At 57.7% G+C, this 115,343-nt stretch carries 89 protein-coding genes and 6 pseudogenes (1 of these 95 only partly in view); 41 read left to right on the top strand and 54 right to left on the bottom strand.

Annotation, left to right across the window (positions count from 1 at the left end; genetic code table 11):
* From FOM02_RS36340 to FOM02_RS36270, 15 genes and pseudogenes are all read left to right on the top strand, one after another.
* Positions 1-111: the 3' end of a NifU family protein gene (locus FOM02_RS36340; protein ID WP_265440847.1), read on the top strand. 180 nt of this gene lie to the left of the window's left edge; the window shows 111 of its 291 coding nt (coding positions 181-291); its start codon lies beyond the left edge, outside the window; the stop codon is at positions 109-111.
* Positions 108-1,280, top strand: coding sequence for a cysteine desulfurase NifS (gene nifS, locus FOM02_RS36335; RefSeq protein ID WP_265440846.1), 1,173 nt, complete (start codon positions 108-110; stop codon positions 1,278-1,280). The genes FOM02_RS36340 and nifS overlap by 4 nt, the downstream gene beginning before the upstream one ends.
* Positions 1,281-1,285: 5 nt before the next feature.
* A complete protein-coding gene (gene nifT / locus FOM02_RS36330) occupies positions 1,286-1,510 on the top strand; it encodes a putative nitrogen fixation protein NifT (RefSeq protein ID WP_265440845.1) in 225 nt (74 codons plus the stop codon).
* A 401-nt stretch (positions 1,511-1,911) separates the two neighbouring features.
* On the top strand, positions 1,912-2,202 hold the full coding sequence (locus FOM02_RS36325; protein WP_265440844.1) for a hypothetical protein: 291 nt from the start codon (positions 1,912-1,914) through the stop codon (positions 2,200-2,202).
* A complete protein-coding gene (locus FOM02_RS36320; RefSeq protein ID WP_265440843.1) occupies positions 2,195-2,335 on the top strand; it encodes a hypothetical protein in 141 nt (46 codons plus the stop codon). Before FOM02_RS36325 ends, FOM02_RS36320 begins: the two co-directional genes overlap by 8 nt.
* Positions 2,336-2,698: 363 nt before the next feature.
* The gene (gene nifB / locus FOM02_RS36315) at positions 2,699-4,255 is read left to right on the top strand and encodes a nitrogenase cofactor biosynthesis protein NifB (protein ID WP_265440842.1); all 1,557 of its coding nucleotides are present in this window, start codon (positions 2,699-2,701) and stop codon (positions 4,253-4,255) included.
* 11 nt (positions 4,256-4,266) lie between these two features.
* Positions 4,267-4,491, top strand: coding sequence for a 4Fe-4S binding protein (locus FOM02_RS36310; protein WP_035730299.1), 225 nt, complete (start codon positions 4,267-4,269; stop codon positions 4,489-4,491).
* A gap of 355 nt (positions 4,492-4,846) precedes the next feature.
* Positions 4,847-5,160 (top strand): annotated as a pseudogene (locus tag FOM02_RS36305) (nitrogen fixation protein NifZ).
* On the top strand, positions 5,157-5,414 hold the full coding sequence (locus FOM02_RS36300) for a nitrogen fixation protein NifZ (RefSeq protein WP_027563339.1): 258 nt from the start codon (positions 5,157-5,159) through the stop codon (positions 5,412-5,414). The pseudogene FOM02_RS36305 and the gene FOM02_RS36300 overlap by 4 nt, the downstream one beginning before the upstream one ends.
* Positions 5,411-5,770 (top strand): DUF3024 domain-containing protein, encoded by a 360-nt coding sequence (locus FOM02_RS36295; RefSeq protein ID WP_027563340.1) that lies wholly within the window; start codon positions 5,411-5,413, stop codon positions 5,768-5,770. Before FOM02_RS36300 ends, FOM02_RS36295 begins: the two co-directional genes overlap by 4 nt.
* Before the next feature lie 34 nt (positions 5,771-5,804).
* Positions 5,805-6,074, top strand: a complete 270-nt coding sequence (locus FOM02_RS36290) for a DUF6129 family protein (protein ID WP_027563341.1) — start codon at positions 5,805-5,807, stop codon at positions 6,072-6,074.
* 41 nt (positions 6,075-6,115) lie between these two features.
* Positions 6,116-7,270 (top strand): DegT/DnrJ/EryC1/StrS family aminotransferase, encoded by a 1,155-nt coding sequence (locus FOM02_RS36285; RefSeq protein WP_265442247.1) that lies wholly within the window; start codon positions 6,116-6,118, stop codon positions 7,268-7,270.
* A 354-nt stretch (positions 7,271-7,624) separates the two neighbouring features.
* Positions 7,625-7,846 carry a hypothetical protein gene (locus FOM02_RS36280; RefSeq protein WP_027563343.1) on the top strand — a complete coding sequence of 74 codons (222 nt, stop codon included), beginning with the start codon at positions 7,625-7,627 and terminating at the stop codon, positions 7,844-7,846.
* On the top strand, positions 7,843-8,316 hold the full coding sequence (locus FOM02_RS36275) for a Rieske (2Fe-2S) protein (protein WP_265440841.1): 474 nt from the start codon (positions 7,843-7,845) through the stop codon (positions 8,314-8,316). Before FOM02_RS36280 ends, FOM02_RS36275 begins: the two co-directional genes overlap by 4 nt.
* A gap of 1,363 nt (positions 8,317-9,679) precedes the next feature.
* Complete coding sequence (locus tag FOM02_RS36270) at positions 9,680-10,027, top strand: (2Fe-2S) ferredoxin domain-containing protein (RefSeq protein ID WP_027563345.1); 348 nt, start codon at positions 9,680-9,682, stop codon at positions 10,025-10,027.
* A 421-nt stretch (positions 10,028-10,448) separates the two neighbouring features.
* On the opposite strand, the gene FOM02_RS36265 is transcribed toward FOM02_RS36270, so the two are convergent.
* Positions 10,449-11,192: an OmpW/AlkL family protein gene (locus tag FOM02_RS36265; RefSeq protein WP_265440840.1), complete on the bottom strand. Its 744-nt coding sequence runs from the start codon at positions 11,190-11,192 to the stop codon at positions 10,449-10,451.
* A 1,213-nt stretch (positions 11,193-12,405) separates the two neighbouring features.
* On the opposite strand from FOM02_RS36265, the gene nifH reads away from it, so the two are divergent.
* From nifH to FOM02_RS36225, 7 genes are all read left to right on the top strand, one after another.
* Positions 12,406-13,290 (top strand): nitrogenase iron protein, encoded by an 885-nt coding sequence (nifH, locus tag FOM02_RS36255; RefSeq protein WP_092218329.1) that lies wholly within the window; start codon positions 12,406-12,408, stop codon positions 13,288-13,290.
* 149 nt (positions 13,291-13,439) lie between these two features.
* Positions 13,440-14,231, top strand: a complete 792-nt coding sequence (locus tag FOM02_RS36250; RefSeq protein ID WP_265440839.1) for a nitrogen fixation protein NifQ — start codon at positions 13,440-13,442, stop codon at positions 14,229-14,231.
* A 217-nt stretch (positions 14,232-14,448) separates the two neighbouring features.
* Entirely contained in the window at positions 14,449-15,639 is a 1,191-nt protein-coding gene (gene nifV / locus FOM02_RS36245; RefSeq protein ID WP_416207737.1) for a homocitrate synthase, read from the top strand.
* A gap of 319 nt (positions 15,640-15,958) precedes the next feature.
* On the top strand, positions 15,959-16,300 hold the full coding sequence (gene nifW / locus FOM02_RS36240) for a nitrogenase stabilizing/protective protein NifW (protein WP_265440838.1): 342 nt from the start codon (positions 15,959-15,961) through the stop codon (positions 16,298-16,300).
* Between the two features lie 988 nt (positions 16,301-17,288).
* Positions 17,289-18,398 (top strand): electron transfer flavoprotein subunit alpha/FixB family protein, encoded by a 1,110-nt coding sequence (locus tag FOM02_RS36235; RefSeq protein ID WP_265440837.1) that lies wholly within the window; start codon positions 17,289-17,291, stop codon positions 18,396-18,398.
* 11 nt (positions 18,399-18,409) lie between these two features.
* Positions 18,410-19,717, top strand: a complete 1,308-nt coding sequence (locus FOM02_RS36230) for an FAD-dependent oxidoreductase (protein ID WP_265440836.1) — start codon at positions 18,410-18,412, stop codon at positions 19,715-19,717.
* A gap of 39 nt (positions 19,718-19,756) precedes the next feature.
* Complete coding sequence (locus FOM02_RS36225) at positions 19,757-20,053, top strand: ferredoxin family protein (protein ID WP_092218293.1); 297 nt, start codon at positions 19,757-19,759, stop codon at positions 20,051-20,053.
* Between the two features lie 230 nt (positions 20,054-20,283).
* Here FOM02_RS36225 and FOM02_RS36220 read toward each other — a convergent pair whose 3' ends face one another.
* From FOM02_RS36220 to FOM02_RS36205, 6 genes are all read right to left on the bottom strand, one after another.
* A complete protein-coding gene (locus FOM02_RS36220; RefSeq protein WP_027563354.1) occupies positions 20,284-20,832 on the bottom strand; it encodes a carboxymuconolactone decarboxylase family protein in 549 nt (182 codons plus the stop codon).
* A gap of 6 nt (positions 20,833-20,838) precedes the next feature.
* Positions 20,839-21,393: a peroxiredoxin gene (locus FOM02_RS36215; RefSeq protein ID WP_027563355.1), complete on the bottom strand. Its 555-nt coding sequence runs from the start codon at positions 21,391-21,393 to the stop codon at positions 20,839-20,841.
* Positions 21,394-21,939: 546 nt separating this feature from the next.
* Positions 21,940-22,197 carry a DUF2478 domain-containing protein gene (locus FOM02_RS47365; protein WP_416207799.1) on the bottom strand — a complete coding sequence of 86 codons (258 nt, stop codon included), beginning with the start codon at positions 22,195-22,197 and terminating at the stop codon, positions 21,940-21,942.
* The gene (locus FOM02_RS47360) at positions 22,187-22,477 is read right to left on the bottom strand and encodes a DUF2478 domain-containing protein (protein ID WP_416207736.1); all 291 of its coding nucleotides are present in this window, start codon (positions 22,475-22,477) and stop codon (positions 22,187-22,189) included. The genes FOM02_RS47365 and FOM02_RS47360 overlap by 11 nt, the downstream gene beginning before the upstream one ends.
* A gap of 15 nt (positions 22,478-22,492) precedes the next feature.
* Positions 22,493-23,617: a molybdenum ABC transporter ATP-binding protein gene (modC, locus tag FOM02_RS36210; RefSeq protein WP_265440835.1), complete on the bottom strand. Its 1,125-nt coding sequence runs from the start codon at positions 23,615-23,617 to the stop codon at positions 22,493-22,495.
* Between the two features lie 1,149 nt (positions 23,618-24,766).
* On the bottom strand, positions 24,767-25,837 hold the full coding sequence (locus FOM02_RS36205) for a cytochrome-c peroxidase (protein WP_265440834.1): 1,071 nt from the start codon (positions 25,835-25,837) through the stop codon (positions 24,767-24,769).
* Positions 25,838-28,891: 3,054 nt separating this feature from the next.
* On the opposite strand from FOM02_RS36205, the gene FOM02_RS36200 reads away from it, so the two are divergent.
* Positions 28,892-29,137, top strand: coding sequence for a hypothetical protein (locus FOM02_RS36200; protein ID WP_027563357.1), 246 nt, complete (start codon positions 28,892-28,894; stop codon positions 29,135-29,137).
* A 786-nt stretch (positions 29,138-29,923) separates the two neighbouring features.
* Positions 29,924-31,565: pseudogene (locus FOM02_RS47355) on the top strand (NEL-type E3 ubiquitin ligase domain-containing protein).
* 270 nt (positions 31,566-31,835) lie between these two features.
* Here FOM02_RS47355 and FOM02_RS36185 read toward each other — a convergent pair.
* Positions 31,836-32,555 (bottom strand): hypothetical protein, encoded by a 720-nt coding sequence (locus FOM02_RS36185; protein ID WP_027563359.1) that lies wholly within the window; start codon positions 32,553-32,555, stop codon positions 31,836-31,838.
* Positions 32,556-32,614: 59 nt separating this feature from the next.
* On the bottom strand, positions 32,615-33,364 hold the full coding sequence (locus FOM02_RS36180; RefSeq protein ID WP_027563360.1) for a hypothetical protein: 750 nt from the start codon (positions 33,362-33,364) through the stop codon (positions 32,615-32,617).
* A 1,124-nt stretch (positions 33,365-34,488) separates the two neighbouring features.
* Here FOM02_RS36180 and FOM02_RS36175 point away from each other — a divergent pair.
* Positions 34,489-35,269, top strand: a pseudogene (locus FOM02_RS36175) (IS630 family transposase); the annotation flags it as partial.
* A 439-nt stretch (positions 35,270-35,708) separates the two neighbouring features.
* Here the strand turns inward: FOM02_RS36175 and FOM02_RS36170 are convergent.
* From FOM02_RS36170 to FOM02_RS36160, 3 genes are all read right to left on the bottom strand, one after another.
* On the bottom strand, positions 35,709-37,142 hold the full coding sequence (locus FOM02_RS36170) for a M16 family metallopeptidase (protein WP_416207735.1): 1,434 nt from the start codon (positions 37,140-37,142) through the stop codon (positions 35,709-35,711).
* Positions 37,142-38,494, bottom strand: coding sequence for a M16 family metallopeptidase (locus FOM02_RS36165; protein WP_051378563.1), 1,353 nt, complete (start codon positions 38,492-38,494; stop codon positions 37,142-37,144). The genes FOM02_RS36170 and FOM02_RS36165 overlap by 1 nt, the downstream gene beginning before the upstream one ends.
* Positions 38,495-38,934: 440 nt before the next feature.
* Positions 38,935-39,645, bottom strand: a complete 711-nt coding sequence (locus tag FOM02_RS36160; protein ID WP_265440832.1) for a hypothetical protein — start codon at positions 39,643-39,645, stop codon at positions 38,935-38,937.
* A gap of 948 nt (positions 39,646-40,593) precedes the next feature.
* Here FOM02_RS36160 and FOM02_RS36155 point away from each other — a divergent pair.
* Positions 40,594-40,779, top strand: a complete 186-nt coding sequence (locus FOM02_RS36155) for a hypothetical protein (protein WP_092218283.1) — start codon at positions 40,594-40,596, stop codon at positions 40,777-40,779.
* A 162-nt stretch (positions 40,780-40,941) separates the two neighbouring features.
* Here FOM02_RS36155 and FOM02_RS36150 read toward each other — a convergent pair whose 3' ends face one another.
* From FOM02_RS36150 to FOM02_RS36105, 10 genes are all read right to left on the bottom strand, one after another.
* Entirely contained in the window at positions 40,942-41,232 is a 291-nt protein-coding gene (locus tag FOM02_RS36150) for a hypothetical protein (RefSeq protein ID WP_265440831.1), read from the bottom strand.
* A gap of 790 nt (positions 41,233-42,022) precedes the next feature.
* Positions 42,023-42,568 carry a tetratricopeptide repeat protein gene (locus FOM02_RS36145; RefSeq protein ID WP_265440830.1) on the bottom strand — a complete coding sequence of 182 codons (546 nt, stop codon included), beginning with the start codon at positions 42,566-42,568 and terminating at the stop codon, positions 42,023-42,025.
* A 106-nt stretch (positions 42,569-42,674) separates the two neighbouring features.
* Complete coding sequence (gene sctV / locus FOM02_RS36140; protein ID WP_027563365.1) at positions 42,675-44,792, bottom strand: type III secretion system export apparatus subunit SctV; 2,118 nt, start codon at positions 44,790-44,792, stop codon at positions 42,675-42,677.
* Between the two features lie 8 nt (positions 44,793-44,800).
* Positions 44,801-45,223 (bottom strand): histidine kinase, encoded by a 423-nt coding sequence (locus FOM02_RS36135; RefSeq protein WP_265440829.1) that lies wholly within the window; start codon positions 45,221-45,223, stop codon positions 44,801-44,803.
* Positions 45,224-45,225: 2 nt separating this feature from the next.
* Positions 45,226-45,765, bottom strand: coding sequence for a hypothetical protein (locus FOM02_RS36130; RefSeq protein WP_265440828.1), 540 nt, complete (start codon positions 45,763-45,765; stop codon positions 45,226-45,228).
* A 32-nt stretch (positions 45,766-45,797) separates the two neighbouring features.
* Complete coding sequence (locus FOM02_RS36125; protein ID WP_265440827.1) at positions 45,798-46,688, bottom strand: hypothetical protein; 891 nt, start codon at positions 46,686-46,688, stop codon at positions 45,798-45,800.
* Positions 46,689-46,802: 114 nt separating this feature from the next.
* A complete protein-coding gene (locus tag FOM02_RS36120; protein WP_265440826.1) occupies positions 46,803-47,069 on the bottom strand; it encodes a nodulation protein NopA in 267 nt (88 codons plus the stop codon).
* A 37-nt stretch (positions 47,070-47,106) separates the two neighbouring features.
* Positions 47,107-47,403: a hypothetical protein gene (locus tag FOM02_RS36115; RefSeq protein WP_265440825.1), complete on the bottom strand. Its 297-nt coding sequence runs from the start codon at positions 47,401-47,403 to the stop codon at positions 47,107-47,109.
* 861 nt (positions 47,404-48,264) lie between these two features.
* Positions 48,265-50,064, bottom strand: a complete 1,800-nt coding sequence (locus FOM02_RS36110; RefSeq protein ID WP_322596927.1) for an HrpF/NolX family T3SS translocon protein — start codon at positions 50,062-50,064, stop codon at positions 48,265-48,267.
* A 707-nt stretch (positions 50,065-50,771) separates the two neighbouring features.
* Positions 50,772-51,473, bottom strand: coding sequence for a secretin N-terminal domain-containing protein (locus tag FOM02_RS36105; RefSeq protein WP_265442243.1), 702 nt, complete (start codon positions 51,471-51,473; stop codon positions 50,772-50,774).
* Between the two features lie 191 nt (positions 51,474-51,664).
* Here FOM02_RS36105 and FOM02_RS36100 point away from each other — a divergent pair, with 191 nt between their 5' ends.
* From FOM02_RS36100 to sctN, 5 genes are read left to right on the top strand one after another with little or no spacing between them, the layout of a single operon-like run.
* Entirely contained in the window at positions 51,665-52,186 is a 522-nt protein-coding gene (locus FOM02_RS36100) for a nodulation protein NolB (protein ID WP_265440824.1), read from the top strand.
* Between the two features lie 17 nt (positions 52,187-52,203).
* Positions 52,204-53,058, top strand: a complete 855-nt coding sequence (sctJ, locus tag FOM02_RS36095; RefSeq protein ID WP_416207798.1) for a type III secretion system inner membrane ring lipoprotein SctJ — start codon at positions 52,204-52,206, stop codon at positions 53,056-53,058.
* A 19-nt stretch (positions 53,059-53,077) separates the two neighbouring features.
* Positions 53,078-53,698, top strand: a complete 621-nt coding sequence (locus FOM02_RS36090; RefSeq protein WP_265440822.1) for a nodulation protein NolU — start codon at positions 53,078-53,080, stop codon at positions 53,696-53,698.
* Positions 53,695-54,312 (top strand): type III secretion system stator protein SctL, encoded by a 618-nt coding sequence (gene sctL / locus FOM02_RS36085; protein ID WP_265440821.1) that lies wholly within the window; start codon positions 53,695-53,697, stop codon positions 54,310-54,312. The genes FOM02_RS36090 and sctL overlap by 4 nt, the downstream gene beginning before the upstream one ends.
* 2 nt (positions 54,313-54,314) lie before the next feature.
* Positions 54,315-55,667: a type III secretion system ATPase SctN gene (gene sctN / locus FOM02_RS36080; protein ID WP_322596926.1), complete on the top strand. Its 1,353-nt coding sequence runs from the start codon at positions 54,315-54,317 to the stop codon at positions 55,665-55,667.
* Positions 55,668-55,834: 167 nt separating this feature from the next.
* Here the strand turns inward: sctN and purU are convergent, their stop codons facing one another.
* Both purU and FOM02_RS36070 read right to left on the bottom strand, forming a co-directional pair.
* Positions 55,835-56,698 carry a formyltetrahydrofolate deformylase gene (purU, locus tag FOM02_RS36075; protein WP_265440820.1) on the bottom strand — a complete coding sequence of 288 codons (864 nt, stop codon included), beginning with the start codon at positions 56,696-56,698 and terminating at the stop codon, positions 55,835-55,837.
* 57 nt (positions 56,699-56,755) lie between these two features.
* Positions 56,756-59,263 carry a GcvT family protein gene (locus FOM02_RS36070; RefSeq protein ID WP_265440819.1) on the bottom strand — a complete coding sequence of 836 codons (2,508 nt, stop codon included), beginning with the start codon at positions 59,261-59,263 and terminating at the stop codon, positions 56,756-56,758.
* Between the two features lie 62 nt (positions 59,264-59,325).
* Between FOM02_RS36070 and FOM02_RS36065 the strand changes: the two genes are divergently transcribed.
* Positions 59,326-59,682, top strand: a complete 357-nt coding sequence (locus FOM02_RS36065; protein ID WP_265440818.1) for a hypothetical protein — start codon at positions 59,326-59,328, stop codon at positions 59,680-59,682.
* A 222-nt stretch (positions 59,683-59,904) separates the two neighbouring features.
* Here FOM02_RS36065 and leuB read toward each other — a convergent pair whose 3' ends face one another.
* From leuB to FOM02_RS36000, 13 genes and pseudogenes are all read right to left on the bottom strand, one after another.
* Entirely contained in the window at positions 59,905-61,017 is a 1,113-nt protein-coding gene (leuB, locus tag FOM02_RS36060; protein WP_265440817.1) for a 3-isopropylmalate dehydrogenase, read from the bottom strand.
* 419 nt (positions 61,018-61,436) lie between these two features.
* Positions 61,437-62,393 (bottom strand): bifunctional methylenetetrahydrofolate dehydrogenase/methenyltetrahydrofolate cyclohydrolase FolD, encoded by a 957-nt coding sequence (gene folD / locus FOM02_RS36055; RefSeq protein ID WP_265440816.1) that lies wholly within the window; start codon positions 62,391-62,393, stop codon positions 61,437-61,439.
* A 535-nt stretch (positions 62,394-62,928) separates the two neighbouring features.
* The gene (locus FOM02_RS36050) at positions 62,929-63,450 is read right to left on the bottom strand and encodes a DUF1993 domain-containing protein (RefSeq protein WP_265440815.1); all 522 of its coding nucleotides are present in this window, start codon (positions 63,448-63,450) and stop codon (positions 62,929-62,931) included.
* Between the two features lie 180 nt (positions 63,451-63,630).
* A pseudogene (pyc, locus tag FOM02_RS36045) lies at positions 63,631-67,112 on the bottom strand (pyruvate carboxylase).
* 811 nt (positions 67,113-67,923) lie between these two features.
* Positions 67,924-68,619 carry a M24 family metallopeptidase gene (locus tag FOM02_RS36040; RefSeq protein ID WP_265440814.1) on the bottom strand — a complete coding sequence of 232 codons (696 nt, stop codon included), beginning with the start codon at positions 68,617-68,619 and terminating at the stop codon, positions 67,924-67,926.
* A gap of 798 nt (positions 68,620-69,417) precedes the next feature.
* Positions 69,418-70,821 carry a M20/M25/M40 family metallo-hydrolase gene (locus FOM02_RS36035; protein WP_265440813.1) on the bottom strand — a complete coding sequence of 468 codons (1,404 nt, stop codon included), beginning with the start codon at positions 70,819-70,821 and terminating at the stop codon, positions 69,418-69,420.
* A 417-nt stretch (positions 70,822-71,238) separates the two neighbouring features.
* Positions 71,239-71,931, bottom strand: coding sequence for an aspartate/glutamate racemase family protein (locus tag FOM02_RS36030; protein ID WP_265440812.1), 693 nt, complete (start codon positions 71,929-71,931; stop codon positions 71,239-71,241).
* Positions 71,932-71,979: 48 nt separating this feature from the next.
* A complete protein-coding gene (locus FOM02_RS36025; protein ID WP_265440811.1) occupies positions 71,980-73,164 on the bottom strand; it encodes a M24 family metallopeptidase in 1,185 nt (394 codons plus the stop codon).
* 489 nt (positions 73,165-73,653) lie between these two features.
* Positions 73,654-74,283: a hypothetical protein gene (locus tag FOM02_RS36020; protein ID WP_322596925.1), complete on the bottom strand. Its 630-nt coding sequence runs from the start codon at positions 74,281-74,283 to the stop codon at positions 73,654-73,656.
* A gap of 584 nt (positions 74,284-74,867) precedes the next feature.
* Positions 74,868-76,001 carry a CaiB/BaiF CoA transferase family protein gene (locus FOM02_RS36015; RefSeq protein WP_265440809.1) on the bottom strand — a complete coding sequence of 378 codons (1,134 nt, stop codon included), beginning with the start codon at positions 75,999-76,001 and terminating at the stop codon, positions 74,868-74,870.
* On the bottom strand, positions 75,998-77,281 hold the full coding sequence (locus FOM02_RS36010; RefSeq protein ID WP_265440808.1) for a methylaspartate ammonia-lyase: 1,284 nt from the start codon (positions 77,279-77,281) through the stop codon (positions 75,998-76,000). The genes FOM02_RS36015 and FOM02_RS36010 overlap by 4 nt, the downstream gene beginning before the upstream one ends.
* Before the next feature lie 241 nt (positions 77,282-77,522).
* A complete protein-coding gene (locus FOM02_RS36005) occupies positions 77,523-78,962 on the bottom strand; it encodes an aldehyde dehydrogenase family protein (RefSeq protein ID WP_265440807.1) in 1,440 nt (479 codons plus the stop codon).
* A 246-nt stretch (positions 78,963-79,208) separates the two neighbouring features.
* On the bottom strand, positions 79,209-80,612 hold the full coding sequence (locus tag FOM02_RS36000) for an aspartate aminotransferase family protein (protein ID WP_265440806.1): 1,404 nt from the start codon (positions 80,610-80,612) through the stop codon (positions 79,209-79,211).
* A gap of 539 nt (positions 80,613-81,151) precedes the next feature.
* On the opposite strand from FOM02_RS36000, the gene FOM02_RS35995 reads away from it, so the two are divergent.
* The 5 genes from FOM02_RS35995 (at position 81,152) to FOM02_RS35975 (ending at position 85,839) form a co-directional block, all read left to right on the top strand.
* A complete protein-coding gene (locus tag FOM02_RS35995) occupies positions 81,152-81,625 on the top strand; it encodes an Lrp/AsnC family transcriptional regulator (protein WP_168859343.1) in 474 nt (157 codons plus the stop codon).
* A 599-nt stretch (positions 81,626-82,224) separates the two neighbouring features.
* Positions 82,225-83,907 carry an MFS transporter gene (locus tag FOM02_RS35990; protein ID WP_265440805.1) on the top strand — a complete coding sequence of 561 codons (1,683 nt, stop codon included), beginning with the start codon at positions 82,225-82,227 and terminating at the stop codon, positions 83,905-83,907.
* 221 nt (positions 83,908-84,128) lie between these two features.
* Complete coding sequence (locus FOM02_RS35985; protein WP_265440804.1) at positions 84,129-84,623, top strand: IS66 family insertion sequence element accessory protein TnpB; 495 nt, start codon at positions 84,129-84,131, stop codon at positions 84,621-84,623.
* 21 nt (positions 84,624-84,644) lie between these two features.
* Complete coding sequence (locus tag FOM02_RS35980) at positions 84,645-84,914, top strand: hypothetical protein (protein WP_265440803.1); 270 nt, start codon at positions 84,645-84,647, stop codon at positions 84,912-84,914.
* A 118-nt stretch (positions 84,915-85,032) separates the two neighbouring features.
* Positions 85,033-85,839, top strand: coding sequence for a polysaccharide deacetylase family protein (locus FOM02_RS35975; protein WP_416207734.1), 807 nt, complete (start codon positions 85,033-85,035; stop codon positions 85,837-85,839).
* Between the two features lie 141 nt (positions 85,840-85,980).
* On the opposite strand, the gene FOM02_RS35970 is transcribed toward FOM02_RS35975, so the two are convergent.
* On the bottom strand, positions 85,981-86,118 hold the full coding sequence (locus FOM02_RS35970) for a hypothetical protein (protein WP_265440801.1): 138 nt from the start codon (positions 86,116-86,118) through the stop codon (positions 85,981-85,983).
* 106 nt (positions 86,119-86,224) lie between these two features.
* Positions 86,225-86,701 carry an Lrp/AsnC family transcriptional regulator gene (locus FOM02_RS35965; protein WP_071917732.1) on the bottom strand — a complete coding sequence of 159 codons (477 nt, stop codon included), beginning with the start codon at positions 86,699-86,701 and terminating at the stop codon, positions 86,225-86,227.
* Positions 86,702-87,073: 372 nt separating this feature from the next.
* Between FOM02_RS35965 and FOM02_RS35960 the strand changes: the two genes are divergently transcribed.
* Positions 87,074-87,274: a hypothetical protein gene (locus FOM02_RS35960; protein ID WP_265440800.1), complete on the top strand. Its 201-nt coding sequence runs from the start codon at positions 87,074-87,076 to the stop codon at positions 87,272-87,274.
* Positions 87,275-87,605: 331 nt separating this feature from the next.
* Here the strand turns inward: FOM02_RS35960 and FOM02_RS35955 are convergent, their stop codons facing one another.
* The gene (locus FOM02_RS35955; RefSeq protein ID WP_265442299.1) at positions 87,606-87,821 is read right to left on the bottom strand and encodes a hypothetical protein; all 216 of its coding nucleotides are present in this window, start codon (positions 87,819-87,821) and stop codon (positions 87,606-87,608) included.
* Between FOM02_RS35955 and FOM02_RS35950 the strand changes: the two are divergent.
* Positions 87,759-88,546 (top strand): annotated as a pseudogene (locus FOM02_RS35950) (IS66 family transposase); the annotation flags it as partial. The gene FOM02_RS35955 and the pseudogene FOM02_RS35950 overlap by 63 nt on opposite strands.
* Positions 88,547-90,837: 2,291 nt before the next feature.
* On the opposite strand, the gene FOM02_RS35940 reads toward FOM02_RS35950, so the two are convergent.
* From FOM02_RS35940 to FOM02_RS35895, 11 genes are all read right to left on the bottom strand, one after another.
* On the bottom strand, positions 90,838-91,083 hold the full coding sequence (locus tag FOM02_RS35940; RefSeq protein WP_265440799.1) for a hypothetical protein: 246 nt from the start codon (positions 91,081-91,083) through the stop codon (positions 90,838-90,840).
* The gene (locus FOM02_RS47350; protein ID WP_416207797.1) at positions 90,996-91,178 is read right to left on the bottom strand and encodes a hypothetical protein; all 183 of its coding nucleotides are present in this window, start codon (positions 91,176-91,178) and stop codon (positions 90,996-90,998) included. The genes FOM02_RS35940 and FOM02_RS47350 overlap by 88 nt, the downstream gene beginning before the upstream one ends.
* Positions 91,179-91,737: 559 nt before the next feature.
* Positions 91,738-92,154 (bottom strand): SET domain-containing protein-lysine N-methyltransferase, encoded by a 417-nt coding sequence (locus FOM02_RS35935; RefSeq protein ID WP_265440798.1) that lies wholly within the window; start codon positions 92,152-92,154, stop codon positions 91,738-91,740.
* A 1,898-nt stretch (positions 92,155-94,052) separates the two neighbouring features.
* The gene (locus FOM02_RS35930; protein ID WP_265440797.1) at positions 94,053-94,889 is read right to left on the bottom strand and encodes a hypothetical protein; all 837 of its coding nucleotides are present in this window, start codon (positions 94,887-94,889) and stop codon (positions 94,053-94,055) included.
* Positions 94,890-94,894: 5 nt separating this feature from the next.
* Positions 94,895-96,139, bottom strand: coding sequence for a diaminobutyrate--2-oxoglutarate transaminase (gene ectB / locus FOM02_RS35925; protein WP_265440796.1), 1,245 nt, complete (start codon positions 96,137-96,139; stop codon positions 94,895-94,897).
* A 329-nt stretch (positions 96,140-96,468) separates the two neighbouring features.
* Positions 96,469-97,482 (bottom strand): radical SAM protein, encoded by a 1,014-nt coding sequence (locus FOM02_RS35920; RefSeq protein WP_265440795.1) that lies wholly within the window; start codon positions 97,480-97,482, stop codon positions 96,469-96,471.
* 1,391 nt (positions 97,483-98,873) lie between these two features.
* Positions 98,874-99,383 (bottom strand): hypothetical protein, encoded by a 510-nt coding sequence (locus tag FOM02_RS35915; protein WP_265440794.1) that lies wholly within the window; start codon positions 99,381-99,383, stop codon positions 98,874-98,876.
* A complete protein-coding gene (locus FOM02_RS35910) occupies positions 99,344-100,000 on the bottom strand; it encodes a hypothetical protein (RefSeq protein ID WP_265440793.1) in 657 nt (218 codons plus the stop codon). The genes FOM02_RS35915 and FOM02_RS35910 overlap by 40 nt, the downstream gene beginning before the upstream one ends.
* A 1,575-nt stretch (positions 100,001-101,575) precedes the next feature.
* On the bottom strand, positions 101,576-103,009 hold the full coding sequence (locus FOM02_RS35905; RefSeq protein WP_265440792.1) for an MATE family efflux transporter: 1,434 nt from the start codon (positions 103,007-103,009) through the stop codon (positions 101,576-101,578).
* Positions 103,006-103,284: a hypothetical protein gene (locus tag FOM02_RS35900; protein ID WP_265440791.1), complete on the bottom strand. Its 279-nt coding sequence runs from the start codon at positions 103,282-103,284 to the stop codon at positions 103,006-103,008. The genes FOM02_RS35905 and FOM02_RS35900 overlap by 4 nt, the downstream gene beginning before the upstream one ends.
* Before the next feature lie 410 nt (positions 103,285-103,694).
* Complete coding sequence (locus tag FOM02_RS35895; RefSeq protein ID WP_265440790.1) at positions 103,695-109,466, bottom strand: non-ribosomal peptide synthetase; 5,772 nt, start codon at positions 109,464-109,466, stop codon at positions 103,695-103,697.
* 732 nt (positions 109,467-110,198) lie between these two features.
* Between FOM02_RS35895 and FOM02_RS35890 the strand changes: the two genes are divergently transcribed.
* A complete protein-coding gene (locus tag FOM02_RS35890) occupies positions 110,199-110,408 on the top strand; it encodes a hypothetical protein (protein WP_265440789.1) in 210 nt (69 codons plus the stop codon).
* A 280-nt stretch (positions 110,409-110,688) separates the two neighbouring features.
* Here the strand turns inward: FOM02_RS35890 and FOM02_RS35885 are convergent, their stop codons facing one another.
* The 3 genes from FOM02_RS35885 to FOM02_RS35875 all read right to left on the bottom strand — a co-directional run bounded on the left by FOM02_RS35885 (position 110,689) and on the right by FOM02_RS35875 (position 113,664).
* A complete protein-coding gene (locus tag FOM02_RS35885; RefSeq protein WP_265440788.1) occupies positions 110,689-111,576 on the bottom strand; it encodes a nucleotidyltransferase in 888 nt (295 codons plus the stop codon).
* Between the two features lie 10 nt (positions 111,577-111,586).
* A complete protein-coding gene (locus tag FOM02_RS35880) occupies positions 111,587-112,525 on the bottom strand; it encodes a patatin-like phospholipase family protein (RefSeq protein WP_265440787.1) in 939 nt (312 codons plus the stop codon).
* 161 nt (positions 112,526-112,686) lie between these two features.
* Positions 112,687-113,664: a hypothetical protein gene (locus FOM02_RS35875; protein WP_265440786.1), complete on the bottom strand. Its 978-nt coding sequence runs from the start codon at positions 113,662-113,664 to the stop codon at positions 112,687-112,689.
* Positions 113,665-114,175: 511 nt separating this feature from the next.
* Here FOM02_RS35875 and FOM02_RS47345 point away from each other — a divergent pair.
* A pseudogene (locus FOM02_RS47345) lies at positions 114,176-114,525 on the top strand (transposase); the annotation flags it as partial.
* Between the last annotated feature and the right edge of the window lie 818 nt (positions 114,526-115,343).

The following is a 115,343-nucleotide window of genomic DNA, read 5'->3' as shown; positions in this document are numbered from 1 at the left end:
TGTAAGCTTTCGAGCGTGACGCTGAAAGGTATTCAGGCGCGGCTTGTCGATAAACGCGACGAATTGGGTCGCCTGATCCCCGTCGTGGCTGCAGGCGAGATGGCGGATTGAGCGAAAATCCAATGCTGATTTACCTCGATAACAATGCAACGACTCGGACCGATCCATCCGTCGTGCAAGCCATGTTGCCGTTTTTCACCGAGAAGTTCGGAAATGCATCGTCCACGCATGCGTTTGGCAGCGAGGTCGCAGTCGCTGTGAGGCAGGCCCGGCGTAGCTTGCGTATCCTGCTAGGGAACGCATGCGATCATGAGATCGTTTTTACCTCGGGAGGGACCGAGGCTAATAATGCCGCGATCCTCTCTGCGCTTGCGACACACGAAGATCGCGACGAGATTGTCACCACGTCAGTTGAGCACTCCGCCATTCTTGCGCTAACCGAGCAATTGGAGACAAGAGGAGTCAAGACGCACATCGTGCCCGTAGATTCCCGCGGCCGGCTCGACATCGAGGCGTTTCGCGGCGCACTCGGGCCACGCACAGCGATTGCCTCTGCTATGTGGGCCAACAACGAGACCGGAACGATTTTTCCCGTGGAGTTTCTGGCCGGGTTGGCCCGTGAGGCCGGCGCGCTGTTTCACACTGATGCGGTCCAGGCCATCGGTAAGGTGTGCGTGAACCTGAGGGACAGTGCGATCGACATGCTGTCGCTATCCGGGCACAAACTGCACGGCCCCAAGGGGACCGGCGCGCTATATCTGCGCAGAGGAACAAAATTCCGGCCGCTGATCTGCGGCGGATCACAGGAACGAGGGCGCCGAGGCGGGACTGAGAATATTCCCGGCATTGTCGGCCTGGGAAAAGCCGCCGAGCTTGCGGCGGAGCGGCTTGAACCCGAACGCGTTCGCATTGGCGCTTTGCGCGACCGTCTTGAACAGGGAATCTTAAAGAGTGGCGAGTGCGTTGTGCTCGGCGACACCGGCAATCGGTTGGCGAACACGACCAATATTGCCTTCGACAATCTCGAAGGCGAAGCCATCGCCCACCATCTCGATCGGGCAGGCATCGCTGTGTCGCTCGGATCCGCCTGCAACTCCGGCTCCATTCAGCCATCGCATGTTCTGCGTGCCATGCAGGTGCCGCAGTGGCGGATGCACGGCGTCGTGCGCTTTTCCCTGTCGCGTGAAACCTCTGTCGCGGAGGTCGATGAGGTCGTGTGCGCAGTGTCCGACATCGTGGCTCGTCTGCGCGCCACCTCCCCCGTCGCAGTCAGGGAGTAGACCTCGTGAAAATCATGATCCGCCGGTCTCCGGACGCGGGCCTATCGATCTACGTGCCAAAAAAGGATCTCGAAGAGCCAATCGTTGAATCGGAGTACGAGACGCTATGGGGCGGCTGGGTCAAGGTAGCTAACGGCTGGGTGCTTGATTTGCCTGAGATGCCGAGCGGCACACCGTTACCGATCACAATTAACGCTAAAAAACGGGGCGGGAAGGGGGACGATCCGTAAAGGCGCCCTCACAGATCGACTTTGTCGATGGTGCCGATGCAAAGGCGAGCTCGTGGACATCGCTGCCGGGTTGAGGGCCGCGCGCGCCATTCCCTATCTCGGTCCTGGCCTCGCCGAATCGTGCAGATCCGATATGCCGACTACGCCAGAGGCGTTGGCCAGCTTCTTCGCGAGCAAGGTTACGCCGCCGCGGCGGGCTAGCGACAATGCGTGGGCGCAGCATGTCGAGATCAGCAAACACCGTCCGCCATGACGGCATTGATGACGCAGGCCTTCGCTAGGCCAGTCGAGCCGACGCGTTTGCACCATCATCTTGCATCCCTGTCCCTGCCCGTCATAGTCGACCCGTGGTATGATGCCGCTATGCGGACGTGCTGGGTGAGCGCGATGGATAGGGCGAAGTGCAGGGTATCACCCGCATCGCCATTGACGAGAATTGCTGGTATCGCTTTTACGATTCACTTGGCCAAGAGGTCGTCAGTGCTCTGGCCGGCAGCTCGGCGACGGTGTTGTACAAGCCGCATGGCAGCGTGCAGCCGGCCAACAACTTCCTTATTTCCGACGCACACATGTCGAGGCGTCGATTGAAATCGACATTCAGACACCAATTCCGGACATCATCAAGGAAAGGCGAGCACCGGACAGACCTTTCTCTTCATCGGCTGTCGCTTCAACGATCAGCCCTTGCGTAGCTACGCCCGACAGATCATCAAGCGCTCGGCCGACACCCACTATGCGATCGTGGATCCCGGACGCGCTCTCTCGCAACGAGCTTCTCGAGCAAGGCCTTACACCGCTTGCGACCGGGCTCCCTTGCGCGGTTGAGATACTGATCACGCATTAGCGTCCTTGTGAAGCCCGAATCCCCCAGCTCGTGTCGAGTTATTTGCGAGCGCCGCAACGCGACAAGATCCGTTCAGATGGAGCCGGGTTCCGGTGAGCTCAGCGCGAGAATGAATGCGCAAGCCATGAAGCGCTGCGTGAGAATGACGACATATCTGTCGCACTGACAACAAGCGCATCATTGCATGTTCTTACATGAGTCAGCGCCCATCGTTTTCGCCAATTCGTGGGCGTATGGCTGCAATTTCATCGTCTCCTCCATGGCATGCAAGTTGCTACCCAGCTTCTTGAGGCTGGCTCACGGATGGTCTTGGGGGCCGATGATGCCTGAAGGGAAAAATGAAAATGAACGCGGTCGTCGGACGCGGAAAATATGTCAAAGCTGCAGTGGATGGCGGCAAGATGAAGTCCGCCGCCGAGCATAAGGGCTGCCGCGCTTCCGCCAACACCGGGCAGGCGAGCTGCGGCTCGCAGGCAGGGCAAGGCGATCTGCCGATCGAAATCTGGGAAAAGGTCAAGAACCATCCCTGCTACAGCGAAGAAGCGCATCATCATTACGCTCGCATGCATGTCGCGGTCGCGCCTGCCTGCAACATCCAGTGCAATTACTGCAACCGAAAATACGACTGCGCCAATGAATCGCGTCCGGGTGTGGTAAGCGAGAAGCTCACGCCCGAGCAGGCGGTAAGAAAAGTGCTCGCGGTCGCGACCGCCATTCCGCAGATGACGGTCCTTGGCATCGCTGGTCCCGGCGACCCCCTGGCCAATCCCGCAAAGACGTTCAAGACCTTCGAGCTGGTCGCCAAGGCGGCTCCAGACATCAAGCTTTGTTTGTCAACCAACGGACTGGCTCTGCCGGACCATATTGATACCATCGCCAGGTCCAAAGTTGACCACGTCACCATCACTATCAACACGATCGATCCCGAAATCGGCGCCAAGATCTATCCGTGGATCTTCTTCAACCACAAGCGCTACACCGGCATCGACGCGGCAAGAATACTTACCGATCGCCAGCTGCAAGGCCTCGAGATGCTTAGCGAACGAGGTATCCTGTGCAAGGTCAACTCGGTGATGATCCCGAACATCAACGACCGCCACTTGGTCGAGGTCAACAAGGCGGTGAAGTCGCGCGGTGCCTTCCTTCACAATATCATGCCACTGATCTCCGCGCCCGAGCACGGCACCGTATTTGGCCTCAACGGTCAGCGCGGACCGACTGCGTGGGAATTGAAGGCGCTGCAAGATGCTTGTGAAGGGGAGATAAAAATGATGCGGCATTGCCGCCAGTGCCGCGCCGATGCGGTCGGTCTACTCGGGGAGGATCGCAGCGCAGAGTTCACCACCGATCAGGTCATGAAAATGGACGTCCAATATGACTTAGACATGCGCAAGGAATATCAGAGCAGGGTAGACCGTGAGCGTGCCGCCAAAGTCGCGGCCGGCCAAAAGGAGCTTGCCGAATGTGCCGGAGAGATGAGCGCGATCACTCTTCTAGTGGCCGTCGCAACCAAGGGCTCGGGGTTGATCAACGAGCACTTTGGGCATGCAAAGGAATTCCAGGTTTACGAACTTTCTACATCCGGCGCCAAATTCGTCGGCCACCGCCGCGTGGACGTTTACTGCCAGGGTGGTTATGGCGAGGAGAACCGGCTTTCCGCCATCATGGGGGGCATCCCTGACTGCCATGCGGTCTTCGTGTCCAAGATCGGCGGTTGCCCGAAAAGCAAACTGATCGAGGCGGGGATCGAGCCCGTCGATCAATACGCCCATGAGTTCATTGAGACGTCGGCGATCGCCTGGTTCAAATCCTATTTGGACAAGGTGAAACGCGGGGAGATCCAGCACGTGCAGCGCGCCGGCGCCGCGATCCGGCAAGTATCTGGGATCTCTGCAGCGTAAAGGGGGAATATGTGCCGTTCAAGATTGTCGCCTCGCAGTGTACTAGCTGCTCAGCCTGTGAACCCTTATGCCCGAACGATGCCATCTCGGAGAAGGGGGGGAGCTTCGTCATTGAAGCAGCGAAATGCACTGAATGTGTTGGCCATTTCGACGAGCCGCAATGTGTCGCCGCCTGTCCGGTCGACAACACCTGCGTGGTTGACACATCCTTGCCTCGCTACCAGGCGCCAGCTTAAAGCGTGAGGCCCGTGAGTGGCATGCCAATAGCTGGTTCAGAAAGCGTCATTAGCTACGTGCTGCGCGTTGGCGGCGGCGCAGGCGCCGACGTTCGGTCCTCCATCACGGACGAGGACTGCACTGGATTGCCGTGCGTTCGTGCTGTAGCTGGTCGGCAGCACGGCCTTGGCGGGCTTTCATTCCGCGCGGTGGTGCAAAGGCGGTTCGCGCTACCGAGAGCGACCTTCTCGCCAGGGCTGCCATCGTCGATGTAACTAACGATGCCGCGCGATCATGAAGTGATGCAGGATCTTGCCTGCGGTAGGCGCGGCGGCTCCCCGCATCTCCAAAGGAGCGAAGCATGAAGAGCGATACATGAACAGCATCGTTCGCGACAGGGACGTCGTCGAGCTCACCGAGCCGCCTGCCTTCAGCTTTGGCGAAAAGGTGCGAGCCAATCGCACCATCGCAATGATGGCACCTATCGCGGCAAGGAGATTGGCGACGTTCTCGTCAAGAAGGGAGAGGTGGGTTACGTCGTATCGATCGGCACGTTTCTGCAGCAATTCTACATCTACGGCGTCGAATATCTGGAAAGCGGCTACCGGGTTGGCATGAAACGCAGGGAACTGGAGCCGGTGGACACCTGCGCGGAGGTCGATGATCTGCCGTTGCCGGAGGAGTCATGACGCAGCGCGGCTTTCCAAAATATTGGCGTGGCGAGCGGGCCAAGACCGCAGTCGACCTCGTTAACGACCACTCATTTCCCGATACAGAGCCCGAGGGAGTCTTGCTCGCCGCCGGAGCGAGCGGAGAGATCATCAACGTCGCGATCAATACCGAAGCGAACGTGCCGATCTACGTTGTCGAGTTCGGTAAGCAGCTGCTCATCGGCTGTCTAAGGAAGAAATCACAGTGCTTTGAATGGAGGCGTTCGCCATGAATGCTGCGCTGATGAGAAAGATAAAAGCCGGGCTGGTGCCTCACCCCAACGAGCTCGATCGAAAACGGATCGAGCGCGGCTTGAGCTCACGCAGGCGCTATCTCTACGTCTCGCCGAACGTGACGCCGGTGAGGGGCGGCTACCTCGTCGAGAGCCCATGTTGCTCGCGCAACGTCAACAAGGATGGCGCTCTCATCGATGTCGCGCTGATTCTTTATGATACCGTGTGCGGGGTCTGGAAGCTGTTTCGCAAGAACCACGCGCGAGGAATCTGGGAATTTTACAGCCTTTGCCATCGGTTGACTTCTGCAATCGACGAATTGAACGCGGATCCGGAGCGTCTGTTTTGGCAATGAAGTCCCGGCTTTTAGGAGTCAAAGAGGAGCCACGATGGCGCTCACCGCGGAGGAAGTGATCGAAATTGAGCGGCTGCTTGCAGCCGAGGGCGCCGAGATGGGTCCGTTTGTCGAGCTGCGCCGCCGCTTTCCGCAACTTGCTTGGGTGCGCTGTGATGCGTCGGATGTGGCGGATCAACCGTTCCGGCAGTTTCCGCGTTTCGACCTTCATCTGATCGATGGATCGGATCACTGCGTGCAGATTACGGCCGATCCGACGCGGGCCACCGGCATCGTATTGGCCAAAAGGAATGTTGAGCGGTGAGCACTGCACTAGCAGAGTATCGGCTTGATGGCGCGCACACTGTGGAGGAGAATACATCATTCATTCCACTGTCCGATCCTGATATCACCTTCGCCGAGCTCTCTGCCGTTGAAACGCTGCTGTGTTCGCCGCAAATCTCCAACGGGCGGACTACTGAGGCGTTTGAGCACGCTTTCGCCGCCTATCTTCGTCGCAAATATGCTGTTGCGGTCTCGAGTGGTACCATAGGGCTCCTCCTTACGCTGAGGGCGCTCGGCATTGGCCCCGGGCACGAGGTTATCGCCTCTCCCTACTCCTTTCGTGAGACCGCGCATGCCATCAGTCTCGCAGGCGCACGAGCGGTATTTGCAGATATCGACGATTGGTCGGGAGCATTAGTCCCAGCGAAGGCCGAAGAGCGCATCACGGCCAACACGCGGGCGATTGTCGCCGGCAATCCCAACGGTCATCCAGCGCCGTGGTCGGAGCTGCGCGCGGTCGCGCAGCGCCATCAGCTGCTGCTTTTGGAGGAGTCCACCGAGGCGATCGGATCGAGCTACAAGGGTGAGCTCGTCGGCCGCTTTGGCGACACCGCGGTGTTCGACTTTGCTCAGCCGGTGGCCCTGACCTGTGGCGAAGGCGCAATGGTGGTGACCGACGATATCGACATCGCGCTCGGCTTGCGTCGCCATCGCGCCCATCGCGTGGACGAGCGCTCTTCCGTTGTCGTCGGTAGCACGGCACCTTATCAGGCTGGCATGAGCGATCTCACGGCTGCCCTGGGCCTAGCGCAGCTCAAACGTCTCGATGAAATCCTGGAGCGCCGTCGGTTCGTCGAGCAGCTCTATAGCGCGCATATGCAATCATTTGAGGGCATCAAGCCGCCTTATGTTGGCCCTGATGTAACCGAGGTGAACTGGTTGCTTTATCTCGTTCATCTGGGGACGCGCTTCACGCGATCAGGGCGCGACGCCATTATCGAAGATCTGCGCGGCGCGCAGGTTGAATCCGCCGCCTATAGCCAACCGCTGCACTTGCAACGCCACTACTTTGACTTTGGCTATCGGCGTTGCCATTTCCTGGTTGCGGAAAAAATAGCAGATCGCGCTCTTGCGCTTCCGTTTCACACCCATCTCACGAACAAGCAGATCGAGTTTATCGTCGAGACCATGAAAGATGCGTCGATAAACGTGGGAGCAGGTGCCGCGATTTACTAAGATGATTGTCATCCACGACACGGAAGAACGAGGGTTGAAGTTGCGATGAGCGTGGTAGGTCTCATCGCAAGAGATGAGCAACGGACCGAGGATCGTCGTTTGTGGCAGCGTTGTCGGATACATCGTGCCCCACATGCCGGAAGCGTGCCGCATGCCGCTGGAGGTATGCACTCGACTTAAGACCGCAAGAGAAATGCTCCTAGCGAGCGCGAAGAAGACCTGCTCGATAGCAGAGAAGGCGGCGCGTCCAAGGCGCGGCTTGAGAGCCTACGCGTCAAGGTGCCCAAAGCCAAGCACATCAAAGTCGAGAGTCTCCGCTCAGGGTCTTTAGAGTTACCAAAACGGGGGATCGGTATGAATTCGCAACAAGTCATCATCCACGTCCGCTTCGCTCCGAACGGAAGGGTGATCCAAATCAGCGAGCGTCCGGCGAAGCTCACGCCGAACCAGTGGTTTGACGTCCTCAACACCCGTGCCAGCTCCGCCTATCGAGCGCTCGCTCGTGGTCGTGGGATTTTTCAACTGAGCCGAACTGCGATCGAAGCCTTCAAGCAGGAAACTGCGAGGCCGGGATGAGCGAACCTATAATCGACAACCTGATGAGCGGTCAGATCGAGGTTTTTGTCGTCTGTCCGGCCGATGCCATCGAGCGGAGTGGGGCCATGAGCTTTAGCTTGTCGCGGATTGACGATAAGGGCGAGAGCCGGCCGTTTCCGATCATTGTGGTGCGCACCTTCGGCAATGACTATTTTGGTTACGTGAATCGTTGTCCGCATGAGAGCGTCTGGCTGAACATCGGCTCCGGTACGTTTTTCTCGACGGACCGCTCCTTTCTTAGATGCGGCCGGCACGGAGCGAGATTCGAGATCGACACTGGGATGTGCATCGACGGCCCCTGTGACGGACAATCGCTTGAGCTGGTACCGCTCGCCGTGATCGAAGGTGACGTCTGCCTGTGCGGCGTCAAGCTGCTGGAGGATGATCGGTTTGCCGACCCCTTCGGGGACAGCGACGAGACCATGGATATTACGATCCATCCGGACTAACGGGCCTATCGCTTCGTTGTGCTCAAGCTGCCCGAGGCGCTTTGCCCTCGAATGAGGCCATTGTACTCGTGAGCGTTGGTAGACGCGAGTCACAGCTTTCGATTGGGTGAGACAAAACGGCCACCTCGCCGGATTGCGAACTTGCACTCCGCGACCTCCGCAGCACCAACAAGCTGCTCTTGCGCTGGCTTGTCAAATCGAAGCCGGCAGGCGGGACCCGCTTCCTATCGCTGTCGATATGTTTGAGGGGAAATGCCCTCGGCGGCTGGAAGTTCGCCGAGGGCATCGTCTGGGCTTGGAGAATGGCGGGACCCAGACTGACAGGATCGTTTGGGGGATGAGGAACGACGATCCTGTGTCAGAAGGCCGGCCGGTGCAGCTGGCGTTGTTGCCTGCGCTGCAACTGCCATGCCAAACCTCGGTTCGTGCGACGCTCTTAGCGATTGGCGACACCATCGTCGGTTAGAACCGGTTAGGAGAAAATGCATTCATGGGCACGTGCATGTTGTTCCGCATTCCCCACTGCAAGCGCATCTTGACCGGCCGTATGAAAGCGTGATCCCAATGTGTTGCGGTTTAGCGTTGCTGCCGATCGGAATTGCGACCCGGCCTGGTCTGCAGCCTCACAGGTGACTCGGTGATCATCCCTGCCTCGTTGGGCTCTCGCGGCAGGCGCTATGGATGGGCAGCGGCGCGACGCAGCGTCCAGCTTCAGAGCGAAAAAGATGCTGTGGGCTCGCGCCAGTCAATACGGCCAGCCGATCACCCGTGGCAGAACACGGCGCTCGATTCTGCGCACGATCTTCGAGCTCCTCGCTAGGCTTGACGGTCATGAAGATCGCTGCTCATTCCAAGATCTGATAGCGCAAGAGCTGGGAAAAATAACCGAGCTTCTCGGTTATTCTGCGTACGAATTGCAGAAGGGTGAAGCGGGAGGTCAAACGCAGTGCGAGGTTTGTCGTGTCCGAGACAGTAGCGAACGACCTTGTCGCAACTTTCGCAATCATTGTGTGTCGCGCAAAGCAAGGGTCGTTGCAGAAACGGACGTTACGCTTCTGGTGCGCAACTTGCTTTACAGAAGTTGGATGGTGAGCAAGTGATGCGGCAGCAGAAAGATCGTGATGAGAGCAGAAGAGGTTGAAGTTGATCGAGGAGGCTGCTCTGGGCGCGAAGATAATATCGCTGATCTTCAGCGACGACAATCACTATGGCGCTCGCTCATTTTGCCTGCCTTGGCAAGCGCGAGTGGGGATCATAAGCATCACTTGGTTGATGCGACGTTCAATCGTAAGAGATTGTGGGTTGCGATGTGCTCGCATCTTTTCTCTTCTCAGATGAAGCACATTGTTCACAGGATAGGCGCATGAACACAGAGACCGAATTCGAGCTTCCTCAACTTTATAGGCATCATGTATTTGCCTGCAACACGCAGCGTCCGCCAACTCATCCGCACGGGAGCTGTGGCGCCTCCGGCGCGCAAGCCCTGTGGGATCGAATGGCCAAGGCGATCGAAGCGGAAGGCCTCAACGATATTGGCTTCACGATGGCAGGCTGCCTTGGCTTTTGTAACTCTGGTCCCTTGATGGTCGTCTATCCCGATGGAGTGTGGTATCGCGCGGCCACGCCTGAGGATATTGACGAAATTGTAAACTCCCACCTCAAGCAGGGAAAACGTGTCGACCGCCTTGTGATGGTGTTAAAGCGAAGCTAGACGCCTCGATTAGCGGCCACTTGCCCGGGCTAGCAAGCATCGACGGCTTGTCGGCGATGAGCTGGCCGCTCGGAGGTCAGATCGCCTGAGATTGAGCGTAGCTATCACGCCCCGGATGAGAACAGCATTCATTGACGTTCCCGCGCGTGCCGCCCTTCTTCTCCGGCCCTATCGGCAAATGGCGCCTTTGCAAAGCGCGCATCCTAGGTCAATCTGTTTGTGTACGGTCACTCCATGCCGCTCGATTCGTAGCTCACAGCAAGATCTTTGCTGCAAATGGCTCCGGCGTTTCGCGAAATGACGCGCCCTTGACGCGTCATCTCGCTCTGCTTGCACTGCGGTGAGGTTATTGGACGCGCTGGATGAGCTCGCCGCGTCCGGGTTGATCAAGCGGATTTCTCTTTCTGGTCCTGTTCTAGCGTCAGAACTTGTAAGTGACGCCGCCGCTGACGAGCCATGGATCGATATTGGCTCGCCCGGTGACGGGAATCGAATTGTTTACCGTCGCGGAGTACTCCGGCCGCAGCCATAGCTTCTTCACGTCAAAGTTGAGGCCCCAGTTACGATTAAGCATGTAATCGAAGCCGAATTGGACCGCCGCGCCGAATTGGTTGCTGATGCGCAAATCCGTAACGGCAAGACCGCCGAGCGACGTATTGGCTGCAGATTGGTTGAAGAATGCGGTGTAGTTGATGCCCGCGCCGATATAGGGCTTGAGCGCGCCGAGATCGGTGAAGTGATATTGCAGGGTCAATGTTGGCGGCAACAGCCAGGCTTTGCCGATATCGAGGCCAGTGAGCGCGCCATTGCCGCTGATGTGATGGCTGGTCACGCCAAGAATGAGTTCGGCGGCAACGTTTCGCGTGAAGAAGTAGGTGATGTCGAGCTCGGGTATGGCTTGATCGCTGATCGAAAGCCCAGAACTGGGTGAGGACAGCGAGGGCACCCCGGCGACCCTGACTGAGCTGCCTGCGGTATCCGGCAAAACGCCAAGCACGCGCAGGCGTATCATCCATGGATTGAAGGGTTCGATCGGGGGCGCTTTATAGTAGATCGGCGCCCGGGCCAGATCTGCAGCCTGTACCGGGATGCTGGCCAACGAGGTTGCTAGCGCGAGGAGTGATGCCCTCGTCAGAACTCTCCTTGTTCTCATCGAATTCTCCATTCCAAAAAAATCGCGCGAAGAGCCGCGCGAGATCTCTGTCACACAAGGCTACTGGCGGAGATTTGATGCCGATCAAAATGGAGCGAGCAGAGCGCAATTATGCCGCTAAGTTGCATAAGGATCACGGTCACGAAGCGTCGAGATCTGTTCTGATCGTTATTCAATTCAAGAGAGCCCGGTCTCTTCAAGAAATTCAAGAGAGCCCGGTCTCTTCAAGAAGCCGCAGAAAGCCGAGAGTGGAAAGCGTCATCTTTGGCTTATTGGGCGCCCTGGGGGAGGCTTCTTCGTTTCCTCAGGTCTGCGGACAACGCGTGGGGTTTGATTCGTGCAAGCAGCCCTCGAGATCTTCTTGCGTCTTGCGGCCAAGCAGTGACAGCGCGGACTCATGATCGAGCCGACAAAATCGTGCCCCGCCTATGTCGATCAGCGGTCGGATCGACCACCATCAATGCGGGTGCGCTTGCTGCGTCGATAGTATCGGGATTGACTTCGCCTGACTTGTACGTGCCGCAGCTCGGTTCAACCAGGAGCCGACGGGCATATGGCCGAAGAACCTACGTAATTCCTCCCCGTCCCATGGCTCCTTCAAAGATGTCTTGGGCTATCACGTCGGGGCCGGCGGACTTCAGCGCTTGAATCTGGCGCGCGTTAGTGGCGCAGCCGGGCTTCTGATAGAAGATGATTGTCGCCACGACATACCTATGTAGGCGCGCCGGAGCTGAACGATTGGCAAGCCGCGGCTGCTTCGGGAGCCCGTTCAATTTCTTCAAAGTCAGCGCACCAAGCGCCGTACCATGTATGCAACCTCGCCGCTGGTGCGCCAGGTTTAGGGCCCGACCGGCATATTCACTATCGTGAGATCGGAGCAACTTCCGTTCCACAACTGAAGGCATCGGAACAGGCGCGCCAAATGTAGTCGTTGTTAGTTTTCTGACAGCCGCGCAGATCCTGTTAGATCCAAAACAGCCAGGACCTTGCTCACCAGCTAGTTGGTTTTCGGAAACGTAATCAGAAGGTTAAGGAGCGCGGTCAAGCGTTGGCACGGCGGTTGCTAAGAAGCGGCAGCAACACTGAGTGAGGGCTGAGTGCACGCCGACGCGTAAGACGAGCGATGTGCTCCTTCCCTTAAACCCGTGTGCCCCGTTTCTGAGAGAGAAACAAGCTCGCGCGCAAGAAGCGCGCAACTTTGGCAAATCGGTTGATGGAGAGCAACATGTCTTCACTGAGACAAATCGCGTTCTACGGGAAGGGCGGCATCGGCAAGTCGACCACTTCGCAGAACACGCTGGCGGCGCTGGCTGAGATGGGTCAGAAAATCCTGATTGTGGGGTGCGACCCGAAAGCGGACTCGACCCGCCTGATTTTGCACGCCAAGGCGCAAGACACGATTTTGAGCCTTGCCGCGAGTGCCGGCAGCGTGGAGGACCTCGAGCTCGAGGACGTAATGAAGGTCGGCTACAAGGACATTCGCTGCGTGGAGTCTGGTGGTCCTGAGCCGGGTGTCGGCTGCGCCGGCCGCGGCGTCATTACCTCGATCAATTTCCTGGAGGAGAACGGCGCCTACGAAAACATTGACTATGTCTCATACGACGTGCTCGGCGACGTCGTTTGCGGTGGCTTTGCGATGCCGATCCGCGAGAACAAGGCGCAGGAAATCTATATCGTGATGTCCGGTGAAATGATGGCTATGTATGCCGCGAACAATATTTCCAAGGGAATCCTGAAATACGCAAACTCTGGCGGTGTGCGGCTGGGCGGTCTGATCTGCAATGAGCGGCAGACCGACAAGGAGCTGGAACTGGCGGAAGCGTTGGCCAAGAAGCTAGGCACTCAGCTGATCTACTTCGTGCCGCGCGACAACGTGGTGCAGCATGCCGAGTTACGCCGCATGACGGTGCTCGAGTATGCACCCGATTCCAAGCAGGCCGATCACTATCGCAATCTTGCGACCAAGGTTCACAAAAATGGCGGCAAAGGCATCATCCCGACTCCAATCTCCATGGACGAGCTCGAGGACATGCTGATGGAACATGGCATTATGAAGCCCGTGGACGAATCCATCGTCGGCAAGACCGCCGCCGAACTCGCGGCCTCGTAAAGGTCGCGAGTCGCGGCCTTGCGAAGGCGCGCGACGAATGCCGGTCTCCCTCACCGCCCATCCCGGGAGGCCGGCATTCTGACGATCGACCCTGATCAAAACCGGGATGCGGCAGCGCAAGCCAGACCATTGTGGAAACTCGCAAAATTATGTCCGAAGCGCACTTCCTTCCGTTGATGGCTGATTGTGCCGTTGAGGCCAACAGTCAGATGCACAGGGGAATTGCAACCTACCGCCTACTTACCGGTGTGCCTCCTGCAGATGCCGATATTGCCATTGACAGCAATTTCGATCGCCATGTCTTAGCGTCTATCTTGGCGGCTGCCACAATGGATGGTGGCTCCCTTCCCGAGAAGGCCGGCCTGTCCGGCCTTGAACTGGCGGCCTTGCTGGAGCAGTACTTTCCCTCGCTTGAGATCAAGCTCGCGGAGCAGCTCTCGGTTTTCAGGTGCGAAGGGGACGAAGAGATCGCAATGCTGCGCGATCTCTTGCTCAAGCAACGCTCGACGGAACGGGATATTGGCCGCTGGCTGGCTGCCATGATAGCGCGGCGCGCCATTGAGCCAGGCCATCTGTGGGAAGCTCTCGGCTTGCGCAATCGCGGCGAACTCTCCCGGCTGCTGAGCCGCCATTTCGCGCCGCTCGCCGCGCGCAATGTCAACAATATGCGCTGGAAGCGCTTCTTCTACCGCATGCTTTGCGAGAATGAAGGCCTCGTGATGTGCACGACACCCGTGTGCAACCAATGTGACGACTTCAACATCTGCTTCGGCGAAGAAAGCGGTGAGAGCCGGATGACCGAGCGCCGGCGGGATTTTCTGTTGCAGGCCGCTCGGCCGGTCGTTGCCGGCGACTGGCCATCTGAGCTGCCACAAGGGTCCGCGATCGCACCATCATCGGAGAAAGCCTCGCAGGATTTGGTAAGCCGCGCGGAAGGTTGAGGGCGCGGCCGACGCCGTTTCGAGCGAGCGACCATGTGTCCAAGGCGGCGGCGGGCTCAAGTGCTCTGCAACAATTCTCACATCCTGGCGTGCCGCAACTGCATTGAAGTTCGAACTCAGCGGGGCAATAGGCAAGGCGTCCGCTTCATGAGCCTGTCGCATTTACGACAATCCATTTGCTGAAGCTTAGGTAGGTCAAACAATGAGGAGATCTCGCGTGATTGCCGCTAGCACCGCCGCAAAATCGTCTTGGTCCGACCAGGTGCGCGCCAAGCCCACCGTGCTCAACGACACGACATTACGCGACGGCGAGCAGGCACCTGGCGTTGCGTTCACCACAGAGGAAAAGCTAGCGATTGCGCAGGCGCTGGCGCGGGCCGGAGTCACCGAGATCGAGGCGGGAACGCCGGCGATGGGCAACGAGGAGATCTCCGCCATTCGCGCCATTGTCGAAGCAGATCTTCCGCTGACCACCATAGGCTGGTGCCGGATGCGGGAATCGGATGTCGACGCGGCCATCGAAGCAAGGGTATCCATGATCAATATGTCGATCCCGACCTCCGACGTCCAGATCGCGGCCAAGCTAGGTGGTCATCGCGACCTGGCGCTGGAACGGGTGAAGCGACTGGTAGGCTATGCCTGTGCGCGCGGACTTGAGGTCGCCGTCGGTGGTGAGGACTCCTCCCGCGCCGATATCGATTTTCTCATCAGACTGATGGCAACTGCAAAAGCCGCGGGCGCGCGTCGCTTTCGTATTGCAGATACGCTCAGTGTGCTCGATCCCGACGCAACCTACGTGCTGGTCAGGAATTTGCGTGCGACCACCGATCTCGAACTCGAATTTCACGGTCACGATGATCTCGGACTCGCAACCGCCAACACGCTCTCCGCTATCAAGGCCGGCGTGAGCCACGCCTCAGTGACCGTCATCGGGCTGGGCGAGCGGGCCGGAAATGCCCCGCTCGAGGAAATCGCGGTCGCACTCAAACAGCTCTACGGGCGCGAGACTGGCATCATACTCCCGGAGCTCGAGAACGTCGCCGCGGTGGTAGCAGCCGCGGCCGCACGTGCGATTCCTGTGAACAAGGCCATCGTCGGAGAGCATGTATTTACGCACGAATCCGGCATTCATGTCGATGGCCTTTTGAAGGATCAACGCACCTATCAATCGCTTGATCCCGTTTTGTTTGGCCGCTGCAACCGCTTTGTGATCGGCAAGCATTCCGGACTTGGGGCGATCACCGCGTTACTCGATGAACTGCAGCTCGTCGCCAGCGCCGATCAAACCAGACAGATTCTGTCGCAAGTCCGCAAATATGCCATCGAGCACAAGCGCTCGGTCGAGCGCGAAACCGTGGCGGCGATCTGGCGCGACGTGTGCGGATGCCTGGCAACCCACCCCGCGTGAAAAGCCGTGTCCAGCAGCGTTTGCGTAAACAGACGCGCCGCAAGGATGGCGTCCGATATCGCTGATGGGCCCGCACGGCGTCCAGCTTTCGCACGTCAGATCCTCTGGCGCGATCTCATCTCCAGATCTTACTTCCCGTTCCGCCATACATGCTGTGACCTCCTACCCAATGGCGAGCCGCCCCGCACTGCCAATCGGCGTCTTCTCGCGCTGAGTTCCGGTCCGGCGACCGTCCTGACGAGCGTCAGCCTCGATCGTGGTTTGGCCATTGATCCCGCCAGCAGTTACCGTCCAGAGCTAATCCGAAGGAGAAGTTTTCATGATCAACTCATCCCCGGCAGCCGGTATCCTGGATCGGCTCAGCAAGGCCTCATCGGCGGAGGATTTTTTTTCGCTACTTGGCGTCGATTACGACCCTAAAATCGTGAATGTCGCGCGCCTTCACATCTTAAAGCGCATGGGACAATACTTTGCAAAAGAGCAATTTGCTGGTGCCGCAGAGCCGGAAATCAGAGCTCGGTGCAAGGCGATGCTGGAGCGGTCCTATGCGGATTTCGTGGCATCGTCACCGATCGACCAGCGAGTGTTCAAGGTTTTGAAGGAGGGGGCCGCAGACCCTAAGAAGGCGGCGGCCTTTGTCCCATTGAGCGAGCTGAAGTGATCTAGCGTTCCACTGCAAGATGTGCCCGACGGGGCACCGTGGCAACCCGATGGGCGGCCTTCGTCTTTATCCGGGTCAGCTCTCTGCAGCTATCACCCGAGCGGCGGCTGTCGTATTCCCGACCCATGTCTGGACTGGTCGTGTCCAGGTATCAGCGGATTTCAAGTGTCTGCCAAACCATTACTTTCGACTGACTTTCAGTGCTTTTTGCAACTGGTACGACACTTGCTGCTGTCCTGCCGACCCGATCGTCGATGCCGACGGATGGTAGTCGTCCGAGATGAGATTGAAGGAAGACCCATGATGCTGCTTTTAGTGCCTGCCGAGCCCTGCGCCATCATCTCGTGGCCTACGATCGCGCCAGGTCCGTTCGAAACGGTCTTTGACGCGATCAAGGCTCCATATGGACGGTGAGATGGTGGTCAATGGATAAGTCGCCCGTTCGCGCTACACCTGGAGAGGGTATGCACAGCGTCGTCCGCATCAAATCGGCCCCGGATTTCGCTCAGATTTGTATCCACCTCGTGGCGGATAGCAACATGCGTCAGGACGAGGGCCAACGTCGGCCCATACGGGCTGTCCGCGCTGGAGGCTCGGCATGGATCGCGTGACAGGTGCGTTGCCGGTATCGCGCTCGTCGTCACAGTCAATGTGGAGCTGGTGGGCCGAAACTGAGGCGCAGGTATTGCGCAGCGAACGGAATCGCCAATTCAGGCATGGAAGCGAACGGTCTGAATCACCGCGGCGTCCTGGCCACCGCGGTGCCGCTCGTCAAACGCGGCGCGCAAGCGTTCAGTGTGGAAGACCTCGCCAGATCCGGCCGGACCGGTACGTCTATCGCGGCGACGCGTCTTGTTGTGAGGCCGGTCGGACCAAGCAGACGGGGCAGAGCAGCCGGCCACTTGCTGACCAAAAGTGATCTTCAGTTAAGGAAGCTAAAAAGCAACCTGTGGCGCGGGCGCGCCTATCTTTGAGGGGAATTTAGAGTATGAGCAATGTCACCAGAACGGTCATGCCGGCGCCGGCCGGGCGCGCAGCCGCCAAAAAAGAACTGCCGGAGCACTTCAAGGCGTACAAGCACGTCTGGGTCTTCGTCGAGCTGGAGCGTGGCCAAGTGCATCCGGTTTCATGGGAGCTCATGGGTGCGGGCCGCAGGCTGGCCGACAGGCTAAAGGTGAATCTTGCCGCTGTCGTTATCGGTCCGGAAGGGCAGCACACACGTAACGCCGCGCTTGACGCCTTTTGCTATGGCGCCGATCTGGCCTACCTCGTGAGCGACAACGTTTTGTCGGATTACCGAAACGAATCCTATACCAAAGCGCTAACCGAACTCGTCAACACCTACAAGCCCGAGATCCTGTTGTTGGGGGCGACGACGCTCGGTCGCGATCTCGCAGGTTCCGTGGCGACGACTCTGTCGACGGGGCTCACTGCCGACTGCACCGCGCTCGACGTCGACGCCGATGGTTCGCTCGCGGCGACGCGTCCGACCTTTGGCGGCTCGCTGCTCTGCACGATCTATACCTTGAATTATCGTCCGCAGATGGCCACCGTCCGCCCGCGGGTCATGCCGATGCCTGAGCGCGTCGTACGCGATGCCGCTCGTATCATCGTCCATCCGCTCGGTCTTCTCGAAGATGATATTGTCACAAAGGTATTGTCGTTTCTACCCGACCGCGATGCAGAAACCTCCAATCTGGCCTACGCCGATGTCGTGGTTGCGGGCGGCCTGGGACTGGGATCGCCTGAGAACTTTCGGTTGGTGCGCGAGCTCGCAACTCTGCTTGGCGCTGAATATGGCTGCTCGCGTCCTCTGGTACAAAAAGGGTGGGTTACGTCTGACCGGCAAATCGGCCAGACGGGGAAAACCATCCGGCCAAAGCTCTATATTGCCGCCGGCATTTCCGGAGCGATCCAGCACCGCGTTGGCGTCGAGGGCGCGGATTTGATCGTCGCCGTCAATACTGACAAGAATGCTCCGATCTTCGACTTTGCCCATCTCGCGATCGTCAGCGACGCCATCCAACTGCTACCCGCGCTGACGGCCTCATTTCGCGCCCGCCTTTTGCCGAACTCGCGCGCCCGGATCGCGGTCTAGAGGAGATGATGATGATTGAAGAGAGATTCGATGCGATCGTGGTCGGAGCCGGTATGGCCGGCAACGCGGCGGCATTGACCATGGCTAAGCGCGGCATGAAGGTGCTGCAGCTCGAGCGGGGCGAATATCCAGGATCGAAGAATGTGCAGGGCGCCATCCTCTATGCCGACATGCTGGAAAAGCTGATCCCAGAGTTTCGAGAGGAGGCGCCGCTCGAACGTCACCTGATTGAGCAGCGGTTCTGGATGATGGACGATCGTTCCCATGTCGGCATGCATTACCGTTCAGACGAATTCAACGAGGAACGGCCGAACCGGTACACGATTATACGCGCCCAGTTTGACAAATGGTTCTCTTCCAAGGTGCGGGAGGCTGGCGCGACTTTACTGTGCGAGACGACCGTCACCGAGCTCGTACGGGACGAGCGTGAAAGAATCGTCGGTGTTCGTACAGATCGCCGAGACGGCGAAATACATGCCGATGTCGTCGTGCTGGCCGAGGGGGTCAATGGCCTGCTCGGGACGCGCGCGGGCCTGCGCGCGCGGCCGAGACCCGACAACGTTGCGCTCGCGGTGAAAGAGATGCACTTCTTGCCCCGCGAGACTATCGAGGCGCGCTTCAATCTCAAGGGCGATGAAGGCGTCGTGATCGAGGCGGTCGGTACCATTTCCCGCGGCATGACCGGAATGGGTTTCATCTATGCCAACAAAGAGTGCATTTCGCTGGGCATCGGTTGTCTCGTCGCCGACTTCCAGCGCACGGGCCAGACGCCATACGGCCTGCTCGATCAATTCAAGGGCCATCCCTCCGTGGCGCCCCTGGTAGCAGGGTCCGAAGTCAAGGAGTACTCGGCCCATCTCATTCCTGAAGGCGGGTACAAGTCAATCCCGCAGCTTTATGGGGAAGGCTGGGTCGTAGTGGGAGATGCGGCCCAACTCAACAATGCCATTCATCGTGAGGGTTCCAATCTCGCGATGACTTCCGGCCGCATCGCTGCCGAAGCGATAGGTCTGGTGAAATCGCGCGGCGAGCCGATGAGTGCAGCAAATCTGTCGATCTACAAGAAGATGCTAGACGATTCCTTCGTCATCAAAGATCTAAAGAAGTACAAGGATTTGCCGCCCCTAATGCATACCCAGTCACAAAACTTCTTTCTCACCTATCCGCAGCTCATCTCCAAGGCGATGCAAAACTTCGTGCGCGTCGATGGTACGCCCAAGGCTGAGAAGGAGAAGGCGACTCTGAAATCCTTTGTCAAGGCGCGGTCATGGGCGGGTCTGTTCGGTGATGCTTGTCGTTTTGCCCGGGCCTGGCGCTGACCGCGACAGTTGTGAAGCCCAACAATGGAAGGTCAAAGTATGAATGTCGAATCCCCAGTCCGCGTCGAAGACAAGCTGTATTATAATCGCTATCTTGTCGACATCGGTCACCCTCACGTCAAGGTCCGTGCGCACACGACGCCATCGCCGCAGCTTCTTGCACTTTTGAAAGCCTGCCCCGCGCGATGCTACGAGCTAAACGACAACGGCCAAGTCGAGATAACTGTTGACGGCTGCATCGAGTGCGGTACCTGCCGCGTGATCGCCGAGCCCACCGGCGACATCGAATGGAGCCATCCGCGCGGCGGATATGGAGTGCAGTTCAAGTTTGGCTGATAGTGGAACAGGGCCGTGGTGCGACCGAGCTAGGCGATAGGACTTCACCGCATCATTGGCGCATTCCGCGTCACTTGCGCGGCGCCGGGACGTCGAGCAAGACCCTCTTCGGGGGGACGCTGCACAAGCCATAACGTGCAGATGTGCCGCTCGTTCGGGAGCCGCGAAGGACTGGTTGTGACCTCACTGAGTGGCGCCACAACGCAGTCAACCGGATGGTAGAGGAAGGATCAGCCCCTCGCCTGAGAGGGGGCGGGCCCAGCGGCCTCGATTGCGATTGCCACTGACTGCATGATCGCGGCAAAGCGCACGGCGGTCTGGATCGCTTCGGAATTGACGCCCGCGACTCTGAGTGTCTTCTCATGGGCATCGATGCAGGCACCGCAGCCGTTTATGGCGGAGACCGCAAGCGACCACAGCTCGAAATCGGACTTGTCCACGCCGGGATTGCCGATCACGTTCATACGCAGCCGTGGCGGCATCGTTTTGTATTCCGGGTTGGAGACAAGGTGAGCGAAGCGGTAGTAAACGTTGTTCATTGCCATGAGGCTGGCTGCGGCTTTCGCTGCGGCAATCGCCACAGATGTCATCACAGCGGACGCAGCCGATTCCATCGCGGCAATCAGGACTGCATTGCGAGTGGCAATCGCGCTCGCCAGCAGCAGCCCGTATTTTCGTTGTGGCGAAAGCGTCTCATCGGCCATCAAGGAGGTCAAGTTCAGCCTGACATCCTTCGCGAAATCGGGAATCTTGTCGCTTAGTTGTTGGATCGAAGACATGCTGCCTCAAGCAACCTTCAAGGTTTCGCCGCCGATTTCCCTGTTGCAAGGACAGAGCTCGTCGGTTTGCAGCGCGTCCAGAACGCGGAGCGTGTCCTTAGGACTGCGCCCGACGTTGAGATTGGTCGCATAGACGTGCTGGATCGTATTTTGGGGGTCAACAATATAGGTGTAACGATAGGCAACCCCTTCGGGTGAACGCACGCCAAGACCGTCGACGAGCGTTCCCTTTGTGTCGGCAAACTGCCAGATTGATAGTTTGTGCAGGTCGACATGTGAGCGCCGCCAAGCGAGCTTGCAGAACTCATTGTCAGTCGAACCACCCAGTACCACCGCGTCGCGGTCGGCGAATTCCTTGGAAAGCCGGGCAAACTCAGCGATCTCTGTCGGGCAGACGAAGGTAAAATCCTTGGGATAGAAGAAGATGATCTTCCATTTTCCTGGAAAGCTCGCTTCAGTCAGCGTCTCGAATGCACTCTGTCCTCCTTCTTCCTGCGCTTGAAAACCGGGCTTCACGCCTGTGATTTCGAACGGCGGCAACTGACTTCCAATTCCGAGCATGCTGTCCTCACAAGTTCGCTCTGTGTAGAAGGTGGCTTCACTGTTGAAGCAAGCTATGTGCCATGCGTTCTCAGGAGTGGAGTCCAGCGGCTTTGATACGGGCATACCCGGGCGCTTGGAGCGTTGATCAGCGAGAAATTTGTAGCCAAGCTCCCTTCCCACAGTCTTGTACGCGGGCGCTGGCCAGGCGGTTGGCGGCGACACGGCAACCAAACCTGAATCTTAGCAATCTCGTAGTCGACCGGCAGGCATTGCAGAACCGATCGAGGGATTGATGTCGGCTTGAACTGGTTAGCGCCTGCGGCTGGTTGAACTGCGACGTCTCACTGTCGAAGGTTCGCAAAGGTACGTTCGCGAGGAATCACGTGGTACGGAGCGTGGGAGCGGACGCCGGAGCTAAGGCTGTTTTCGGAGGGCGAAAGAGCCTGATGCGCGATTTCGGAGACGACGTGCTCGACAGTCTCACTGTCGTCGTCAGGTCGGGGTCCCCAAATAGCCGCAGCTGGTGCTGACGCTGCGCGCCACGCGCGTTGAGATCTCGCGCAATCACTGCTCCAAGGATTGACGATCACAAGCGGTAGCGTACCACCGCCCGGGGTGAAGGTTCGACAGCCGCGAAGGCATTTTTCTGCAACGGCTGTCAGTACTGGTAGGCCCAACGAATTCGGCGCGCAGGCCCGCCCCGGCCGTCGCTTCTTGTTTGGCGAATTTGTTCATCACGAGAAGATCGATCTTGTTGCGAAGTGCCTGGGAAACGACAGCTGCGGCCTCGGCAAGCCCATTTGTATCGAGATTACAGGACAGAGCTCAGGCTGCCGAGTGGCTGGGAAATCGAGATCTCTTGTCCTGTCGCAACGTCGATTGGGAGCATGATGTGCGTGTCATTTGCGCACCTCGCGTCTCGCTGCACGATGCCGCCGATGCGTACGGCTTGCTGCGCGATATCCTCAGCGAAATCAGCGAGTAGCCTATCCACATCGTCTTTTAGACGGTAGCGAATAGCCCCGACACTATTCGGATCTATCTCATCCAAATTATCGATCGCGTCCGGGTTCCTTTTGATGTGTTTCTCGTATCCGGGCACGGCTGTCGAACGCTCTCATGCGGATCGCGGCAGGCGCTGCAAGCACCGATCGGCAGCCTCGAACGGAACGGCGCGCGCGATCTCCGCAAACACCTCCGCTCCATTGCTGAGCCGTAGCGCATCAAAGGAGCGCCGCGTGATGCGCGCCAAAAGCGGCACGCCAGAACGGCCAGTTTCTAGAGCCAGAACCAAGGTGACCTCCGCCTCGTCGAACGGCAGAAAGGCTTTGATGCGTGCCGGAAATACATTGAGGATAGAGCTTGCACGTGGGGGCTCGCACGCGATGCTGACATCGCCGGCTGCGATGCGCAGCCGCAGCTGCGCGCCCGGTCTAAGCGGCACTCCAGGGATCAGAAGGCGCGCCCCGTTGAGGTGGAGCATGATCAGCCCATAGCGCCCGTCATAGCCGCCGACCAAGGTATCAAGACAGACTGCCGCTTCGCCGCGCCCAGCTAGCGCCGGATCGCTCTGAACGACGTTGAGCGGCCCGGCCGTAGTCACGACGCCATCTTTCATCATGACAAGATGATCGGCAAAACGCTCGATATCAGCGTAATCTTGGGTGATGTAGATCATCGGCAATGGGAGCTTTTCCCGCATGCGATCGAGAAATGGCAGGATCTCGCATTTGGCGACGCGGTCGAGCACAACGAGTGGATCGTCCAGCAAAAGTAGCCGAGGCTGGCCCAACAGTGCGCCGCCAAGGGCAAGTCGCTGTCGCTCGGCGGCGGAAAGATGTGATGGCGAACGCTCGAGCAGCGGCGACAAGGCGAGCAATTCGACCACACCGTCAAAATCGATTAGTGTTGGTGTCGATGTTGACGCCTTGTATAGGAGGGTGCGCCGTACAGACCAATGAGAAAGAGGAATTGGTGGTCGGAATACATATGCGACGGGACGCAGATGAGGGGGTCGAAACGTCGTCTCATCCTGCCAAATCTCTCCATCGACCGCACAAAATCCAGTCGGCACATGCTGCACGCCAGCGATGCAGCGCGCGAGTGTGGTCTTCCCGCACCCGGGCGGACCAAAAATTGCCGTGACGCCTTTGGCCGGCAGGCTGAATTGCGCATCTAACGGAATGTTCGCGAGAGAGCCGTTGAACGCAACCTCAATATAGCCCGTTTTTGCTTCTCTCATGAACCTACGCCTGTGCTGTGTCTTCCCATCCAAGTCACGAGCACAATCGCTGCGATAGAGATGATCGCCATGCCTCAGATAATCCGGCCTGTGCCGCTCCAGCACGGCGTCTCTGCTCGCCTGAGGGCATGAGCTGCGGCGGCGGACTGCAGATCTGTGTTAAGATCAGAGGCTTCTTGAGCATCTCCGCGCCGCGACGATCGTGACAGTCGGACGCTGCCCAGTGCCCTTGCCAATGAGTGGCAAAGCGCCTGTCCCTTAGCGCGAGGTTTTCAGTCTGCTTCGGCGGCCCCGGGGCTTTTGCTGAATGTCCAAATTGCGCGCCTTGAGAGGTTTGGCGGTAAAGATGTCGGCTCAGGCCAGAGCTGAATGCTGGCTCGGGGCCGGAAATCCGCATCAAGGATCCCACGGCTTTGCTAGCCGATTTGAAGTTTGCGCCGGGAGCGACGGTCATGGCTTCTGCATTCTTGGGTGCGAGCGGCATCAAAGCCAGATCGATCAGGATGAATCGGATAAATCTCATTGAAACTCCGCTTCCCGCGCCCCTTCTTTGGCGGCGACCGGTTGGTCGCTACCCAGCAATCCGCGTGCCGTTTCAAGGAATATCTGCGCGTCTTGCGGAAAGGGAGGCTGTGTATCAGTCTCCACCAGACATCCTAAATCACCAGATCTTATTGTAGGACTCTGGACGCTCGCGTCACCATTCGCACATGTAGGAGCTATCAGTTGGAAGCCGAGGATGATCCATCGCCTCGTGGATTCGGGATGGTGTTTGGCAACATGCGGCCGTAAACTCGTCAATGAGGGACAAGTGCATGCCATCCGATCTGGCGCACGTTCCGATCTGTGCGGAGGAGAAGGTCGGGGGCCGGGCGCTTGGAAAAATGGCTGATGTGAGATGATATGCGGTGCCCGCGAGCTAGGGCAGAACGTCTTGCTGGCAGCACGGCTTACAGACGTATTTCAGGGCGCGCGGGCCTTCGTTGCCTCGCGGGTCGACGCAGGATTGAGCTGCCCGAGATGCATGATTTGACCGGCCCCCAAAGGAACTCTGGCGTCGCCGACGAGCGGGTTGGGGCTCGAGGCCCGCAATTTGAGCCTGCTGAATGCTCCAGCTTGGACCGCATAGCGTGTCGCTATCGTGAAGGCCTATTTGTCTAAGGAGGGCTTTGGCGTTGCAATGGTGCGCGTGGGCAGTATCGGGTACTCGATCTTCGGCAGCTGTCCGGTGAGCGAATTCAGAAAGGCGACAATTTCGTCAGTTTCTTCATCGCTGAGCTCTGCTCCAAGCTGAACCTCACTCATCACGCCGACCGCTTGCTTAAGACTCCAAACCTGACCAGAATGAAAGTAGGGCGGGCGCAATGCGACGTTGCGCAACGGCGCCGAGCGGAAAACATACTCGTCGCCGAGGTCCTTGGTGACGGCAAAACGACCTTTGTCCTCCTTTGGAAGTTGGCTTTCGGCTGGCCTTTTAATGATGCCGAAGCGAAAATAATCCTGTCCGCCGACGTTGATTCCGTTGTGACAAGAGGAGCATCCCTTTTCGATGAATAGCTTTAGCCCGGCTTTCTGTTGATCGTTGAGAGCATACTCATCGCCCTCGAGGTACTGATCGAAGGGGGCGTCGGGAGTAATCAAGGTCGCCTCGAAAGCCTCGATGGCCTTGGCGAAGTTTGCAAACGTAAGGGGCACCGCCTCGTTGGGAAAAGCCTTACTGAACATAACGACATAATCGGTCATTGAATTCAATGTGCTGAGTACGCGATCGGCCGTCGCATTCATTTCGGTGCTGGCCTGGACAGGGCCTGCTGCCTGCGCCTTGAGATCCGCCGCTCGCCCATCCCAGAACTGCGCCACGTTGAAGACTGCGTTATAGACTGTTGGCGCACGACGAGACCCCAGCTGCCAGCGATGACCAATCGATCTCGGGCCGGCATCTACCCCGCCCGTCCCAAGGTTATGACACGTGTTGCAGCTGATAACTCCGCTTGCAGATAGCCTCGAATCGAAAAACAAGGATTTGCCAAGCGTGACCTTTTCATGGGTGATAGGATTGTCCTTCACCGCTGGAACGACTGAGGGAATCGGCTTGAAAATCCGCTTGGCGGCGCGCATCAGATCCTCATTGGCGCCGGCTGCTGGGGAAACCAGAATGGCTGACGCCACAACACTTAACCTGCAGGCCCTGGAAAGCTCGCTTAACACTATTTTCCTCATGTGATGTCTCGCTTTTCTCCTAGATCCTGGAATCGCAAACATAGCGCTCGGTCCGCGTCCGCCCGCAGAACGACGTGCAGCAGTCAACGAATGGTGTCTTCCGTATGCTGGGCTAGGCTGCACCCAGGCCGACGCTCCGCCGGTGCTATAGCAACCGGCGTGCCAGGGGCCCAACGGCGAAGCCTGCCGAGCTGGTTTCATGCAATTGCGCACTGTGAATTGCAGCAAGCGGCTTGAGGCTGTCGAATTGACGGTACCTGACGGGTGCGACGAATCATCATCCAGCCACAGGAATCCTGGCCTGTCGGTCCAAGCCTCCGTGCTTCCCGGAAAACTCACCCGTACGGCACTCTTTGACTCTGCAGGTCAGCTGGCTGAGACCGCGAACAAAGCGAGCGGCGCCGGCGCAGCTTGTCGCTGCTCGCCTCGATGCGTGCGCTTTGAGCCTTCAACCCCCACACTAAGCTGATCGCCACCAACATCGGTGACGTTCCTACCCGCGGGCAGTCGGTCAGGCGTGCAGTTGTTGGGAGTTCGTCCTACTGCCACCAATGTGGGTATGCAGTTTCATCACGTATTCACACGTGCCGGACGCTCAAAGTGCTTGAATCGACCGTGGCGTCAGGTTGTAGGCATTGCGAAGCAGAACGCCACCGGTGAGACAGCATCGCCACACATGCGCTAAACGGCCGATCTTTGTTGTACCTCCGTCTTCGCAATGAGCGTGTTGCGCGTGGCGAGACGATGATTCGGAGGCCGTAATCATTGCGGCTGCCCCGTAACAGGCACGATCATGGCTGCCGAGCGCCCAATCCGGCAAACAGATTACGCTCGCGGGGCAAAGAACAATAGTGAAGGATATGCGGCTTAAGACAGGTTTGGTGAATCAAGAGGGACGAATGAGCTGGATTTGCAATGCGCATTGCTGTGCATCCGCCCTCGCTGCGATCGTGATCGCGATCGCAACCACGTGGTGCACAGAACAAGCTCGTGCGCGAGATCGTGGGGCCGAGCAAGTCTTAATGTCATGCAGACTAGACGTGATGCGCTTCTGTGACCGCTTTAGAGGGCCTAGCGATGTGGAGGTAGCAATCTTTTGCCTTAGGGACAATTTCAAGAATTTACGCGGCGAATGCCGCCGCATGATGCCAATTGCGGCGGAGAGAAACGAAGGACCAAGACGGCGTCTCAATAGGCTTCCGGTCGTCCTCCATCGAGAGTGAGGCGTCCGAGTGGCACTTGCAGAAACTGAGCGACAGTGAGGTGTTCAGACCTATGGGCCAGAGTTTGGCCAGCGTGGCCGAAAGTCGATCGGGCTGAAGCATCAGCCGGTCGCGCCGCAGTTCATCTATCGGGGGGCTGAGCTCCGTGAACCGATTAGCCCCGATCAGCGATCGATGTGCGCCCACGCGTGATACGAGATTGCAATGCGCTCTGAACTTCAATTTCGTACTGATCAGTTGCGCGCTTCAGCGCTGCAGCGATCCGCCGACTTTGGGCCCGCCGCGAGATTGCCATCGGCTTGGTCGTAGCTGGTCGGAAGGACAATCTGCGTAACTGCGGTGGTTACGGCAGGACATCTGCAGGAATTCGTGCTGCCCATCAATCTATGGCGTTGTGGTCGGCAGCCAAGTATTTTCCGGCAGGTGGCTAAATCGGCTATAGTTGGCAAAGATCGCCGGCGTGTTAGCTTTGGAGGTTTGTTCCATCGCTGTCTTCCAGCTGGGGATTAGCTTGGTCTCGACTACGGGGCTCAAGGACAGATAGAGCTAGGAAATCTCGCTTGTTAGCGGCCGGTCGACTTCCCGAAGGAACCGCTTGATGCCATTGCGGCGTTCTCGATGCGCGCTTCAGGCGAGTCGCTTCGCCCGATCGTCGTGCTCTTGGCCGAATACACTTTAGGGCTCAAGGTCAAAGGAAACGCTGTCGACAAGAGCCGTTCAAAGGCAGAAAGCTGTTCAAGCAGACGCTTCTCAACGGCCTTGCGCTCAGGTAGGTCCCTTTTAAGAGATCGACGGCAGCGCCAGATTTCGTTCCGCAGCCATCTGATCTCACTTAATGTATCATCAATTGAAGTCATCACAGATGTAGTTCACTTTGTCCCTGGAGTGTCAAGCATGACGATCGTCAGGCGCATCGCAGAATGGAGATCGATAGGGCGGCCTGCTGATTGCCAGCTTTTGGGCGATGGCCAGGAAAGCCATTTGCACCGTCGGCACGGGGCGCCGGGCCAGCCATTGTCAAGTACACTGACCGGTTGGAGTCGCGAGATGGCATGGATGATGGAGTGATATAGACAGCAGAATATGGCTGACCTCAGCCGTAATCCGGTTTTTAGCGGTCCAGCGAAAGCGCGCTCGGTGAACAGCCGCACTCGCAAGCAAATCCAACGGAATAGACGGTTCTTATTCGGCAAGAGGCGATGACCGGCAGCACTGATGGCCGCACAGAGCGCTGCGGTGGGTCTTATGTCCCTTTCAAACCAGCCTCACGAGGGCGCTAGGCGAAATCGATCGCGCCAGCGACATCGTTGAATTCTCAATAGTGGTGTTCACGCGCGACAAGCAAATGCGCAACGCCGACCATTCGGTGTTCCAGCAAAAGGCGGCGGCTGAGTTTCGATCTAATTTCTGCCGAGTTTCCAGGAAAGCATTCGCGCCGGAAGATCGTGGGGCTACGCCACGACCTGCAACGCGTTGAGCCGAAAGGCCGGAGGTCAGGCGGGCCGGGACGTTTGCGACGACGTTCTGATTGGGAAGGTCGGAATTAGGGGCGCTTTCCATATTTGCAGCATCATTCGGTCGGCACTCCAAAAGAGCGGAATGCCGCTGTGGAGCTATAAGAATCGTGCAGCTCTCGCTATCTGAAGCCGTGCGCCTGTGCTGAGGAGAAGCGGTCCGAGCAGTGAGGTAACCGACCAAATAGATCTCTCGATAGCAGCGTTCAACGGGCATGAAGCTGCAGTGTCGAAGATCACTACCCTTCGCAGCGACACTCTCGCGACGCGGTGGCCAAAGATTACAGAACTGAACAAAAAATCAGAAGGACTAGGTCTTGAGCGAGGCGGAGAATGAGGTCGTCAAGCACATGCTCTCGTCATTGACGACCAGCTTGTTGCAGACTCGTATCGCGCCCTCTGACGAGCAGGTGATGCATCATTTTTGGTTAGCCTGCGAGAGAGCGGGACTGATCGCGTCGGAGGAGATAGCAATACGGGTCTTGGCACGTGTCTCACGCGAGATCAACGAGGCACAGTCGATGCTCGAGTTCATTGGTCGCGGCGCGGATCGACTACATTGAGCTCGACATACAGAAACTCTGTGTCGCACCAGTGCAGATGCATCTGTTCGATCATTCAGTCGAACGGGGAAGGGTCAAGTGCCGCCTCATCAGCGCTTGCCCGTCGAGATGTGCGACGGTGAGCCGAGGCGGGGTGCGGGTCTTCGTAGCCGATGTCAAAATGGCTCGGAACTCGTCACCGGAGAAATTTGGCGAACCCGTGTTGTTAACCTCGGGTGCGCGCCGCGTCTCGTAGCCATGGCCGAGCGGCATTAGGCGCGATGGGCTGCAAACTATTTATGTCAGCTATTTTGCGTAAGCGTTTGAACGTAGCGGGAAGTGGGGCCGCCTCGCCGCAAGCGACAGCAAAGTTGCCGGCCCAAGCGTCCCGCTGCCGGCGTGCCGGCACCCGACACCAGTCGGCCCAGCTCGAAGTGATTCGTCTGCGGAGCGCTGAGCTAAACTTGAGAAATTGATGGGGGCCGTCCAGTTTCCTCGCTCCGCGGTCCGTCAGCTTATCGACAGCTGCCTCTCGTAGTATGAACGTCGCCCGGCTCAACGGGCGTAGATCTGGCAGGGGACACCGGGATAGACTCCAATATCAACCGATCCACGAGCGAGACTTCGCCTGGGTTCGCTGCACCCTCTGAAGTTACTCGATAGCACTCGCAGCAGCGGTTCGCGCCGGCGGTGCGTGAGACCTCATTGCAGTTAGCCGGCGGAGCGTCATCCAAGGCGGGGGTTACCGGTTCTAGATGCGCCGCCCCGGCGCGTTCGCTTCATTTTGCCACCGAAGAGACGACATCCATGAATGCAGAACAGCTTGGCGCTGGTACTCCTTCCGCAGCTTCCGATTCGGAAAGCTCCGAACAGGGCTCTCCGGCCGCATCGCAGTGGGGAGAGGCCTTGACGGACGTGCAGGCGTCCGCTGCCGAGGCGGCTGCCTCGCAGGATGAGGTGTTGGCGGACTGGGCTGCCGAAGACGGGCAGCGGCAACATGAGGACCGGCAACAGGCGGTCAGTCGAACGAGGGCTTGGCGTGGCACGGGTGATCTCAATGAGCCGCTAGATCTGTCGTCTCTGTCGCTGACCGCCTTGTCGGCGTCCATTCTGGCCGGGTTGCGCCGCCTGAATGTGGACAACAATCAGCTGACCAGCCTGCCCGAACCCCTTCCAGCAACGCTTCAGGAGTTGGACGCTAGCGGTAACCGCCTGACCCACCTGCCCGAGCTTCCAGCCGGGCTCCAGCGTCTGAACGTCGACTACAATCAGCTGACGAACCTGCCCGAGCCTCTTCCCGCCGAGCTCGAATGGCTCAGCGCCAGCCACAACTGGCTAACCAGCCTACCTGAGACGGTCCCGCCCGAGCTGCTGTGGCTCGGCGCCAGTAACAACCAGCTGACCAGCGTGCCCGAGACCCTGCTGACGCAGCTGTGACTCGAGCGTTGATCTGGAGAATAATCCGCTCGCCGATTGGGTGCAGGCCGGCCTGGCAACAGCGATGCATGCCGGACACTATTCCGGTCCGCAGGTTTTCTTCTCGACCGCGGATGGAGCGGTAGAAGTTCAGCCACGGTCCCTGCAAGAGGTTGCCGCCGATTGGCTCGAGGGCGAGCCCACGGCAATGGCGACTTGGCAGCACTTCGCCCATGAAGCGGGGGCCGCGGACTATGCACGCTTCCTCGACAGGCTCCGGGGCACCGTGAACTATGGCAACGAGACGTTCCGACAGGCCATCGCCGAAGATTTGCGGCAGGCAGCCGTCAGGCCGCGTTTGCGCGAGCAATATTTCGAGTTGGCTTCGGGAGCGAACGCGAGCTGCGAAGATCGCATAACTTTGACCTGGAACGGCATGCAGACCGCACGCCTGAACGCTGATGTCGAAGACGGCGTCTATGACAGGCGACTGGGCGAACTGCTCCAACACGGCCGCGTCATGTTTCGCTTGGAAGCGCTGGACGGAATCGCGCGCGAGAGGGTCAACTCGCTTCGTCGTGCCGATCCCGACGCGGACGTCGATGAAATCGAGGTCTACCTTGCCTACCAGACCCAGCTGCGCGACCCGCTCGAGCTGCGGCACATTGCTCCCGACATGCGCTTCATGAACGTCTCTCACGTGACAGAGGACGATGTGGCCAGCGCCGCGGCATCGGTGCGGAACCAGGAAGCGGCGGAATTTCCGGACTATCTGGCAACGCGCTGGCAACCATGGGAAAGCGTGGTGAGGCGCATCGCGCCCGAAGATTATGCTGCCATGCAGGAGCGGCTCGTCGAGGCGATGGCCGAAGAGTTTGAAACCCGTCTAAATCTCCGACTGGCCGAGGAAGGTTTGACAGGCGATGCCGATGCCGAGCGGGTGCTCGGAGCCCAGATCCGAAACGAGATCGCCCGCGAGATCAAAAGCGCGGTCATGCACCAGGTGCTCGGCAAACTCGGCTTTGATCTATGAGCCTCCTGGGATGGAAGGACCCGTCGATCCGCCTAGCCGCCAAGGTGAAGACAGTTCGATCCTTTCGAAGACGCGCGTGTCTACATGAGCCATTCGGCGAATGAGCTGCCGTCAATTGCCGGTCCCGTGGTCCGTGCGGACGATCACGGGTAAAAATGCGCAATCCACCTGAAGACTCGTATACCGCAATTCATGCGCTCGCTTCCCTTTGAGAACGTCATCGAAGACTACTCATAGGCCGGACGAATAGATGGCGAGCAGATCGGAATCTCAAGTAGCCCTTGTGCAACGTAGGCTGTCGATATCCGTCCCACGAGATCGATAGGACTTTCGCAGCATGACGCTCGAATCCAGATCGCGAAACATGCTGTAATTCCGTCGGATCCATTGATGCAGCTCGGTGGACCAGTCCTTCTCGTTGCGCAGATATCCGGTGAAGGAAAAGCTAAGTCGGTCTATATACCTCTTGAGGAACAGCGGAAGCGCGGGAATCCGAAGCACTCGCTCGTCATCCATCGCTTCGGGTAATCCGCCGCGCAGCACGAATTCATTGTGGACGGTGACCAGCGACGCCGGCGGAATTCGCCGCCGCAGCATTTCGTAACCGCGAAAGGAGATGCGGTCATCGCCCGCAACGAAGAGGATGATAGGAGCGACATAGCAGCGCTCTGTCTCCTTCATGAAGCCGATCTCCTCGCACATCTTGAAGAATTCGTCGAAGGCGTGAAAGCCGAGATCGATTACCTTGGGTACCCGATCGTGGATGACAAGAGGGTCCATCAGCTGCATCTTGCCGTAGGTGTCGATCACATCCGCGGTCTCCGTGATGTTGGGGAGGTAGTCGAGCAATGATGGTTCTTTCAAGTTGACATCAAACGACAGCACTGTGCCGTTTTTCAGCAGCAAGAACTCGCTCATGGCCCGAGCGATGAGAGTTTTACCGACCTGCGGGCTAGGAGAGCAGATGATGTAGATGGGGGTCTCAAACATAGCCAGCAGATCAATTTCGTTTCGTACGTGGGCCCGACCTGAGCCCGCTGAATATGCGACTACTTTTCGCCTGCCCGGGTGGCGGACTTGGCGCCGGCCAATTCCGTCAAGTTGATGCGATCAAATTCGCTCCAGACATTTGCCAGCCAGTGCCGGACATAGCCGCGCAACACGAAGGAGTTGTTCGCGGGTTCATCGTTCCGCCCCTTGTTTGCTACGAAGTCTACGAATGGGACGGACGCGACTTCCACCTGCTCATAGGCCATCTCGTTAAGCTTCGGTATGACCAACTCAGTCGCATGTTTGATGCGGTGAAAATAGGAATTATATGTCGCTTGATCCCACTGGAAGAATTGAGTGTCATTGATGAAGTTCTTGACCAGGTAGTATTTTGCGCCGCTCATGAAGGTCGCGGTTTCCGCGATCTCGTCTAGCGAAGCGATGGATGATCCCAGGATATGGAACACGGCAAACGTGATCTGGCCAGACCGTGCCGAGTCCAGAAATCCGATGTCGCGCAAGGAAGCCAGCGCAGAGGACAGTAAGCCTGCGCGAGCATCGATGACAGTGACGGACAGCCCTGAGTTCAGGGTATCGAAGATCTTCATCTGGTCCGCCGTCGTCGTCATGTCGACGATCTCGGTGATCCCGGGATAAAAGCGCTTCAGCGTTCCCCTCGGCGACTCCGTGTCGAATGCGCGTGTTTGCACATTGTTGACGCTGAAGTAGTCCAGTAGCGTTCGTGATACGGTCGTCTTGCCGACTCCCCCCTTGTCCGCACCGACCACAATTACAACTGGCTTAACCATGGAAATCTCCTGAGGCACTCGCTATTGCCGCGCGCAAAGTGCGCAACCGGCGCGTCTCTGCTTTGGGTGCGAACATGGCAGAAAGAAGGGGCAATGAATCTTCGATGCGAGAGCTCTGCAACCGATGAATGTTTTCAACATCAAGCGAGTGACGTCCTTGGATCCCGACGACGATGCAGGCCGAGAATTGGGAGTAAATCACTTGTACTAGTGATCTATGTGAGGTTTGGGTGGCTGGAATGCGCGCCGCCAAGCACCAACGGTCTCCCTGTGGTGATGGGCGATCGCCTATTGCGACCCTATCTAGATTGGCATAAAGCGACCGAATCTTACGTAGCGTTAGATTGCGAGTTAGGGGAAGAAAAAAGGCGGTCCTACGCGATACGACTATGGCTTGGTAATTCATCGTAAATCATCAAAGGTCCGCTGGATCAGATCGTCGTCTTTTCGGCAGACAATGACCCTGAACGAGCGAGCTCTCACTCTGCTGAAGGGATCGAGATATCGAGCGCTGAAACGGGCTGCTGACGCAAATAGCAAGCACGCATCTGTTCGCGTCGAGGCGAGATTATCGTCTCATGGAGGAGAGATCAAAGGGTGTGGGGGGGGCACGCCCGATGGCGCAACATCAGTGGCGAAGCGAGATCGAGAACGCTGCGTCAAGGAAGGCCGGCGTCGAGCGAATAGGACCGGCGATCCTCCCGTCGGGCACTGCGGGAAGCTGCACGGAATGAACGATGGCCTGGCGCGTGTGCGCTCTCGCTGGCCGCTTCCTTAGGTGCGTCGGACGGTGTACGTTACCGTTTTGAAGCGCCCACTCTGATCACCCTTTCGTTTTACTCGCCAAGCCCGCTTGAAATGGAATGCGAGGTGCGCGTCCACTTCTCGCTTCTTCTGGTGGGTCGCGCTTTATATAGTTGGTCTGCATATTCGGCCTCGGCGTAAAACTACGCCACGCTTCCCTTCACATGGGGCAGCCACCGGAGCGCTGCCAGACACCCCCTAGGGTTTGCGCTGGAGGGGCATCGATCCCGCTAGTCATCTGGAACGCAAGTTCGTCACATTAGTTGATGGCTCGAATCTTTGCAGAGGAGAGCGCTTGTGGGGAATGCAGGTGTGAGAGGCCGGCCGATGCGACGCACTGGTCGATCCGCTCGATGGCTGCGGAAACTGGCTTTTCCCACACCACGATCCGCCGAATGTGGACGGCGTTCGGCTTGCAGCCGCACCGTAGCCAGAGATTCAAGTTGTCGAGCGATCCGCTGTTCGTCGACAAGATACGCGATATCGTCGGGCTTTATCTATCCCCACCGAACCGAGCCCTTGTCCTCAGCATCGATGAGAAAAGCCAGATTCAGGCCCTCGATCGTGAGCAGCCGGTCTTGCCGATGATGCCTGGCGTGCCGGAGCGTCGCACGCACAGCTATGTGCGGCATGGCACGACCACGCTGTTTGCCGCGCTCGATGTCGCTTCCGGCTTTGTCATTGGCAAATGCTACAAGCGCCATCGGGCGGTCGAGTTCTTGAAGTTCCTCAAAGAGATCGACGCTCAAATCCCCGAGGGACTTGCTGTCCATATCGTCATGGACAACTACGCCACCCACAAGACCCCCCAAGATCAAAGCGTGGCTCGCTCGCCGGCCGCACTATCATGTCCACTTCACGCCGACTTCCGCGTCATGGATCAATCAGGTCGAGCGCTGGTTCGCTGAACTCACCAGAAAGCAGATCCAGCGAGGTGTTCACACCTCCGTCAGACAGCTCGAGGCCGACATCCGTACCTTCATCGAACTGCACAACAATAACCCGAAGCCCTTCAAATGGACCAAGTCCGCAGACCAGATCTTGGCTTCCGTCAAACGCTTCTGCCACAAAGCCCAGCAGACTTTATGTGGCGAACTTTAGATTCACGTGACTAGCGCCACGGTACATAAGGCCAGCCTGCCGGCTTAACGCAGCTCGAGCACACGCCGAAGGCGTCCGAAAGTAGCTATCCTCTGGCGCTGCGAAGAGCTCCGATCCGGCACGCTGATAGCCTGGAAATGAAAAGAAATGGGACAAGCCATTTGGTAAGGTGTTATTTCCCCGCCTGAGCTATTGCCCGATGGCAGGATGACATGCCTCAACTTACTGTTCGCCGGGGCCGTCTTCTATCTTGCATTTGGTTGCCCTGAAGACTTCAACCCGGACTGCTTGTTTGGCAACGCGCTTGAGCAAAAACGGTGCTTGAGCGGCCGCATGGTAACTGTCCACGAGCGAATATCTCTGCAGGCTGAAGCCGGTGGTTAGACCCAGTCTACGCGCAACAGCCAGGGGCTTGCCAAGCGCCTGGGCTGCTAGAACGTCAATTCGGTGGAGCCGTCGGGGCGGCGTCTAGTTGCTGGGCGCCTGGCGAAGGTGTGGTCGCCGGTGGCATGGTGGTCGGCTGCGCTGCGTCCCTCGGGGAGCGGCCGACGATAATTGTGAGCAGACCATCGCCCCACAACCGCCGTGCCGCTCTCTTGGCGTCCGCCAACGTCACCCCATCGACCACGGCGTTGTGCTTTTCGAAATAGTCGATGGGCAGCTTGTCAAGCTGCTGCTGCTGCAGCGTCCGCGCAAGCTTTGATGATGTGTTGAGAGCCAGTATTTGCGACCCTTTCAGGTAGGACTTTGCATCATCGAGTTCCTGCTGAGTGGGTCCCTCCTCGGCGATGTCGCGGACCTGCTTCTCGATTTCTTCGACCGTTTCGTCGGCTCGATCGGCGCAGGTGCCACTATTCCCGAGAAACATGGCTGAATGATCCAGCCACACCAGGTTCTCACGAACCGAATAGGCTAGTCCGCGTTTCTCGCGGACTTCGCGGAACAGACGCGACGTCAGGCCGGCGCCGCCGAGGATGTGGTTGACGACATAGGCTGCCATGAAATCGGGCTCGCTGCGACGGAAGGCTGGACCGCCAAAAGTCACAACTGTCTGCGGCACGTCGAGCGGAATAAAGAGCCGCCGCGGCGGCTTTGCTGCAACGACTTCAGGAACCGGCGCCGCTTCCGCTTCGGTCGGCAGGCTGCCAAAGGTCTTGTCGAGCAGTTTGCAGAGGACCTCTGGACGGACGTCGCCGACCACCGCAAGTTTCAGCGTGTCTTTTGCTATCACGCGCCGAGCATAGCCCTTGAGATCCGCGATCTCGATTTTCGGCACGCTATCCAGCGAGCCCCCGGCTGGGCGAGCATAAGGATGATCGCCAAAGGCGACTTCGAGAAACTTGAGATGGGCCAGAGACGAAGGATCGGTCGAGTCGTGCCGAAGGCGCGCAAGCACAGTGGCACGGATCCGTTCGACGTCGGTCGCGTCGAAACGGGGCGAGGTTAGCGCCATCCGTAAAAGGTCGAAGGCTTCGTCTGCGTTGTCCTTGAGCGTGCGCAAGGAACCGCGGAAGTGATCATGGGTCGAGTGAAAATGCAGATCAATGGCACGATGGTCCAGCCGCTCATGGAAGGTCTTGAAGTCAAGCCCGGCAGAACCTTCCTTGAGCAGGCCAGCGACCATGTGGCTCACGCCAGGTTTTTGTTCGGGGTCCTGAGTCGCGCCGCCGGTGAAGGCAAATTCCATCGCGATCAACGGGAGAGTGGAATCCTGCACGAACCAGGCTTCTATACCGCAAGACGAAACCAGGCGCTTGATCCCGGTCCCGGCAAGCGTCCTCGTGGCGGCAAGCGAATTGGGCGAAGCGAGCATCGCGATTGAGAGGGAGGCTCCCCCGAGGAGGATCTCACGTCGTGTGCAAGGATGGATCATTAGAGCTTCTCCCCCTGTTTTGGGGTGGACTCTTTGATGAGATAGCCGGTCACCGATCGTTTCTTGTCGAGCCATTTCGGCGCGGCCTCGTGCACCTGCTGTGCATCGACCGCGCGGATGCCGTCGGCCCATCCTCGAATATCGTCGACGGATAGTCCCGTTGTCAGGCCGCGGCCATACCAGCGGGCTAGCATTTCCTGATTGTCCTGGACATAGGTTACCTGCGCGATCAGCCGCGTCTTGACCCTCTCGAGATCCTCGGTGCTCGCGAGATTACCCGCAATGTCGGCTATTACCTCGTCGATGGCGCGCTCGATCTGGCTGAGTTTGACGCCGGGTTTTGGTAGGGCAAAAATCGCGAATAGCGAGGGATCGAGCGCGGCAGAGTGGTAGCTCGCTCCGGCAGTGACGGCGAGCTGCTTTTCGACCACCAGCGAGCGATAGAGGTATGAGTTGACGCCGCCGCCCATCAACTGCTCGAGCACGTCAAGCACTGGACCCTCGCCCGCGGCTGCGGTGCGAGCCGATGGTACAAGATAATAGCGGTGCAGGGCTGGCTGCTCGACGCGGGCATCGGCCAACGTCACTGTGCGCGGCGCTGCCGGCGTCGGCTCTTGCGGCCGCAGGCGTTCCAGGGGAATTGATGCTTGCGTGGGGATGCCGCCAAATGTCTTCGTCACCATCGAGCGGATTTCCTTAGGGGCGACGTCGCCAGCGACAATCAGGATCGCGTTGTTCGGTGCATAGAAGCGCTTGTAGAAGGTAAGCGCATCCTCTCGGGTAAGAGTTTCGATTTCATGGCGCCACCCGATAATGGAGCGACCGTAGGGGTGATTGAGGTAAAGCGCCGCCATCATCTGCTCGGCAAGACGTTCACGTGGATTGTTGGCGACCCTCATATTGAATTCCTCCAGCACGACGTCGCGCTCACAAAGCACGTCCTCATCTTTGAGAATGAGACCGGTCATGCGATCGGCTTCAAATTCCATCATCTTGCCGAGGTGCTCGAGCGGCACGTGCTGGAAATAGCTGGTGTAGTCGAGCCCGGTGAAGGCGTTCTGATTGCCGCCGGCGCGCAGGACGGCCGTGGAGAAGGCATCCGCCGGATGTTTGGAGGTGCCCTTGAACATCAGGTGTTCGAGGAAATGCGCGAGCCCCGATTTGCCAGGCGGCTCGTCGGCGGAGCCGACCTTATACCAGATCATCTGAGTCACAACGGGTGTGCGATGATCCGGGATCACGAGCACCTGGAGGCCGTTCTGAAGCGTGAAGCTAGCGGGTCGATCCGATCTGACCCTGTCGGCAAGGACGCTCTCCTCTTCAGGTAGATATAAGTCAGTGCTGTCATCCATCCTGTGCTCGACCGCCGCCGCGGTGGGCGTCGTCGAGCCGGAAGTATTAGCGGCGGTACCTCCTGCCTCGGCGGTGACCGAAATCAGATTCTTCATGGTAGCGCCTTTCATTCCATGCTGATCCACGTTCACGGCAGACAAATCCGACAAAGCGCGGAGCCGCTCGTTGTCTGCCAAACAGCAGAGCAAAGACCGGACCAGTTGCTGGAGTGGTGTACTCACGGCCGCGCGCACGCCAAGTGGATACAAAACCGAACTGGCACCTACCATCCTGGCAAAAGGTGAACCGTCGACATGTCGTGAACACGACATTTACAGACAACGCGTCAGGGATAACCTGGCGTCAACTGGCGCAATGGAAAACTTGCAGAAGAGGTGGATTGAGCTGGCGGTATGACGTCCGAGCAATTGTCCGTAGGCTCGCGGTTACAGATCTCGCTCTACACGATGAGTGGCTTGGCAATATTTCTCATGGTAGCGAGGCGGGAGTCTGCCAGCAGCTCCTTGGAGTACACTGCGCCGAAGTAGTCCAGGACGAAGGTGCCAGAATAGCATAGGTTATCCGCCGCGCGGATTAGGTTGTCGAGAATTGTGCCGACTTGGCCAATGCGGTCGCGATAGCGCGAGCGGATAACATTAACGGCGTTCATCGAGTGGACCGCCTCGTCAGCAATTACCTGCCGCAGCCAATGATGGAACGTGGTGTTCCCAAGGGCGTCATAAAACGGCTTTTCTGCTGCATAGGCGCGGCAAGTGCACATTTCATCAAATGCGATCATAACCATCACGGAAAACTCGTCCTTCAGGTGTTCAACGATCGGCCCAAAATCATGAGATCGAGCCTCCAATCTCTCCCGAAGAGTCCTCTCGGATCCATTGGCGACAAGTTCAATGATCCGGATGAATCCGTCGGTGTGGCGCTCTTCGTCAATCGCCCAGGCGTTAAAGAATGCGGCAGCTTCATCGGAAGCGATAAGATTTCTCGCGACTAATTCTTGTTTCAAGTACCGTGCGTCATATTCAGTGTACAGATCAGGCCACAATTTGTCCCAACGTGCGCGGACAGCCGGCGGCTCGGCGGCGAACATCGCTGGCGTAAGAGTATGGAATAATTCTTTTGGACTCCAGTTCCGTCGAAACGGCGTGATCATCCAAGTGCCCCTAAACCCGTAGGATGCGAGCGCGCCGGCGCACAATTGCTGTCGTCCGTACGCTCGCAGAGCATATGCTACAAACAAGAGCCCGTCGCCTCCTTGTTTTGGTAGGCTGATGGCCAGAGGTCTTTCGGCTGGCTGAAGCGTCCCCTTGAATGGCGCATTAGCCTTTTGTGATCCACGCGGCCGCAAAACCAGGGACACTTGTCATTGCTAGTTCCGGGTCTAAACGGCCTCACTCGACCTCGTGAGGGCGCTCTGGCGGGCCGCCATGCTGACAGGCACGATAGTTTCACCAGATCGACGGTGCCGCATATTGAGGGGTAGGACTGCGGCACGTTTTGAAGCACAATTTGCGGCACACGTGGCATCTGATGGGAGGCCCGGCATCAATCGGGTGTGGACCAATGGTGGTAGTCTGCGTCCCAGTGGATCCCGAACGTTAGTCTCGTTCCCATAGCCCCTTAATTTTCGGGATTGCGGCGATACTACTTCCCATGAGTATCGATGAGTATCTCTGGCCTACTTCGATTCTGCTAAATTCTCAGTGAAATCCCTGTGCACTCCGGCCGCGCAAGCGTACCGCTAAACAAATAAACGGAGCAACGGAAGAGACTCGGAAGGTTATGCGATAAGCTTACGCTACCTGGTAGATTGCCGAGGGTTGCGCGATTGAGAGGATCCTCGCTAAGCAGCATTTCGGTTGTCGACCGGCGAGGTAAACAGCTGCTCAATCTCGCTAGCTTCGATGAGACGGAGGAAGTCACAGTTGCGTGCCCGTTTGCTGTTTATGGAGGAAAAAGGATGGCGACAAAGCGCCGGCTCTCTGTCTTTCAAATCACCAATAAACGGATTGCTCAAACGGCTTCCACTCCGACCGCTAACGGATCGAAAACGGTTTTCGAGCAAGTTCTCGCCCGGGATAGCAGGGGAGGAGATCCACACATGAGCGGACCGGCCGTTATGGAAAACGTGCGCCGCTATCGCGCGATAGCTTCGTTGTGCCGTCAGTCAGCCACATTTCGGCCAATCCAACGGGACTCATTGCTAGCGCAAGCTGCAGAGTGGGAGGAACGGGCGATCGCAGAGATCGAGAGATACTTCAGTTGTTCTGCTGCACGTCCTGCTTGATTGCGCTCGACGATGAAAAGTATCCACCACCTGGCCAATAGGTCGGATCACGAAAGGCAATGCTGGCCAGACGATCCAGTTTCCGATGTTGCGCCGCGCAAGGAAAGCGGAAGCTCCGGCTTATCAAAAGCTCAATTCCGCCATCCCCTGCGGATGCAGAAATCATTGATCAAGAATTATATGGCGAAGAGCATGAGATGCGAGGCTGACCTCCCTAAAGTCGATTTGGCCAATGACATCGGTTATCTTCGTGTAGAGCCTGTGCGCTCTACATAAAGTCATATTCATCATCATACGAATCGTTGGCGGGCTTTGCCGCACTCTCGGTACACCTGGCGTTGCCGCTATTGTCTTCAGTTGCGGCAGGATACAAAGGCGGTTTGCCCGCTCGTTGCCATTTGCATCCTTTGTTTTTCCATTGCCCTCCTTCTTGGTGGGGTCAAGCACCGTCATTGAGTCACTTACCTCAACAAGCCAAAGGCTGCTGCGCGGGCTTTCGCTTCCGGATTGAAAGAGTGAGAGAGGACGAGCGGTTCGTTGCCGTCGATCCGGAGCTCATGTTCAAGCAAGATATCGCCCGCGTTATCGACAAGCGGATGAGTAGCCCGGAAACTCGTTTATTGAGGTGAGTCCGTCTCACCCAGGAAATTGTTCGCGCCGATCATTTTTTGCGCTTGAACAGCTCATTCGGGCGATCTCCGGCTTCCGTTCTCAGGAGCCCGGCGCTCGTGTTCACGAGCTGATAGGTGAAATATCGCGCTTTCACCGAACCAGACTTCGTGCCGAAGCAAAACGCAGTTCCACTGTGCGTTTAGCCTTTCAGGAACCCGAGCTAGACTATCGCTGCGGGTTCGCAGCCATATGCTCGATGTGTCCGCCATAAAACTCTAGCAGCTTGTTCCCGATTGAAGATCTTGATCTCAACCACTAGTGGCTCGTCGACCAGTGCGTATGGCGGGATTGCAGTCGAAAATGAATCAGAGGAGAAACTCGATGGCGCCGAATTCAGGAATGAGAGTATATCCGGCGAAATGTTGGCGATGCGCGTAGTACCGGTCATTAGTCGCGCGTTCTCATTTCATGGGCCTCGGAAGCGCATTTGATATCGGATAAATTTCTGGTGCGCTGAAACATGAAGCCTCCCATTTGTATCGACGAGGTCGCGGGGGCTGCTCGCCGATTGAGTGTTCCGCGTTGATGGTAAGCCTAGCTGTCGGCATGCTGATAGCTAAGCATCAAGACGTTACCATTCCGATCCGCTCCCGCATGGGCTCGTTCGAGATAGCGCCCCGAAGTGCGGGCCGTCCGCCTGCGGTGCTGGGTCGGCGCCGCCGGTCTCCGTCTTACCTTCAAGAGCGAGGGACAGTTTGAAGTTATTGCGCAGCATCGGGTTTGCGGGTTCCGCTGCGAGACCTTGGCGGTAAAGTTCTTGGGCCTCCCGATGTCGGCCCTCGTGATCGAGAACAACTGCTTTGGCATTCAATGCGCGCAGGTCGCCAGGGGCTGCCAATAAGATCCCGTCGAGCACCTCAAGCGCACCATTCGGGCATTTGCGTGCCAGCAAAGCCCGCGCAAGAGGAATCGCGGCATCAACATTATCCGGTCGTTGCTTCAGCGCATCGCGCAAAGCCTTCTCGTCAGCATCCCGACCGAGGGCGAGAGCGATGCGCTCGCGCATAGCTGGATCGACCTCCTTGGCCCCGACCAGCTCTGCCGCAGACGTCGGCTGCTGTGAAAGACCCGACTTGTGCGAGTCAGCGCAACCCGCGAGCAGCACAATGGCAAGCATGGGAAGAAAGGCCGAGCACGAATGGCGACGAATGTTGCGCCAGCGCCGCAGAACGTTAATCTTACATGAATTCATAAGCGACCTTACGACCCCAAACCTGTGCTCGTCAGCCGGCCGTAGGGAGGAGGTCACGATGCCCTCCTGTAGGAGTCTTGTCCTTGCCAGGCGCAAGTTTGACGGAGCCAATCGGCTGGACGGTGAAATCCGAGGCGAGATCCTGATAGGAGAGAACAGGTAGGTCTATTCCATTGCGGGTAAGAAAGCCGCGGACGAAGCGCCGGATATCCATCGATCCCAGGATAACTGGCTGGTTCTGACTACGTGCGATGCTCGAATGGATCTGGCGAAATTGTGAAAGCAGCATCTCGCTTTGCCGATCCTCCAAAACGAGATAGGGACCGACAGCGGTCTCGCGCACGGCATTGCGCACGATATCCTCGGTCTCGCGCTCGACGATAAAAGCCGCCACAACACGATGGGCGTTGGCGTAGCGGTGACAGATCTGCCGCTTCAGAGCGGAGCGCACATATTCGGTGAGCAGTACGGCATTTTGTTCCCGTTCGCTCCATTCTGCAAGCGCCTCCAAAACCAAACGGGTGTTCCGGATCGGGATGCCCTCGTCCAACAAGCGACGTAGGACGTCCGCGATGCGAGGGATCGGTGTCGTGCGCAGAACCTCTTTCACCAGATCGGCATATTCCTGCTCCATCCGGCCAAGCAACTGACGCGTTTCCTGAATGCCCACCAGGCGCTGTGCATAGCGCGTCAACGTTGACTGGACGCGCAAGGCGATGATTTCGCTCGGACGGTGGTGCCCTATTCCGGCGGCGTGGAGAGCAGGCGCATGGACTTGTTTGATCCAGATCCGATTCGTGTCTGGGTCGTGCCAAAAGGGGATCCCGCTCAAATCAATGTTCGCCACGTCGTCATTAAGTAAGAGTTGTGTAGGGTCAATGGCGCCCTCTTCCACGGGCACTCCTTCGACATCCACCCGGAATTGCAATTGGGCCAGGTGCTTTGCGCTTTGGGCGGGAATGCGTGGAATTGTGATGCCAAGATCAGCTGAAACCAGTGCCGAAACCCGGGCGACGCACTGCTCGAGTTCCCCTACGTCGATTGCCTGCAACAGGCTCGGCGCTAGCAACAGCGTAATTGGAAGTGCCTCCGCGGGCACGGCTTGCTTCTGACCCTGTGCGGAAGCGGGAGCCGAACCGGTGGGACCGGCGCCGGCTTTGGGAGCGGTCTTGCCCTCTTGCACGCCAACCTTGACAAAGCTGGCGGCGGAGAAGAGCGCGGCCAGTATGACAAAGGGGGGCAAAGGGAAGCCAGGAACGAGCCCCATCACAAGCAAGACACAGGAGGATAAGCGTAGCGCTTGTGTGCTGGCCGTAAGTTGGTTGACGATATCGGCGCCGAGATTGAGTTTGGAAGGACCGTTGACACGAGTAACAATGGTTGCTGCCGTAATTGACAGCAGCAGAGCCGGAATCTGCGAAATGAGCGCATCACCGATCGTCAGGATGGTGTATTGATGCATCGCCTCCTCGAGGGACATGCCCTTGGAGAGTGATCCGATCGTGATGCCACCCAGCATGTTGATGCAGATGACTATAAGTCCGGCTATGGCGTCGCCCTTCACGAATTTCATAGCGCCGTCCATCGCGCCGTGCAGTTGGCTTTCTCGCTCCAGCGCGCCGCGCCGGCTGCGGGCTTCGTGCTGATCGATATGGCCGTTGCGTAGCTCCGCGTCGATTGCCATCTGCTTGCCCGGCAGCGCATCGAGCGTGAAGCGCGCCGATACCTCCGCCACCCGTTCGGCGCCCTTGGCGAGGACCATGAACTGCACCATGGTCACAATCAGGAATATGACAATGCCGACGGCGATGTTGCCGGATATGACGAAATCGCCGAACGTATGGATGATGCTGCCGGCATCGCCCTCGGCTAGGATCAGTCTCGTCGTTGCAACAGTAAGAGCGAGACGAAAGACGGTGGAGATCAGGATGACGCCCGGTAGGGACGAAAAGTCGAGCGGCGTGTTGAGATACAGGGCTACCATCAACAGCAATATGGCAAACCCTAGATTGAAGCCGATCAGCATATCGATCACGATGATCGGGATCGGCATGATCATCATTCCGATCGCCAGAAGAAGCATCATCGCGACCATCAAGTCCGGGTGAGCCGGCGCGCGCGTGATGAGATTTCGTAGAAGGTTGGCCATGAGAAGCCTTATTGTTGTTCGATTGCAGCTATGCGGCCCCGCAACAAAACATAGCGTTTGAAGACGGCTTGCGCTTCGGTCATGCGGCCAGCGTGACGCAGCGCGTGGCTGCGCATCAGCATCAAGGGCAGACACGAAGACGGCTCGTCATCCAGTTTGTCTAGCTTGTCCAATACCGACAGTGCTTCGTCACCGCGACGCTCCGAGATGAGAGCGTAGGCCAGGATGCGGAGCAGGCCGATGTCTTGGGACTGTTCGTGAGCGACCAGCCGCAACAGAGCCAGGCTCTTGTCGCTCTGTCCGCACGCAAGGTAGACATAAGAAAGCACGCAGAGCAAATCTCGCTCCGGCCCGGAGATCAGCTCGACAGCGCCGGCTTCGGAAACGCGCTGTGTAGATGTGAAGTGTTGCGCTTTATCTGGCCCGACCATCGCTAGCCTTTGATCAAGCCGTTGTGACTCTGCCGGAGCAGGATTAATCGCTGCAGCTCCAGTTGTAGAAGCGCGGCCCCTTCACGTGACACCAAATCCTCTGGCGCGGCTGATAGCGTATCAGCCAAACGCTCCAGAAGAAGGCCGTGTTGCTCTGGACGCAGAACATGCGAATGACGTAAGCGCGGCGTCACGAAGGAGAGCAGACTGTGCGCGAGATTGGGCTCATTAAGCCAAGCGAGTTCCGAGCCTGGCTCGACCTGACCTGGCGGAGCGCGCGCCTCGTCGGGATTGACGCGCGAAACTGCATCGATCGAACTGAGCTCGAGCGCGCTCTCGATCGTGGCGTCCACCAACGGATCCAGCAAGTCGCTGTGACGAGAAATTGAGGTGTGGCTCTTGTTATCATTGCCACGCGTCCGATCAATCCCGATGGACTTACCTCGAGAACTAACCGGCGTGATGGCAGATGCATGATGATCGACGTTTGGCTCCTGAAAAGAGGTGCCAGGCTTGACGGGATTCGGGGGCAGCCTAGTCATGGCACTTTGCTTTCTTACCTGCGGCCTAAACGCTAATAGGGTAGGGTGGCAAGCCGGCCATCCCGGCTCAGCAGAACACGCCCTTCCTCAATCCCGCAGACGGTCCATCCATTGCTCAAGAGCGCGCCGACGAAATACTTTTGACCAGCAATGACAATATAGGGTTCGCTCCCGCGCCAAACAGCTTGGACCTCAATTGCGGGGGGCGTCTTCTCATCCTTGATGGCGACCGCATTGACGAGCGTATAAGCGCCATTGCTATTTTGATCAAACCGCTGCTGGACGTCTCGCCATGTGGCGAGCGAGGCGGGCGTAACGGTGCCGTCGGCGGTGACAACGCCCACCCCAGAGCCGACCTTGATGCCGACAAGACCCGCTCTGTCAACTTCCTCTTGCAGCCGCTCGGCAGCTGCATCGGTGGCCAGAGCATCAGGAGCGCTGAGCGCCAGCTTGGGTGCAATGTCCGTAGCAGGGGACGACGGACTTGACGCCAAGGTGGTGTCGGTCTGGACAAAACTGGATGAGACTGCGGCAACCGCGGCAGAGCTGATCAGGACCAAAGTGAGAACGGCGAGCGATATACGCCGGCGGTTGATGGAGCCAGCTTGTTTGTAGTCCTCGATCGTCCAGCGAATGGACATCGCCCCGGCATGCAAAACGACAGGAAGAGAGACAACAATGGGCTCATTAGCTAAAACAGTCTCGTGCCCCTCGATCCTAACGTCCCTCGCAAGGGCCTCGATCTCGATTGAATTGAAATGCGGGGCAACACGAAGATGGTGCGGTTCGAGGCCTTGTTCGACGAAGATTAAGTCTGCATCGAGGCTGCTGCCAATCAGACACGATCCGCCCCCCACTTTACTTGTCAGCCCAGAATAACACCCGGACAGCACTTCGAAATGCAGGCAATTTGGTTCATTCACGGTCGGTTTCCTGAACAGTGAACGGGACCGTACGGCAAAACCGTACGGCCCTTGCGACTTCACAGACTAAGCAGCCGGGGAAAGTGGGGCGGCGACGCCGCCCCATCTCATCCCTTACTGCACCCGCTCATCGGCCGCTTTTTTGATAGTCGAAAGCTCAGTCGAGACAACGCGGAGTTCCACGTCCCTCTCAGCAGCCTTTGTGCTGGTCGCAGTCAGAGCGGCGATTTGTTTTTGGAATGCCGCCTCTCCAGCAACTTCAGCACCCGCGGAAGCGGCTGCAGCAGTAGCGGTGCCGGCTGCCCCACCTGCAGTCGAGGTACCAGACGCACCAACTCCTTTACCCATACTATTCTCCTGTTTGCTCGATTTCGCCGCCACGTGCGGCTCCTATTTCCTAACGTCGCAACATGCGACGTCAGGAATCCTCCTCTGTCTCGGCCATGACATCGTCGAAACGGCTCATTGCACTATTCGCAAATTGGAGAGCAATGGCTCCCAGAGCGACGTTGAACGCTTGCTGCATAGCGGCTTCATGCGAGTTACTGCCCGGATTGGACGCGCCGCCGTTTGCGGGAATGTTGGCATCAGGCGATCGGCCATGATCGTCGCGCTCGCCAGGCTTTTGAGATCCGTTTTTACCGCCGCCTTTGCCGCCAGCCGCATGGAGGTCAGCATCAACGTGTCCAGCGGCGCTAGAGTTCGCAACGCGCATGGAGTTCTCCTATGTCAATTCGATGTGCCAATGGAGGCAGTTTCCACCCTCCACTATGCAAGTATTAGCTTTCGACAAGCTGACGAGTCGTAGAAAACACAATGAGCCGATGGTGGGTCGTCACTAAACGTTTCACCAGCAGACCGTATTTGAAAGGTTGCCGGCCAAAGCTGGAGATCAGATGGTTAAGACAAACAATCGTTTGTGGAGCTTGATCGGGTGAGCACGTTGCTCATCGCTTCGAAAGCGTTCAATTGGCGAAATATCAAAGCCGCCACTAATAAAGCGTTTTGGGCTCGACGTGCTGCAATCTCGGCTCATGTCTCTTGCGATGCCTCCGAGCTCTTTCGACAATTTGCTTGCGGTCAGGCGATGCGGCACGGAGCTTGACCTCGTCGGGAGCGAGGCTGAAGGTGACGGCCGATCCAGCGGCCAGAGCGGACCATCGGACCTAGCTGGCCATGGCAGATCCGTCAATCGCGACCCATTTCAGGGAGACCGAGCAGGAGCCCGCTGCTCGAGAAAGAGCCCTTCGGCTCTACCGCTCTGGACCAATGTGCTCTCGATCCTTGCGCAATCGGCTGGCTCCTCGGCTGTGGCCGCCTGTCGGGTATTGTTAATGCATCGCGATGTTGACAGGCGGCGTATGCAGTCAATGGAACGTCACAGCGGCAGACTGGGTTTGAGGTCGGATTCGAACGATCGAGTGCGGCCAACATAGTTTGTGCGCAGCGAAGGGCCGAAATAAGTTCCTCGGATTCGGGGGGGCGGTCTCAAGTGTGCTGGTGGAGCTTGCGCGACGCGCGGAGGTCGCGCAAGCTCAGTTTCCAGCGTCATCCTGAGAGGATAGCGTCGCTCCGCCTAGGCGTAAGCGCCTGCAGCTTGCAAGCGCTCGGACTCGATGCGAGCCTTCAGGTTATTTAAATAATCCTCCGCGTAGGACTGGGCCACCGAAACCGGCAGATTGATGCCTGCCGTCGCGGCTTCTTGAATTGCCTGCTTCACCAAGCCTTCTCGCATTGCTAATTTGACCTCAGGTCCGGCGATGCAGCCCACCGCCTGTGCCGCAAGGCTCAGCCCGGCTTCTTCCAGCGCTTGCTTTATGTTGCCGCCACTGATGGCAGTGTGAAGAAGATTTGCAGCTTGCGCCTCGGCTTCGAGTACCATTGACGCCAGATCGGCCAATTCACCCAAGCCTGGAATGAAGCCAAGTACACCGACTGCTGTTGCGGCCCAGTCGAATACCTTAGAGCCAACTTTCAGCACGTCGTTAAGTGCGTGCATGAAGGCGCCACCGTTCTTTTTGGGAGACTTGATGTCGGGCTGGTCTGCCATGCCCGTCGTCATGTCCGCGACCGCGTCCTGCTCGGCAGGCGTTCGGACGGCATGCGTCTTCACTTGGTGAACGGTGCGGTTCGCACCCGACATGTTGTTGAAGAACTGGTCGAAGTCGCTGTTGCTGATGTTGCCCGAATCGACCGTATGGCCGCCGCCGAAATCGAAGAACTTGTGGTGGGTTTTGTAGCCCGTAATCGCGTTGTTCATCAACCCGAACAACACAGGATCGGAGAGCAGCTGGGAGGCCGCCTTTCGCACCTCGGGCGCGAGGCTCTTATCATCGACCATGCTCGCCAGCTTTTCCCGGGTCAGGTCACCCTTCCCGAAGAAAGCGTTTTGGTTCTTGCTGATCGTATTGAGCGTATCGAGCTCAGCTTGCGTGAGATTGATCGATGATGAAGCAACCTGCAGGAAGTCCTCTTTGTGGACCTTGTCTATCGAGCCACCGTACAACTGCTTCCATTCATCCGGGTGGTCGAGGAAGTATTGAGCGGCAGCGAGGACCTGTGGCGGGCATTTGCCGGTTTTGGCTTCGCCGTCGACGATCCGCTTGAAATCCGCAAGGCTCAGGTTCTTAGGCAGGTTGTCGGCATAGCGATAGAGCTCGCGCACTGCATCGGTCTGGGTCATAACCGATGGCTCGCCATTCCGGGTGCCGTCGGAAGGAATATAGTTCTGCGTATAGCTCTCTGCCCGCTGCTCCTGGAAAGCAGCAACCTGAGGGTGGTGATCGGAGAAGCCGGAGAGATCATCTGCTTTGATCTTCCCGCCGCAGCGGCCGTCACCTTGCGAGCCTATCGCATAGAAGAGCTCTGGGTCCTGTTGCAACGCCTCGATCGCCGCCTTTAGATCCGGCGGTGTGGAGGGATCGTTGGCCAGATCTCCGAGAGATTTCCAATCCAGCGGGCATTTGTCTTTGTGTCGGTTCAGCACCGACACAATCTCCAGCTCGGCATCAGTCAGCGTGCCGCTGTTCCACGTGATCCTGGAGCTTTGTACGGGTGCCTCTGCAATCTTTGGGGCGCTCGCAGCGGAGGAGGACTCCGTGGAGGATGGCTCTGGGGCCTGCTGACATGCGTCCAGTGCGGCCTTGATCTCCGGCGGGAGGATGCTCCGCACCTCCTGCGTGAGTTCCTCCGTCAGCCGCTTGGCTGAGTCTGCAGCCGGCGGATTCTGTGGAGTGGAATGGTCATCGGCATTGTCTTTCAACGAGAAACTAGCCAGCATCGCCTCGAAGTTTGAAAGATCCTGCGCCGATGAGGGGCCGGGGGCCAGTGCGGACAAACTCGAGCTGGTGGTTAGCGATAGGTTGTTGACTGACATTATAAGTCCTCTAATTTGAGATCGCACCACAAGCCGGTCATGTGGCACAGCCGGAGAATCGCGACGAACAAAAGCAAGAAATGTCGATAGGCTTCGATAGCTCCTACCACTTGCTTCCGATTGCTCGGTGCGCCCCAGCGCTCAGTTCCACTACAATCTATGGGCACATCGCCGTCTAGATACTCACGCCACATGGTAGGTTCGATTAGCTTTCTAAAAGCTGACGGCGCTCAGAGGTTTCACAACGAGACGCGCAGTGGCGGTGTGAGAGGCGGTGATGGGTTCTCGATATCGGATCGGCTAGCCTGTTTTGTTTCGATCGCTCGCCGACCGGCGGGCGACGCGGACGAGAGGGACGCTGGGCTGTTGTCCGCCGGGCTTAGCGCGTTGAACTCCATGCTGTTCCTCCTTTTGGACAACGGAGGGGCTTTCATTCTTTTGCGACGAAGCTCATTTGCATGGCAGAGTTCGTAGAGTTGTTCAAAAGCTCGCACGAGGCGCTAAAGCGGCAAAGCACGGTCACCGATGCTGCTGGCCAGGACTCTGGTTCGCATCCGTGGCTCCGGCCGGGACGTTTATTGCGCCGCCCTGCGGCATCGGCCATCTACATATCCGCGCTCTGACAATGGCAGCAGTAGCCTTCGAAAAGCTGAGAGGGCATAAACAGACGCATTGCACCTCTTCGTAGGCGATCTGTTGTCATCAGGTCATTTCTTACCTGCATCGGGTAGGTGGACCATGCCGTCTTGATGTGGTGCCTCCGGCGAAGGAGCGTCATTCGGTCGTCCTTCGCGAACGACCACGCTGGAGGATCCCCGAAACAGCATCAAAACCGACTCGTGCGGTGGCTTTTCGCCACCGCTCGAGTTTCGCCGTGCCTGTGCCTCCGCCGCAAGTCCTTTGAGTGTTTGCTCCACAAGCGCGACAAAGCGGGGTGGACCAGAGGCGAAGACGAGGCCATCTCCCGGTACGGCTCTCACGATGTAACGCTCGTCGGAGATGTTGAGCGCATCGAGTGCCGCCTTGAACGCATCAAAGCTGATTGGACTCAAGACCAAAAGGCGGCTTTGCGCCTCATGCGCGGCGGATACATAGATTACCATCCCATCGTAGTACCATTGAAGATTGTAGAGATTGATCAACCGTTCGAGGAACTCTCGCGGTGGGAGATCGGACATTCGCCCGCGAATCCGCCCCTTTACCCCGGCGCTGACATTGACTCTGATGTTTAGGTTGTTGCCAAATTCCTGCAGTGCGGCCGCGAGGTCCTGGTCCAGAACTGTGTAACTATAAGGCGTCGATGGCAGCGCCAGGGGAGCGCCGAGCGCCTCGACGACGCCCAAGCAAATGAAAACACCAGCATAGAGAAGTTTCTTCAAGATGTGCCGCCTTGTAGATGGAATGAGCATTCCTGCTATTTTTTCGCTTGAGAACAAGCACTGGAATTCGTCCCAAATTTTGGAAGCCGCTGCCTCGTCCAAAATTGGAAGCTGACCGTGATCATTAGATGACAGCTGCTCGTCAGTTTTTGGTCAGCTTGCTTCTCTAAGGTGCCGGCCCGTTCGTGTGAACTGATGGCTCACCTCACTACGTGACAGAAATGATTTCCTCCATGTTGTTTGGCATTACGCCGACCCCTGTCAACTCCGTCGAGTGTGCCTCCAACGGCTGTTCGCCGGCACACGCCCAGTTTGATGAGAGTCTTGCGCAGGCGGCCTCGAACCAAGGTGCCGCCTCTTCTGTGACCGAGCGCGCGCCAGCTCCATTGCTGCCGGAAGTACCGCGCGCAGTCATGTCGCCGAGCCCGCTCGGCGATCGCGTCCTTCAGAGCATTTCTGCTATCCATCAGGGCAAACCATTTCCGTCGGGTGCAGTTTCGCCGACGCTCGTCGGCGAGCCTGATCCTACCAAGGGTCTCCAGCTTGGGCCGGCGGCGCAACCAGTCTTGCGTGTGCAGCAAGTCGAGGTACATCCAGCGGGCAAACCGGAAGGTGCGGATCATTTCGATTCGGCGCTGGCGAATCTGCGGGATGTTTACAACGGCGTTATCCAGGTTTCGCTCCTCTCCAAGGGGACAGGTGCTGTCAGTTCATCTCTGAACAAGCTTCTATCGGCGGGCTGAGCGGGCCGTTGGCTGTCTTGACGAAAGACAAGATCGGTAACGGCTGCCCCGCAAGAAAGCGGCTTCATGCTCTTGTCTTGTTGCCGCTTTTGCTGACCCTCGCCGGTTGCAAAGCTGATCTGTATACCAAAGTTCAAGAACGCGAAGCCAACGAGATGCTTGGGCTGCTCCTGAGCAAGGGCGTCGATGCCATCCGTGTTGTCGGTAAGGATGGGACCAGCACAATTCAGGTGGAAGAAAAGCAGCTCGCCTACTCAATCGAGCTTCTGAATAACCAGGGCTTGCCGCGCCAACCCTTCAAGAGCCTTGGTGAGGTGTTCAAGGGGGCGGGCCTCGTTGCCTCTCCGGTTGAGGAGCGAGCCCGCTACGTCTATGCTCTCAGTGAAGAATTGTCGCGCACGATCAACGATATCGATGGGGTTCTCTCCGCCCGTGTTCATGTCGTTCTGCCGAAGAATGATCTTTTGCGACAGGATGCAACCCCGTCTTCGGCGTCGGTGTTCATTCGATACGCCTCGAATGCGAAGCTCTCAGCCTTGCTGCCGCAGATCAAGATGCTCGTCGCCAACAGCATCGAAGGTCTATCATACGACAAGGTGGCGGTCGTGTTCGTGCCGGTTGAGCGGGCTCAGCATGAGGTCTCCGTTGTGCCAGCGGCAGCTTCCACCGAACCAACCAAGTTCATTGCAACCCACATTGCGATCGGTGCAGGAGGTGGGCTCGCCGCGTTGGGCATTCTATCTTACGTGCTGCTGAGCACACGTGGGCGACAGCTTCGTCAATCCTGGCTCAAAGTGACAAGTTTCGGCAGAGATGCCAGCAAGCCAGCGGGCCAGTCCGCCGGCAAAAAGCTCTCCTCCGATCCGAAATAGCGGCAGCAGGTCCGTATCGATGGCATCCACTAACCCAACTTATTCACTCAACCCGCATTCCGATCGCCTGCGCGAGCTTGCCGCTTTGATCCATCCCAGCCGGTTTGCCGGCCATCTTGATGGGCTTCTGTCGGACGCCACCGTGCTGCAGTTGCAGAAGTCTCCAAGACTGCAGCAAAGACTGGTCGAATTGCTGCTAGGTAGTGAGCTGGTTTCGAGCGGAACCGACTGGGGTAGGGACGTTCTGCTCGGGCATGAGCCGCGTCGGGCGGCGCTGCTCGCTGGCAGTATCTGGCATGCCCGTTCGGTGCTGAAGCTTGTGTCAAGGCATGATCTAGCGATTCTGATCGAAAACATTGGTGGCGAAGCACATGCTTTCGCAATCCGACATTTATCCAGCGCCGTCGCAACCACATCGATTGACGATCCGCAGAAGCTCGCGAGCCAGATTGAAAATGACGGATTTGCCTGCCTTGGCGCTTGGCTCAAGGACACATCAGAGCTTGACCGTGTGCGCGTTCTTCTCCGCTTACCTGTGGGGACCACCGCCGAATCTCCAGCAGCCGAACACCACAACTCAGCGGGTCAGCTACTGTCTTTGGTGGTGGCCCACTTGGCCACGCAGGAGCCAGCGGCATGACCGCCAATGAAACAGTCTTGCCATATAGCCCGCAGATACGGCCGCTCGGTCCGCTCATACCAGCCGCGGAACTTGGCATCTGGTACGATGCGGTGCAGACGCGCGCGCTAGCCGAGCGATACCTGCGGCAGGTTCGCAGTTGGGCAAGGAAGGCCTATCAGCAGGAGCGGGAGCGCGGGCACTGCGAGGGTCTAAGGTCAGGCTCGGACGAAATGGCACAGCTGATTGCCCGAGCTGCTTCCGATGTGGCCGGGCGAAAAGCCGTTCTGCAACAGGAGTTACCACAGCTCGTCATTGAGATATTGACCGATTTGTTGGGCTCCTTTGATCCGGGTGAGATGTTGGTAAGAACCGTTCGTCACGCTGTCGAGAAAAGATATGGCAGCGCAGAAATATGCCTTCACGTGTCTCCTGTGAACGCTGATGCACTAAGACATGAATTCCTGGCGTTCGATGGAATGAATGGTCGGCCGAAAGTCAGAATCGATCCGGACCCTGCCGTGGGGCCGGACCAGTGCGTTCTGTGGAGTGAGTTCGGCAGTGTCGATTTAGGACTTGCCGCGCAGCTCCGCACATTGCGTCTCGGCCTTGATCCATCTTCTCAGGAAAGCTAACCGTGACGACGCAACAATCAGGCCATGATCAAGCCGGCGAAGGAGATGTGCATGCGGCGATAGCATCTCTGAGATTCGCAGCAAAGGAGGTCGATACGCGTGCCGTGCGGGGACGGATCACGCGTGCGATCGGCACCTTGCTCCATGCCGTGTTGCCAGGGGCCCGTATTGGAGAACTGTGCCTATTGCAGGATCACGCTTCTGGATGGTCACTTGAAGCGGAAGTCATCGGTTTGCTGCCGGACGGGGTTTTGCTGACGCCCATTGGCGATATGGTAGGCTTGTCCCACCGCGCGGAAGTGCTCCCGACAGGGCGCATGCAGGAAGTGTCAGTCGGGCCCGGCCTGCTCGGCCGCGTGATCGATAGCTTCGGCCGTCCACTCGATGGCAAGGGGCCGATAAGGACGGTCCACACTTGTCCGCTCCGCGGCAAGGCGCCCAACCCGATGAGGCGGCGTGGCATCGAGCAGCCGTTTCCGCTCGGCGTTCGCGTTCTGGATGGACTTCTGACGTGTGGCGAAGGTCAGCGCATCGGAATCTATGGAGATGCCGGTTGCGGTAAGTCGACGCTGATGTCGCAAATTGTAAAAGGCGCGGCCGCCGATGTCACCGTGGTTGCGCTCATAGGGGAGCGTGGGCGCGAGGTGCGTGAATTCATCGAACGTCATATTGGAGATGCCCTCGCTCGCACGATCGTTGTCGTTGAGACATCCGATCGATCGGCAATGGAGCGGGCGCAATGCGCTCATATGGCCACCGCACTCGCCGAGTATTTTCGTGATCAAGGGCTGCAGGTCGTTCTGATGATGGATTCGCTGACGCGCTTTAGCCGTGCGATGCGCGAAATCGGCCTTGCCGCCGGAGAACCTCCCACCCGGCGCGGCTTTCCTCCTTCCGTCTTTGCGCTGCTTCCTGGTCTGTTGGAGCGAGCCGGTATGGGCGAGCGGGGCTCGATCACGGCATTCTATACCGTGCTTGTCGAAGGTGACGGCACGGGCGATCCGATCGCTGAAGAGTCGCGCGGCATTCTCGATGGTCATATCATTCTTTCGCGCGCGCTGGCCTCCCGAGAGCATTTTCCCGCCATCGACGTGCTGTCGAGCCGAAGTCGTGTCATGGATGCGGTCGCCTCTGGTCCACATCGCAAGGCGGCATCCGCATTCCGCGATCTGCTCTCGCGCTACAATGAGGCTGAGTTCCTGATCAAGGTCGGTGAATACAAGCCGGGCAACGATCCACTGAGTGATCGGGCAATCGAGTCAATCGAGGAACTGCGCGCATTCTTGCGCCAGGGACAGGACGAGCCGTCTAGCTTTGAGGAGACCGTTTCATGGATGTCGCGTCTGACGGCCTGAATGTAATCGACCACCCGCTTTACCGGCACTAAGACCTTCATCGATCCTCTTTCACTTTGAATCTGCTTGATGAGAAGGATTTGCTAGCGGCTCATACGATGAGCGCCTACGCACTTAGGACTGCGTCTCACGCCGCGTGGAACTCTGCTCCCGCAAGTCGGTCCTGCTCAGGCACCGAAGACTACAGTTTTCCTTCCATTCAGCACCACCCGATCCTCGAGATGATGTCGCACGGCGCGGGCAAGTACCCGGCGTTCTATGTCGCGACCTTTGCGGACGAGATCCTCCGGCGTGTCGCGGTGTGAGATCCGCTCAACATCCTGCTCGATAATGGGGCCCTCATCGAGATCGGAGGTCACGTAATGTGCTGTCGCGCCGATCAGCTTGACCCCCCGCTCGTGGGCCTGATGGTACGGCTTGGCCCCCTTGAAGCCCGGCAAGAAGGAGTGATGGATGTTAATGCAGCGCCCGGACAACTTGGCGGAAAAACCGTCCGACAGAATCTGCATATAACGTGCAAGGACGACGACGTCCGTATGGGTCTCCTGCACGAGCTCCCAAAGGCGGGTCTCTTGTTCCATCTTTGTCTGCTTGGAGACAGGTAAGTGGTGAAATGGCAGTTCGGCTAAATCGGTCGAAGACAGATGCTCGCGGCCGTGGTTGGAGACGATAGCTGTTACCTCCATCGGCAGTTCGCCAATACGCCAGCGATAAAGCAGATCGGCCAGGCAATGATCGACTTTTGAGACCAGCAGCATCACACGCTTTTTTGCGGAGCTCTGTCGCAAAGTAAACCTCATCACGAGACGGTCCGCGAGCTCCGCAATTGATGCTCTGATTTCTGGCTCTGATTTCGCGTGCTCACCGCAATCGAACACGACGCGCATGAAAAACTGACCAGTCTCCGTATCGTCGAACTGCTGTGCGTCAAGTATGTTGCAGCCAGCCTCGAACAGACGACTTGAGACAGCCGAAACAATGCCTGGGCGGTCAGGGCAGGACAACACGAGGATCATCGAACGATCAGACATGACAAACACGCCAAGCGGCGGCCCTTCGTAAGCGGAGTCAAGAAGCGGCGATAGTGATCATTCCGTGGAGCGTGCTACCAGCAGCTCCGGCGCAATGAGGTCTTCGGCTTTCCGCCACTCGCCCTTCACACGCGTGCGGTTCAAATCGTAGAAGGGACGAAGAGATGCGATCGCTGCGTGCCTTTCGCCCGCGATCTCGATCTCAAAGTTTCCCTGAGCCAGCCATTCGGCACTCACCCCGCTTTCGGAATGCAGATAGCCCATGCCAACGCCGCAGCCAAGCGTATGGCCGAAGCCCGCGGACCGCAGATAGCCGACGAGCGATCCATTGCGCCAGACGGGTTCAGTTCCGAACATGAGCGGCGCCGCCTTCGGGGCGGCTAATTGAACAAGACGCCGGCGTGGAACTTGCGGGCGCTGGGCCTCGAGGACGGCGCGTCCGATGAAATCCTCGTCCTTCTTCCAGGCGACTGTGAACCCCAATCCCGACTCGAGCGGTGAGTCTTCATCACTGACGTCCGATCCCCAATCTCGGTAACCCGCCTCCAGGCGTAACGTATTTAGGGCCACGTAGCCCGCGTGGCGCAGATCGAGATCGCGGCCCGCCGCGATAAGCGCATCGTAGATACCGAGGGCCTGCTCGGCAGGAATGTGCAGCTCCCATCCGAGCTCTCCGACGAACGTCATGCGAAACCCAAAGGCAAGACCATAGCCAATCTCGATTTCCCGGGCCGTCGCGAAAGGAAATGCAGCATCGGAAAAATCTGCAGGACTCACGCGCATGAGCAACTCGCGCGAGCGCGGCCCCATGACTGAGAGGCACGCGTATCCCGATGAGACGTCGGCAACGGAGACATGGCCTGAACCTCTGGCATGCGTTCGCAGCCATGCGAGATCCCGGATGCGCTGCACGGCCGCCGTAACCACCAGAAACTCGTCGTCGCCCGTTCGAGCGATTGTGACGTCGGACTCCATGCCGCCTCGCTCGTTGAGCCATGGCGTGTACACGATGCGGCCTACGGGAACGTCGACGTTGTTGGTCGACAGACGTTGAAGCAAGGCGAGGGCATCGCGCCCCTGCACCAGCAGATGCGCGAAGGACGTCTGATCAAACAGTGTGACCCCAGACCGGGTGGCCTCGTGTTCCGCACGGCTTGCGTTAAACCAATCGTCGCGACCAAATGTGGCATGAGTGCTGGTCGGCGCCCCAGGCGCACCAAACCATTGCGCCCTTTCCCATCCCGCTGCCTCGCCGAAGTTTGCGCCCGCCGCGGCAAGCCGATCGTGCAGCGGTGATACGCGCACGTTCCGCGCCGTCTTGGGAGACTTGTGAGGCCAATGCAGGGCCCAAAGATTACCAACAGCCTCGCCGGTTCGATCGCGCAGATATCGGCGATTGCGCTGGAACGGCATGGCTCGCCGCACGTCCATTTCCCAATAGTCACTAGCGGGGACGGCCGTCGACATCCACTCGGCCATCACTTTGCCAGCGCCACCAGAAGATTCGATGCCGCACGAATTGAACCCCGCAGCGACATAGAGGTTCGCGATGTCCGGTGCAGGTCCTAACAGGAACCGATTGTCAGGCGTAAAACTCTCCGGCCCATTGAAGTTTAGTTGCAGTCCGACGTTCTCCAGCGCTGGCATGCGACGCATGGCATTGATGAGATAAGGCTCGATGTGCTCAAAATCATCTGGGAGGGAATCAAAGCTGAAATCGTGCGGAATCCCATCCATGCCCCACGGTTTGCCGCGGGTTTCGAAGAACCCGACCAGCAATTTGCCTGCGTCCGGCTTCTCGTAGAAATGCGCATCCATATCGCGAATGGTCGGAAGATCAGAAGGCAAATCGGCGATCGCTTCTGTCACCACATAAAAATGCTCTGCCGCTTGCAGCGGCACCGTCCAATTGAGCTCGGCAGCCACGGTCCGTGTCCACATTCCCGTGCAGATGACGACCTTCTCGGCGCGCACGACGCCTTCCGCGGTCTCGACGCCGGCGACACGCCCCTTTTCGACAATGATGCGGGTCACTGGAGTGCGCTCCAGGATTTTGGCTCCGCCCTGCCGAGCTCCGGCCGCGAAAGCGCGTGCCGTATCCACCGGGCTGGTCATGCCGTCGGAGGGGATCCATGCAGCGCCAATGACATCCGCCACATCGAGCAAAGGCACACGTCGTTTGGCTTCGGCAGCGTCGATCATCTCGACCTCAAGACCAAAGGAGCGCCCCATTGACGCGCCTCGCCTCAACTCCTCAAGTCGCGCAGGCGTGGCCGCGATGGTGATAGACCCGGATTGCCGGAAGCCTGTGGACTGCCCCGTCAGGCTTTCAAGCTCATGGAACAACCCCGCGGTGTACTGGGCCAACCTCGCCATGTTCTCGTTGGCTCGAAGCTGAGTTACCAATCCCGCCGCGTGCCATGTGGTGCCGCAGGTGAGTTGGTCGCGCTCAAGCAGGAGAACGTCGCGATGCCCAAGGCACGTAAGATGAAAAGCAGTCGATAGACCGATGATGCCACCGCCGACGATGACGTATTCCGCATGGGAGGGCAGTTTGCTTTGCATTCGAGGACTCAAAAATGACTGGCAGGGGGATAAGCGAGATGCAGACCTGGATCACGCCATGAATGTCGGTGCGTTCGAGTTGGCGTCAAGTTCGTTTGGCTGAACACGCGCCCAGCGCGATGCAGAATAACAGCGACAGCGCCTTGCCAACCCTGATCGGGATGTTGAGTATCGAGATTGGTGGGTTGGCGCGCCACTCTACACTCGACATTGGCACCGTTTCCGCTGCGGATACGATGACCTATTCGCGCAGAACGGGGCACCCTGGTGTCGTTTTTGCGCCCGAGGTCGTTGACCACCGCATCATGCCCGACGTGTACGGAAGCATACAAATTTCGATCCCCTCCTACGCCGCTCGTTCCGTAACGTCGTCAGCCGGAAGCTTTATGCCCTGGCATATTATCGGCGGGCTGATCTGAATTTGTTTAATATCGCGGCTGCCAGCGCCGAAATACTGCACTCAATCTCCAAAGCTTAAAGGTTTTAAGTGCTCAATTGCGATGCCCACATGGAAATATAGAAACGGTCCGGGTCGTGCGGCCGCGCGCATTTCCTGGTCGTAGCATGGCGCGAAGCACGGGCTCTCGACATCCAGAAAAAGTCGATGGGCGCTCCGTGGTAGGAAATGAGGGACGCAGCCCTCATGCGTGCAGCTTCTGCAATTCCTTCAGGATCGCTTCGCCCATCTGCGTGGTCGAGGCAGCGGTCGCGCCTTCCGACTTGATGTCGGCGGTGCGCAGGCCGCTCGCCAGCACCGCGGCGATCGCGGCGTCGACCTTGTCGGCGAGATCGCCCATATCGAAGGAATAGCGCAGCGCCATGCCGAAGGACGAGATCATCGCAATGGGGTTGGCGAGGCTCTTGCCGGCGATGTCAGGCGCGGAGCCGTGCACCGGCTCGTACAGCGCCTTGCGCTTTTTGCTGTTGACGTCGACCTCGCCGAGAGAGGCCGAGGGCAGCATGCCGAGCGAGCCGGTCAGCATTGCCGCGATGTCGGACAGCATGTCGCCGAACAGATTGTCGGTGACGATGACGTCGAACTGCTTCGGCCGCTTCACCAGCATCATGCCGCCGGAATCGGCGAGTTGGTGCTCGAGCGTGACGTCGGGGTATTCGCGCTTGTGGAGCTGGGTCATGACCTCGTTCCAGAGCACGCCCGACTTCATGACGTTGCGCTTCTCCATCGAGGTCACCTTGTTCTTGCGCTTCTTGGCAAGCTCGAAGGCGACGCGGCCGATGCGCTCGATCTCATAGGTGTTGTAGACCTGGGTATCGATGGCGCGCTTCTGGCCGTTGCCGAGATCGGTGATGGTCTTGGGCTCGCCGAAATAGACGCCGCCCGTAAGCTCGCGCACGATCATGATGTCGAGCCCTTCAACGGCTTCGCGCTTCAGGGTCGAGACGTTCGTAAGCGCCGGATAGCACACGGCGGGACGCAGATTGGCGAAAAGGGCGAGATCCTTGCGCAGCCGCAACAGGCCGGCTTCGGGGCGCACCTCGTAAGGCACGGCATCCCATTTCGGGCCACCGACCGCGCCGAAAATGACCACATCTGCGTCCTGCACCTTGGCCATGTCGCCTTCGGAGATCGAGACCTTGTGCGCGTCGTAGGCGGCGCCGCCGACGAGCCCCGTATCGGTCTCGAACTTCGCAATGCCTGCCGCATTGAGCCAGTCGATCAGCCGCTTCACCTCGCCCATCACCTCCGGGCCGATACCGTCACCGGGGAGTAGCAAAAGTCTGTGGGTCGTCATAATCTGGTCCTTGTGTAAGCTGGAGTGCTAGAAAGATTTCTGCCCGGAGCAAGACGCGTCGTTTTGATCTTGCCAGATTGAGACAACAGCCACGGGAGTGACTTAGATCGACGGGCCGGCGGCCGCAGCCATCGTAGGCCGGCAAGCTCATTAAAATCAGGTCAAGCGTGGTCACATACCTGTTCGGCTATTTGACCGCTGTGCGCGCGATTGTTTTCGATTGCAAAATGCGAAGCGTTGTTGGTGTCCAGCCACGCCGAACCGTCGATGACGAACAGTTGTCCATTCTCCTGCTTGTGAGGAACCGACCGCTACGCCGGCACTGCCGCGTCGCCGATGGGCAGCAGCACCTGTTCAACACCAAGGGCACAGCAATTGCACTAGGTATCCGCCAGATGGCGGCAACCTCCAGATGGCTTCTAACCCTCATGCTGTAGATCGACCTGAAGGATCCGGCTCAGCACGCGCGGTGGACAAACGTGGCGGTCCTCGACACCCATCGCCAGCGACAGATTTCGTCGGGAAATTGCGGCACTTAGGGTATTCGCAAGCAAGTAAGCGACCGTCATTGGTCCGACACCGCCAGGGACCGGCGTGATATAGCTTGCATGCTTACTCGCTTCAGCAAACGCCACATCTCCAACTATCTTGGTAGTCCCGGTCGAATCAACAGCGCGATTGATGCCGACATCAATGACAATTGCGCCTGGCTTGAGCCAGTCGCCTCGAACCAGCCCAGCGCAACCGGCCGCAGCGATCACGATGTCGGCCCTTCGGCAAATTTCCGGCAGGTTTCTGGTCTGGAGCTGCGCACCTGTCACGGTGCATCCGGCGTCGCCGAGGAGAGTTGCGAGAGGTTTTCCGACAATGTTCGAGCGACCAATTACGACGACGTCAAGACCGTTCAAGTCACTGACAACCGTGTTGATGAGATGAACAACCCCGAGCGGAGTGCAAGGCGCAAGAGCAGGTCGACCCGCTGCCAACCTTCCGACATTGTAGGGATGAAACCCATCCACGTCCTTCGCTGGATCGATGGCCTCCAGCACGCGCCAACGGTCAATGTGCACCGGCAACGGAAGCTGAACCAGAATACCATCGATGGAGTCGTCTGCGTTAAGCTGCTCGATCAATTCCAGCAGCTCAGCTTGACCGACATTGCTCGGCAATAAAAATTGCTTAGACTTGAAGCCTACGGCCTGCGCTTGCTTGGCTTTTGTCTTCACGTAAACGGAACTGGCAGGATCCTTTCCGACGAGCACGACGGCCAAGCCGGGGGTCACGTTGCAATTGGCCTGTAGCAGGGCCACGTCGCGCGCGACGCGAGCTCGAAGACTTTCTGCGATGACCTTTCCATCAATTCGGACAGCATTCATGATGAATTCCTGAGGGAGAGCAAGATAGCTTGGCGAGGCACGTCGTCCGACCCAATTGCGTGGAAAGAAAAGGGGTCCCTTCACCAGCAACTGGGCTCCATGTCCTCTTCGTTCTCACAGTCTCGCCAGTACGCGAACAACGATACAGCGCGCCCGGTGCGGGTCCCGTCCCAGCACCGAGCGCGCATATAGTGCTTCGCCGGATGTGCTATATGTAACCTGAATCCTCGCTTGATTGGTGCGATAAGCGGCGAATGGGCGATGAAATCCCGCGTTGCGGGCGCGCCATCCAACGGATTCCGGCTGATTTGGGACGAACCGCGCACAGCATCACGACTCCGACGTGTCACCTCTTGGAGGTCAAAACGCCGCCTCAGCTTTGGCGTCCATTCCGCCGCGGGCGCGGTGAGTAAGTTCAGCTGGATTTGTGAAGTCGAGCGCGAGACTTCTCTAACGCAAGACGCGTTACGCCGCCGCAGAGCGCCTGCCGATCGTCGGACGCGCTTCATTGTGCGCAGTGCACCCGACAACCACCTCACGTCTTCAGCTTCAGCCGCCCGATGAAATCGCGCTTGCCGAGCGGCACGCCTTTGTGGCGCAGGATGTCGTAGGCCGTGGTGGCGTGGAAGAAGAAGTTCGGCAGCGAGAACGACATCAGGAAACCCTCCACCGAGAACGGCAGCGCGCGATCGCTGAACTTGAACGTGACCTCACGGCCGATGAGGCCGTTCACGGCCTCCGGTGTCAGCGCTGCAAGTTCGTCGTGCGCGCCCTTCACCTGAGCCTGCAGGCCTGCATAGTCGATCCCGGGCGGAACTTTCGGCGGAACGAACACGCCGTTCTTCGCAGCCTCGATCGCACCACGCGAGTGATGGGTGACTGACGCGATTTGGTAGGTCAGCGGCAGCATGTCGGGTGCAAGTCGCGCTTCGATGATCTCGGCAAGATCGACACCCACCTCGCGAAAATGCGCGGCGCCCTTCTCGAGGACACCGCCGAGCGCCCCGAGAATCTGCAGGTAGTTCGCAACACTTGCGTCGTAGAGCGTAAAGGCCATGGCACTAACCTCCTCTTTCACAGCATCTTAAATGCAGTCAACCTTAAACAAAACTCTGTCCGGTCATTGGCGCCGGGTACTAAGCCGCTTGCAACCAGCTTATGTTGACAGAGAAAGCTGCTAGTATTGAGGATGACTGACGAGACACTTACCTCGCCAGCATTCAGAGAAGGAGCAGGTTCAGGCAGCGGGCAGCGGCCTCAGCTCCAGCAACAGATCCTTCGACTCAACCTGTGCACCAGGACCGACAAGTAGTTCGACTACGGTTCCGTCGTGCGGCGCATGCAGCACGGTCTCCATCTTCATGGCCTCAAGCGTAAACAGGACATCTCCGGCGGCGACCCTCTGGTCCTTGGCGATATTGACAGTCGACACGACACCGGGCATCGGCGCGGCGATGTGGGCGGCATTGCCGCTCTCCGCCTTCCGACGCGCTTGGCCAACGGCGGCCGCAGCGCGATCAGGAACGGTGATAACCCGTGGCTGCCCATTCAACTCGAAAAACAGCTCGACCTGCCCGTCATCGCGCGTCTCACCGATCGCCGTGAGCTGTACCACAAGCGTCTTACCCCGCTCGATTTCTAGCGTCACCTCGTCGCCGATCTTCATACCATAGAAGAACACCGGCGTCGGCAGCACAGAGACCGGCCCATACTTGCGCTGAACGCCGACGAAGTCGGCGAAGACCTTCGGATACATCAAATACGCGGAGAGCTCCGCTTCATCGAGCGCACGACCGCAGGCTTTCTCCGCTTCCTCGCGCCGCGCGGCGAAATTCTCATCGGGCAGGAGCGACGCAGGCCTCACTGTGATCGGAGCGCCGCCCTTCAACGCCTTTTTCTGCAGCGCCGTCGGCCATCCTCCCGGTGGCTGTCCGAGATCGCCCCGGAGCATGTCCACTACGGAGGCCGGAAAGGCGATGTCGCGGTCTTCGGCCGTGACATCTTCTGACGTTAATCCCTGCGATACCATCAACAACGCCATATCCCCGACCACCTTGGACGAGGGAGTTACTTTGACGATGTCACCGAACATCTCGTTCGCCGCACGGTACGCTCTTGCAAGGTCGTGCCAGCGCGTCTCAAGGCCCAGCGAACGGGCCTGTTCCTTCAGATTCGTGAACTGGCCGCCCGGCATTTCATGCAAGTAGACTTCCGAAGCACCACCTTTGAGATCGCTCTCGAAGGCCGCATATTGGGCCCGTACTGCCTCCCAATAGAAGCTGATGTGACGGATTGCATCTGAATCCAGACCGGTGTCGCGTTCTGTGCGCGCCAGCGCTTCCACGATCGATCCAAGGGTCGGCTGCGACGTCGTTCCGCTCAGCGCGTCCATTGCAGCGTCTACCGCATCCACACCGGCATCTACGGCGGCAACAATCGTGGCCGCCGCGATCCCTGAGGTGTCGTGGGTATGGAGATGGATCGGTAGGCCTACCTCCTGCTTCAGTGCGGAGATCAGGGCATGCGCCGCGGCGGGCTTTAACAGGCCTGCCATGTCCTTCACGCCAAGAATGTGGATCCCGGTCGCTTCCAGCTCCTTGGCCAACGCGACGTAATATTTGAGATCATATTTGCAGCGGGCGGGATCGAAGATATCGCCGGTGTAGCAGATCGCGCCCTCGGCCAGCTTTCCACTTTCGATCACCGCGTCAATCGAGAGCCGCATGTTCTCGACCCAGTTCAGGCAGTCGAAGATTCGGAACAGGTCCATGCCAGCCTTCGCGGCGCGATGGACGAAATGACGGACGACGTTGTCGGGGTAATTAGTGTATCCGACGCCATTTGCGCCCCGAAGCAGCATCTGTGTGAGTATGTTTGGAACTCTCGCTCTAATCTCGTGCAAACGCTCCCAAGGATCTTCCGCGAGAAATCGCATTGCAACGTCAAAAGTTGCGCCCCCCAACACTCTAGTGAGAAAAGCTGCGGCATTCCGGTTGCATAAGCGGGGGCGATCGTGACGATGTCTTTCGTGCGCATCCGCGTCGCGAGCAACGACTGATGCGCGTCGCGCATCGTTGTATCGGTCACCAACACGCGCTTTTCCGCCTTCATCCACTCGGCGAACGCTTTCGGACCGATCCGCTCTAAAAGCTGTCGGGTTCCAGCGGCCGGTGAATTTGAGAACTGCGGAACGTCCGGTGTCGGAGCACTGGGCGCCGGCCTTGGCCGACCCCGGGTTTCGGGATGGCCGTTCACGGTAACATCTGCGATCCAGGTCAACAGCCTGGTTGCTCGATCCTGGCGTGCACTGAAATCGAGCAACGCGGGCGTGTCGTCGATGAAGCGCGTCGTATACTCGTTGGTGCGGAAGCGCGGATGGCTGATCACATTGTGCAGAAATGCGAGATTGGTCGTTACGCCGCGGATGCGATACTCTGTCAGCGCTCGCGCCATCCGGTCGATGACCTCGTCCGGAGTTGGAGCCCATGCGGTGATCTTTTCCAGCATCGGATCGTAAAATCGCGTAACCACGGCGCCGGAATAGGCCGTTCCTCCGTCAACCCGGATGCCAAATCCCATGGCGCCGCGGTAGGCGGTGATGCGTCCGTAATCGGGAATAAAGTTGTTCTCTGGATTTTCGGTCGTTATCCGGCACTGCATCGCGTGACCGAACAAGCGGATGTCAGCTTGCGGCGGAATTCCGGTCTCTGCGACCTGTCCGATGTGTCCGCCATCGGCGATCCTGATCTGCGCCTTCACGATGTCAAGGCCCGTCACCACCTCGGTCACCGTGTGCTCGACCTGAATACGCGGATTGACCTCGATGAAGTAGAATTGGCCGGTCTCGGCGTTCATTAGAAATTCGACCGTGCCGGCGCCGACATATTGTGTCGCCCCGGCAATCTTGAGCGCGGCCGCGCAGAGTGCCTCACGGCTCGTGGGATCGAGATAGGGAGCGGGGGCCCTTTCTACGATTTTCTGATTGCGCCGCTGAATCGAACAGTCGCGCTCAAACAGATGCACGACATTACCGTGGCGATCGCCAAGAATTTGTACCTCGACATGACGCGCCTGCCGCACAAGCTTCTCGAGGTAGACTTCGTCTTTGCCGAACGCCGCGCGCGCCTCCCGTTTAGCGCTCAGTACAGCTTCGACGAGGCGATCCTCACTTTCGATTGGTCGCATGCCACGACCGCCCCCGCCCCATGAGGCTTTGATCATTACTGGATAACCGATAGATCTAGCTGCGGAAATGATTCCATCAGCATCATCCGGTAAGGGCTCGCTCGCTGGCATGACCGGCACGCCACAAGAAATCGCGAGATTGCGTGCAGCGATCTTGTTACCCAGGGTGCGCATAGTCTTCGGCGACGGACCAATAAAGACGATACCCTCCCGGGCACAGGCCTCCGCGAACTCCGGACTCTCCGAGAGAAAGCCATAGCCTGGATGAATCGCGTCGACGCCTCCTTCTTTCGCGACTCTCAGAATTTCGTCGATGGAGAGATATGCTTCGATCGGTCCCTTGCCTCTTCCGATCTGGTAGGCCTCATCGGCCTTAAACCTGTGTAGCGACAGCTTGTCCTGCTCCGCATAGACTGCGAATGTTCGCAACCCCAATTCGCTCGCGGCTCGGAAGATGCGAATCGCGATCTCCGAGCGGTTCGCAACGAGCAGTTTGGTGATGACCGTTTCTTTAGGGGAAGCAGGCTTGTTCATGGTGAGGTACGCTCTCGATTAACTTTGCACTACATCAGGCTCGAGTTATCCATCCAGTCGGAATTCGCGTGAACGAAACTCTGCACTTGGGCGAGAGCCACCCAACTTCACGTGCTTCCTGGGCGGGGGCATTCGTCTACAAAAATCCAGCAGGCACGGACTCTTTGACCCAATCACGTCGTTGGCAGCCGTTGGTCCCATTTAAGGCCGAACTAACCTGTTGCAGCCCATGCGACTTCGTGACGGCGCCACGCTTACACAATTATTTAGACCGCATTATCCTGTTTTAACTGGATAATGCGTGTCATCGCTGCGAAGCGGAGACGATCAGCGCAGAAATTCAGCTGCCTTTCTTTCCCGCACGCAGAATAGGCGCGCCTCGTTTACAATGTGGCGCTGACTTCCCGACGGGCTCGGCCGAAAAAATGGAGCGCACCCTACGCGAGCATACGAGCATGCGGCTTGTAGTCTAGGAGCGCTGCGCTGGTTGCCTTCAGGGACCGTTGTGCGGGAGCCCCGCGACCAACTGGCTCGCTAGAAACGGGTGGATTCAGTCGCGATTTGTGATTCGCGAAGGCACATTTCACCGGCTGCATTCTACTCGTGTCCGTAGGTTTGTCTCAGCGCCGCACTCATGCTCGCCTCGACGAAGCGAAAACAGTCTCCGGATGTCTCGTGCTAAAAGCGCATCAGCTTGCCCACCCTAATCGGCGGTACTCTCTATTTTCGCCTACCAAGATGTTCCTCGGAGCGCCGATACAATCCGGAAAGGATGGCTAAATCGATCGTTCCTGCCGCCACTATTTTGCTTCTAGTCCTTCACGAAGAGCTTTCTTTCAAAATTCGCCAGCGTCTCAATGCCAGTTGGTGTCACTAGAACCGTCTCGCTGAGAGTGTAGTTTTCCTCTCCCTTCTTTGTACCGTCTCCAGCCCACATTCCGCAGAGAACGTGGAAACACATGCCTTCTCTGAGCTCAACCTGTTCTCCTGAACGCAAGCTTGCGGTGTGATCGAGCCAGGTCGGGTGATAATTCAGCCCTAAAGAATAGCCAATGCGCGAGTGCTTTCCGAAACCTTCCCGCTCCAGAACGGCCTGCCAGGCCGCCCACACGTCGTGACACGTCACGCCCGGCTTCATAGCCGACATCGCAGCCTGAAGACCTTCCCGAACGGTATCTCCAAGTCTGACCAGACCGGCACTGGGCTTGCCGAGACTGACTGTACGGGCCAGCGCCGCGTTGTAGCGCAAATAGCAGCCCGCCAATTCGAACGCTATGCTGGTCTCGTTTGGTATAATGCCCTCCGTCCAGGGCAAATGCGGATAAGCCGCACGCGGGCCGGTGAGAACAAGCGGAACGGAGCTCGGCCATGAACCACCAAAGTCTTTAGTGCCTTGGGCCTGCGCCTGCATGATCCGCCCTGCGAGGTTATTCTCTCGCATTCCAGGGTGAAGGCATTCGATAGCCACGCTCATCACTTGGTCGACAATCTTCCCGGCCCGGCGCATGAACTCGATCTCACGCGCTGTCTTGATCCTCTTGAGTGATTGATCAAAAGGCCGACATCCACCCACCCGGCCTCGGGAATTGCCTTTTCCAGCACGAAAAAGGCTCGAGGGCTGAAGTAGTAGGTATCGCCTTCATACCCGATCCGGCCGCTGTTCCAGCCACGCTTTTGATCTCCTCTGCCACGGCTTCCATCGCGTGATTTGAATGCGAATCCGAATAGAAGTCGGCATAAGCGACAATATTGTCGGGCGAAAGCCACGTCGTCTGGCGTGCCCCGCCAGCATCGACGCCGCGCCCGATCCAAACCGGTTCCAGATCGTTGCCTGGCACCAGCAGAACTTGTGTGTTTTGATAGCTTCAGGAATCGAATCCTGAAATGTAGTTCATATGGGCCGGATCGATCACCACAAGGAGGGATAATCCCCATCTCGGCCATCCGCTGACGCAATGCGGTCAGCCGTTCGAGATATTCCACCTTGGGAAACGCGAGCGCCATTTTGCAATTCCTTACGGACCAGTTCGTTTCGAGCTATTCCGTCCGGATGAACGGCGGGTGCTCTTTTCGCTATTCACAATGAATGCACCAGGATGTTCTTTATGCAGCATAGATCGGCCGTTGAGATCGGCCATTACGCCCTGAAACAGCGCCATGGATGAAGGGAACAAGTTCGTTTCTAAGCAATCGGCGGATCAGATTGACGGCCAACATTTCAGCGCTCCTTCGAGGGGGACGCCCGCCGTACGAGCAGCTTGCCGGCGCGGTCAAGCTTGACTTTGCCGTAGCTCGGAAGAGGAGACTAACTCGACGTATGTGAGCCCACAGACCTGCCCATCTCGTCCAGGAGAGCCGCTCCAGTACGTATTCCCTTGATAAAGCAGTCTATCTTAATGTTTTCGTTCGGCGCGTGATTGGCCTCGTCGGCGTTCGCATACGGCACGATGAACGAGTGCGTGCCCAGAATTTTCGTGAAGACGTAGTCCGGCAAGCTGCCGCCGAGCGAGGGATAAATGAGCGGCTCGACGCCGTGCGCAGTACGTACTGCGCGCTGAACACGTTCTGAAAACGGAGAATCGAGCGGCGTCTTGGACGGCAGCATGCCTTCGAGACGAACGAGCTCGACCTCCGGCGCATGACGTTTCACGTGCGCTTCTATTTTGGCGAGAACATCGTCAGGCGTTTGTCGATCGACGAGGCGAGCATCACATTTGACTATCGCCTCGTGCGGCAACACCGTTTTCGGACCAGGTCCTCCATAGCCGCCGTGGAATCCGTTGATGGTCAATGTTGGATGAAACATTAGCCTGTCCGCCAATGGCCGATCTGCCGGATTGTCCAGCCTTGAAAGGCCCAGCGTGCGCTTAGCGTCGTCAGGATCCAGGGGTAACCGTGCTGCCGCGCGGCGCTCAAGGTCAGTTGGAGCAACGACATCATCGTAAAAGCCTTCAATCGTAATCTCGCCCCCTGAATTCTTCATTGTCCCCAGCAAGTGGACCAGCGTCCAAATCGCATTGGGCACAACGCCGCCGAAGTTGCCGGAATGCACATCCTGATTGGCCGCACGAGCCCGCAACTCGAAGGATACGATCCCGCGAACCCCATGCGTAATGACCGGACGGCCCGACTCGTGCAGTGGCCCATCAGCTGTTACGACCAAATCCGCTTTGAGCAGGTCGCGGTGTGCCCGAACAAACTCTGCGATGTTTGGACTTCCGTTCTCTTCTTCTCCTTCCAGAAGAATGATCACGTTGCAAGGCAAGCGGCCATGCATCGCCAAATACGATTCCACGGCCAGAATTTGAGCGAAATGCTGTCCTTTGTTGTCTCCAGCACCGCGCGCAAATATTCGCCCATCGCGAATGGTCGGCTCGAATGGCGGGCTGATCCAGGCCTCGATCGGGTCCGGTGGCTGGACGTCGTAGTGGCCGTACAGCAGGACGGTGGGCGCTCCCGGTGCACGTTCCCAACGCCCCATCACCATCGGATGCCCGGGTGTCGGAAAACTCTGCGCTTCGAAGCCCACGCGCCGCAGCATGCTCACGAGCAGCTCGGCAACCTCGCCGATGCCGATGTTCTGAGCACTGATACTGGGATGTCGCAGGTAATCGAGCAGACGATTGATGAATTGATCTTTGTTCACATCGATGTGCTCAAACACCTTGGACAATTCGGTACTGACGGAGTGAATGCTAGTTGGTCTCATCGTCGACCATCCTGATCGTTTTGGGATTGTCTTAAGGAAAAATGATAGCCTTCACGATACACCGAAAACACGCGTTCAAAATACCAAGTTCGCCGATACTCTGCGTGGTGGCGGCAGCCGAGGATGCTTTTCGGTAGCTGTCATTGATCGGCTCGGCGTTTCGCGGACAGCAAGGGGCTCATCCAATGTCGACGTCGAGTGAGGCGCTACGCTCAACGCGGATGGGCTCATCTTCGCTTCATTGACCATTGCACCGCTATCAAATCGCCCGATTTGGGCGGCGCTGTCGAATGAGCACATTCTGTGGGGCGAAACATCCGGCTTCTGTCCCACTGTATAATTGAGCAGCGAGCTTCTCGACCGCGGCATCTTGCGGGACTAACGAGGATTTGGACCCGCGCTCCTGGCCGGTTTAGGCTAGTCGTTCTTACGTGAGGGGCTTACTTCAATCAGCATCCTTGCCAAAACGGTACAGTCAACGACCGGCAGGCCTGTTTCACGCCGTACCGTTTCCGCGGCGATCGGAAAGCCGGTGCACTCGAATACCAACGCGGCCACGTCGGGTGCGGACTTCAAGAGACGCCTTGCCGCACTCAATACGTCCTCGATGAGCTCAGCTGGTTCTGCATCAGGAGCGGTTTGACTTAAGCGGTGCCAGGACTTGCTTCCTTCGATACCCACGACAGGGACCTGTAGCTCCGCAGATGACCAGCCTGCGGCGACAAAATGGTCCTCTCTTAGCTTGTTTGCATCGTAGGTAACGATTCCGACTTTGCCTCCCCGAGGCAGAGTTTTGGCGACAAAGGGCACGAGCAGTAGGCTGGAGAGAGCAACGGGGACTGAAACTGCGGCGGCCACCTCCGCTTGATACAAATGCGCAAAGCCACAGTTGGCTATGATTGCCGTGACACCTTGGTTTTGCAACTTGCGGGCACACTCGACATAGTTGCTTGTGACCGATCTATCGCCACTGGTCACTCTCTGGGTAGTCGCGCCTACCACCTTTATACGCTTGACCGGGAACTGAAATGTTCCAGGCCCCGCAAGAAAGCCGGGACGCGTAATCGGCTCGTTTTCGAGCTCCAGAATGCCCAATGTCTTTTTGACCATTTGAACCCCGCGGCCATTGATCCATGATGTTAGTCAACAACTTTCCAACTAAAGTTGGAAAAGCTGCCGTGGTGCACGCGTCAACACTTCAACGCCGGAATCGGTTACACAGATCGTTTCGCTGATCTCATAACCTAACTCCTCTTCTACCCAGTTGCCCATCATCAAGTGGAAGGTCATGTTCGGCTTTAGCTCCGTCATGTCGCCAATTCCGAAGCTTGCCGTCGGCTCTATCCATGCCGAAGTCTGACTCTCAATACCGATAGCGTAACCGCAGCGCGACTCCTTCTTGTACCCATGTTTTTCGATCGCGCGATAGATGACTTCGGCGACGTCGCTGCACGTGCGTCCAGGCCGGATGACGTTCAGCGCGGCTTCAATACCGGCAGCGTGCGCCTCATGCAGGCGGAGCAAGCGGTCGGATGGAGCGCCGATCGAAAAGCTCCGCATGAGCGCAGCCATGTACTGGTGGCGATTACCACTTACTTCCATATCGATCTGCGAGCCGTCACGAAAAACGTCCTCACTCCATAGAATGTGGGGCGTACAGACGCGCGGCGAGGATTTCATCAAGAGCGGCCGCAATCCCGTCGCAGGCGGCACGCCTTCCGCACCCCGGACCTGCGCCGCCATGATCTCCGCCGCGGCGTCCGCTTCTCGTACGCCAGGCCGAATTACTTCGGCCGCCCGCATGACAGCGGCGTCAGCAAGCGCAGCAGCTTGGCGCATCACCTCTACCTCCAGATCGGACTTAACGCCCCGGATCCAGTCTACGGCCTTAGTGCAGTCTACGATGGTTGCATTCGGCAATCGCCCTTTGAACTTTTCCGCCGCCTGCGCCGTCAGGTTGCCCAGTTCCAAGCCTATCCCGCGGCTCGCAATACCAAGATCGTGGATAAAATCGATCACCGCATCAAAGCCATCTCTGTCATGCTTTCCGACGTAGCTTTCCGAGTAGCCGATCACCTTGTCATGCGACAGGAACGATTGATGAAAGGCTCCGGGCGCACACATGCGACGTACGATGAGGGTCGGTTCCTCTTCCCGAGTTGAAACCACAAGCGCGTGCATGGCAAGCATGCGGGTGAAGTTACCGGTCAGGTAGGTGATGTTGGCCCAGCTGTTAATGACAAGCGCATCAATGTTGCGCCGCGCCATTTCCGCTTTCACCAAGGCAAGGCGGCGAAGATACTCTGACCTGGGAAACGCCTGCGGTGCTTTGCCAATTGCCATTGTCCTTGGCTCCCTCGGTCTGTTTGTGGCTGAAAACCATCGCAATGCTCCCCAGCTTGCGGACCGACCGGTCTGCGTGAAAACTGGAGCGCTGTATGAATGTTACCGCCCCACAGAATTGAATTTCATCGATATCGAGGCACATACGGAAGGAATCACGCGTTTATGGACAGAACGCGAAGCTTTCAGGTCCGGACGATGCGGAACACGCTCTGAGGGCCGTAACGTTTTCGCAGTTGGGAAAGGTACACTGCCGTCCGACAGCCCCCAAGGCACGTACCTGGCTTGATGTTGAATGGGTCGACATTGTAGCTGATCAGATATTCAGATTGAGAAACGCCGAGACAAGGACTCTGATGATCCTCGGTCAGCCGCCCCAATCTGACGCCGGCTGAGCGGCCCGGGCGTTTAGCTAATCGATATCTGTATTTGGCGTGACGAGTATGGGGCTGCGCAGCGAGACCGTGTTAGGCCAGATAACATTAGCCCCTAAGTAATCGAACTCATCATTAATCGCGAAAGGTTCGTGATGTCGTAGACCGGCAGTTTGGTGGCGCGGCGCATCAATGGGGCGACTAATGGGAACGCCGTGCATTCGCACAGAATGGCTGCAACGTCGGGATGCGCGTCATGAACTCGCTTGAGGCAGGCCATGACATCCGTCTGAAGAGCGTCGACGTCAGGCGGTGGTAAAGGACGCTTCATCGCGTCATCCAGGTACTTACCACCTTCGATGCCCTCTACAACGATTCTGGCGCGCTCGGCCGGATCCTCTACGCCTAGCATGTCCTCGCCACAATGCCGCGAGTCAGCAGTCAGGACCGCAAGTTTGGCCGCTGGCGACAGCTGACGAAGCAAGTTGGGTATCAAAAGAAGGCTCGACAACGCCACCGGAACATTTACAGCCGCAGCAACGGCCGCTTGGTGTCGGATAAAGAAACCGCAGTTTGCGGTTATTGCGACGGCGCCCTGATCAATCAACCGGCGGGCGGCTGAGATGCAGGCCGGGTCAAGCGATGGGTCGCCAGGGAGGACGATATCAGTCCAAGCCCCTGCTACGGTCTCTAGTATGATCGGGAAATCGAACGTAGTTGGATTGATCAGCGAGCCTGGCAGCATGGGCCGCGACGCACCGGGAGGCAGCCCGCGTTCGAGGTCCAGTATTCCAAGAGAGCGTGAGGCCTGAGATGTCACAGATACGCCGGTCGGGGAGAGCTCGAGGGTCTGCGAAGTGCCCCATGTATAGACGATGCTTATGCCGGATTCCTCTAGAATCGGGGGCTTTGCGGCCGAAACTCGCCACCGAAACGAAATATGTGGTGCTTCGCTGCAATTGGAGGTCAGTTGGATGAAGCTCTCCCGAGAGACAATCGGACGCTGGGAGCGATTACGCGAAGTACCGCGCCCAGTTCATTCGTTGCGAGTCATCAGCCTTGAGATTCATGCTGTCCATCAACTTGGATCGACGGACAACGAAGTCTGGGCGCTCGAAGTCTCTTCGCCATTGAGAATATCTGGTTGGCTGATCGGCTATGGACAGGCTCGCTGACCGCCCCTTGCGCGGACAAAAGATGGTGGTCACTCGCCAATTTCGATCCGTCCAATCAGCTACTTCGGTACGTCCCGACTTTAGCAGGAACGCGCGCTTTGAGAGCATTCGCTTATTGCGTGGAGAAATGACTAAGCAGCAGGCGCGGCCGCCATTAAGAGGAGTGCCTAAACTCCCTGCGCAATATTTCGGAATGAGCTCCCCGAGCTGGAACAGGTCGCAATACCGGAGCTGTTTCTCCCTCAAAAATTGCGCCCGGCGCGATCACGTGCACATCGCCTGCCGGCGTGGACTGCAATACTCGACGAAGATGCGGATGCTTCGCTACGTCTTCTATCTGGTTCAACCGTCCGTATGCGAGTCCAGCGGCTTCCAGCTCACGCATCGCCTCCTGGCTCGACATGTGCACAAACCGATCTACCACGATCTCATCCAAACTGGCCCTGTTGCGGAGCCGGTCCATGTTGTCAGCGAAATCGGGGTGGCGGATGAGTTCCGGCCGCTTCAGGAATTCGGTGCAAAACTTAACCCATTCGCGATCGTTTTGAACGGAGAAGATGACATCCTTGCCGTCCGCACAGCGGTACGCCCCATATGGCGCCAGAGACGGATGATTCACGCCCGCACGCGAAGTGTGATAGCCGCTGTAAACAAACTGAAGAACCGGGACATTCATCCAGTCTGCGATGGCGTCAAACAGCGACACCTGAATAGCTGTGCCTTCCCCGGTTCGCTCTCTCAAAAGCAGTGCCTGCAAGATGGCGTTGAGAGCGGTCATGCCAGCTGAAATGTCACATACAGAGACCCCGACCCGCGCGGCGCCCTGCGCTGTTCCGGTGATCGCACAAAGCCCGGTCTCGGCTTGCACGATCAAGTCATACGCTTTCAAATGCGACAAAGCACCGCCGTCACCGAATCCGGAGATGTCACAGGTTATCAAACGGGGATGGCGCTTCCGAAGATCCGCCGATCCGAATCCGAGTTTTGTGATGCTGCCGGGCTTCAGATTTTGAATGAAGACATCAGCCTGAGCAATCATAGCTTCGAGAACCGAACGGTCTTGCTCGACCGTGAGGTCGAGGCAGATGCTTTCTTTTCCGCGATTCAACCAAACGAAATATGCACTTTGGCCCTGAACGAGTTTGTCGTAATTCCGCGCAAAATCTCCCTCCGGACGCTCGACTTTAATGACACGCGCACCAGCGTCGGCGAGGCGGGAAGACGCATAAGGCGCTGCTACAGCCTGCTCGACGGCAACGACGGTAATGCCTTCGAGTGCCTTCCTCATACGGGCGCCCCCCCAACATTCTGACGGGAGTTCTGCGACCGGCGGTAGGCAAGAATGGAAAGCAGTCTGCTCTGTTCGTTTCCGACGATTGAAATTCCCTCGTCAACGCCCATCCCGGGTCTTGCGAGCATCATGTCAGCCTGCGTCGCCACCGCAATATTGACGGCGGCTCTGGCTGACAGGTCCGTCTCCGTGCAACTACCACCGACATAGGCCCCAACCCCATTTTTCTTGCAGACCAGCACGGCCCTGGCAGAGTCAGCGATCGAACCCACGTCAGGCATCTTGATCTGAATGAGATGAGCTGCTTTCGCTTCGGCGAAGAGCCGGATGTCGTCAAGAGTATTGCATTGCTCGTCGACAACCACCCGGGCTTCGGTGCCACGCCTGTCGAGAAGTGCCACGATTTTGGCGTACTCCTCAAGCTGAGCTTCTGTTGATCCATAGTCCGCCGGACATTCAATATTAACTCGGTATCCCGGCACGTCATCGGCAACGCGCGCGATGAAATCCGCAATCTTCTGCGGCTGCATACCAATCTCAAGTCCGATCCAACCGTAGACGTCGAAATGCAGAACAGGATGATACCCCGGCCGGCCGATTTCCCTTGTGCGTTGAACGACCCATTTGACGAAGTCGCGAAACCTCTCGCCGGAAGGACCGAACTTCTCACGTGAGTTGATCAAGCCGTGCGGAAGCACATCCACCGACTTGAGGATCATCTTATCGACGTTAATTTCCCTGGCATCCCCGCTCTGAGCGTAAATCGGGACCGGCTTCTCAGGCAATGGTAGATCATACTCTGAGCAGATCACTTCGGCCAGTGTTGTCCGCGCAATATGCGCAGTCGCCCGAAGCAACGCTTGGCTCACTCCATATTCAATGGCGAGCGGCAGGCGCTTGTGCTCATGGAATGCGAGAACACGATCGCAGGCACGAACGAAATTGGAGGCGTCACAAGCGAGAAGCCGCGGAATCACCACAGATCTCGTGAGCGCTTCGATCTTGTCGACCTGAAAAAGCGGGTCGCGACCGCCTGCGCCAGAATATTGTACGTTCATCATATCGCCCCACACGATCGTATCGTTCGACAGGACGAGGCCGATGCTGAGCGAACGCGAGGGCATGCGGATGGTCGTGAAACCCTGCGTCAGAGGTGCGCCCAGATAGCGAAACCCATCCTGAGAAACGCCGGCGCGTATTGCAGCTTGATCGTCATAGAAGAAACTTCCGTTCCCGGGAGCCAGAATCACGTCTTTTATCGTAGGAGAGTTTTTCATTGCGCACTCAAATCTAAGCGTTCTGCCATATCCCGAAGAGCCCAGGCTTCATGGTCGCCGACGACATTCCACTCGCCATTCCACATCGGCCGTAGAATTTACGAGCAGCCTTGGCTTCAGCGCATGGACGAATCCGATAAACATCTGAGTCTTGCGAGCCACTCTTGCCTGAAGAACACTTTGATTGCTACTCTAGGGCCATGTCCACGGCCAGGTCGTGTGTCGTCTGGATTTTGTCGCTTCATGCGAGAGAAGCAGCTTTAACACCGTTGACGAGCTTCAGGTTCTGGAAGGCCCTCACGCCTTCCACACCACCTTCGTACCCATAGCCGCTCTGTTTGACTCCGGCATTTGGTGCATCGGCAGACACACCCTTGAGGTGGTTCATGCTTACAGCCCCTGCTACAAGTCTGCGGATCATTTGCTTCTGGATTTCCGGAGATTCGGTGAAGAAATACGAAGCAAGGCCATATTCGGTATCATTCGCCTCTGCAATCGCTTCTTCAATTGTGTCAAACGCGGCAACAGTAAGAATCGGTCCAAACGGTTCTTCACGAAGCACCTTTGACGCAGGGTGCACGTTGCTTAGAATGGTGGGAGCCCAATAAAACCCCGCTCGACCAATGCGTGCACCACCGGTTTCAATCTTCGCTCCGCGATCGACAGCATCCTTCGTCAGCCGTTCCATGGCTTCAATGCGTCTCGCATTCGCCATGGGCCCCATGTCCGTCTCAGCATCGTCCGGAGCGCCAACTCTGATCTTTTCTGCCGCGCGCACAAGCCTCGCCAGAAACTCCTTGTAAATCGATCTCGCTACTAGAATACGACTAGGCGCGTTGCAGCTTTGGCCTGCGCACTCAAACTTGTATTCCGATATCGCCCAAGCGGCCTTCGAAAGATCCGCGTCTTCAAAAACCACGACCGGCGAGTGGCCGCCAAGCTCCAGAACGCATCGCTGCAGATTTCCTGCGGCAATTTTCGCGAGTTGTTTGCCGACGGGTGTAGAGCCAGTGAACGACACGGCTCGGACAGAAGGCGAAGCAAGAAGGTGTTCAGAGATCATAGGTGGATTTCCGAAGACCAGACTCACAACCCCCGGTGGAATCCCCGCCTCCTGTAAGGCTTCGATCATATAGACACCGGCGCTTGGAGTTTCCTCTGCCGCTTTCAGGATGACCGAGCAGCCGGCCGCGATAGACGCGCCAAGCTTTCGGGCGTTGAGGACTGCCGGGTAATTCCAGGGCGTGAATGCGGCTACCACACCAATCGGTTCTGGTACGATGATCCTTTTCTCGTCTATCGAATATGGAGCCGACGTTTTCTCTGCGTGCGTACCATTCCATTCGAGCATCTCGACTGCGCGGGCATATTCTCCCTTCGCTTCGGCCACGGTCTTGCCTTGTTCGGTCGAAAGTGCTGCCGCCGCATTATCGACTCTTCCTTTTAGGATCCGGGCTGCGCGAATGAGAAGCGCCCCTCGTTCTTCGGCCGGGGTATTCGACCACTGCAGCAGACCCGCGTGTGCAGAGGTCAACGCATCGTCGAGATCCGTTGCCGAGGCGACAGCAACACGCCCGAACTCGTGCCCGTTGGAAGGATTGAGAAGGGGCAGATCAGCGCCGTTGCTGCCTAAGCGCCACGCACCGTTGATAAAGAGTTTGTAGTCTATGCTATTGGACATACGTGGTCGCCGCTCTGCCGTTCAGGGTTTGAGTCGTTACTCGTTTGATGCCAAAGTTGCTGCTTGGATGGTATTCAAGGTTGCAATCCGGGCTGTTAGCCCGGCCATTCCCGTAGCCGATTATAATGACCGAGCAGCCCATGACCTCGGGCGTGTATGCGCCCGACATCCGGATGCTGGTCGCATATCGGCTTTCAGTGCGGGCGAGCTGCGAAAGGAGTGACCGAGGTATGCGGCCACTATTTTCTAGATTTTCTCACCGCCTCGCACGAGCTCATCCATCACTGAACGCACGGCACTTTCAGCAATCGAAACAATTTCATCAACTTCCGCCTTCGTGGTGACGAGCGGCGGGGCAAAGCCAAGGATGTCCCCATGCGGCATGGGGCGGGCAATAAGCCCCCTATCGCGGGCCGCTTTGGAAACGCGCGCACCGACCTTGAGAGACGCATCAAACCGCCTCTTCTTATCGCGATCGGCAACGAACTCGATGGCTCCCATCAGTCCGACCCCACGCACTTCACCAACGATGGGCAACTGCGCGAACTTCTCCTTGAGCTGGGCTTGGAAATAGGCGCCGACTTCGCGCGCATTGGCAGGAAGGTTCTCTCGTTCCACGATGTCAAGAACCGCGTTTGCAGTTGCGGCACCGATGGGGTGACCCGAATAGGTGTAGCCGTGCGAAAATGCGCCAACTTTGTCCGCACCGTCTTCCAACACTTTGTAGACCTTGTCACCGACGATCGCGGCGGAGAGCGGGAAGTAGCCCGAAGTCAGCCCCTTCGCGATCGTTATCAGATCCGGCTCAATTCCGTAGTGCTCCGAGCCGAACATCGAGCCAGTGCGGCCGAAGCCCGTGATCACCTCGTCGGCGATCAAAAGAACGTCGTGCTTCTTGAGCACGGCCTGGATCGCGTCCCAGTAGCCCGCCGGGGGCGGCGTGATACCTCCCGTGCCAAGCACCGGCTCGGCAATGAAAGCGCCCACGTTCTCCGGACCAAGGCGCTCGATGAGTCGATCGAGCTCACCGGCGCGACGGGCCGAGAATTCGCGCTCGGTCTCCTCAGGATTGCAGCCCCAATAGTAATGCGGAGCGCCCGTGCGCACGATCTGCGGCAGCGGGAGATCCATATAGTCATGGTAGAAGCTCATCCCGGTCATCGAACCGGAAAGCACGCTGCAACCGTGATAACCACGCTCTCGCGCGATGATCTTCTTCTTGTTGGGCTTACCCCGAAGATTGTTGTAATACCAGACGAGCTTGGCCTGTGTCTCATTGGCATCCGAACCGGACATGCCGTAGAACACCTTACTCATCGTTCCTGGCGCCATCTTAACAAGACGATCGGAGAGGGTCGCGAGCTCGTCCGTGGTGTGCGCTGCGTAGCAGTGGTAGTACGCAAGGCGGTAGGCCTGACGCGAGATGGCTTCAGCCACTTCGGTTCGGCCATAACCAACATTGACGCAGTACATGCCGGCAAAGCCGTCGATGAGCTGATTCCCGTTGGCATCCTGAATACGGATACCCCTGCCAGTTTCGATGATCGTCGGCTCGCCAAGCTTACCGGTCGCGAATTCCTTAAGATGCGTGAAGGGATGCAAGACGCTGTTTTTGTCTTTTTCGCTGATTTCTTTGATATTGATTGCCATTGTGCACCACTCTCTTTTCAAGCTGCCAGTTTCGCAAAGCAGACTATTTTAGCTCAACGAGACCGCACGTTGAGTCTAACCGCTTTCATCTACCTAGATCGATGAAAGCAAATGGACTTTCATTTACGCAAGTGGCCCGTCGACCCGCCGGCGTCGCCCCACATACTCAGGGCAGCGAGCCCAGCGAACGACTCTTCGCCGGTCGCTGACATTCCTGCTGATCACCGCGGAGACGATTGGCATCTCGCCCGCCGAACGCTCCTACTTTCAAGTAGCAAGTCATCAATCTCTCCAACAAGCACGACAGGCACCGCAACGCTTCATCCGGGCAGCGCCACTCGTTCAGGCGGCGCGGGCGCCGGCTGCTGAATAGTTTGAACGACCATCTGTTAAATCCGATGCGCCCCTTTGTTGAAATGCCTATGCAATCAGGATACTGATGTGACGCACATATTTGCGTCGTATCTCCTGTCGTTCAGAAGATTTCCTGCATCGTACAGGCAGTTCGCGCGGCGATTCATCCGAAGACTGGAGAAGTTATGCAGTATGATCGAACAGACGCCCGCATCCTCGAGATCGTGCAAAAAAACAACCGTCTGACGTCCGAGGTGATTGGCGAGATGGCGGGGCTTTCTGCCACTGCGTGTCAACGACGCCTTAAGCGGCTTCGTTCAGACGGCATCATTGAAGCGGACGTTTCGATCGTCTCGCCAAAAGCTGTAGGAAGGCCTCTTCAGATGCTCGTGCTAGTGAGCCTCGAGCGGGAGCGCACAGACATAATCGATCGATTCAAGAAGGCCATCAAATCGTCAGCTGAAGTCGTAAACGGATTTTACGTCACCGGCGATGCTGATTTTGTTCTGTACGTCACAGCGCGCACCATGGACGATTATGAGCAGTTCACCCGTCGCTTCTTCTATGAAAATCCAAACATCAAGGGTTTTAAGACGATGGTTATTGTCGACCGTGTCAAGGTCGGCTTTGCAATTCCAATTGAGGCCGCAGATGATTGAGCAAGGATAGTCCGCGCGCATCTTGCTCCACTAAGTGGCGCGCTTGTGCACTTTTTCACCGCTCACTGGCGCAGAAAGCGAAAAACCAGCAATCTCGCTGCTGTACTTTCCCTTACTGTCGATACTTTGAGAAGTTTCCTCAGATTCGCGACTAGCAGCGAGCTTCAACGAGCGAGCACCGGATCTCGTTCGATGCGACACACGGACTGCGATTTCAGATAGGCTAACCGTGACCACAATGTCACGTTCACAACGTTATCCGATCGGCACAAGCTTTTTTCAGCTCAGGCGCCTAACCCTGCAGACGCGCCGAATTCGGCCGCAGCAATACTACTCTTATGGCGGCACTTTAGGCGGATGATAGCCCTACTCTGCCCAAGCAATTCGCAATACTCGGCATTCTCGATGTTCGGAGCGAGAGGTGGATCTCGCGCGCGCGATGAGACAGGCACCTCACCAGATTTGCTCGAGAACTTGGCGCTGCTCTCAATCGCAAAACTAAGCGGCCTTTGGAACGCACTTGCGCAGCTGGTCGCGGTCAAGCTCGACCGAGCAGATCCGATGCGAAAATCAGGCAGGAACGGGCGAGGTCGAGGGGAATGATCGATCCATCCAGGGCGCAGACATTCAGCTCCGACGGGATCATCGCACCATTACGCTTTGCGACGTATCGACGCGTCTGGTTCACGAGCCTGCTCGCCAATCTCGGCATCCTGATGCAAGGCGTCGGAGCGGCCTGGTCAATGACTCAGATGACGTCGTCCGCGGATCAGGTGGCGCTGGTGCAGACTGCGCTCCTGCTGCCGATCATGCTGATTGCGATGCCGGCCGGCGCTATCGCTGACATGCACGACCGACGCATCGTGGCTCTGGTTGCGCTCTCGATTGAGCTATTCGGCGCAGTCGCGCTAACCATAGTCGAATGGTCAGGTTTCACCACGCCGTTTATGATGCTGGTGCTTTGCTTTGTGATGGGCAGCGGCATGGCATTGAGGGGGCCGGCTTGGCAATCCTCTGTCAGCGAGCAGGTGCCGCCTGCCATGCTGCCAGCTGCGGTTGCGCTCAACGGGATCAGTTACAATATTGCGCGCAGCTTTGGGCCCGCAATCGGCGGTATTGTGGTTGCGACCGCGGGCGCAGTTGCCGCCTTCGCGCTGAACGCATGGTTCTATCTGCCACTGCTGGTCGCGCTGTTCCTCTGGAAGCGTGTCGCCGAGCCGTCGCGGCTGCCGCGCGAACAACTGAGCCGCGCCATTGTCTCAGGCGTACGCTATATTACCAACTCGCCGTCCATCAAGATTGTGTTGACGCGCACGTTCTTAACCGGTGTGATAGGCGGTTCGATTTCAGCGCTGATGCCGCTGATCGCGCGCGATCTCTTGCATGGAGGTGCGCAGACCTATGGCATCATACTTGGCGCCTTCGGTCTCGGAGCGGTTGTCGGAGCGCTCTTCATAGGCGAGGTGCGCAAACGAATGAGTGGCGAGGCAGCGGTGCGTGCCTGCGCCCTGTCCATGGGGAGCGCCATCGCTGCGGTCGCCCTAAGCGACAACCCGATTATCACCGCGGCCGCACTGCTGTTGGCAGGCGCGGTGTGGACGATGACGATGACGCTCTTCAACATTGCGGTACAGCTCTCCGCCCCGCGTTGGGTGGCTGGTCGATCGCTTGCGGCCTATCAGGCTGCAATCTCGGGCGGGATTGCCATCGGCAGCTGGGGCTGGGGGCGCCTCACGGATAGCGGCGGTGTTGAGGTCGCGCTGCTGGCTTCCTCGACACTCATGCTACTCTCTCCGCTCCTAGGGCTGTGGCTTCGAATGCCCCCCATCAGGGCAAGTGACCAGGACGCCGAGTCGCTCGCCGATCCCGAGGTACGGCTAGCGCTCACAGCGCGGAGTGGCCCGCTGGTAGTCGAGATTGAATATCGCGTCTCGCAGGAAAATGCGCGTGCCTTTCACAACGTCATGCAGAATGTGCAGCTATTGCGGCAACGCAACGGGGCCTATGGTTGGTCGATTGCGCGTGACATCGCCGACCCAGAACTATGGACCGAGCGCTATCACTGCCCGACTTGGCTAGACTATTTGCGCCAGCGCAATCGCTCAACTCAGTCCGAGCGCGCGCTAGATCGGCGCGCTTCGGCTTTCCATGTTGGCCCTGACCCGGTACGCGTCCGCCGCATGCTGGAGCGCCCGTTCGGATCAGTGCGATGGAAGGAAGACGTGCCCGACCGCACCGCCTCCGAAATGCCGCTCGATAATCCTAAACGTGGCGGCAGATAGCGCTAGTCGTCCGCTGGGGCCAGGACATCTATCGTCTGACCGAGGCCAAAATCTCAGCTGCAAGGTTCTCGGCAGCGAGAGAGCCTGATGCGAATGCGAACGTGTGCTCAGACGTCGGAAACCGGGTACGCCCGGTTCGCCGGTTGTATTCAATCGACATCCCGGTACAAGCCAACCATCTGTGAACGTGTCCGGCACCGCTGCTAGGTTGGCGAAGGATTGTGAACGACCGGCACAACCCCATCGCGGACGGCTTTAGCGCAGGAGAGTGCCGGTTTGGTGCGTATTTGATGTCTGTGTTCCGTATCCGTGCGGTGAAGGCCCCTTGCCGAATGAAGCGTGTTGTTGGGTCTGTCCATATGGACAGCGATAGGCGCAGTGCACAGGTGGAAAGGCTTGAAGTGGTGGACACGGGCCGGCGACGGCGCTGTTCCGAGGACGAGAATCTCAAGATCCTCCTGGAGAGTTTACAGGCGCCGCGCCAAGTCGCGGCAACATGCTGTTTCGCGCTCATTGCTTTTACGATGGCCTCGCTTCGGCCTGAGCCGAAGGATGCCGCTCATCAACCTTACTTCGTACCGGCGATGGTGGTCGCGCAATCAGCGCCGGCGCCTTGTCCAGCCGCGCCGGCAAGCAGCGGCAGATTGATCGAGATCGAGTTTGCTGCCGGGGTTCGGATGCGGATCACGGCTACGGTCGACGCGGCAATGCTGTAGGCCGTGGTCGCGCACTGGCCGATGGACGACAGTGATGATCCCCACTGCGTCGGGCGTGCGGGTGTGGATGCGACCGGCCACACCGATAAGGGTCGCGGCATGAACTCGCTGGCTTTGCTGGTGCAGGAGGCGTTCACGCGCGAGACCCGCACGGCGGCGACCTCTATGTGGTCCGTGGCAATCGGCAAGCTGGTCAAGATCCTTTGGCACCATTGCACTTTCTACGAAGTGCTGAGGATCCACCTAAGTGAGTTCAACGTTATGGACGTCGCTTTCGTCGCATCAGCTTAGGCCTGACGACGTTTTTACGCGCCGCATACGTCAATGCGCAGTAATCCGGCGACGGGCATCGAATAGCCTGCGGGCACGTCACTGGGTTCACAGGACAACCAGGGTCGCGCCGAGCGCAATGACAAGCATGCGCGTGCACAGATTGGCTTCACGGCTCGCCGGCGCTGTGACAGCGTTGCTTGCCGGCAGCGCGGCGACAAATTCCGCCAACTGCCCGCGGCAGTATGCGCTCGGCACATCGCGCGTGCTCGCTGTCGATGCGAAGACCTATCCGCGCGTGGGGCTGGGAAGCTTTCCGAAAACCCTTCCTCTGGCGGACCATGAGGTCGTCCTCACCTTCGATGACGGGCCACGGCCCCCGAATACAGAAAAGGTGCTGACGGCGCTCGCGCAGGAATGCGTGCGGGCCACGTTCTTCCTGGTCGGCAGGTCCTCCGCAGCATTCCCCGAGCTCGTCCGGCGCATTGCCACCCAGGGGCACACCGTTGCGCACCATAGCTGGTCGCATCCCATGATGTCGAAGATTCCGCTCGAACAGGCTAGGGAAGATATCGATCGAGGCATTGCGGCCGATGAACTGGCGCTCAACGGCATCTCGATCAAAACTCGCTCGACACACTTCTTTCGGTTTCCCTATTTCGACTCGCCCCCTGCGGCGCTCGACCACTTGAAGTCACGCGGGATCGCCGTGTTCGGTGCCGACCTTTGGGCGAGCGATTGGGAAAATATAACCCCAGATCAAGAACTACGGAATCTGATCGAGCGGCTAACGACCGCGAGAAAGGGAATCATACTGCTGCACGACGCCCAGGCTCGAACGGCCGCCATGATGCCAGCGTTCTTGCGCTACCTGCACGAAAACGAATATCGGATCGTACATCTGGTTCCGGCTGCCCCGGCCGTGACCAACGCTAAACCCCCTTAATGCCCGCATGGTCGACCGAACGATTCGCACCTTGTCGCGCGGACCGCGGGGGCGTGAACAAAGCAGACTAGATAGTCGGGGTGAAAGATCACGCCGACTTAGGTCAATCGGGGCGAGCCGCGAGCTTCTGCTCACCATTTTCTACTTGCGAACGGCGCGGCAGAACTTGAAAAGAGCTACACCGACTTCGCGACGAATCCGATCGGCGCCTTGGACATTGAGGCGATGCCTTTGCTCCTGCGCGCCGACGGCGTCGACCACGACCCTGGCGATCTGCATCAACCCCACCATGGTCATTCGCCGCAGTGTCGCGCATTTCTGCGAGCTCTTGCATTCCTGTTTGCAACACTTCCCCTGGATGCAGGCGTGGATATCGGAGTTTTCGTCAATCCTCCGACGAGGCTTCAACTGGGACAGCGAAACCTACCTTTACGCGGTCTACGACGACCATTGTCTTGACCGCCTTGATGTTTGGGTTCGTATAGAAGAACCGCCTGGTGAACTGCTCATAGTCCTCCATGGTGGGCGCAGTAATGTATAAAAGGAAGTCCGCGTCGCCAGTAACGTAGAATCCATTCACGACTTCAGCAGACGATTTGATGGCCTTCTTGAACTTATCGACTATTTCCGAACTTTCCCGCTCCAGGCTTACCAGCAGTAGCATTTGAATGGGTCTGCCAACCGCCTTAGGCGAAACGATCGAGATGTCGGCCTCGATGATGCCTTCTGAGCGGAGTCGCTTCAGTCGTCGCTGACACGCGGTAGCGGAAAGTCCGACCATTTCGCCAATGACATCGGAAGTCAGTCGGTTGTTCTTTTGCACGATCTCGAGGATGCGGGCGTCTATTCGATCGTATCGCATAGTTGCTACCACCGAGGTGAACCTCATCGATAAATGCCACAGGTATGCAGAAAATCGACCGAATAATAAAGAAATGCAACGGTTTTCGACACGTCGCCTGCTTTCCGGACCCAAGAGTAGTCGTCGCGGGCCGCTCCAAGGAAGCCCGTCTTGGTCCCGCTGAAGTTGTGATCGTCAGAATCATCTCGGGATTGAGCACGCCAAGAGAGGACTTAAGCCGCGAGCCGGTTACCGATAAGCGCTGTTCGGTGGCCATCTACCAGGTGACGAGGTGATCTGCGAGTCTACGGTTCGGGGTTGGACCGTTAGGCTTAGCTCGGTAGCGCCACGGTATGGATTGTCGCCGCAGCAGTTGTTCGACTGGCGCCGCAGTTGCGAGCAGCAGCGCGCGGTCATTTCGAAGCAGAAGAATGGTTCGTGCCGGCGGCGGTGGATGCCGTAGTGCCGGCGGCCGCTCTTGGACGCGAGAGCAAAGCGGTGCGCTGCAAGGCCAAGGCTGGGGTCATCGAGATCGAAGGTGACGGCATCACGATCCGGGCCGGGCGTGGTGCGGACCCGACGATGATTGCGTGAATCATCCAAGCGCTGAAGGTGAGCTGGTGATCGGCCCGTCGGGTGCGGTCCGGTGATGGTGACGACCAAATCGGTAGACTTCCACCAGGAACTGAAGGGGATTGCTACCCCGGTGCGCAGAGCATGGAGGCAAATCCGTTCCCGGAGCTGTCTAGGTGTTCCGGGCCAGCGGGCCGCTGGTGTTCGGGACCGGAGCGAGCCCCGTGTTTGTTCGTCAAGCGACTCGGGGATGGGACTTACGCGACCGAGATCGAGGACGGCGTAGTGCCTGTCGGCGGCGCAATCGTCGGGATTGCCCGAAGGCCTCGACTGGTGGCGTGTCCACGAGGGACTAGAGATGCCAGCGCCAAAACAGCTGGATAGTTGTTGGCGGCGCTGCGGCGAAGTGAAACAGCAGCGCCGAACGCGTCGCCAGATGGCGGCGAATATCCTCTGAAGGGATGTTAGCGACGCCCTGCCTGACGATCCCGAGACGCGCAAAGCGATGCTGCTTGCCCAGGGTGCGAGAGCGAACGACCGCGTCAGAATCAAGGAATTGCAGCGGCATCGGTTTGGCCGGCGACAGAGACGCTGCCTGACGATCAGATGCTGCTGGGCCTGCAAGACGTCGAGCAGGTGGCAGCGTACAGCGAGACGGCGCAGCACGTCAGCGCAGCTGAAGGCCGTGAGGTACAAGCGCCTTAGGCGCCGCGGCAACCGTGACGCCTTGCCGACGCACGTGCCACGGATCGAGGTCGTCGTCGATATCGAGACAAGACCTTGTCCCTGCTGCCAGGGCGAGTTACATCGGCTTGGGGAGGATAGAAGCGAGCGGCTGGGCCTAGTCCGGGCGCAGTTCCGGATCGTACTAGTGACGCGGCATCCCAAATACGCCTGCCGTGCTTGCGAAGACAGTGTCATGCACGGCACCGGCTCCGACACGGTTGATGAAGCGGACTGCCGACCGAAGCCACACCCAAGTTCTGGTGACTAAATATACCGATCACCTGCCGCTCTGTCCGCAGGTGCAGATTTAACGCCCGCAGGGGTATTGAGCTCGATCGTTCGACCCAGGCGGACTTGGGGGGGGGCAGGCAGCCTTCCATCTGCGTCCGTTACATGAGCGCCTCCTTGGCAAGCTCAAGTAACGGCCGAAGCTGTTCGCCGACCAGACGACGATGCCAGTGCTCGATCGCGTGCCAAGACCGGTCAGCTCTGGGTCCATGCGGGCACGACCGGCCACGGGTCGGCGTCGATCCGCCGGGCGTCGACTATGTCTTGCCCCCCGATCGCCTGAACGCGGACCACTTAAGTGGCGCGGTCCGCCAGAGTGAGCTTAGCCAATGGTCCCGAGCGCCACCATGGTGCAGACGGCGACCGGCCGAAGTTCCCCGCGCGCTCCACTTGCCGCGCCGTTCTTTAGCTTCAATCACTTGGCTCGCATTGCTTCAAGGACAGCCGCTCAATGGAACAACTGCGTGCGGAGCTTCCTAAGCCCTCAGTCAAAGTCTGCTTTGTACTCAGTGGGACGCATTAAGCCAGTGCGATCCGCAAACCATTTCTGCTCGGCCTGCCGCCGAGCCGTGAAACGATTCACGCATTTCCTGGAGCAACGGTAGGTCGCCAAGAGTAGTGGCGGATCCGCCCGAACTCTCCGCCGCAGACGCCACAGCGCTTTACTGTACCATGCGGGGTACTACGAGAGCTGTTGCGGATTCTCGCCCTCCTGCTGATGCCATGCGGATAGTCGCCGCGCATCGCCGTGGCGCCGCACGTCGCCCGCACGTCACGTGCGGCGTCGGCACTCCAAGACCCACTGCATGAACTGACACCGGCGCAACAGTTGACTCTGGTGTGCGCCTGCAGGGCGAAGGGGCACGCTGCATCCGTGCCTCGCCAGGCAGCTTTGACGTTCAACTACACCGATATTGCAATCCTAGTTGATGCGTGATTCGCCCTTTGTCGCCGTAATCCTGCGTCTATCTCGGATCAGTCGACGAAATTCGACTCGTCTAGCAGCGGCTGCGCATAGCTGCGATCGCCACGAATTTCTGAGACCGCTTTTTTGCTCGGCCCGTCGGGATGGATGGGACGCGGCCAGAATACTCCGCGAGCAGGCGAGAACATTGACGTGTCATTCTGAGCTGCTTGAATGCCGCCCAGGGAGCGGTCTCGCTGGGACTTTGGTTGTGAGCTTGCCTTGACCAGCAGTTCGCAGACATCACCGTGCGCATCGAATCTCCTTTTACGACAGGAGGAACACATGAAATACCCGATTGGACTACTCCTTGCCGGGTTACTCCTCGGTCCAGCGCTGGCTCAGAAAACTCAGCGAGAACCTATGCTGATTGAGCAGATACGGCCCGGAGTGACCTACGAGGATTGCGTCACCCGGTGCCAAAAGTGCGGAAGCGGCAAGAATCCGTACTGCATCAAGAATTTCTGCACCGGTTATCCTCACCGAAAGCCCGGCGCGGCACCGTTGCCAGTGGTCTGCCCACAGTACTCATAGGCCCATCACAGTTGAGAGCCTCCTTAATTCGGGGAATGTCGCCCCTTGGCCGTCGATCTTGAGATTGATCGACTGGGCTTCTGAAGGACATCGTAATGAGCCTATGGATCGACAAGACTGATTGCAGTCTCCCTGTATATCGGCCGATCGCAATACCAAAGCGCTACATCGAACGAAGCGTATCCAATTTCTCGTCGAGCCAGCAGTGCGGCGTCCGTGTCGTCGTTTTGACGAGTGTTGCGCTATCGGCCGTGCGTCCCGTCGACGATATGCTCGCATTGCTTCTCGAAGGATCACCTCGATCGCAATCTCACTGGACCGTTCGGCTCGGCCGGCTCTGTAGGATGCGCGGGCATCCGCTCGCACCCTTAGTGTCTCCTTCATGGCTTTGCGCCAACTCATTCGGCTACGGCCTTTAGGCACACATTATCGATCAGCCGGGCCCCGCCGAAGTGGGCCAACGCAAAGAGCCGCGGAGACGCGTGAGAGCGGCGGGTTTCAGAGTGTCGGCATCGACTAATTAGCTCCACGTGCTGCAGCAGATGGAGATCCAATGAGGCCAGGCAATTGTCACGAGAGTGTTGACATTGCGCTCGCCTGCCTGGAATTCGGCTTCTGCAGCGAACAGAGCGCGGCTAATGGCAGGAGCGCGCTGCTGCTGTCGTCGTCTAGATATCAATTGCGCTTGCTCATCGCGAGACCGTCCGGTCGGGCGAAAACCAGCGGAGTAGCGTCCGAGCAGCGCGTGCCCATGGACGTGAACAAATCTGGGACGACGGCCTTCCGTCAAGCCCAGCGCGCAATGCGGCCCGATGTTTAGCCCCCGCCTCATCTATCGTCATAGGGCAGTCACACGCCAGCCCCTCGCTCATCAAGGCTCCACGGATATGGAAGGCAGCTTTCCACTTGGCTGCGGCTGTTACGATTTCTTCCCAATAATGGTCTTCAAGGCAACGTTGTCCAGCAGGGCGTCGGCCAAGAACCGCCTCAGCAACTTCAGTCGCTTGGTCTCCGACACCTCCATCGCGCTGTAATTTGCCTTTCATTTGTGGATGCTGGTGCGGCTTGTTAGTTAGATTCTCGGCTGGTCCGAGCAGCCGGTACTGCACTGCGCCGAGAGCTCTCCATGGCTGCGGTCGGCGAGCACGCGGCGATCCGCGCGCTTATCTTTCGGACCTCTTCCTAAAAACTCCCGCTCGACGATCAACTGGCCGATCTTGTCGTGCAGCTTCACAATGTCGCGCGCGCGCCCGGCTGCGCCGTCGCCGATGCCGCTCTCGAACGCCCGCGCCGCCTGATCCGAAGCTGCTTCTTCCAAACGGAAATCTGGTTCGGGTGTAACTGATAGCGCTCCGCCAGATCGGCCACCGTCCCGTGCTTCCGCAGCGCCTCCAGCGCGATATTCGCCTTCAGCGCCGCGTCTATCTTCCGCCTCGTCCTCTGCGTTATTCTCCGCTCGGTCGGTTGCGACGGAACGGCCCAAAAGCCAATTAGTCAAACGATCCGATTCAGGTCCACATCAGTCAGAAGGTCATGCCGATGGTTCACCGCGCACAGCGGCAGAATGGCGAGATTAAGTGGACAGCGGCAAGGGTGCTCTCGCGCTGGCTCAGCCTCTGGCCGGGGACGGCCGTTGCACCGATTTCCCTGACGATGTTGCGCGCTCGCGAAACCCGCCCAGCTTCCACTAGCCAGGCACTGTGTAGACGTTTGGCGAGCAACTCACGCCGCGCAAATTCTCTACCAGTAAACCGTCCCTCGGAGATGGCCGACCAGAGGGCAAGATGATGGTGTCATTCCCAGGTGCATCGCTCTCCTCGGAAACTCGACGCGTGTCGCGCATCGGGCCAACAGACAGCGGATTTGACCGGCCAGCCGCCGTGCAGGCCCAATCCCCACTGAGTCTCTCTCGATCAGCCTAAGGCAACATAACGTTGCGGCCAGGTCATTGCAAATCGCTTTAACGTTCCGTTCAGTCGATGAACTTAACGCTATGAGGATAAGCGGACACATTGATATAGCGATGCGTTATTTCCTCATCAACGGCAATGTCCTGTATCGCCACAATGCTCACCCACGTGCCGGACTCTCTATCAGCCCAAACTCTTTGTGCATTTGGGTTCGCGGAATGGTTCATTAGCGAACTCAAACCGAACACAATGTACCCCGACAGAGGCCCGGTTTTATTGCTTTCGTGCCGCACGAAGTAGTACTCCAAGACTCCCGTACGGTCTAACAGCTTGGCCGCAGCATGATCAAATCCCCAAGTAGGAGCGCGATCGATCACATCTCCGGTTTTGAACGCAATGTTTGCAAATACGCCGCGGCCTTTTCGTGGCACAGTTTTGACGTACAGCGCGTTACTGCGATCAAAGACCTTTTCTCCCATGGAGTGTGCCTTACTAGTTTTGAACATTGATCTTCCCTTCGTTCCATTCCTCGCGGCAGGTCGTATTTCGGCGACGGACCCGTGATCTCGGACGAAACTTGCGCCATTCAGTCAACGTTCTTCGTCGACGAGTGCTTCACGTCGAGAGTGAAGAATAGATTATTATCCAGCGTCGGAGACCCACCCAAGGAGGATAGCTCCCAATATGCGTAGGTGACTTCGTTGCGTCGAGAGATAAGGGATAAGTCACCGGCAGGACTTAGTCCTGGGCAACACGGCTGAGGTGAGCGGCCAGCTCTTCTCGGAGCTAGGTGAGGCATGAACTCTCTTCCGACTGACTGGACACCTGAAGCGGGCGCGTTGAACCCGGAGGTGACGAATGGAACGTCGGAATCGGCCGTTTACCGAGGAGCTAAGCGGAAGGTGGCCGGCTCGTCCTTTCGAGCGGCGGCTCGGGTACATGCGTCGTCAACGCACTGTGCTGCCGGATTTCGTGTTTGCCAGTGCTTGGAGAGGCCGAGGCTGGAGCCGTTGTCGCGCAATGCGGCGTCCCACAACTCAGTGCGCCCTTCTGCACGTTCAATAGAACCTGGTCGTTCGGCAATTTGACGGTCGACGCCGCAGTATTGAGCAATAAAGTGGCTAACTTGGTCCGAAGGCTAACCAAGCCACTTACCAAAGGACCAACAGCTCAACAGCTCCTCTTTTGCTATTAGGACACCACTCTATGGAATGCTCGGCGTCGATCTCACGGGATCAACGGATTATGACCGGCGCTCGCATTGAAGCTGGTCGACGAATGCAGCTCAGATGAAAGCGTGGTCAAGCCCCAAGCACTTTTACTCCTGGCTCTCACCGCACGAGACCACAAATTCTCTGGCTTCAGGGCATTATCTTCGCGGACGGCGGGTTCTCCAGTCGGGCAACCGCACGGTTTTGACAGCAACGACAGTTGGCGCAGGGATAGGAGCCTCGGACCATTCTATCGCCGACCATCCTCACGCGGGCGGCACACGGCATAGCTATACGGATCCAGGAGCCGATAACTGTGATCGTGATCGCTTCGTCGCGAATTTGCAGCGGCAGCCAAGGCCCGGCTTCGCATGGCAGTCCGCTCGTGAAGAACGCCTATCCGGCTGCTAGTACCGCGATCGTTTCTGAGGTGGTTGATCGCGATCTTTGCCGGCTTCCGGACACGAGCCTTTCGTTTCGTCGAGGATCAGAATCCGGTACGGCTGATGTTGAGTTCTCGCCGACCCGGTGTTGCGCTTGCCGGAGCCCCCGGGTGAGCCCGCCGAGTGCCCTTGCTATGCTCCAGCATGTTGGCCGATCGGCCCCAAGTCGACAAAGCCGCTCTTAACACAACATTGATCGAAGGAAGCAACGGTAGACTCGCTCCGAAGAAGCTATTGTCGTACGCGTTAAGTTGAAGGCGGGAGCGTTCCGACTCCCAGAGTCACTGAACGAGGATGCGGCTCAGAATGCTCGCCGGCGACGTCCTCTGCGCATGTCGGTGGATCGTCGTGATCATCAGGCCAGCATATGCTCGGAGCCACGCGTTTCAATGTGGCTACGCGCTACGGCACATGAGGAGACTTCTGCGACATGGATTTTTGGCAGCGGCCTTGCTCACCAGGTGCAAGGGCAGTGGAACAGCTTTGCGAAAGTGGACCGGGCTTGCAAGCAGACGACCTTGAGGCAGAAACGTGACGAATAGCCTTCCTGCGTGATAAAGCTTCAGAGTCGTCTACCGTGCTGCGACGGCATTGCAACAAGCGAGGGGTCCGTGCGGCGACGCGATCCAATTGATGCCGGACATTCGATAGATAGCCCCCTCGTCGCCACAATATTAAACAGCACGAGTGCCGGCAGAGCCGTCCGTTCGTGCAAGCCCGACTTCACGTCCACCAGAGAACCACATCAGGGCTCGCAAACCCAAAAAAACAGTTCAGCAGAAGGCGAGGCTTCCCATTGCCTGATTGTCGGGTCACCCCATGAACGTAGCCGCCGTCGATGAGTGCGATATCTCCTGCTTTGAGCTGAAAATCGTGATAAGGAAGATCCTCAAGATAAGCTGTCGAAAAGGGATAGCCTGTCGTCTCCAGGCCTTGCAATTTTCGGTCACTCTCTGTCGGTTTGTGGCTCCAGATGCGCAGATTGCCACCTTCATCGGGCATGCTGGGGTAGAAGTTTAGCGCTACAACCGTTTTGTTCGCCACCGGCCGAATCTCGCTATCGGCACATAGAACTTGCGCGACGTCGTCGTGGGGCTCTAAGGAATACATCCCTGCGCCAGACCAGCAGATGGCACGACAAAGATTAGCTTGACCGTGCTCCGAACGAGCCAGCCGCAACTCAACTCCCTGTTTGTGGAGCTCGCGTTTCAGCGCATCGAATAACGCGCGGACCGGATCTACCAGATCTGCAAAAAGGGCTTTCACGAAAGGACGCGCACTTTCCGCCTCGGCAAAATAGGTGGCTGCATTCCTGCGGTAGTGCGATGCGCCGACATATCGGCCCGGAACGCCATCTTTGCGCTCCTCGAGACCGGGGTTTCGATTAAAGTTCGTCGTAATCTCCTCGGCCAGCTCGGGACTGAATGCCTTTTTGATGTGCAGGCCGGTGATCTCACCCCTTAGGACCGAGATGATCTCCCCAAGTTTGATGGAGCCGCTTCGTTCCTTGGTCGTGAGAAGCGAGATCGCTGGTACTTGAGACAGCTGGACAGTTGCCATTTGCCTTACTCCTGTATTGCCTGCTCGAGGATCGTGATGCCACGGTCGAGCTCGTCATCCGAGATTGTTATCGGCGGGAGGACTTTGATGACGTCTCGGTTTGGTCCCGAAGATTCGATCAGCAGTCCGTTTGCGAACGCGATATCGTGTGCGCGGTTGACAATCGCGTGTGAGCGACACTTGAGGCCCGCCATCAGGCCACGACCTCGCTTTTCTTCAATGCAATTCGGGAACTTGGCGACGAGATCATCAAGACGTTTTTGCAGTTTGACAGCTGTCCGCGCGACGCCAGCAGTAAAATTGCTGTCTGACCACATTCTGCACATGGCGCCCGCAGTCACGAAAGCAAGATTGTTGCCTCTGAAGGTGCCGCTATGTTCTCCGGGCTTCCATACGTCTATTTCGGGGCGAATCAAAACAATTGAGAGCGGATTTCCTGAACCGCTCAGGGACTTAGAAAGACAGACGATGTCTGGTTTGATATTTGCGAATTCGAAGGAGAAGAAATCACCTGTTCGGCCTGCTCCTGCTTGGATGTCGTCGACGATGAAAACAATACCGTGGTCACGGCAAATGCGCTGAATATCCGAGAGCCAACGTGCGGATGCAGTGTTCATGCCGCCTTCTGCTTGGATCGTTTCCAGAATGATTGCCGCGGGCTTTTCTATGCCACTCCCGAGATCGCCGAGGACGTAGTCGATGTAACTCGCTGAATCGAACGCGCCGTTTGCATAGCCGTCGTAGGGGACGCGGATCACATCGTGGCGAGCCACACCGCCCAGCTCCCTGGTAGAGGCTGAACCTGACACAGCCAGTGAGCCGAGCGACATTCCGTGGAACGCATTTGTAAACGCCATGACGCTGGAACGGCCGGTATATTTTCGGGCCAGCGCGAGCGCCGCTTCGTTAGCGCTTGTTCCAGTCGGTCCAGGGAATTGCATTTTGTACGAAAGACCCCTCGGCTTCAGGATCGTATCAACAAACACTTCGATAAATTCACGTTTCGCCGTAGTGTGCATATCAAGCGACAAAAGAATGTTCCCGCCCGCGAGATAATCAATTGCCGGTGCAAGGATATTGGGATTGTTGTGCCCGTAGTTGAGTGCGCCGGAGCCCACAAGGAAATCAATATAGCTCTTGCCGCCCTCGTCCCAAATCGTCGCCCCAAGCGCCCTCTTAAAGACGGTGGGAAACGACCGGCTATAGCGACGAACATTAGATTCGTGAGCAGAGAAAACGTCGATATTCATCTTGCGGATCCGTGTGCATGCATCTCATTGAACGAAATGGACTGAACACGTTCCGTTTGCCACAAATGTCCAGACTGTAGCGACTGGGTCATCACGATGCATTCCAGACCGTCATTTCGATTCAGCTCCTGGCGAGTATTTATCCAAGAATGTGCGAACAACGAACCTACTAAGGCCGGTAGTTTTGTTGCAGGGGCCCCGCAGGCCAAGATCGCGCGAAACGAACTCGCTGCCGATCGATGCGGATCGTTGCCGGGGAAACCCACTTAAGACCCGAGAGTCCGTCGACTACCGCTGAAGTCACGGCACGTGGAAGGCCACTCTTCGGTTTAAGCGCAAGCACGCGCACGGCTCTCAATATGATTGAGAAGAGATGTGGCACACTTGGCACAGCTGTTCGCCTGGTATTTCTTAAGGGCGGTTCCCCAAGCAGTTTCTAGGTCAAACCCCGGGTACCGGACGTTTCCGACAACAAATTTATGGCTGTCGGGATCACCGATCGCGCAGGAACAGGGATAGAGGTCGCCGTTTGTAGAGAGATAGCCCGAAGCGAAATAACAGTTGCATTCGGTGAATCGAACGTTCAGTGGCTGCTTTGTCACTTCGACGAGAATTGGCGTTAGCAGCTCAAGGCGCGTCGAGCTCTCTGCAGCCATTGCGATTAGTGCCGTCTGAAGTTCTCTAACTTTATCAGCCGAGTCCAAACATTCGTTTTCGTAGTCGAGAGCGGAATCTGCAGCGAACATCGGCATGATTCTGAAGGTGTCGACCCCGATCGATGACAATGCTCGATAGACGTCCAATGCTCCATGGATGTTGTGCCGATTCACAATCATCCTAGCCTGAACCGAGGCCCCGCAATTAACTGCCTCTGCCATCTGCCGGAGTGCCGTTTTGTGAACTCCCCGCTTTGTCTGAACGCGGTCAAGCGCCTGCGCGTTTGCAGCATCAAAACTGAATTGAAAGGCAAGCTTGTCGCGATCGTCGAAGATTGATGCGACATCACGAACTGGAACCTGACCAAGTCCCCCAGTGTTCAGCTGGACGTGAATGCCTCGTCTGTTTGCGGCGTATGCCATAAGGGCTGCAGAGCGCGGAAACACGATTTTGAGAAGCGGCTCACCACCGGTTACGATGACTTTTTCCAACCTATGTCGTTCAACGAGGAGGTCCACGAAATTCGTAATTTCCCTGATAGTCAACTGTGATGGATCCCGGCGTCTCCTGGTTTGATTTCTATCCTGTTCGGGAACGTAGCAGTGTTTGCAATGAAGATTGCAGTAGGAGGATACACTTATTTTGATTTGGCCAAAAACGAGCGGAGGCAAGTTGCTAAACGGCATGAGGTCCTTAAGTTGCTATCTTCCGGGGCTCCAACTTTTCTGAGGGGGAGCAGGATTTATGCCAGGAGGCGAACGAACTGTTGACGGCACAATGTCGCGGCTGAAACAGCTTGTTGAGTTCTATACATCGTTCTTTCGAGCAGAAGCACGCTCACGCCATGGCGATCCAGAAATCGCGAGAAGCCGCCGAGGTCGCGAGCTCTGCACTTCTTGACTGCAAGTCAACACGCTGATTCCGGACGGCCCGGGGATCACGCGCCACAAGGGGCCAGCAGGCCAAAGACGGTGCCGGGTGTAATGCCCCGCTCGTTATAGCCCAGGCCCGGTGAACGAACGCACGCGCCAATGCTTGAGAGCCGCGACGTCGCCGAACACGACCAGAGCGGTCGAAGCGAAAGGAGGAGAGAATCTCATGAGTGTTCCACGCCATTTGACGCTGGGGCAAGATAAAGGCCTTCAAATTGTTTGTTAGGCGCCGCGTGGCAAGCTTGAAATAAAGCAGTTGATCTGCTCCTACCGAATCTGTGACCAGGGTCCCTTGCCATAAGCATCGGTAGCGATGATGCCCACTCGGCATTCTCAGATCCCGTTGCCGCGCCATTCCTCCAGCGCGAACCGGCACCGCTGGGGGCGATGCCTTCGCTCCCAGTGAAGCCCTGATTCCACCCGAGAGCGAGTCGACACAGGCCGCGCACGTAAGCCAACCGCTCTATCGTGCCCGGGGGCTTGTCGAGCAGCGCAGCAGTGTTATTTTCGTCGCCGATCGTGTTGTGCGTCTCGTCCACACTACTGCAGCAACGCGCTTGTCCATTGGCTCTCGATTTCCTGCAGACCCTTGCGTCCAACGGCACAATGCGGAGTACCGTGCGCTCACCTTCGCCTTCCTAGTTTGATCAGCCGTTCACCCAATGGTGAGCCCAGCACTTCTACTAGGATATTGCGCAAGCTCCACATGCCTGCGTTAACCAGCCCGCCCCCGAACCTCCAACCCCTATTTTGCATGCTTCTGGCACAGCGACCTGCGGAACCCCCTGTCGGCAAGATGTAGGGCGGCACCAAGGGTCGCCTGGCCAGCGCTATGCCGAGCGGCACGGTAATTTCTGCGCGCCTGCTCACGGGAGCCACTACGCTTGCCGGTGACGCTGGACTGACCGCGCAACCACTGATGACTGCATTCGATCATTCACCAAATGGAAGCAGCAACACCATTTTCCCGCCAGTCGAGCTCGCACTCGGCTCGCACATGATGCAAATATCCTACCACGTCACTGCGACGTGGCCATTCCTCTGGAGAGCGCGGCTAGCAGACCACCCGCGCTGACCGTATACCGGCCGGACTTTGGTAGTCCCCGCGCTCTGCAGCAGTAATCATCATTGCGCGCCCACCGATCTCATCCCTCCGGCAAGTCGTCCAACCAGCAGGCATCCTCCACGTGCGGCCGGGAAAAGATCCTCCCGATCTTTTCGGGCATCTTATTTTGATGATATCGCATATACACGCGGCCATCATCTCCCAGATCGAGGATCTCGATCTTTCCCGTGTAGTGGGACATGATGTATTTGAATGTCTTCTGGATGCCGCTGAGACGTTGGTTGATGCCGCGCGTAATCTCTAGTCCGCGACGCAATGAAACCTGAAAGTGCGAAGCGCCCCTGACCGGCCTACCCTGAAAAAGATAGTAGGGACGCACTCCGATTTGATGACATTTGGCAAAGGTCGCCGCCAACACCTCGGGATCATCATTGACTTTCGCGAGAAGAACGGACTGATTGAGGAATTGTACGCCCCGTGCGCGCAAGGTCTGAATTTGGCGCACCGCATAGCCCGAAATTTCGCCGATGTGATCGAAGTGTGCGACGATTATTGCAGTCTTACCCGTTTTTTGGATTCGTTGAAACAAGGCCGGTAGAGCAGAATCGTCAAAGCGCTTGGGCTCATAGGCCACCATTTCGTGCCGAATCGAATCGATTCCAAATGTCTGATGGGGAGCAAATGATCAAGAATCTCATTGAGCTTGGCGGTGCTGAGCACGAATGGGTCGCCTCCAGATAGCAGCACGTTCGTCATTTCAGGGTGGTCGCGAATATATTGGGCGACCCTTGCGAAATCGGGTGCAATTTCATCGGACTCCTTGCCGACTAGGCGCTTGCGAAAGCAATAGCGGCAATATGAAGCGCATCGGTCCGTTACAAGCAACAAACCGGTCTGGGGATACTTATGCTGAAGGCCGAGCACGACCGTGTTATCGTGCTCGCCGCTCGTATCCAAACTGCCAGGACTCTCGAACTCCTGAACTGAGGGCTCCACAATGTTTTTAAGCTGCTCGTAATAACCACTGTTGGTAATCTGATTGCGGTAATATTTCGTGACATGATGACGGGTGATGTTGTTGGCTTGCAATTCACTCTCAGTGACGACCCGCGCCCCTTCGATGAATTTCATGACATGCCCGCTAACGGGCAGGGAATTAGCTGCGCTCGTCATTGCTACATCTTGTCCTATCGTGATGAAGTTCATCCTGACCCGCAGGCCATTACTCACCGATGGTACACGGGGAACAATGGATCGAAACCTACCTAACTTGGTGAAGACACTTGGAATTATATGCCGACGAAGCGAGGTCGGCACGTAGCTGCTATCGACAGCAGCGGTGCGTTTCTGAGCTGTGGCGGGATCACTTTTCGCACGCTTTTCGGCGCGTCACCGGTCTCGTTCGACGAGCTGACCTGACGCCAATCACCAACGTTCTCGGTTGTTCCAGTAACGATCAGCTCCGCATTCTTCCGAGCAATAATGCGGCCGATGCTGGCTTCGGACGAAAACGTCGGCGGACACATCCGCTCGCAATACCAACGAGCGAACCGCGGCAGGTAAAGCCTCGTCCCTGCTGTAATGCTCAATAGCGAAGGAGAGCCTCTAACGGGTCCCCCGTTGCGCAGCCGCGCGTGATTTCGGTCGTCAAGGTTACGGTCGAGATAAATCGCGCAGGGTCTCTGAGGATGGCCTACTCGTCCGCGGACAGGAGCAACAGAACTTCGGCTCGCACTTTCCGAACGTCGCAAGTCTTGTCGCTGGTCAGATCCGCTCGACGTGGGCCACTTCGCACGCGTTCCAACCGCTTTCGAGGATCAGTGCGGATAAAGCCCTCGAGTATGTGCGTATCATTGCTGCGGCTTCGATGGGTTCGAGAAGCTGGCTGTGTTCAGCCGCAGAAGGATCGAGCTTTCCCTCTTACAAGGTCGGAGACCGCAATGGTGCGCCGCACCGTGCCTTGTCGGCACGAATGTCAGGCCTGGTGGCCCGACATGTTGCGGCGAGGTCCCGACGATTTTTTCGAGGAGGAGTCCGACCGGTGATCGCGCACAGCCTCCCTGCCACTCATCTTCAACAGCAATACGGTACCCACATTGTCGGTTCGCAACCACTCTCCAAAGGTCCACACTGTGCCTCATGCGAGGACGAGCGAATCTGGGCCGCTCGCAAAACTCCAGCTGTCGCGTTCTAATCGGGCTTCCGTGAGCTCGCCACCCACCACGCAGCGCGCAGCCTGCCTTGGCCGGCGACCTCTCGGAACCCTCATGATTCCGTCCAAACGGCAACCGTGACTCGATCATCGCATAGGAGGCGGCGATGCGACGGAGGAAGCACAGGACGACGGCCCCCGGCGATTCCGGGCCAGGCTGGACCAGATTGATCCGGCCGGCGCGGTTCGGCTCCTCGCATCCTCATCTGGGTCCGATAACTCTTGTGCCTCGGGGCAAGCTATCGCGCACGTTCCGCCCTCCCACCCCGCTCATCGGCCATGTTAACGGAGCACCAAGTAGCTCCGTCGCGCAGCGATGCGAAAGCCTGCAGCGGCTACTTGCACCACTCGGCAGCCTCGACGTTGGTCTCGCCCAGCCAAGCGCGCCTCGGTCTGACGGGCTCGAAACTCTCGGCCAGCGTTTGCTTCTGGCCCGCGCGACACTCGCTTTTTCTTTCATCACGACTGCCGGCGACAATGAATGTCATATGGCGCCTCTGTCTCGCAGATCACACTCGTCATCACCCTGGAGCCAATACTCACCGGCCTAATGTTGGCTCCGAACATGTCTAATCAGGCCAAGAAGCGTTCGTCATTCCTCCTGACCGAATGTGTCGGCCGCATTGCGCGAGCTCAACGAACTGACGGCGCATGATAAACAGTGCAATCATTCCGGCGCCTAGCTCCGCGATAGCTTGGCTGGCCAACACTCCGCTGAAGCCAGAGATGGCAGGGAATAACAGTACAGCCGGAATGAAGAGATAATGCCTTGCGAAACACACAACCGCGCTGAGACGCGCTCTCCCGAGCGATTGAAGCATCGCCGTGGCGACACTCTCAATACCATACAGTCCAAAAAACAGATGGAAGACGGTGCAGGCAGAAACCGCAATTTCCCTGACGCTATCGCTATCGCTGAACAGCCTGACCAAAGGTCGGGCAAAAATCACAATGGCCGCGGAATATGTAACCGAAAGAGCGACAGTTATGGAGAGCAGGACTTTTGCAGCCCTGAGCACACGAGAAAAATCGCGTGCGCCCCAGCCAAAACCCAGGATAGCTTGAGAACCCATAGAGAAACCGCTGATAAGCAGTGCGCCAATCGTTAAGAGTCGCACGGCTATTCCCACGGCCGCGATGGACTCTTCGCCGAAGGGGGCAGCTGCTCCGTACAAGAGCACAACAGTAATAGCAGATAAGATGCTGGTCACGGTCGCTGGCGCCCCCACGAGCGCGATCTGTCTGATGCGATCTGCTCGCAACGAGATGTGAGACATCCTGACGACGACCATTCCGCGTCGCTTGATAAAATACGCGACATAGAGGCTAATAGCCGTAGTCTGAGACGCAAGCGTTGCGAGAGCGGCGCCTCGCACACCGAGGTCCAGCACGGTTATGAGCACTGGATCAAGGCCAGCGTTCAGGATGAAGGCAGTCATCATCGTCCACATGCTGAATCGTGTGTTGCCTTCGGCTCGGACGATGAAGCCGTTGACGATATTGAGAAGCATCAGGGTGCATCCGAACAAAAGCGTCGTCGCATAGTCGAGCGCCAGGGGCATGATGGTTGGAGTTGCACCGAGCGCTAGGAAGATTTCTCGCATGTTTAGAAACAGAACGACTGTGACCGCGATGCCGATTGGCGCGGCGAGCGCGAGAGCGGTACTGGCGCCTCGACTCGCCTCCAGGTACTCACCAGCACCAAGATGACGAGATATGAACGACGCTGCTCCAACACCTATCCCCTGTCCGGCCGCCGCGAGCAGGACCACGATCGGCAAGGTCATGCTGACAGCTGCGATCGCCGGCGCGCCGAGTGTGCCAACAAAGATTGCGTTGACAACCTGCTGCAAGGCATTGATCGACAGGCCAACAACAGACGGAATGGCGAGCTGCAGGATAAGTCTGAACAGACGGGGGTCTGATAGATCGATGCGCGCGTTCCTGTTCGGCATCACATCGTGATCGGCCTCGGCGGCGAATTCCGCATCGGGCTCATTCATGGATGAAGGTGTCCCGAGATCTTCCGAATTTCGCTGATCGTCTGCAACAGCTCCTGTTGCAAGATCGTGCAAAAATGACGGGTCGTCTCATAATCGACCATGCGCGGCTCATAAGTGGTGTCAATCTGTAGATGCCCCGATCGATATCCGACCTCGAACCAGAAGAGGTGGATCGCCGCCGCTTGATGCATGAGTTCGCCGATCGGAACTGGGTAAGGGTCTGCATCTAGAAAACGGCGTGGGAAATGGCGCTGCAAACCGGCGCGATAATTCACCCCAATTCTGGGAAGTGGCAGGCGATCGAGCCGACACCGCAAGGCTGGATCTCGGTTTAGGAATTTTAGAGCCCGAAAGCCTATTCCCCCACGCGGCAGCACATTGCGCTCCCGGTATATTAGACGAGCTCGGTCGGAACGCGACTCTCTTCCGGTGACCTTCAATGGAAGCGGAACGAGCTCGCTGATAAGTCCAATGACCTGAGATGAGTCAAAATCGTCAAATAGCCGACCTCGTGTCGATGTCAGGCTATCAATCCAGAGCGAATAGTTGCCGAACACGGCTCCGCACGCACCGGACAGGGCAGCAAGAAACACATCAAAGTCCTGACAATGCGCTGATCTGGCTCTAATACTGAGAAGACTCGCTGTCGCTTCCCCGTCGATTTCAAGATGGTACTTGGCCCGATCTACCCGCGAACGGCCGTTCGCATTCTCCCGACCACCTCCGAGACTTGCATCGTGAAGCTCTCTCGCGCGTCCTTCGGCAACACTCGTGCCGCGCATGATGCGTCGCTGACACGCAGATTGAATTGATCGTAGTCAATATCCTCCCAGTACTTGAGTTCGTTTGGTGCTTCGCTGTTCGCGTAGTGCTCGAGGCGCTTCAACCAGGGAGAGAGCCTTTGTACAGTCTCGGGGCCATTCACATCAAGGCCTGCAGCAAGAGCGTTGTATGCGCCCTCCAATGCTTCCAGGAATAGCCGATAGCCCATCCCATCTGCTACGAAATGATGCATCAGCACCAGCAGATAGTAATCGCCGCTTTCCGAAGTACGGAAGGCCGCGACGTGAACAAGAGGCGTGTGGCCATCAAACCGAAACATGTGCTGATGTCTTGCCGAGACGCTCTCGATTGTCCTGCGCTGGTCTGGGCCGGTCATCCGGACAAGATCGATCTCCTCCACGATGCGCTCAGTCGGACAAGGCCCAATCCCCAGCCGTAGTCCGTCTTGGGTTCGGGCAACACGGAGCCTGAGCCCTTCGTGCCTCTCGATGACATGGGCAAGAGCGCGGTCCAGGATCTTGATGTTCAGGATGCCGCCGCGCAAGAAGAACAGATCACCGATGTTAAAATGCTCGTCAAAGCCGAGAAGAGAATTCCAAAACGATATGATGGGGGACACAGGCAGCAAGCTATCTGCGGAAGCGACGGGTACTGCCTCCGCTTCCCCGGCCGCCAACTCCCTGATGGTCGGCGTTCGATAAAGTTGGTTGACGGTGAGATTCAGCCCGGCTTTGCACGCCAGCGTGACGCAACGCACGCTCAGAAGAGAATCGCCGCCGATATCAAAGAAACTGCTGTCGATTCCCACCCCATTGGCGCCTAATAGATCCTCCCAGATCCGAGCAAGAACTCGCTCGTTCCTGGTGCGGGGCTCAGCAGATGGACTGGTTTCTATCTCGCGGTAAGGAACGGAGGATAGGCGAGTACGGTCGATCTTTCCGCTCGTCGTCCGGGGAACACTGTCAACCAGCCTGAAGGCTGCAGGAACCATGGCAGATGGCAACCTGTTGCGCAGGTGGGCGAGAATCTCTCCAGAGCTGAGACTTTCGCGAGCGGGCACCACGCTCGCCGTCAAGCGGCGATCGTCATCGATGCCTTCTGCGAAGACCGCGGCCTTTGCGATTGCCGGATGCGACTCAAGGGCCTCTTCGACCTCCTCCGGCTCGATGCGGAAGCCCCTCACCTTGATCTGGTTATCCGATCGGCCGCAAATCTCAAGAAGGCCGCTGGTTGAGATGCGTGCGATGTCCCCACTTCGATAAAGCACGTTGTATTGTCCGCTATCATACGGGTTCGGCAAGAAACGGCGGTCAGTCCGATCTTGGTCCTGCCAATACCCAGCGCTTAGACAGCGGCCTGCGATGCACAGTTCGCCAGGGGCTCCAACAGGCACTCTCTTCAATCGTGAATCGAGTACGTAGAGTTTCACGTTGTCGATTGGCCGCCCCACTGGGACAAGAGCCGAGTTGTCATCCGTAGCTGATGTTTCGTGCACGGCTGCATTTGACGCACATTCCGTCGCACCATAGAAGTTCCACAACGGCACGCCCGGAAAAGCCTCACGCCAGCGAGCGGGCAGCGAGGACGGCATCGGTTCGGCGCTGCTTGTGACCAGTCTCAAGGCGGTCCTTTGCGGTTGCCGTTCCTGGGATCCGATGAGACCGGACAGAAGTGGCGGAGAGGCAAAAAAGCGTGTCACGCGATGGTTTGCCAAACCGCACAACAACAGATCCGGATCCAGCACCTGCTCTTGGGTGAGGATCAGCGTGGGCACACCTCTCAGAAGTCCACCAAAATACTCCCAAGCGGACGCAACAAGGCAGGCGGACTTCTGGACAACCATGACGTCGGTGCCATCGAAGGGAAAGCACCGCCACATCCAGTTCAGCCGGTTGAGAATGGCCGCTTCCGGTATAAGAACCCCCTTCGCCCGGCCTGTGGAGGAGGACGTGTATATGAGGTTCGCAATTCGGTGATGTGACGGTGTGTCGCTAGGTGCGAAATCATCCGTCGACACGCCGCTCGTTTCTAAGGCCAACAGACAACTTGAAGGTATCTCAAAGCCGGGCTCCGTGGTATTCGCGTGAACCAAGAGCTTTGCCTGACTATCTCCCAGGATATGTTGGATCCGATCACGCGGATAATCCGGCGCTATCGGCACAACAACAGCATCCAAGCCTCGCGCCGCAAGCATGACAGCGGCAACGTCCGGCGACCGGTCAACAAGCATGGCGACCAGATCGCCGGCCCCCACCTTCATATTCTGCAGTATCGAGCGGATAGCTGCCACGCGCTCACGCAGCTGACCAAACGTGACCTCTCCGAACTCGCCAAAATATGCTACTTTGCCGGGATTAAAGACGCTGATCTGCTCGAAGGCTTCAACAAGCGGACATTCAGATTCGTATCGCTGGGTCGACCCCTCCAGCGAATGCAGTAAAGTGAGGTCTGAGGCGCTAAGGCAGCTTAGTTCCTCAATGGGCACAAGTGGTTTATCAACGCAGGCGGCAATCAGACAGCGCAGATTGTTGGCCATGCGGACAGCCAAATCACCTGAGATTATGTCTTCCGCATACGCCAGCTGGAGCGCAATCTCATCGCCGTGATCTTGCGCGTACAGTGTTAAGTCGAACTTGACATAGCCTGTGTCGTACTCGCGGAATGTCAGAGCCACCTTGTCTTGACCAAGTGGCTCGGCGGCTTCGGAGTACATGTTGAACATGACTTGGAAGATCGGTGATCGACCCGGTTCGCGACATAACCTGGTGTCCCTGACCATCCATCCGAATGGATAGGCCGAATGTGCAATGGCATCGCTGACCAGGCTCTGGATGCGCCTGGCATGAGCAGCAAAGGACTGACCGACATCGATCGCGGCTCGGATCGGCAGCATATTCAGGAAGAAGCCAATGATGTCGGCGCTGCCGGGTTGATCCCGCACAGCGTGTGGCATGCCGACGACAATATCGTCCTGACCGCTATACATCCGTAGCAGCAGCTGGAAGCACGCCAGCAGCGTTGTCGACGTGGTACAGCTATTTTGGCGCGCGAATTCTCTTACCCGGCTGGAGAGATCGCAGCCAAGCAGGACTGGATGCGAGCCGCCGCGGTATGAATTTGTTTGCGAGCACGCCCTTCCAAGCGAAAGCACCGGCGGATCATCACCAATCTGACGACGCCAATAGTGACGTTGGTTCTCCAGCGCCTCTGGAGAAACGTGTTGTTTTTCCCACGCCGCGTAGGCCGAGAGTGAAGCACGCTTCTCTGGCCAAGGCGCCACGGCATCTAGATATCTCTGCTGAAGATCTCTGAGCAGAACAGAAATCGACCAGGCATCGAGGATGATTTCGTGAGCGGTGATCAATATGAGATGATTGTCAGGACCGAGCCGGGCCATGCGCGCGCGAAACAAGTGGCCCTGCCTGAGATCGAAATTGTCTTTCAGCTCCGTTCGCCGAAACTCTGCGATGAGCTCCTCCGTCTCGGAAGAGGTGAGACGAGATACATCGATCAATTCAAGATTGGTGCATGGAGGAGCATCAAAGCATTGAACCGGACCGTCTTCGTCGATGAAGCGCGCCGAAAGTGCCTGGTGGGAATGAATGACGTCGGTCCAGGCCCGTTTGAGCCGAGCCAAATCGATGTTTCCCTTAATCCGCAGCCCGCCCTGAATGATGTAGTTCCGCGCAGATGGATCGAGCTGTGCCAGAAACCAAAGGTGCTCCTGGAGGTGCGTCAGAGGTGATCGCTTTAGCTTTCGGCCCGTCAAAGCCGTGCATGGATTGCGCTCAGTCCGAGTCTCGATCGAAGCGGCAAGAGATCGAATTGTGCCATTCAGGACCAGTCTGAAATCCGCTCTCACGCCGAGCAAGATCTGCAACTGCCCCAATATAAGCATCGCGCGGAGCGAGTCTCCGCCGAGGCTTATGAATTGGTCATTCACACCTATGTTCTCGATACGCAAAATGCCGGACCAGATTTGACGTAGCCGGACTTCGAGGTCTGATTGCGGCTCTTCGAAGGGCGTTGACAATGCCGGCCGAACACTCCCCGGCTCGGGCAATGCTGCAAAGTCGACCTTTCCGTTCCTGGTCAGTGGAATACTGCTGACGTGAATGATTCTTTCCGGAAGCATGTAGCTGGGGAGTGCCTCAGCAAGAAATTTCTGAAGGTCGCTTTCCGCCAGTTCAGCTGAAGCCGACACATACGCAACCAGCCGCCGCGATTCGGCGTGCGCCTCCGCCCCAGCTATATCGCGCGCCGTAAGCTTTACACCTGCGCAGACAGAGGCGACTGCGACGGCGCCATGCACCAAGGGATGAGCGGACAAACGAGCTTCGATTTCTCCCAGCTCGATCCTGTGCCCGCGAATCTTGACCTGACGATCCCGTCGACCGAGACATTCCAAGAGGCCGTCGGAACGGAGGCGCCCAAGATCACCTGTCCGATATAGGTGCCGGAAGGACAGGTCGTTTGAGAACGGGTTTGGCCCAAACGCATCCTTGGTGCGGACATGGTCATTGACGTAACCGGCAGCGACACCGACGCCGCTAACGCAGATTTCGCCGATTTCTCCTACATTGCAGAGCCGTGGCCCGTCCGCGACATAAACCTCAACGTTTTGAAGTGGCCTTCCGATCGGCACATAAGGCTCAGCCAGCGCAGGCGGCACGGAAACCAGATGATGCGTCACGCCGTCGGTGCACTCGGTCGGCCCGTAATGATTGAGAATGGAAACGCGAGGATACAAGGCAAGCCACGTACGCGCCAATCCAGGCGTTAGAGGTTCTCCGACCGTAGAAATAATCCGCAAGCCATCCATGGCTCGCTCTGCCGCGGCAAGCGATTGCAGATATTCAACAAACACTGCCAGCATCGATGGAACGAATTGGACGACCGTAGCGCCGCTTCGTTGAATTGCTTGAAGGAGCGATGACGGCGATCTCAGTGTCGCATCATCGATGATTGATATAGAGGCCCCGACGCAAAGCCCAGAGAGAAGCTGCCAAAGCGAGATATCAAAGCAGTGCGATGCCGTTTGCGCGACGCAATCCGTCCGAGTGAGACTTAGAGCATCGATCTTTGCCGCCAAATGATTGTTTAGGCCGGCGCACTCGATCATTGCGCCCTTAGGCTGGCCCGTCGAACCAGACGTAAACAGAATATAGGCAAGTCCATCCACGCGCGGCGATGGCACGACAGCCGAGGTCTGGACCTGGTGCAGGGCCGCCTCTATAGCTACGAATTGAGGAGCTGCTTTGCTGCTCTCCTGGAAGAGGCTGAGCGATTCCGGCCGGTCTCGGCCCATCAACAAAGCGCAGCGGCTCTGCTCGATCATGAATGATGTACGGGAAATTGGCAGCGATGGATCGAGCGGTAGGTACGTTGATCCAGCTTTCAAAATTGCGATGACCGCCGTCGCCCAGTGGAGGTCCCGCCCTCCCCAATAGCCGACAACCGCGCCTCGAGCACCCTGCTCTCGTAAGGTCCTTGCAAGGGCATCCGATCTTGATCGGAGGGCCTCATATGTGAGTTCGTCTGCGCCGTGCCTCAGCGCAACTCTCTTCGGATCCGAACCTGCAAGCCGATTGATCGCCGTGATCACGTCAACCGGTTGACCTTCCGCAGACAGCTTCTTGCCTGATTGATTTTCCGTAGGCACGCGCCCCACCATTCGTCGCCTTCTTCGGCGCCCAAATCGGAACGCCGGAGCTCGTCATCGAGGTGCGCATGCGCAGCCACCTGATTCCGCACGTCGCACGGTTTTGTCCGTATGACCTTCTCGGTGTTCGCTTCTGGCTCGATGATCGGCAGAGAAACAGGAGGACGCTAGGACCCCGCGTCCACTTTGGCACCTACCTACTCTTGTGGTGGACCTGCCAGCGTGTGCATGGCACCCGCAACCAACGCGCCCACAGGCTCGTTACGGCTTGGGATTATCGTAATTGTCCGATTTCCCGGCCCTCGAGCCGCCACCACCAACCGATCGAGGGGGGCTGCCCCCTCCCCCCGCGATACAGCTTGTACGACGAAAGACTTTTTACCGTAACCACGCCAGACCAGCTACGCGGCCAAGGCCGGTCGGGTGTTCGTAGGCGGCGAACTCTATCTTAACGGCTCGTTTGGCGCGTTGCAGACTGGCGTCATTGACTCGATGGCGGAGCCGAAGCGATCTTGCCGATCGGCGATACCTTGACGACCGCCAACATCATGCGGGCATGGGAAGCGTTGTCGCCGAATTATGCTTCTGTCACCGACGGATGTCCTCGGGCCACGCTGGAGACGGCAGGCTCCAGCGAACCTATCGCACGCACGAGCACCGGGTGCTGATCAGGCTCATAACCTGATGCTGAAAGGCACAGTCGGTTCGATTCCGACCCTGCATCCACCTCTTGAGGAGAACGCCATGGATGCGCCGCTTCAGTTCTTCGCCTACGAGCACCTCCCGCCGCATCTAAAGGCAGTGAGCAAGCCGTTCGGTGACATGGCGCAGAAGTTGTGCGCCGAGCTCCCGCGCATCGGAGAGCACCACGGCATGCGCAAATTGCTCGAGGCCCAGGGCTGCGCGGTTCGCGCCGTTCTCTTCAAGGATTCGGCTGCGAACATCGACGGCTGAGATTTTGCGCAGACACTGTGGCACGTGGCGAGCGCAACCCGTTGTAAACGGGCCGGTTAGACCTGTGGCAGTTTCAACTCTGTCTCGGCGCATCATCGTCTTTCGCGGGCGAAAGATTGCGGTAGTCGGCGTGAGTGCCGCTCTCGCAGCGTGGGTTCGCCCCCCCGGCGCCCGCACCAATTCGCCTAGACAGCTCAGTTCGGTAGAGCTCCGCATTGAAGCCGCGGGACGCGATTTCAAATCCATCTCCAGGCACCACCGAGTCGGCTAAGCGTCGCTATCAGGCATTCCAGTAATCAATCGCTTTACTTAGGAATGTAGTGCACTTGTCCGCTCGCCACGTGACCAGCGAGGTGGGGTGGAACAAGTAGTAGAGGTCGTTGGCGCAGACGAACTTGGACCGATCGGCCTTCAAAAGCCATTCGAGCGTGTCCTGGACGTTCTGTTGTTCTGTGCCGCTGAAACGGTCAAGCGGAACGTTCCATAGAAGGCCCTCAAGGAAGTATGAAGGTGCAAGCCCGTCCTCGATGATCTTCTTTTCGATCATCGTGTTTCGCAAATTCTTATAAATGCGAGCGGTGTGCTTGAACCAATTCTTCGAATCCTGATGTTTCTTCGTGCAGTTGTCGCTATGTTGGGCCGGGAAGTTGTCGATCCGGATGCCGCTAGAATGGAAGAAAGAGATGCCCTCATAATAGAGTTCATCATTCCAGCTCTTGAACCGTGTGTAGCGCCGGTGTTTGCAGCACACGAGCACGTCAGCGTTTCGGCGGCTCCCATTCCCTTTGATGTAGATTGCCTTTGTGCCTGGCTGTACGTCGCTGCCGTATTTTTTTACGAGCCAGCCTGTGACGTCCTTCTTGAACTGATGAAGCGTGTACGCCGCATCTGAGCGTGCGGCGTTCCACAATTGTTTGTCTTCTTCGGAGAGGTTCGACAGGTCGGTGTAAAATGTCTGATTGAGGCGAATTACCACATCGACGTCGCTGTCGCCGTAGACGTTCGTGTCGTTCTTGTATGACCCCTGAAGGAAGATGCTAAAGCCTTTGGTATAGTAGGGCGAGTTGCTGTCATTTAGGCAATTCTTCAATGTCTCGTATGTTGCGGTGAACTGTTGGGTCGGGCCTTGCTTCGCCCACGTTTTGAGTTGGTCCTCAGAAATCGGCATGGTTGAATTCCTAAATAAGTAGCTTCTGCAGGTCGCCTTCAGCCTTCGCGAACGACTCGCTGCCGCGCTGACGCAGTATGTTCAGTTTGTTTAGATCATGCTCGAAGAGATCAGTGGCCATCTCAGGTTGCTCAAATGTGTCGCTGATCCGGACGGTCGGGATATGTCGGTAGAGGATGTGTCGTAGCTGATCCATCGATTGAGTGTTGATCTCAAGCGTTTTCTGAAGAAGTTGAACACTCAAAAGCATTTGCGCCCATTTCGTGGTGCTAAACCAGGACTGCTTTGGAGCGGGATAAACACCGACACCAACGCTGACCACACGCAGATGCTCGGGCGGCAATTTAAGGGCCATGATCGCGTCGGCGATCGCATACAGAGTGGGGTTGTTGGCGCAGTAGCCGCCGTCTATCAATTCGATCTGATCTCCTCTGTCCGTCTTCACAACCTTTCGATCGAAAAAGGGAAAGGCCGAGCACGAGGCCTGCACCGCATCTGAAACCCTGACGCCAAAGCCCGGTGAGAAGGTACCCATCCGGCCGTGAGCCTGTTCAATACTCGTCTTGAATATCATTGGACGTTCGATCACCCAGCGTGTCGTAACAATCCCAACTGCGGTCTTCATGTCCTTGAAGGACGCGTCCTTGAACACATCGTCGCCTAGCTTCGCAAGTGCGGCCGATTTGTCGCTACGGGACTTCCTTTTCATCACTGTCGGGACGTGCTCTTCGTAGAGATTGCTGATCTCCGCCACACTCTTTCCGAGCGCGAGGAGCGCAGCGATGATTGCGCCTGTGCTCGTGCCGAAAATGAGGTCGAATTTTTCATGGAGGCGGCAGCCGAGCATTCCCTCGATCTCGCGGAGAACACCCAACGTGTAGAAGCCTTTTGCGCCTCCACCGTCCAAACTCAGAACACGGCAGGGACGTTCGGCTGAGAAGTCGACCATCGAAAATGCTCAGGTTTTGAAACGGACTATATAGTGCGAGAAGTCGGTCGGCAGAGCAACCTGCCGTTGGGTGACATCCACAGGAGCAAATGCTGCACCGAGGCTCTTGTGCGCTCCAAGGGGAGTTTGACTATCGCCGGCGATACTCGCGGCAAGTTTTTTTACGAGAGTGCCTTTGGCCTGGTCGCTGGAGCCAGCGCTTCAAGGGCCAGTTTCACAAATGAAGGCGGAAGCGCTCCTTGCTTTGCCTTTGTGCTAAGATAGGTCGGCATTTTGTCCTTCAAGTAAACGTCACGCATCCAACGCCGAAACTCTCCCAAGCAGCTGTCCGGGTAGCAGTACGCCGGCTGGGGGTTTGAAGCGGCCTGCGGGAAATAGCTCGGGTAGTTATGCTCGTATTGAATACGTTCACCGTGAGCCGCCTCTAGCCCGGTATCGCGCCAGTGATTTGCCCAATGTTGACCGACACTGATATCCGGGATGAATTTATCGTCTACCTGCGCCCCTTGTCGGATCAACGTGACAATGATGTCCGACATTTCCTTGAACACACTAAAGTAGTCATGGGGCACGGTGTGGAAAACTAGCGACACTCGGTCGTGAAACAGGCTCCAGCTATCTGGTACCCGCGCTGCGGGGCTGTAGCCTAGTTGCGTGTATATGAACTCCCGAAGCGCCATGCCGGCCAACTGACGGAAATTCTGCACTGCTTCTGGCTTGACGTTCGCGCCAGCTTCGAAAGCGTAGTATTCGAGGATGGCGAGGCAAACATAGTCCGGATAAGCGTACACCTGCCGCTTTTCATCAGACACGTCGAAGTAGGGAGCCGTCGGCGTTTGTCCTCGTGCGGACAAGAGATTCTTAATCGTCGTGATCCGAGGTTTTTGAATTTCCTCGTCCCATTCAGCGCCGATTGTGCCGATGTGAGCGTTCTGCACGCCGCATAGACGGGCAAGTCCCCGCTGAGTGAGAAAGGAAGTTCCGTCGCTCAAAACTCCCATTTCGATGCCTTGAATCTCCGTCTGCTTATCGACGTAAACATCCAAAATACCCTGTGCTGGGTTGATTTTCTTTGGACCAGTTTTTGATGGTAAGTGTTTGATTTCTTTCGCCATAGTAGCGATTTCCTCGAAGGTCATCAGACCGCAAATCGATTTCGCGCACTTTATCGCGCAACTGCCCGTACGCGTCGTCGTATTTTTCTTCATCGAGCAGAAAGACGGCGCGCGAGGAGCCATCAACGCTGCTTATCGTCACTGTTAGTGCTAGTTGCCCTCGCCAGTTAGCCAATGCGGCGCCGTTTCCTCGAGAGGCCGTGATGTCAGGTACCAGCTGGATCTACGCTCCCAAAGGCAAAATCGCGATCTGTCGGGAGCGTGACTACATCTATTCGATGACCGGAGAAGCCGAGTATTTTGTGAGCGACGGCTGGTGGTGCGAGATTGACGGCGGCGCCGGGAATATTGGACGCAGGACAACTGGGTCTACACGACGAGCGGCAAAGCGGCCTTTCCTTTTGGTACGGCTAATCCGGAATTGCGGCTCAAAGAGTGGGCAACAGCGCCGCGAAATCCGTTGAAATCCTGGAAGCGAGCAAGTTACTCACTTGTCCGCACACCGGTGATAAGACGAGAGTCTGAGGTCCCTGCCGGGAAGGTCGTGCGACTGGCGTTGAGTCCCGGCGAGGCGCACGACGTACGACTTACGGACGACTGCTCTCTCGCTTGAAGCCCGGGGTCAATGCTGCTTGCCGACCGGGGCTATGCCGCCGACAGGATCAAGGAGCTTGCCATGAGGAAGGGAGCGTGAGCCAACATCCCGCAGAAAGGCAAGCGCAGCGATCCGATCTGCTTTAGCCAGCACCTCTACCGCGCTCGCAACCACGTCGAACGGTTCTTCAACGGGATCAAGCAATGCCGTCGGGTGGCGACGCGCTACGACAGCTTGCAGGAAACTACCTTGCCTTCGTCCAACTCGCATCTATCCGCCGCGCAGTATGAACGCGCCCTAGTTCGGCTTGTGCGGCCTGCTCACGTATTTCCAGGCGCCATTGACGTGCCCTCAGGCTGTCCGCCGGTACTAGATGTTATTGCGACCTTAGTGGGCTGGGGAGGCTTGCGACGTTTGGCGTTAGGCTGAGATTTATTGTCCGTCAGCCGACGCGCAACCTGGTGGCAGGTTTGGTGGGGCAGTGCCAGCTGCTCGCATGAAAGGTGGCCGATGTCACGAGGCCTAAATGCCGCAGCGGGATCTCTCCTGGGCGATCGTGACCGGGTCAAGGCCCAACATCACGTCGCGATTGATACCGAAATGGAGGCGATAGAGCCACCAGATTGCGCAGCACCGGTCACAATCGGAGAGTGCCCGAGCGCGCTTTATTGCGGCTGCGACCCGCGCTATTGGGTTCATGACAGGTCTCATCTGGAAACCCGAATGTCTCGGGACCGGTGCTCTAAATTTTGTGAGTTCTTGGTCGGAGACGGTCCGCTGTCGCGCGCCTGCGTCGGCAAAGGATTGGGAGCTGAGGTTCATGTTTGCCATGGAATTGCGCGTCTCGAATCTTGATGGGAACACATATGTGTCCGACCTGTCCGTAACCTTACGATGCAAGTACTGCTTCCCCAAACACCCAGATCTGGTAGTGCCAATTGACAGCACTCTTATGCGATAGTTACGCGGTGGCGCGCGTTAGTTCGCAGACCCGATGCTGGTGCCTCGAACCGATCGGAGTCGATGGCGTTGGCTGCACCTCGGAAAACGGGGCAGCGCGGGTCCGGAGCCATGTGATATCAAATCGACTTGTCGATGGCCGGTGGCC

Source organism: Bradyrhizobium sp. SEMIA, assembly GCF_014844175.1.
Classification (GTDB): Bacteria; Pseudomonadota; Alphaproteobacteria; order Rhizobiales; family Xanthobacteraceae; genus Bradyrhizobium; species Bradyrhizobium arachidis.
Note: the sequence above shows the minus strand (reverse complement) of the source record. Positions and strands in the feature narration are given on the sequence as shown.

Coding starts and splice junctions, on each gene's coding strand:
- nifB (WP_265440842.1), top strand. CDS start 2,699: ATGAACGCGGTCGTCGGACGCGGAAAATATGTCAAAGCTGCAGTGGAT.
- FOM02_RS36300 (WP_027563339.1), top strand. CDS start 5,157: ATGACGCAGCGCGGCTTTCCAAAATATTGGCGTGGCGAGCGGGCCAAG.
- FOM02_RS36295 (WP_027563340.1), top strand. CDS start 5,411: ATGAATGCTGCGCTGATGAGAAAGATAAAAGCCGGGCTGGTGCCTCAC.
- FOM02_RS36290 (WP_027563341.1), top strand. CDS start 5,805: ATGGCGCTCACCGCGGAGGAAGTGATCGAAATTGAGCGGCTGCTTGCA.
- FOM02_RS36280 (WP_027563343.1), top strand. CDS start 7,625: ATGAATTCGCAACAAGTCATCATCCACGTCCGCTTCGCTCCGAACGGA.
- FOM02_RS36275 (WP_265440841.1), top strand. CDS start 7,843: ATGAGCGAACCTATAATCGACAACCTGATGAGCGGTCAGATCGAGGTT.
- FOM02_RS36270 (WP_027563345.1), top strand. CDS start 9,680: ATGAACACAGAGACCGAATTCGAGCTTCCTCAACTTTATAGGCATCAT.
- FOM02_RS36265 (WP_265440840.1), bottom strand. CDS start 11,192: ATGGAGAATTCGATGAGAACAAGGAGAGTTCTGACGAGGGCATCACTC.
- nifH (WP_092218329.1), top strand. CDS start 12,406: ATGTCTTCACTGAGACAAATCGCGTTCTACGGGAAGGGCGGCATCGGC.
- FOM02_RS36250 (WP_265440839.1), top strand. CDS start 13,440: ATGTCCGAAGCGCACTTCCTTCCGTTGATGGCTGATTGTGCCGTTGAG.
- nifW (WP_265440838.1), top strand. CDS start 15,959: ATGATCAACTCATCCCCGGCAGCCGGTATCCTGGATCGGCTCAGCAAG.
- FOM02_RS36235 (WP_265440837.1), top strand. CDS start 17,289: ATGAGCAATGTCACCAGAACGGTCATGCCGGCGCCGGCCGGGCGCGCA.
- FOM02_RS36230 (WP_265440836.1), top strand. CDS start 18,410: ATGATTGAAGAGAGATTCGATGCGATCGTGGTCGGAGCCGGTATGGCC.
- FOM02_RS36225 (WP_092218293.1), top strand. CDS start 19,757: ATGAATGTCGAATCCCCAGTCCGCGTCGAAGACAAGCTGTATTATAAT.
- FOM02_RS36220 (WP_027563354.1), bottom strand. CDS start 20,832: ATGTCTTCGATCCAACAACTAAGCGACAAGATTCCCGATTTCGCGAAG.
- FOM02_RS36215 (WP_027563355.1), bottom strand. CDS start 21,393: ATGCTCGGAATTGGAAGTCAGTTGCCGCCGTTCGAAATCACAGGCGTG.
- modC (WP_265440835.1), bottom strand. CDS start 23,617: ATGAGAGAAGCAAAAACGGGCTATATTGAGGTTGCGTTCAACGGCTCT.
- FOM02_RS36205 (WP_265440834.1), bottom strand. CDS start 25,837: ATGAGGAAAATAGTGTTAAGCGAGCTTTCCAGGGCCTGCAGGTTAAGT.
- FOM02_RS36185 (WP_027563359.1), bottom strand. CDS start 32,555: ATGTTTGAGACCCCCATCTACATCATCTGCTCTCCTAGCCCGCAGGTC.
- FOM02_RS36180 (WP_027563360.1), bottom strand. CDS start 33,364: ATGGTTAAGCCAGTTGTAATTGTGGTCGGTGCGGACAAGGGGGGAGTC.
- FOM02_RS36170 (WP_416207735.1), bottom strand. CDS start 37,142: ATGATCCATCCTTGCACACGACGTGAGATCCTCCTCGGGGGAGCCTCC.
- FOM02_RS36165 (WP_051378563.1), bottom strand. CDS start 38,494: ATGGATGACAGCACTGACTTATATCTACCTGAAGAGGAGAGCGTCCTT.
- FOM02_RS36160 (WP_265440832.1), bottom strand. CDS start 39,645: ATGATCACGCCGTTTCGACGGAACTGGAGTCCAAAAGAATTATTCCAT.
- FOM02_RS36155 (WP_092218283.1), top strand. CDS start 40,594: ATGAGCGGACCGGCCGTTATGGAAAACGTGCGCCGCTATCGCGCGATA.
- FOM02_RS36150 (WP_265440831.1), bottom strand. CDS start 41,232: ATGACGGTGCTTGACCCCACCAAGAAGGAGGGCAATGGAAAAACAAAG.
- FOM02_RS36145 (WP_265440830.1), bottom strand. CDS start 42,568: ATGCTTGCCATTGTGCTGCTCGCGGGTTGCGCTGACTCGCACAAGTCG.
- sctV (WP_027563365.1), bottom strand. CDS start 44,792: ATGGCCAACCTTCTACGAAATCTCATCACGCGCGCGCCGGCTCACCCG.
- FOM02_RS36135 (WP_265440829.1), bottom strand. CDS start 45,223: ATGGTCGGGCCAGATAAAGCGCAACACTTCACATCTACACAGCGCGTT.
- FOM02_RS36130 (WP_265440828.1), bottom strand. CDS start 45,765: ATGACTAGGCTGCCCCCGAATCCCGTCAAGCCTGGCACCTCTTTTCAG.
- FOM02_RS36115 (WP_265440825.1), bottom strand. CDS start 47,403: ATGCGCGTTGCGAACTCTAGCGCCGCTGGACACGTTGATGCTGACCTC.
- FOM02_RS36110 (WP_322596927.1), bottom strand. CDS start 50,064: ATGTCAGTCAACAACCTATCGCTAACCACCAGCTCGAGTTTGTCCGCA.
- FOM02_RS36105 (WP_265442243.1), bottom strand. CDS start 51,473: ATGCTCATTCCATCTACAAGGCGGCACATCTTGAAGAAACTTCTCTAT.
- FOM02_RS36100 (WP_265440824.1), top strand. CDS start 51,665: ATGATTTCCTCCATGTTGTTTGGCATTACGCCGACCCCTGTCAACTCC.
- FOM02_RS36090 (WP_265440822.1), top strand. CDS start 53,078: ATGGCATCCACTAACCCAACTTATTCACTCAACCCGCATTCCGATCGC.
- sctL (WP_265440821.1), top strand. CDS start 53,695: ATGACCGCCAATGAAACAGTCTTGCCATATAGCCCGCAGATACGGCCG.
- purU (WP_265440820.1), bottom strand. CDS start 56,698: ATGTCTGATCGTTCGATGATCCTCGTGTTGTCCTGCCCTGACCGCCCA.
- FOM02_RS36070 (WP_265440819.1), bottom strand. CDS start 59,263: ATGCAAAGCAAACTGCCCTCCCATGCGGAATACGTCATCGTCGGCGGT.
- FOM02_RS36065 (WP_265440818.1), top strand. CDS start 59,326: ATGTCGGTGCGTTCGAGTTGGCGTCAAGTTCGTTTGGCTGAACACGCG.
- leuB (WP_265440817.1), bottom strand. CDS start 61,017: ATGACGACCCACAGACTTTTGCTACTCCCCGGTGACGGTATCGGCCCG.
- folD (WP_265440816.1), bottom strand. CDS start 62,393: ATGAATGCTGTCCGAATTGATGGAAAGGTCATCGCAGAAAGTCTTCGA.
- FOM02_RS36050 (WP_265440815.1), bottom strand. CDS start 63,450: ATGGCCTTTACGCTCTACGACGCAAGTGTTGCGAACTACCTGCAGATT.
- FOM02_RS36040 (WP_265440814.1), bottom strand. CDS start 68,619: ATGCGCCGGGCCGGGAAGATTGTCGACCAAGTGATGAGCGTGGCTATC.
- FOM02_RS36035 (WP_265440813.1), bottom strand. CDS start 70,821: ATGAGACCAACTAGCATTCACTCCGTCAGTACCGAATTGTCCAAGGTG.
- FOM02_RS36030 (WP_265440812.1), bottom strand. CDS start 71,931: ATGGTCAAAAAGACATTGGGCATTCTGGAGCTCGAAAACGAGCCGATT.
- FOM02_RS36025 (WP_265440811.1), bottom strand. CDS start 73,164: ATGGCAATTGGCAAAGCACCGCAGGCGTTTCCCAGGTCAGAGTATCTT.
- FOM02_RS36020 (WP_322596925.1), bottom strand. CDS start 74,283: ATGCTGCCAGGCTCGCTGATCAATCCAACTACGTTCGATTTCCCGATC.
- FOM02_RS36015 (WP_265440809.1), bottom strand. CDS start 76,001: ATGAGGAAGGCACTCGAAGGCATTACCGTCGTTGCCGTCGAGCAGGCT.
- FOM02_RS36010 (WP_265440808.1), bottom strand. CDS start 77,281: ATGAAAAACTCTCCTACGATAAAAGACGTGATTCTGGCTCCCGGGAAC.
- FOM02_RS36005 (WP_265440807.1), bottom strand. CDS start 78,962: ATGTCCAATAGCATAGACTACAAACTCTTTATCAACGGTGCGTGGCGC.
- FOM02_RS36000 (WP_265440806.1), bottom strand. CDS start 80,612: ATGGCAATCAATATCAAAGAAATCAGCGAAAAAGACAAAAACAGCGTC.
- FOM02_RS35995 (WP_168859343.1), top strand. CDS start 81,152: ATGCAGTATGATCGAACAGACGCCCGCATCCTCGAGATCGTGCAAAAA.
- FOM02_RS35990 (WP_265440805.1), top strand. CDS start 82,225: ATGATCGATCCATCCAGGGCGCAGACATTCAGCTCCGACGGGATCATC.
- FOM02_RS35980 (WP_265440803.1), top strand. CDS start 84,645: ATGGACGACAGTGATGATCCCCACTGCGTCGGGCGTGCGGGTGTGGAT.
- FOM02_RS35975 (WP_416207734.1), top strand. CDS start 85,033: ATGACAAGCATGCGCGTGCACAGATTGGCTTCACGGCTCGCCGGCGCT.
- FOM02_RS35970 (WP_265440801.1), bottom strand. CDS start 86,118: ATGCAGATCGCCAGGGTCGTGGTCGACGCCGTCGGCGCGCAGGAGCAA.
- FOM02_RS35965 (WP_071917732.1), bottom strand. CDS start 86,701: ATGCGATACGATCGAATAGACGCCCGCATCCTCGAGATCGTGCAAAAG.
- FOM02_RS35955 (WP_265442299.1), bottom strand. CDS start 87,821: ATGCCGCTGCAATTCCTTGATTCTGACGCGGTCGTTCGCTCTCGCACC.
- FOM02_RS35935 (WP_265440798.1), bottom strand. CDS start 92,154: ATGGGAGAAAAGGTCTTTGATCGCAGTAACGCGCTGTACGTCAAAACT.
- FOM02_RS35930 (WP_265440797.1), bottom strand. CDS start 94,889: ATGGCAACTGTCCAGCTGTCTCAAGTACCAGCGATCTCGCTTCTCACG.
- ectB (WP_265440796.1), bottom strand. CDS start 96,139: ATGAATATCGACGTTTTCTCTGCTCACGAATCTAATGTTCGTCGCTAT.
- FOM02_RS35920 (WP_265440795.1), bottom strand. CDS start 97,482: ATGCCGTTTAGCAACTTGCCTCCGCTCGTTTTTGGCCAAATCAAAATA.
- FOM02_RS35910 (WP_265440793.1), bottom strand. CDS start 100,000: ATGAACTTCATCACGATAGGACAAGATGTAGCAATGACGAGCGCAGCT.
- FOM02_RS35905 (WP_265440792.1), bottom strand. CDS start 103,009: ATGAATGAGCCCGATGCGGAATTCGCCGCCGAGGCCGATCACGATGTG.
- FOM02_RS35895 (WP_265440790.1), bottom strand. CDS start 109,466: ATGGTGGGGCGCGTGCCTACGGAAAATCAATCAGGCAAGAAGCTGTCT.
- FOM02_RS35890 (WP_265440789.1), top strand. CDS start 110,199: ATGGATGCGCCGCTTCAGTTCTTCGCCTACGAGCACCTCCCGCCGCAT.
- FOM02_RS35885 (WP_265440788.1), bottom strand. CDS start 111,576: ATGCCGATTTCTGAGGACCAACTCAAAACGTGGGCGAAGCAAGGCCCG.
- FOM02_RS35880 (WP_265440787.1), bottom strand. CDS start 112,525: ATGGTCGACTTCTCAGCCGAACGTCCCTGCCGTGTTCTGAGTTTGGAC.
- FOM02_RS35875 (WP_265440786.1), bottom strand. CDS start 113,664: ATGACCTTCGAGGAAATCGCTACTATGGCGAAAGAAATCAAACACTTA.